106 protein-coding genes and 1 riboswitch (1 of these 107 cut by a window edge) are annotated in these 111731 nt (G+C 39.4%); of the genes, 71 read left to right on the top strand and 35 right to left on the bottom strand.

From position 1 onward, the window contains the following. Positions 1 to 513 precede the first annotated feature (513 nt). Complete coding sequence (gene cyoE, locus QCD85_RS17565) at positions 514 to 1455, top strand: heme o synthase (RefSeq protein ID WP_273613527.1); 942 nt, start codon at positions 514 to 516, stop codon at positions 1453 to 1455. 64 nt (positions 1456 to 1519) lie between these two features. On the opposite strand, the gene QCD85_RS17560 is transcribed toward cyoE, so the two are convergent. Continuing rightward, entirely contained in the window at positions 1520 to 1855 is a 336-nt protein-coding gene (locus tag QCD85_RS17560) for a toprim domain-containing protein (protein WP_273613526.1), read from the bottom strand. A gap of 181 nt (positions 1856 to 2036) precedes the next feature. Between QCD85_RS17560 and QCD85_RS17555 the strand changes: the two genes are divergently transcribed. The 16 genes from QCD85_RS17555 (at position 2037) to QCD85_RS17480 (ending at position 20117) form a co-directional block, all read left to right on the top strand. Beyond that, positions 2037 to 2495 (top strand): ATPase, encoded by a 459-nt coding sequence (locus QCD85_RS17555; protein WP_273613525.1) that lies wholly within the window; start codon positions 2037 to 2039, stop codon positions 2493 to 2495. Between the two features lie 30 nt (positions 2496 to 2525). Continuing rightward, positions 2526 to 3680: a transglutaminase domain-containing protein gene (locus QCD85_RS17550; RefSeq protein ID WP_301263379.1), complete on the top strand. Its 1155-nt coding sequence runs from the start codon at positions 2526 to 2528 to the stop codon at positions 3678 to 3680. 132 nt (positions 3681 to 3812) lie between these two features. Continuing rightward, positions 3813 to 5834 carry a peptidoglycan D,D-transpeptidase FtsI family protein gene (locus QCD85_RS17545; RefSeq protein WP_301263378.1) on the top strand — a complete coding sequence of 674 codons (2022 nt, stop codon included), beginning with the start codon at positions 3813 to 3815 and terminating at the stop codon, positions 5832 to 5834. A gap of 167 nt (positions 5835 to 6001) precedes the next feature. Beyond that, on the top strand, positions 6002 to 8032 hold the full coding sequence (locus tag QCD85_RS17540; RefSeq protein ID WP_301263377.1) for a peptidoglycan D,D-transpeptidase FtsI family protein: 2031 nt from the start codon (positions 6002 to 6004) through the stop codon (positions 8030 to 8032). A gap of 200 nt (positions 8033 to 8232) precedes the next feature. After that, positions 8233 to 9264 carry a metal ABC transporter solute-binding protein, Zn/Mn family gene (locus QCD85_RS17535; RefSeq protein WP_301263376.1) on the top strand — a complete coding sequence of 344 codons (1032 nt, stop codon included), beginning with the start codon at positions 8233 to 8235 and terminating at the stop codon, positions 9262 to 9264. 50 nt (positions 9265 to 9314) lie between these two features. Continuing rightward, a complete protein-coding gene (locus QCD85_RS17530) occupies positions 9315 to 10118 on the top strand; it encodes a metal ABC transporter ATP-binding protein (RefSeq protein WP_301263375.1) in 804 nt (267 codons plus the stop codon). 121 nt (positions 10119 to 10239) lie between these two features. After that, on the top strand, positions 10240 to 11157 hold the full coding sequence (locus tag QCD85_RS17525; RefSeq protein ID WP_301263374.1) for a metal ABC transporter permease: 918 nt from the start codon (positions 10240 to 10242) through the stop codon (positions 11155 to 11157). After that, the gene (locus tag QCD85_RS17520; RefSeq protein ID WP_301263373.1) at positions 11150 to 12040 is read left to right on the top strand and encodes a metal ABC transporter permease; all 891 of its coding nucleotides are present in this window, start codon (positions 11150 to 11152) and stop codon (positions 12038 to 12040) included. Before QCD85_RS17525 ends, QCD85_RS17520 begins: the two co-directional genes overlap by 8 nt. A 287-nt stretch (positions 12041 to 12327) precedes the next feature. Next, the gene (locus QCD85_RS17515) at positions 12328 to 13080 is read left to right on the top strand and encodes a Cof-type HAD-IIB family hydrolase (protein WP_301263372.1); all 753 of its coding nucleotides are present in this window, start codon (positions 12328 to 12330) and stop codon (positions 13078 to 13080) included. A gap of 76 nt (positions 13081 to 13156) precedes the next feature. Next, on the top strand, positions 13157 to 13642 hold the full coding sequence (locus QCD85_RS17510; protein WP_273613515.1) for a DUF456 domain-containing protein: 486 nt from the start codon (positions 13157 to 13159) through the stop codon (positions 13640 to 13642). A 136-nt stretch (positions 13643 to 13778) separates the two neighbouring features. Next, the gene (locus tag QCD85_RS17505; RefSeq protein ID WP_274171926.1) at positions 13779 to 15398 is read left to right on the top strand and encodes a putative polysaccharide biosynthesis protein; all 1620 of its coding nucleotides are present in this window, start codon (positions 13779 to 13781) and stop codon (positions 15396 to 15398) included. A 13-nt stretch (positions 15399 to 15411) separates the two neighbouring features. Next, positions 15412 to 15768 (top strand): thioredoxin family protein, encoded by a 357-nt coding sequence (locus tag QCD85_RS17500; protein ID WP_273613513.1) that lies wholly within the window; start codon positions 15412 to 15414, stop codon positions 15766 to 15768. Between the two features lie 220 nt (positions 15769 to 15988). Further along, the gene (locus QCD85_RS17495; protein ID WP_301263371.1) at positions 15989 to 16954 is read left to right on the top strand and encodes a COX15/CtaA family protein; all 966 of its coding nucleotides are present in this window, start codon (positions 15989 to 15991) and stop codon (positions 16952 to 16954) included. A 179-nt stretch (positions 16955 to 17133) separates the two neighbouring features. Then, positions 17134 to 17282, top strand: a riboswitch (SAM riboswitch). A gap of 183 nt (positions 17283 to 17465) precedes the next feature. Beyond that, positions 17466 to 18482, top strand: a complete 1017-nt coding sequence (locus QCD85_RS17490; RefSeq protein ID WP_301263370.1) for a methionine ABC transporter ATP-binding protein — start codon at positions 17466 to 17468, stop codon at positions 18480 to 18482. Then, positions 18482 to 19150: a methionine ABC transporter permease gene (locus tag QCD85_RS17485; RefSeq protein ID WP_204826828.1), complete on the top strand. Its 669-nt coding sequence runs from the start codon at positions 18482 to 18484 to the stop codon at positions 19148 to 19150. Before QCD85_RS17490 ends, QCD85_RS17485 begins: the two co-directional genes overlap by 1 nt. A gap of 133 nt (positions 19151 to 19283) precedes the next feature. Beyond that, positions 19284 to 20117, top strand: a complete 834-nt coding sequence (locus QCD85_RS17480; RefSeq protein WP_273613509.1) for a MetQ/NlpA family ABC transporter substrate-binding protein — start codon at positions 19284 to 19286, stop codon at positions 20115 to 20117. Positions 20118 to 20245: 128 nt separating this feature from the next. Here the strand turns inward: QCD85_RS17480 and QCD85_RS17475 are convergent, their stop codons facing one another. Together QCD85_RS17475 and ybaK are read right to left on the bottom strand one after the other, a co-directional pair. Beyond that, complete coding sequence (locus tag QCD85_RS17475) at positions 20246 to 20752, bottom strand: hypothetical protein (protein WP_301263369.1); 507 nt, start codon at positions 20750 to 20752, stop codon at positions 20246 to 20248. A 158-nt stretch (positions 20753 to 20910) separates the two neighbouring features. Beyond that, positions 20911 to 21387 (bottom strand): Cys-tRNA(Pro) deacylase, encoded by a 477-nt coding sequence (gene ybaK / locus QCD85_RS17470; protein ID WP_301263368.1) that lies wholly within the window; start codon positions 21385 to 21387, stop codon positions 20911 to 20913. A 234-nt stretch (positions 21388 to 21621) separates the two neighbouring features. On the opposite strand from ybaK, the gene QCD85_RS17465 reads away from it, so the two are divergent. Further along, entirely contained in the window at positions 21622 to 22392 is a 771-nt protein-coding gene (locus QCD85_RS17465) for an SDR family oxidoreductase (protein WP_273613506.1), read from the top strand. A gap of 120 nt (positions 22393 to 22512) precedes the next feature. Here the strand turns inward: QCD85_RS17465 and QCD85_RS17460 are convergent, their stop codons facing one another. Then, a complete protein-coding gene (locus QCD85_RS17460; protein WP_273613505.1) occupies positions 22513 to 22758 on the bottom strand; it encodes a NifU family protein in 246 nt (81 codons plus the stop codon). 176 nt (positions 22759 to 22934) lie between these two features. Between QCD85_RS17460 and QCD85_RS17455 the strand changes: the two genes are divergently transcribed. Further along, positions 22935 to 23189, top strand: a complete 255-nt coding sequence (locus tag QCD85_RS17455) for a YuzB family protein (protein WP_274171930.1) — start codon at positions 22935 to 22937, stop codon at positions 23187 to 23189. Between the two features lie 79 nt (positions 23190 to 23268). Here QCD85_RS17455 and QCD85_RS17450 read toward each other — a convergent pair whose 3' ends face one another. Then, complete coding sequence (locus QCD85_RS17450; protein ID WP_273613503.1) at positions 23269 to 24345, bottom strand: NAD(P)/FAD-dependent oxidoreductase; 1077 nt, start codon at positions 24343 to 24345, stop codon at positions 23269 to 23271. 286 nt (positions 24346 to 24631) lie between these two features. Next, a complete protein-coding gene (gene mqnE / locus QCD85_RS17445; protein WP_301263367.1) occupies positions 24632 to 25738 on the bottom strand; it encodes an aminofutalosine synthase MqnE in 1107 nt (368 codons plus the stop codon). Between the two features lie 456 nt (positions 25739 to 26194). On the opposite strand from mqnE, the gene QCD85_RS17440 reads away from it, so the two are divergent. Continuing rightward, entirely contained in the window at positions 26195 to 26557 is a 363-nt protein-coding gene (locus QCD85_RS17440; RefSeq protein WP_301263366.1) for a HesB/IscA family protein, read from the top strand. A gap of 356 nt (positions 26558 to 26913) precedes the next feature. On the opposite strand, the gene QCD85_RS17435 is transcribed toward QCD85_RS17440, so the two are convergent. Further along, on the bottom strand, positions 26914 to 27117 hold the full coding sequence (locus tag QCD85_RS17435; protein WP_301263365.1) for a helix-turn-helix domain-containing protein: 204 nt from the start codon (positions 27115 to 27117) through the stop codon (positions 26914 to 26916). A 215-nt stretch (positions 27118 to 27332) separates the two neighbouring features. On the opposite strand from QCD85_RS17435, the gene QCD85_RS17430 reads away from it, so the two are divergent. Further along, the gene (locus tag QCD85_RS17430; RefSeq protein WP_301263364.1) at positions 27333 to 27674 is read left to right on the top strand and encodes a hypothetical protein; all 342 of its coding nucleotides are present in this window, start codon (positions 27333 to 27335) and stop codon (positions 27672 to 27674) included. Positions 27675 to 27735: 61 nt separating this feature from the next. On the opposite strand, the gene QCD85_RS17425 is transcribed toward QCD85_RS17430, so the two are convergent. The 5 genes from QCD85_RS17425 to QCD85_RS17405 all read right to left on the bottom strand — a co-directional run bounded on the left by QCD85_RS17425 (position 27736) and on the right by QCD85_RS17405 (position 29680). After that, positions 27736 to 27990, bottom strand: coding sequence for a Txe/YoeB family addiction module toxin (locus QCD85_RS17425; protein ID WP_301263363.1), 255 nt, complete (start codon positions 27988 to 27990; stop codon positions 27736 to 27738). A gap of 3 nt (positions 27991 to 27993) precedes the next feature. Beyond that, positions 27994 to 28248, bottom strand: coding sequence for a type II toxin-antitoxin system Phd/YefM family antitoxin (locus QCD85_RS17420; protein ID WP_301263362.1), 255 nt, complete (start codon positions 28246 to 28248; stop codon positions 27994 to 27996). Positions 28249 to 28446: 198 nt separating this feature from the next. Beyond that, a complete protein-coding gene (locus QCD85_RS17415; RefSeq protein ID WP_301263361.1) occupies positions 28447 to 28629 on the bottom strand; it encodes a hypothetical protein in 183 nt (60 codons plus the stop codon). A 34-nt stretch (positions 28630 to 28663) separates the two neighbouring features. Further along, positions 28664 to 29044, bottom strand: a complete 381-nt coding sequence (locus tag QCD85_RS17410; RefSeq protein WP_273613500.1) for a cupin domain-containing protein — start codon at positions 29042 to 29044, stop codon at positions 28664 to 28666. 75 nt (positions 29045 to 29119) lie between these two features. Beyond that, positions 29120 to 29680, bottom strand: coding sequence for a TetR/AcrR family transcriptional regulator (locus QCD85_RS17405; RefSeq protein WP_273613499.1), 561 nt, complete (start codon positions 29678 to 29680; stop codon positions 29120 to 29122). Positions 29681 to 29814: 134 nt separating this feature from the next. Between QCD85_RS17405 and QCD85_RS17400 the strand changes: the two genes are divergently transcribed. The 3 genes from QCD85_RS17400 (at position 29815) to QCD85_RS17390 (ending at position 32536) form a co-directional block, all read left to right on the top strand. Then, on the top strand, positions 29815 to 31062 hold the full coding sequence (locus QCD85_RS17400) for an acyl-CoA dehydrogenase family protein (RefSeq protein ID WP_301263360.1): 1248 nt from the start codon (positions 29815 to 29817) through the stop codon (positions 31060 to 31062). Between the two features lie 22 nt (positions 31063 to 31084). Continuing rightward, positions 31085 to 31636 carry an NADPH-dependent FMN reductase gene (ssuE, locus tag QCD85_RS17395; RefSeq protein ID WP_301263359.1) on the top strand — a complete coding sequence of 184 codons (552 nt, stop codon included), beginning with the start codon at positions 31085 to 31087 and terminating at the stop codon, positions 31634 to 31636. Between the two features lie 126 nt (positions 31637 to 31762). Then, positions 31763 to 32536, top strand: a complete 774-nt coding sequence (locus QCD85_RS17390; protein ID WP_301263358.1) for a hypothetical protein — start codon at positions 31763 to 31765, stop codon at positions 32534 to 32536. A gap of 100 nt (positions 32537 to 32636) precedes the next feature. Here the strand turns inward: QCD85_RS17390 and QCD85_RS17385 are convergent, their stop codons facing one another. From QCD85_RS17385 to QCD85_RS17360, 6 genes are all read right to left on the bottom strand, one after another. Further along, positions 32637 to 33461, bottom strand: a complete 825-nt coding sequence (locus tag QCD85_RS17385) for a hypothetical protein (protein ID WP_301263357.1) — start codon at positions 33459 to 33461, stop codon at positions 32637 to 32639. A 292-nt stretch (positions 33462 to 33753) separates the two neighbouring features. Next, the gene (locus QCD85_RS17380; protein ID WP_301263356.1) at positions 33754 to 34350 is read right to left on the bottom strand and encodes a hypothetical protein; all 597 of its coding nucleotides are present in this window, start codon (positions 34348 to 34350) and stop codon (positions 33754 to 33756) included. 199 nt (positions 34351 to 34549) lie between these two features. Continuing rightward, the gene (locus tag QCD85_RS17375; RefSeq protein WP_204826813.1) at positions 34550 to 34777 is read right to left on the bottom strand and encodes a hypothetical protein; all 228 of its coding nucleotides are present in this window, start codon (positions 34775 to 34777) and stop codon (positions 34550 to 34552) included. Positions 34778 to 34926: 149 nt separating this feature from the next. Further along, positions 34927 to 35565, bottom strand: coding sequence for a TraX family protein (locus QCD85_RS17370; RefSeq protein ID WP_301263355.1), 639 nt, complete (start codon positions 35563 to 35565; stop codon positions 34927 to 34929). Between the two features lie 12 nt (positions 35566 to 35577). Next, positions 35578 to 35775 (bottom strand): hypothetical protein, encoded by a 198-nt coding sequence (locus tag QCD85_RS17365; protein ID WP_069326228.1) that lies wholly within the window; start codon positions 35773 to 35775, stop codon positions 35578 to 35580. Positions 35776 to 35938: 163 nt separating this feature from the next. Then, positions 35939 to 36937 (bottom strand): NAD(P)/FAD-dependent oxidoreductase, encoded by a 999-nt coding sequence (locus tag QCD85_RS17360; RefSeq protein WP_069326229.1) that lies wholly within the window; start codon positions 36935 to 36937, stop codon positions 35939 to 35941. 564 nt (positions 36938 to 37501) lie between these two features. On the opposite strand from QCD85_RS17360, the gene QCD85_RS17355 reads away from it, so the two are divergent. Both QCD85_RS17355 and QCD85_RS17350 read left to right on the top strand, forming a co-directional pair. Beyond that, positions 37502 to 38695, top strand: a complete 1194-nt coding sequence (locus QCD85_RS17355; protein ID WP_273613492.1) for an NAD(P)/FAD-dependent oxidoreductase — start codon at positions 37502 to 37504, stop codon at positions 38693 to 38695. 1 nt (position 38696) lies between these two features. Next, positions 38697 to 38954 (top strand): hypothetical protein, encoded by a 258-nt coding sequence (locus tag QCD85_RS17350; RefSeq protein WP_301263354.1) that lies wholly within the window; start codon positions 38697 to 38699, stop codon positions 38952 to 38954. Positions 38955 to 39021: 67 nt separating this feature from the next. Here QCD85_RS17350 and QCD85_RS17345 read toward each other — a convergent pair whose 3' ends face one another. The 3 genes from QCD85_RS17345 to hemQ all read right to left on the bottom strand — a co-directional run bounded on the left by QCD85_RS17345 (position 39022) and on the right by hemQ (position 44409). Then, positions 39022 to 41043, bottom strand: a complete 2022-nt coding sequence (locus tag QCD85_RS17345; protein WP_301263353.1) for a methyl-accepting chemotaxis protein — start codon at positions 41041 to 41043, stop codon at positions 39022 to 39024. A gap of 288 nt (positions 41044 to 41331) precedes the next feature. After that, complete coding sequence (locus QCD85_RS17340) at positions 41332 to 43353, bottom strand: methyl-accepting chemotaxis protein (protein ID WP_301263352.1); 2022 nt, start codon at positions 43351 to 43353, stop codon at positions 41332 to 41334. Between the two features lie 306 nt (positions 43354 to 43659). After that, positions 43660 to 44409 (bottom strand): hydrogen peroxide-dependent heme synthase, encoded by a 750-nt coding sequence (gene hemQ / locus QCD85_RS17335; protein WP_301263351.1) that lies wholly within the window; start codon positions 44407 to 44409, stop codon positions 43660 to 43662. A gap of 320 nt (positions 44410 to 44729) precedes the next feature. On the opposite strand from hemQ, the gene QCD85_RS17330 reads away from it, so the two are divergent. The 4 genes from QCD85_RS17330 (at position 44730) to uvrC (ending at position 50055) form a co-directional block, all read left to right on the top strand. Further along, positions 44730 to 46292, top strand: coding sequence for a helicase DnaB (locus tag QCD85_RS17330; RefSeq protein WP_301263350.1), 1563 nt, complete (start codon positions 44730 to 44732; stop codon positions 46290 to 46292). A 29-nt stretch (positions 46293 to 46321) separates the two neighbouring features. Further along, a complete protein-coding gene (gene dnaI, locus QCD85_RS17325; RefSeq protein WP_273613486.1) occupies positions 46322 to 47284 on the top strand; it encodes a primosomal protein DnaI in 963 nt (320 codons plus the stop codon). Between the two features lie 148 nt (positions 47285 to 47432). Then, positions 47433 to 47786, top strand: coding sequence for a thioredoxin (gene trxA / locus QCD85_RS17320; RefSeq protein WP_273594606.1), 354 nt, complete (start codon positions 47433 to 47435; stop codon positions 47784 to 47786). 199 nt (positions 47787 to 47985) lie between these two features. Continuing rightward, the gene (uvrC, locus tag QCD85_RS17315) at positions 47986 to 50055 is read left to right on the top strand and encodes an excinuclease ABC subunit UvrC (RefSeq protein WP_301263349.1); all 2070 of its coding nucleotides are present in this window, start codon (positions 47986 to 47988) and stop codon (positions 50053 to 50055) included. Positions 50056 to 50193: 138 nt separating this feature from the next. On the opposite strand, the gene QCD85_RS17310 is transcribed toward uvrC, so the two are convergent. Beyond that, complete coding sequence (locus QCD85_RS17310) at positions 50194 to 51993, bottom strand: CPBP family glutamic-type intramembrane protease (protein WP_301263348.1); 1800 nt, start codon at positions 51991 to 51993, stop codon at positions 50194 to 50196. Positions 51994 to 52227: 234 nt separating this feature from the next. Here QCD85_RS17310 and QCD85_RS17305 point away from each other — a divergent pair, with 234 nt between their 5' ends. After that, positions 52228 to 53568, top strand: coding sequence for a TrkH family potassium uptake protein (locus QCD85_RS17305; protein WP_441005630.1), 1341 nt, complete (start codon positions 52228 to 52230; stop codon positions 53566 to 53568). 11 nt (positions 53569 to 53579) lie between these two features. On the opposite strand, the gene QCD85_RS17300 is transcribed toward QCD85_RS17305, so the two are convergent. Further along, positions 53580 to 54497, bottom strand: coding sequence for a LysR family transcriptional regulator (locus tag QCD85_RS17300; RefSeq protein ID WP_273613483.1), 918 nt, complete (start codon positions 54495 to 54497; stop codon positions 53580 to 53582). A 277-nt stretch (positions 54498 to 54774) separates the two neighbouring features. Between QCD85_RS17300 and QCD85_RS17295 the strand changes: the two genes are divergently transcribed. The 9 genes from QCD85_RS17295 to QCD85_RS17255 all read left to right on the top strand — a co-directional run bounded on the left by QCD85_RS17295 (position 54775) and on the right by QCD85_RS17255 (position 63810). After that, positions 54775 to 55443 carry a succinate dehydrogenase cytochrome b558 subunit gene (locus QCD85_RS17295; protein ID WP_204826800.1) on the top strand — a complete coding sequence of 223 codons (669 nt, stop codon included), beginning with the start codon at positions 54775 to 54777 and terminating at the stop codon, positions 55441 to 55443. A 178-nt stretch (positions 55444 to 55621) separates the two neighbouring features. Further along, on the top strand, positions 55622 to 57364 hold the full coding sequence (gene sdhA / locus QCD85_RS17290) for a succinate dehydrogenase flavoprotein subunit (protein WP_204826799.1): 1743 nt from the start codon (positions 55622 to 55624) through the stop codon (positions 57362 to 57364). Between the two features lie 51 nt (positions 57365 to 57415). Next, positions 57416 to 58204, top strand: a complete 789-nt coding sequence (gene sdhB / locus QCD85_RS17285) for a succinate dehydrogenase iron-sulfur subunit (protein WP_273613482.1) — start codon at positions 57416 to 57418, stop codon at positions 58202 to 58204. 119 nt (positions 58205 to 58323) lie between these two features. After that, entirely contained in the window at positions 58324 to 59121 is a 798-nt protein-coding gene (locus QCD85_RS17280) for an aminoglycoside N(3)-acetyltransferase (RefSeq protein WP_397382123.1), read from the top strand. A 69-nt stretch (positions 59122 to 59190) separates the two neighbouring features. After that, positions 59191 to 59967, top strand: coding sequence for a DUF3891 family protein (locus QCD85_RS17275; RefSeq protein WP_301263347.1), 777 nt, complete (start codon positions 59191 to 59193; stop codon positions 59965 to 59967). A gap of 363 nt (positions 59968 to 60330) precedes the next feature. Then, the gene (locus QCD85_RS17270) at positions 60331 to 61272 is read left to right on the top strand and encodes a metallophosphoesterase (protein WP_367317657.1); all 942 of its coding nucleotides are present in this window, start codon (positions 60331 to 60333) and stop codon (positions 61270 to 61272) included. Between the two features lie 203 nt (positions 61273 to 61475). Beyond that, positions 61476 to 62219, top strand: a complete 744-nt coding sequence (locus QCD85_RS17265) for a metallophosphoesterase family protein (RefSeq protein WP_301263345.1) — start codon at positions 61476 to 61478, stop codon at positions 62217 to 62219. Between the two features lie 17 nt (positions 62220 to 62236). Continuing rightward, entirely contained in the window at positions 62237 to 62878 is a 642-nt protein-coding gene (locus QCD85_RS17260) for a GNAT family N-acetyltransferase (RefSeq protein WP_273613477.1), read from the top strand. Continuing rightward, a complete protein-coding gene (locus QCD85_RS17255) occupies positions 62875 to 63810 on the top strand; it encodes a DMT family transporter (protein ID WP_301263344.1) in 936 nt (311 codons plus the stop codon). The genes QCD85_RS17260 and QCD85_RS17255 overlap by 4 nt, the downstream gene beginning before the upstream one ends. Before the next feature lie 320 nt (positions 63811 to 64130). On the opposite strand, the gene QCD85_RS17250 is transcribed toward QCD85_RS17255, so the two are convergent. Together QCD85_RS17250 and QCD85_RS17245 are read right to left on the bottom strand one after the other, a co-directional pair. Continuing rightward, entirely contained in the window at positions 64131 to 64940 is an 810-nt protein-coding gene (locus tag QCD85_RS17250; protein ID WP_301263343.1) for a histidinol-phosphatase, read from the bottom strand. A gap of 137 nt (positions 64941 to 65077) precedes the next feature. Then, positions 65078 to 65980 (bottom strand): LysR family transcriptional regulator, encoded by a 903-nt coding sequence (locus tag QCD85_RS17245; protein WP_273613474.1) that lies wholly within the window; start codon positions 65978 to 65980, stop codon positions 65078 to 65080. A gap of 406 nt (positions 65981 to 66386) precedes the next feature. Between QCD85_RS17245 and QCD85_RS17240 the strand changes: the two genes are divergently transcribed. After that, the gene (locus tag QCD85_RS17240; protein ID WP_204826789.1) at positions 66387 to 66845 is read left to right on the top strand and encodes a chemotaxis protein CheX; all 459 of its coding nucleotides are present in this window, start codon (positions 66387 to 66389) and stop codon (positions 66843 to 66845) included. A gap of 117 nt (positions 66846 to 66962) precedes the next feature. Here QCD85_RS17240 and QCD85_RS17235 read toward each other — a convergent pair whose 3' ends face one another. Together QCD85_RS17235 and QCD85_RS17230 are read right to left on the bottom strand one after the other, a co-directional pair. Then, positions 66963 to 68099, bottom strand: a complete 1137-nt coding sequence (locus QCD85_RS17235; protein WP_301263342.1) for a S1C family serine protease — start codon at positions 68097 to 68099, stop codon at positions 66963 to 66965. Between the two features lie 12 nt (positions 68100 to 68111). Next, positions 68112 to 69425, bottom strand: a complete 1314-nt coding sequence (locus QCD85_RS17230) for a zinc-ribbon domain-containing protein (protein WP_301263341.1) — start codon at positions 69423 to 69425, stop codon at positions 68112 to 68114. A gap of 382 nt (positions 69426 to 69807) precedes the next feature. Between QCD85_RS17230 and QCD85_RS17225 the strand changes: the two genes are divergently transcribed. From QCD85_RS17225 to QCD85_RS17145, 17 genes are all read left to right on the top strand, one after another. Further along, the gene (locus tag QCD85_RS17225) at positions 69808 to 70212 is read left to right on the top strand and encodes a hypothetical protein (protein WP_301263340.1); all 405 of its coding nucleotides are present in this window, start codon (positions 69808 to 69810) and stop codon (positions 70210 to 70212) included. A gap of 100 nt (positions 70213 to 70312) precedes the next feature. Then, positions 70313 to 71092 carry an SDR family NAD(P)-dependent oxidoreductase gene (locus tag QCD85_RS17220; protein ID WP_301263384.1) on the top strand — a complete coding sequence of 260 codons (780 nt, stop codon included), beginning with the start codon at positions 70313 to 70315 and terminating at the stop codon, positions 71090 to 71092. Between the two features lie 206 nt (positions 71093 to 71298). After that, entirely contained in the window at positions 71299 to 72780 is a 1482-nt protein-coding gene (locus QCD85_RS17215; protein ID WP_301263339.1) for a DEAD/DEAH box helicase, read from the top strand. A 10-nt stretch (positions 72781 to 72790) separates the two neighbouring features. Further along, positions 72791 to 73537 (top strand): ABC transporter ATP-binding protein, encoded by a 747-nt coding sequence (locus tag QCD85_RS17210; RefSeq protein WP_273613469.1) that lies wholly within the window; start codon positions 72791 to 72793, stop codon positions 73535 to 73537. Between the two features lie 2 nt (positions 73538 to 73539). Further along, entirely contained in the window at positions 73540 to 74766 is a 1227-nt protein-coding gene (locus QCD85_RS17205) for an ABC transporter permease (protein WP_301263338.1), read from the top strand. Between the two features lie 404 nt (positions 74767 to 75170). Next, positions 75171 to 76385, top strand: a complete 1215-nt coding sequence (locus tag QCD85_RS17200; protein ID WP_301263337.1) for a PucR family transcriptional regulator — start codon at positions 75171 to 75173, stop codon at positions 76383 to 76385. A 232-nt stretch (positions 76386 to 76617) separates the two neighbouring features. After that, positions 76618 to 77754 carry an alanine dehydrogenase gene (gene ald / locus QCD85_RS17195; RefSeq protein ID WP_301263336.1) on the top strand — a complete coding sequence of 379 codons (1137 nt, stop codon included), beginning with the start codon at positions 76618 to 76620 and terminating at the stop codon, positions 77752 to 77754. Between the two features lie 325 nt (positions 77755 to 78079). Next, the gene (locus QCD85_RS17190; RefSeq protein ID WP_301263335.1) at positions 78080 to 78352 is read left to right on the top strand and encodes a DUF6809 family protein; all 273 of its coding nucleotides are present in this window, start codon (positions 78080 to 78082) and stop codon (positions 78350 to 78352) included. 83 nt (positions 78353 to 78435) lie between these two features. Then, the gene (locus tag QCD85_RS17185) at positions 78436 to 79596 is read left to right on the top strand and encodes a winged helix-turn-helix domain-containing protein (protein ID WP_301263334.1); all 1161 of its coding nucleotides are present in this window, start codon (positions 78436 to 78438) and stop codon (positions 79594 to 79596) included. Positions 79597 to 79661: 65 nt separating this feature from the next. Next, on the top strand, positions 79662 to 80927 hold the full coding sequence (locus QCD85_RS17180; RefSeq protein WP_301263333.1) for an MFS transporter: 1266 nt from the start codon (positions 79662 to 79664) through the stop codon (positions 80925 to 80927). A gap of 189 nt (positions 80928 to 81116) precedes the next feature. Beyond that, entirely contained in the window at positions 81117 to 82268 is a 1152-nt protein-coding gene (locus tag QCD85_RS17175) for a YhgE/Pip domain-containing protein (protein WP_301263332.1), read from the top strand. Positions 82269 to 82370: 102 nt separating this feature from the next. Then, positions 82371 to 82991: a TetR/AcrR family transcriptional regulator gene (locus tag QCD85_RS17170; RefSeq protein WP_301263331.1), complete on the top strand. Its 621-nt coding sequence runs from the start codon at positions 82371 to 82373 to the stop codon at positions 82989 to 82991. Positions 82992 to 83459: 468 nt separating this feature from the next. Next, a complete protein-coding gene (locus QCD85_RS17165) occupies positions 83460 to 84671 on the top strand; it encodes a branched-chain amino acid ABC transporter substrate-binding protein (RefSeq protein WP_273613461.1) in 1212 nt (403 codons plus the stop codon). Between the two features lie 132 nt (positions 84672 to 84803). Then, on the top strand, positions 84804 to 85790 hold the full coding sequence (locus QCD85_RS17160; protein ID WP_204826776.1) for a branched-chain amino acid ABC transporter permease: 987 nt from the start codon (positions 84804 to 84806) through the stop codon (positions 85788 to 85790). A 9-nt stretch (positions 85791 to 85799) separates the two neighbouring features. Further along, entirely contained in the window at positions 85800 to 87068 is a 1269-nt protein-coding gene (locus QCD85_RS17155; RefSeq protein WP_273613460.1) for a branched-chain amino acid ABC transporter permease, read from the top strand. Positions 87069 to 87133: 65 nt separating this feature from the next. Further along, positions 87134 to 87937 (top strand): ABC transporter ATP-binding protein, encoded by an 804-nt coding sequence (locus QCD85_RS17150; RefSeq protein ID WP_273613459.1) that lies wholly within the window; start codon positions 87134 to 87136, stop codon positions 87935 to 87937. Continuing rightward, positions 87934 to 88638, top strand: a complete 705-nt coding sequence (locus QCD85_RS17145; RefSeq protein WP_301263330.1) for an ABC transporter ATP-binding protein — start codon at positions 87934 to 87936, stop codon at positions 88636 to 88638. Before QCD85_RS17150 ends, QCD85_RS17145 begins: the two co-directional genes overlap by 4 nt. 140 nt (positions 88639 to 88778) lie before the next feature. Here the strand turns inward: QCD85_RS17145 and QCD85_RS17140 are convergent, their stop codons facing one another. Together QCD85_RS17140 and QCD85_RS17135 are read right to left on the bottom strand one after the other, a co-directional pair. Next, positions 88779 to 90077: an aminotransferase class I/II-fold pyridoxal phosphate-dependent enzyme gene (locus QCD85_RS17140; RefSeq protein ID WP_301263329.1), complete on the bottom strand. Its 1299-nt coding sequence runs from the start codon at positions 90075 to 90077 to the stop codon at positions 88779 to 88781. A gap of 193 nt (positions 90078 to 90270) precedes the next feature. Then, positions 90271 to 90888 (bottom strand): pyridoxamine 5'-phosphate oxidase family protein, encoded by a 618-nt coding sequence (locus QCD85_RS17135; RefSeq protein ID WP_274171964.1) that lies wholly within the window; start codon positions 90886 to 90888, stop codon positions 90271 to 90273. 114 nt (positions 90889 to 91002) lie between these two features. Here QCD85_RS17135 and pdxR point away from each other — a divergent pair, with 114 nt between their 5' ends. Continuing rightward, entirely contained in the window at positions 91003 to 92571 is a 1569-nt protein-coding gene (pdxR, locus tag QCD85_RS17130) for a MocR-like pyridoxine biosynthesis transcription factor PdxR (protein WP_301263328.1), read from the top strand. Between the two features lie 99 nt (positions 92572 to 92670). Then, positions 92671 to 93456, top strand: coding sequence for a helix-turn-helix domain-containing protein (locus tag QCD85_RS17125; RefSeq protein WP_273613454.1), 786 nt, complete (start codon positions 92671 to 92673; stop codon positions 93454 to 93456). A gap of 480 nt (positions 93457 to 93936) precedes the next feature. Here the strand turns inward: QCD85_RS17125 and asd are convergent, their stop codons facing one another. Continuing rightward, on the bottom strand, positions 93937 to 94773 hold the full coding sequence (gene asd / locus QCD85_RS17120) for an archaetidylserine decarboxylase (protein WP_273613453.1): 837 nt from the start codon (positions 94771 to 94773) through the stop codon (positions 93937 to 93939). A gap of 333 nt (positions 94774 to 95106) precedes the next feature. Here asd and QCD85_RS17115 point away from each other — a divergent pair, with 333 nt between their 5' ends. Next, positions 95107 to 95706 (top strand): histidine phosphatase family protein, encoded by a 600-nt coding sequence (locus QCD85_RS17115; RefSeq protein ID WP_273613452.1) that lies wholly within the window; start codon positions 95107 to 95109, stop codon positions 95704 to 95706. Positions 95707 to 95746: 40 nt separating this feature from the next. Further along, positions 95747 to 96364 carry an NUDIX hydrolase gene (locus QCD85_RS17110; protein WP_301263327.1) on the top strand — a complete coding sequence of 206 codons (618 nt, stop codon included), beginning with the start codon at positions 95747 to 95749 and terminating at the stop codon, positions 96362 to 96364. A gap of 88 nt (positions 96365 to 96452) precedes the next feature. Here QCD85_RS17110 and QCD85_RS17105 read toward each other — a convergent pair whose 3' ends face one another. The 3 genes from QCD85_RS17105 to QCD85_RS17095 all read right to left on the bottom strand — a co-directional run bounded on the left by QCD85_RS17105 (position 96453) and on the right by QCD85_RS17095 (position 100032). Continuing rightward, a complete protein-coding gene (locus QCD85_RS17105; RefSeq protein ID WP_273613450.1) occupies positions 96453 to 97397 on the bottom strand; it encodes an AEC family transporter in 945 nt (314 codons plus the stop codon). 278 nt (positions 97398 to 97675) lie between these two features. Next, a complete protein-coding gene (locus tag QCD85_RS17100) occupies positions 97676 to 98647 on the bottom strand; it encodes a nuclear transport factor 2 family protein (protein WP_301263326.1) in 972 nt (323 codons plus the stop codon). 176 nt (positions 98648 to 98823) lie between these two features. Next, a complete protein-coding gene (locus tag QCD85_RS17095; RefSeq protein WP_301263325.1) occupies positions 98824 to 100032 on the bottom strand; it encodes a cytochrome P450 in 1209 nt (402 codons plus the stop codon). Between the two features lie 127 nt (positions 100033 to 100159). On the opposite strand from QCD85_RS17095, the gene QCD85_RS17090 reads away from it, so the two are divergent. After that, positions 100160 to 100954, top strand: coding sequence for a GNAT family N-acetyltransferase (locus QCD85_RS17090; RefSeq protein WP_301263324.1), 795 nt, complete (start codon positions 100160 to 100162; stop codon positions 100952 to 100954). Between the two features lie 51 nt (positions 100955 to 101005). Here QCD85_RS17090 and QCD85_RS17085 read toward each other — a convergent pair whose 3' ends face one another. After that, the gene (locus QCD85_RS17085; RefSeq protein ID WP_301263323.1) at positions 101006 to 102721 is read right to left on the bottom strand and encodes a glycoside hydrolase family 13 protein; all 1716 of its coding nucleotides are present in this window, start codon (positions 102719 to 102721) and stop codon (positions 101006 to 101008) included. 329 nt (positions 102722 to 103050) lie between these two features. Here QCD85_RS17085 and QCD85_RS17080 point away from each other — a divergent pair, with 329 nt between their 5' ends. The 7 genes from QCD85_RS17080 to clpB all read left to right on the top strand — a co-directional run bounded on the left by QCD85_RS17080 (position 103051) and on the right by clpB (position 109991). Then, positions 103051 to 103494: a GNAT family N-acetyltransferase gene (locus QCD85_RS17080; RefSeq protein ID WP_273613445.1), complete on the top strand. Its 444-nt coding sequence runs from the start codon at positions 103051 to 103053 to the stop codon at positions 103492 to 103494. Between the two features lie 79 nt (positions 103495 to 103573). Then, on the top strand, positions 103574 to 104134 hold the full coding sequence (locus QCD85_RS17075) for a pyridoxamine 5'-phosphate oxidase family protein (RefSeq protein WP_274171971.1): 561 nt from the start codon (positions 103574 to 103576) through the stop codon (positions 104132 to 104134). Positions 104135 to 104207: 73 nt separating this feature from the next. Then, a complete protein-coding gene (locus tag QCD85_RS17070; protein ID WP_273613443.1) occupies positions 104208 to 104432 on the top strand; it encodes a hypothetical protein in 225 nt (74 codons plus the stop codon). 52 nt (positions 104433 to 104484) lie between these two features. After that, entirely contained in the window at positions 104485 to 105441 is a 957-nt protein-coding gene (locus QCD85_RS17065; RefSeq protein ID WP_301263322.1) for an acetylxylan esterase, read from the top strand. Positions 105442 to 105734: 293 nt separating this feature from the next. Beyond that, a complete protein-coding gene (locus QCD85_RS17060; RefSeq protein WP_301263321.1) occupies positions 105735 to 106226 on the top strand; it encodes an Hsp20/alpha crystallin family protein in 492 nt (163 codons plus the stop codon). Between the two features lie 173 nt (positions 106227 to 106399). Continuing rightward, positions 106400 to 107314 carry a DnaJ C-terminal domain-containing protein gene (locus QCD85_RS17055; protein ID WP_273613440.1) on the top strand — a complete coding sequence of 305 codons (915 nt, stop codon included), beginning with the start codon at positions 106400 to 106402 and terminating at the stop codon, positions 107312 to 107314. Between the two features lie 13 nt (positions 107315 to 107327). Continuing rightward, positions 107328 to 109991, top strand: a complete 2664-nt coding sequence (clpB, locus tag QCD85_RS17050) for an ATP-dependent chaperone ClpB (protein WP_301263320.1) — start codon at positions 107328 to 107330, stop codon at positions 109989 to 109991. Between the two features lie 115 nt (positions 109992 to 110106). Here the strand turns inward: clpB and QCD85_RS17045 are convergent, their stop codons facing one another. Further along, positions 110107 to 110997: a LysR family transcriptional regulator gene (locus QCD85_RS17045; RefSeq protein WP_274171975.1), complete on the bottom strand. Its 891-nt coding sequence runs from the start codon at positions 110995 to 110997 to the stop codon at positions 110107 to 110109. Between the two features lie 118 nt (positions 110998 to 111115). Here QCD85_RS17045 and QCD85_RS17040 point away from each other — a divergent pair, with 118 nt between their 5' ends. After that, positions 111116 to 111731, top strand: the 5' portion of a protein-coding gene (locus QCD85_RS17040; protein WP_301263319.1) for a DMT family transporter. The gene runs 299 nt beyond the window's last position; only the first 616 of its 915 coding nucleotides appear in the window; the start codon lies at positions 111116 to 111118; the stop codon falls past the right edge of the window.

Below are 111731 nucleotides of genomic sequence, written 5' to 3'. Positions count from 1 at the left end.
TGATGTAATAAAAAATGATTTTTGTGTAACAAAATATCTTACGATAAGCGCTTGGTAGTAAAAGCGCGACATCTTCTGATGTAATAAAAAATGATTTTTGTGTAACAAAATATCTTACGATAAGCGCTTGGCAGTAAAAGCGCGACATCTTCTGATGTAATAAAAAAGCTCTATACTTTATTGATATCGGCAACATTAGCAAATGGATTATAGCTATTTTACATGATATACGTAATAATTGCCTGTTCAGATTATGATAAACCAATTGCAAAAAGATGAATCTTTTAACGATGACACAGTCTGTCAATAAATTGTCATAAACGGCGATATGACAACGATGAATCCAAAAGACTTTTTATAATAGGTATGATAAAGTGAATAGTACCTATGGTGTATTCGGCAGGGCATGTGACCCTATTTTAAAGAAAGATTGTATGGTTTGCAAAAATGATGTTAAAGGTACTACAAGATATTGCGCTTATATAGTTAAGCGCTAGGGAGGAACTTATCAGCGTGGATAAACAAATCAGTTATCAGACTTCTTCGGATTCCACAACATCCTCTACCGAACCTTCGCCTTCAGATCAACCGGTGACTTGGAGAGATTTTGTGACGCTTGCCAAGCCAGGGATTTTGAGATCGAATCTGATTGCGACCTTCGGTGGATTTTGGCTCGCTTCTGGTTGGAATGTAGATTACATCCATTTGTTATGGACATTGCTAGGTACGATGTTGGTGATGGCCTCTTCATGTGTGTTTAACAATTATTTTGATCGTGAGCTGGATACCAAAATGATACGCACACAAGATCGTGTACTAGCAACACGTCGTATCTCACCTTATATTGTACTCTGGTATGCCATCATATTAGGTATTCTCGGATTGACGGTACTGACATTATTTTCAGGTCTGCTTGCAGCGGCATTTGGTGTGCTTGGGATGTTTGTTTATGTGATCATCTATACACTGTGGTTAAAACGCTCATCTACATGGAGTACATCACTTGGCGGGATATCAGGAGCGATGCCGCCGGTTATCGGATATGTAGCAGTTACCAATCATGTGGATCTAGGCGCGTGGTTATTATTTGCTATGTTATTCTTATGGCAACCACCACACTTCTGGGCACTCGGCATTCGCCGTGTAGAAGAATATCGAGCAGCAGGTTATCCTCTTTTGCCAGTCGTTAAAGGAATCCAACGCACAAAGTATCAAATGCTTCCGTATATTGCATTGTTAATTCCTATTCCTATTTTGATGTATATGTACAACTATACAGGTATTATTTTTATGATCGTATCGCTGGTGTTGTCTGTATTGTGGTTCGGGATGGCAGTAGCCGGATTTAGAAAACAAGATAATGACAAGTGGGCGAAAACGGCGTTTATTTTTTCGATTAACTATCTGACGATTAGTTTTATTATGATGATTATCGATACTGTTCATAAAGGATAAGCTTCTACCTCTACAATGATAAAAAAAGAACACCACAGGAGAGACAACTCTATGTGGTGTTCTTTTAATATATGATGGGGTAAATAATATACTCTTCCAAGCCCGCCTTTTCTAATTGAGCAACAAGATATTCATCAGGGGTGCCTTCAACACCAGCATAACCACGTCTTGTGTACATATGAATAGCATCGGGAAACGTATCGCGCAATACACCACGAATTTTTTTGCCAGCAGGATCATTGTCCATAAATAAGTACACTTCATCATGTCCGATTTGTTTGCGTAGCTTTTCTAATTTTAAGGCATTGAGTGTTCCAAATGTACATTCTATGTGTACTTCTTCTTTTAATAAGCGGCGTAAACGACTGCGATCATTTTTGCCTTCGACAATAATATGCATCGTATCATATCCTTCCAATTATTGTAATATATCAAAAGATAGCTTACGAAATAAAGCGATCTAGAGCGTTTGCTGACATATCATCTATACATCTTGTATAATGAACAAAGGTTATAGAGTAGGGTATGTATTATTACACAAATGCATTCATCATGAAAAATGAAAGTTGGAGGTTGAAGCTATGGATTGGCAAGTGTGGAGCGAGTTTTTCAAACAAAATTGGCTAATCATTCTGGTTGCCTTAATTATACTATTTCTAGTGATTAATCTGGTCAAAACGGTAATCAAATGGTTGATCGTGATTATTATTGCTGTTGCTTTGTTCATATATAGTGGGATTTCTATGGATCAAATTAAAGATACAGTTTCCGGTGTAACCGAGCAGACCCTTTCAGCCTTACAGCAAGAAGCAACAGAAGTGATGAAAAAAGAAGCCGCTGATGCCAAATTTGAAAAAAATCAAGATGGTACGTATACGATTCGCACCACCAATCTTGAAGTATTAGGAACACCAGGCAAAAACACAGTAAGTGTTACTTTCCGCGGGGTGTCTTTGGGTGAATGGGATGTGAAGGGAACGATGAAATCTTTTATAGAAGAAGCCAAATCGAACGCTGGCACATCAGGTAACCCTTCTTAAATAGCATGATCAAAATGTAGGGGGACCTGTATGACGATGAATGAATTGTCCACGTTTTTCGATAGCAGTCCAGTATCGGTTTTAATATATGTCATTATAGTATTCTCTATTATTCAAGGAATACGTCATGGTGCAGTACGTTCAGCAGGGCGATTGCTCTCATGGGCTGGACGTACATTGTTAACCGTGTTAGCACTTGTATTAGCTGCTCCTTTTGCGTTGTGGGCTTCTCCTTATGTGCAGTCCTGGGCGCAAAGCGTATCTTCTGTGACACCAGAAGGTCAATTGGAATGGTGGCGTGAAATGTATTACTCAGCGATTTATTTAATCTCTGAATTTTCGTTGTTACGTTTTATTGTGTTATTTGTTTTGAGTTATGTAGTAGCCAGTATCGCTTTTTCATTGCTAACCGTCTTGCTTTTACCGGAAAAATGGAGCCGCGGCTCTATGGGGGGAGAACCTAAGCGTTCTTCATGGCTGAATCGTTTAGCAGGTGGAGGTATAGGACTGCTTAACGGAGCAGTTCGATCTATTATGGTTATTTTGATTTTATTTATCGTGGTCAGTCTTTATCCAAGTACAACTGTAACTTCATATGTAGAAGGTTCTGCGTTGTATCGGCAAAGTGTATCCACTGTGATTAAGCCGTTAACCGGTTCTTTTGTAGCTGATACATTACCTGTGTTCACCAGTGCAGTGGAGAAAGAGTTAACCGGTATTTTTCAACGCAAATATGATGTCGTTGATCGTAGCATTCCGTCTGATATTGAAGATGCGGCAGCAGCGATTGTAGCCAAAGGAACAAGCACAGAAAGCAAAGCTCGTTTGTTATATGAATGGGTAGGCTCACGGGTGACTTATGATTATAGTAAAGTCGAAAATTATGAGCAACGTGGAATCTGGCATGAACAAAATCCTGAAGAAACATTTGCTACTCGTAAAGGGGTATGTATCGATTATGCTCGTTTGTATGCTGTAATGGCACGTTCTCAGGGAATTGATGTAAGAGTGGTTACAGGTCTTGGTTATAATGGACAAGGTGGTTATGGTCCTCATGCGTGGAATCAAGTGTATTTACCGGATTCAGCACAATGGGTTCCTCTTGATCCAACATGGGCTTCCGCAGGCGATTGGTTTAATCCGCCCAAATTCGCAGAGACTCATATTGAGCAAAGTGTGTTATAAAAGAGCGAAAATATTCAACAGCAGGTTGTCTATGGTATGATAAAAAAAGTTCAAATGTCGCCTCGTTTTATAGTTGATGTACAGAATGACAGGCATCATGTAGTGCCGTAAGAGAAAGGGAAATGTTACAACATGAATAAATCGGGTATGGACGATCCGTCAAAGCGCGAGTTGAAAAACCAACGTCAGTTTTCGATTCGACTGAATGTGTTTTTCTTTGCGACTTTTATCATTTTTAGTGTCTTAATTGTTCGTCTGGCGGTATTGCAGTTCGTAGAAGGTCCAACGTTGAAAGAAAAAGAAGCAAGTATTTCGAGTAAAAGTACGCCTATTCCACCGATCCGTGGCAATATTATGGATGCATCTGGTGAAAAAATTGCTTATTCTACGTCATCTCAGTCTTTATATTTTACTTTGGAAAAAAACTATTCTTTAGCAAAAAATAAAGACGAATTATATGGCATTGTGAGTAAGCTCAAAAAGGTATTCAATCAATATGGTAATAAAGATGAAACGATGACCGCAGATCAGATCATCGAAGCGATGGATATTACGTATCGCAAAAACTTCGGTTATACGCCGCGCCGGATCAAAAAAGATTTGACCAATGAAGAGATCGCTTATTTCCTTGAACATAAAGATCAATTCCCGGGAATTGAGATTGTAGAGGAAAGTGTTCGACATTATGATACCGATCGTGTCGCTGTGCAGACAGTAGGTTACTTGTCTTCTTTTGCCGGTGTTCGTAATACGATGGATCATTATAAAAACAAAGCGAGATTAGAAGATCCTCAAGAAAAATATCTCGATACTGAATTTGTCGGTGTAGATGGTATAGAATATGCGTATCAAGATGATCTACGTGGTAAAAATGGTCTCAAAACAACGCCTGTAAATGCGATGAATATTGCAAGTGGTCGTACTGAACTGACTGCTCCTGAAAAAGGCAATAACGTATGGATGACCATTGATAAAAATGTACAAAAAACAACGCAACAAGCGATTACCGATCAATTGTCGTTCCTTCACTCTTATCGCAGTGGTTCCTCTTACGCGCCTAATGCCCAAACAGGATATGCAGTAGCGATGGAAGTAGATACAGGAAATATAGTCGCTATGGCAAGTATGCCTGATTATGATTCCAATGTATGGGAAAGTATGACGGACGACAAATATAAAGATATTCAGCATTATTATGCTAACGGAGCGATTCGTGAAGTGTATCGCGAAGGACATGCTTCTTCAATGGTGTTGATGGGTTCAGTTATTAAGCCGTTAAGCGTTCTGATAGGATTGAAAGAAGGATTGTTCACACCTTATAGTGGTTATCAAGATATTGGATTTGCTCAGTTTGGTAAAGCAGGATACGAATCCAAAGTACGTAACTCTAGCAATCACGTCTACGGTTATTTGACTCCTTCTACTGCCATCGAACATTCATCGAATGCATTTATGGTCGATATGGTGGGTAAAAAGTTGTATACCAAATACGGTGGCGAATCTATTAATGTATGGGATAAATATATGAAAGAATTTGGTCTGGGCGTATCTACGAAAAGTGGACTTCCTTATGAAAGTGATGGCTCAGGCGAATATATGAATCTTAAAGCTGCTGGTAGTGCGCAAGCAGCAATGGCATATGCTTCATTTGGACAACAAGGGAAGTATACGACTCTACAGTTAGCGCAATATGTAGCAACATTAGCGAATAAAGGAACACGTCTTAAACCTCAATTGGTAAGCAAAATTACCGATTCAGAAGGTAATATTGTACAGAAAACAAAAGCACAAGTGGTTAACCAAATCGATTTCCCGGATTCTTACTGGTCGACAATTAAGTCTGGAATGAAGAGTAAAGTATCTGGATTTGATGGTTTCCCTTATGACTATGCTCGTAAAACAGGTACATCGCAGCAATCAGTATATGGTCATTTAGTGGATAACGGTGTATTTATCGCTTATGCTCCACGAGATAATCCGAAGCTGGCAGTTGCTGTTGTAATTCCTGAAGGTGGATTTGGTGCACAAAGTGCGGCTCCAGTAGCTCGCAAAATCTTTGATGCCTATGATCAAGAATACGGATTAGATGGTATTCCGAAAAAAGTATCAGAAGCCAAAACAACCGATCAAGCAACAGATAGTACTAATAATTAAATAGTAAATTAGCGTAATTGATCTAAATTGTAGAGTAGCGGGTTCCTTCTAAAGAGGAACTCGCTTTTTTGTTATCTTTTTGTAGTCTACATCTCGTTAACATATGTTAAAATGAAGAAAGAACAACATTATATGGAACGAAATACATAGGAGGTTCAACAACCGGAATGAAAAAGTGGAATGATCAATCATCAGAGGACCTCGAAGTCAGTCATCGTAAGCAATTTTCGGTGCGTTTGAATATATTCTTTTTCTCTGTATTTGTTATTTTTAGTGTGCTTATTGTACGTTTGGCTATTTTACAATTCGTAGAAGGCCCAACATTGAAAGAAAAAGAAGCATATGTTGCAAACGATATCACACCGATTGTACCTACGCGGGGTAATATTTACGATGCGACAGGAACCAAAGTTGCTTATTCTCTTTCGATGCAATCGTTATATTTTACATTGAGCAAAGATTATCGTTTGGATAAAAACAAGCCAGAGTTGTACCAAATTATTGGTGATCTCAAGCGTGTATTTAATAAATACGGTGATCCTGATCGAAAAATGACAGCCGCTGAAATCGAAAAAGAAATGGATATTAAATATATAAAAAACTACGGTTTTACTCCGCGCCGAATCAAAAAAGATTTGAGTAATAGTGAGATCGCTTATTTTCTTGAACACAAAGATCAATTCCAAGGGATAGAAGTAAGGGAAGAAAGTGTACGTGAGTATAGTAAAGATCAGTTAGCTGTACAGACAGTGGGTTACCTAAAATCGTTCGATAGTGTAAATAATAGCGGAGCTAATGGACAATCTAAAGGGCTTAATCGTTATATCAATCGTGCTCGTTTAACAGACATTACTAAAAAATATATGAATAGTGAATTAGTAGGTGTAGATGGTCTTGAATATACGTATCAAGATGAACTTCGTGGAACAAACGGTGTGAAAAAAACACCAATCAATGCACTGAATCGTGTCAATGGACGGGCTACATTAACACCGCCGGTTAAAGGTAACAACCTTTGGATGACGATTGATCGTAATATTCAGTTAACTGCACAGCAAGCCATCACAGATCAATTGTCTTATTTACATTCGTACAGTAGCGGTAATGCTTATGCGCCTAATGCACAAACAGGATATGCAGTAGCGATAGAAGTTGAAACAGGCAATGTAGTTGCCATGGCAAGTATGCCAGATTATGATTCAAATATCTGGGGAAATTCACCTAGTCAGGCTCAAATTCAAGAGGTTCTGTCACGCTCTGCTAATGGTACGATTCGAGAAGTATATCGAGGCAAAGGAGCTTCATCGATGGTATTGATGGGTTCTGTAATTAAGCCATTAAGTGTATTAATTGGAATGGAAGAAGGACTATTTACACCTTATGCTGGTTACTCGGATCATGGATATGCAGAGTTTGGTAAAGCAGGTCATGAGACTCGGGTTCGAAATGCTTTAGGAGAGGTTCTTAATTATTTAACACCTACTGAGGCAATCAGAAAATCTTCTAATGCGTTTATGGTCGATATGGTTGGTAGACGTCTATACAATAAATATCAAGATAAATCAGTTAATGTCTGGGACAAATATATGAAAGAATTTGGACTAGGTGTGACTACAGGAAGCGGACTTCCTTACGAAAATGAAGGTCGTGGAGAGTATATGAATATTGAAGCTGCTGGTAGTACACAAGCAGCGATGGCCTATGCTTCTTTTGGACAGCAAGGACGTTATACTACACTTCAATTAGCACAATATGCCACAACCCTTGCGAATCGTGGTAAACGTCTCAAACCTCAATTTGTAAGTAAAATTACAGATGCTGAGGGTAATGTAGTGAAAAAAATTCAACCAGAAGTATTAAATACCGTAAACTTCCCGGATGAATACTGGAATACCGTTATTCAAGGAATGAAAAGTAAAGTTCCTGTATTTGAAAATTATCGTTATGATGTGGCTCGTAAAACAGGTACATCGCAGCAATCGATTTATGGCAAATTAGTCGATAACGGGGTATTTATTTCTTTTGCTCCTCGTAACAATCCGAAGCTGGCTATTGCGGTTATGATTCCAGAAGGTGGATTTGGTTCTCGAAGTGCAGCTCCAGTCGCTAAAAAAATCTTTGATGCGTATGATCAATACTATGGATTAGATGGAGTACCTAAAGGTAAAGCTGTTACAGAAGAAACGACAACAGAATAAAAATTAAAAAGTAAAAGCAAGGGGCAAAATAGCCTCTTGCTTTTTTTTGCGCTCTACTTTAAAATTTGCACAAGGGAAACATTATTTACTTATATAAAAATATAGTCATATAAGAAAAATAATTGCTTCAATGTAAGATTTGGCGTTTAGATTATTGGTAGATAGTCATTGAGTATTTTGAAATGATAGGAGGATCATATATGTCAGTTCATCGTTCCAAATCATCATGGGCGCAAGCGTATTTAATTCATAAGCGCCATCGCAAATCAGGATTATCCTCTCCGCTATATCAACGCATTTTATACGGAATAAGCATCGCTGTAATTGTATTGATTCTCAGTGGATGTACCACGATTCAGGGAGCTGTTGATGATTCACCTTCTTTTAAAGAAGGAGGAAAATTACGAATTACAGCAACAACAGGAATGATTGCTGATGCGGCTCGTGAAGTAGGTGGAGAACATGTGACTGTAACAGGATTAATGGGTCCTGGTGTTGATCCTCATATGTACAAAGCTTCGCAAGGAGATATTCGTAAATTAGATGATGCTGATCTGGTGTTGTATAACGGATTGCATTTAGAAGGTAGCATGACCAAGATTATGGAGAAAATGAGTAAGTCTCGTCATGTGGTTGCTGTAGCTGAAAATATCGATCCTACACAGCTACGATACAGTGAAGATGGAGCAACCGAATACGATCCACATATCTGGTTCGATGTAAGCCTGTGGATGAATGTCACACAGACGATAGAAGCCGCACTGATTGAAGCTGATCCTGCACATGAAGCGGATTACCGTCAGAATGCTACTCAATATTTAGCAGCATTGAATACTTTGCATCAAGAAGTACAGACCAAAATAGCCAGTATTCCAGAGTCTGGTCGAGTATTGATTACTGCTCATGATGCTTTCGGATATTACGGAGATGCTTACAATATCGAAGTAAAAGGATTACAAGGCATTAGTACAGCCGCAGAATACGGTTCTAAAGACGTAAGCGATCTACGTAATGAATTGGTAGAACGTGGGATCAAAGCGGTATTTGTAGAGTCTAGTGTGCCTTCTAGATCAATGGAAGCTATTATTGCAGGTGCTAGATCAATGGGGCATACCGTCCAAATTGGAGGAGAGTTATTCTCTGATGCGATGGGCGAGGCAGGTACAGAAGAAGGAACTTATATCGGAATGGTACGCCACAATACAGATACGATTGTAGAAGCGCTCAAATAATATAAATAATTAACACATTCAAACACTTTATTACACAAGGAGGTCTATGTATGACAAGTTCTGCTTTTACGAGTATTCGTGTAACAGACAATGATTCTCAATCGTTACCTCTTCAGGTCTCAGGGCTTACAGTAGCTTATCATAAAAAGCCGGTTGTAGAGGACGTATCATTTTCGTTAGCACCGGGACGGCTTATTGGTCTGATTGGTCCCAATGGAGCCGGCAAATCGACATTACTCAAAGCATCATTAGGATTAGTTCCTTCAATCGCAGGTGATGTCAAAGTATATGGCAAAACATATCAACAAAACCGTAAAAAAATCGGCTATGTGCCACAACGTGAATCGGTAGATTGGGATTTTCCTACAAATGCTTTGGATGTTGTATTGATGGGCACATATGGACGATTAGGTTGGTTTCGCCGTCCGGGCAAAACTGAACGCGAAACAGCAATGGAATGTCTGCGCAAAGTAGGAATGGCAGATTATGCACAACGACAGATCAGCCAATTGTCTGGTGGACAACAACAACGTATTTTTTTAGCTAGAGCTTTAGCGCAACAAGCTCAATTGTATTTGATGGACGAGCCGTTTGCCGGAGTCGATGCTACAACAGAGAAAGCGATTATCTCATTGCTAGAACAACTCAAAGCAGAAGGTAAAACAGTTCTTGTTGTCCACCATGATCTATCGACAGTAGAATCCTATTTTGATGATGTATTGTTACTGAATCGTACATTGATTGGTGCGGGTGCAGTGAAAGATATATTTAATGCTGACATGCTACAGCAGACATATGGTGGCAAAATGGCAGTGTTACAAGGTAAAGAAGGCGTTGTGCTTGCAGGTAAGTAACTGCATATTCAATCAAGTGCTGAATAAAGAATAGCTGACTTTACTAAAATGATGTAATTCATTTAAAAAATCAGATGAATAAAGAGAGTTTAACTAGAAGCATCGGGGGTGAAGAGGACGTATGTTCAACACGATAGGAGCTTTGATACTTGATCCGAATGTACGCTGGATTATTGTAGGTTGTATGTTGTTAGGGTTAAGTAGTGGAGTGATTGGTTCCTTTATGGTTTTACGCAAACAAAGCTTGATCGGAGATGCGTTGGCTCATGCGGCATTGCCCGGTATTTGTATTGCTTTTATGTTAAGCGGTGTGAAATCGACAGGTGGCTTTTTTATCGGTGCATTAGTTGCTGGTGTCGTTGCTACATTCGGTATTCGCTGGATCACACAATATTCACGTATCAAGCAAGATGCAGCAATGGGCATTATTTTATCTTTCTTTTTCGGAGTAGGAGTATTGTTACTAACTCATATTCAACATAGCGGAGATGGAGGACAAAGCGGACTAGACAAGTACTTATTCGGACAAGCAGCATCGATGATGCAAAGTGATGTGTATGTTCTTGCAGGAATCAGTATATTGATGATTGTGATCTGCATTGCGTTATTTAGACTATTTAAATTGATTAGTTTCGATCCTGGATTTGCACGAGGAATGGGATTGCCGGTCGCTTTTTTAGAACAATTATTATTGCTTTTGACTGTTATTATTGTAGTCGCAGGGATTCAAGCAGTCGGTGTAGTCTTGATGTCTGCCTTATTAATTACACCTGCGATTGCTGCACGCTTTTGGACAGATCGTCTGCATATTATGGTCATACTATCAGGTATATTCGGAGCTCTTAGTGGTCTGATCGGAACACTGTGGAGTGGCATGGTATCTCAATTGCCTACAGGTCCGGTGACTGTACTTGCTGCTACTGTATTTTTTGCGATCTCAGCATTAGGTGCTCCAAGGCGTGGCTGGTTAGCCAAGCTCTGGTCACGTAAGCAGACCAAAGACCAATGGCATCGTCAAGGAGGAATCAGCCATGAGTAGTGATTTTTGGATCATATTAACAGCTTGTCTGATGTCAGCGGCGTGTGGACTGCTAGGTTGTTTTCTTATTTTGCGTAAAATGGCATTGATCGGTGATGCAATTAGTCATGCAGTATTGCCCGGCATTGCGATCGCTTTTCTACTCAGTGGAACAAGAGATTCGTTAGCGATGATGATCGGTGCAACTGCTCTTGGATTGCTTGCTGTATTTCTGATTCAATGGTTGCAAAATTCAGGTATACAATCCGATGCGTCGATCGGTATTATTTTTACAGCGCTATTCGCGATCGGTGTTATTATTATCAGTCTGAATGCTCGCAACATTGATCTGGATCTCGATTGTGTATTGTTCGGCGAAATTGCTTATGTACAATGGGATACATGGACAGCCAACGGCATAGATATGGGACCACGTTCGGTCTGGATGTTAGGGTCAGCGTTGTTGATTATTTTATTGTTGCTTGCTTTATTCTATAAACAATTCAAAATTTCAGCATTTGATCCTGCGATGGCTGTTGCTTGTGGGATTCCAGTGATGTTATTCCATTATTTATTAATGGGGATGGTATCAATGACTTCTGTGGCTTCTTTTGAAAGTGTAGGAGCGATACTGGTTGTCGGTATGTTGATTATTCCTGCTTCTACCGCTTACTTGCTTACAGATCGTCTGGGCAGAATGTTGATGTATAGCGTACTTACAGGAGTCGTTAGCTCTATTATTGGTTATTATACAGCATATGTGCTGAATGCTTCGATTGCAGGAAGTATTGTTACGGTAGCAGGTATATTGTTCGGATTTGCGTTTGTATTTTCTCCTAAGCATGGCATATTGATTCGCCGCTTACGTCAACGACGTTCTAACGGAGTAGCTATCGCTGAATAAGAATTGCATAAGAACAATGTAGAACTATGCTTTCCAATAATTTTATGCATATAGAAAGTGAAGCAATATAATAGGTCTACACCTAAATGTAAACCATTTGCAAAACATCCTGTAATATTGCAGGGTGTTTTGATTATTTTTCACATGTAATTTACAAAAGCTTTTGTGACCGCTGTAATATCTATGTTAAAATGAGCCTGATATACCCTATGATAACTGACTGACTCCAGTAGATGGCATACACATCATCATAGAAATAGGAACGAAGAAAGGGACGGTATGACAAGATGACAACACGTAAATATAAGTTATTAGCTTTAGATATGGATGGAACATTATTGAATGATAATCACGAGATTACACTCGAAACGATTAAATGGATTAATAAAGCGATGGATGAAGGTATCCATGTGTGTCTATCTACAGGACGCGCAGCGCATAGTGCTATGCCGTATGCCGAGCAATTAGGCTTAGATACTCCAATGGTAACAGTAAACGGTAGTGAGGTCTGGAAAGCACCTCATGAGCTACACCGACGTACACTGGTCGATCCTGATTTGATTCGCCAAATGTATGAACTGGCTATTGAAAAAGATGTATGGTTCTGGGCTTATACCGTAAATGGACTGCACAATCGAGATAACTGGTTAGAACCAGGGACAGACCTTACAAGTATTGAATGGCTCAAATTCGGCTATAATACGGAAAACGATGAACTTCGTTACCAGATTCTGATGGCGTTACAAGATATGGGCGGACTTGAGATTTCCAACTCTTCTCCACATAACCTGGAGATCAATCCACTGGGTATTAACAAAGCAGCAGGTATTAATGAAGTATGCCAATTGCTGAATATTGATATGTCAGAAGTGGTTGCTGTAGGCGATAGCTTAAACGATCTAGCGGTTATTCAAGCGGTAGGTCTAGGCGTAGCGATGGGTAATGCACAAGAACCTGTAAAAGAATCAGCCGATCTAGTTGTAGGTTCTAACAATGATGATGGAATTGTCGAAGTCATTCGCGATTATATCCTTATCTAAAAAAATTGTGCAACGCTTTACGCTTTCTTCGAGTATATATGTATAGAAAGATTACTGGGAGGAGTGAAACCTACCGATGGAAATTCTCGGTTGGAGCTTAGTCATTATTTTATTTATCGTCGGTATTGCAGGTGCTATCTATCCTGTATTGCCGGGCGCATTAGCTATTTATTTTGGATTTTTCGTATACGGATGGTTTTTCTCATTCGCTGAATACAATGTATGGTTCTGGATTATTCAGACCTTGATTGTGATTGTGCTATTTGTCGCCGATTACGTCGTTGGTGCTTACGGAACCAAAAAGTTCGGCGGAACCAAGCTCACCGTTATTTTATCGACGATCGGCTTAATTGTAGGGCCATTTGTGATTCCTGCTTTTGGTCTGATCTTAGGGCCATTGATCGGTGCGATTCTGGGTGAGTTGATTTCAGGGAAAGATTTTCAACAATCGCTCAAAGCTGCCTGGGGAACGATGCTTGGATTGTTTACGAGTATGATTGTGAAAATTATTTTGCAATTGGCGATGATTGCGATCTTTTTCCTTTGGATTTTTGTATTTTAAAAAATAACCCGCATTGCTTAGATGACTATAGGTTGTCTATAATAGAGGTTGTTGAAAAAGCCCAAGACCGGAAGGCATTTCAGCCTTCCGGTTTTTTGGTATGGTTGAGATCGGGCGTGAGAAAAGGGGAACCGTTTTGTCTAAAACAGAGTCATTTGTTAGAGGAACCGTCATTTTAGCTGCTGCTGCTTTAATTGCACGTGTGCTAGGTTTGGTACAACGTGTACCGTTAGAGCATATGTTAGGCGTAACAGGGAATGCATCGTTTACTGTAGCGAACAATTTGTATTTGATGTTATTAGCCGTAGCAACAGCAGGTATTCCAAGTACACTGAGTAAAATGGTATCTGAACGTTATGCACTAGGTAGACCTGCAGAAGCACAACGCATTTACTTTGCAGCGTTGTTATTTGCAGGTGTGATTGGTGTAATTATGACCGTAGGTTTGTATATTTTTGCACCATTTTTTGCGGTGTATAGCTCTAAAGTGCCTGAAGCGATTTTAGCTATTCGAGCTATCGCTCCATCATTATTATTGTTTCCGATGATTGCGATGATGCGCGGTTATTTTCAGGGACGTAACTTGATGATTGCGGGTGGTATCTCTCAAATTGTTGAGCAAATCGCACGTGTATTTACAGCTATTTTGTTAGCTTATATTATTTTGCAGTTAGGATATGGTGGTGTAGAAGCTTCTGCCGGTGCTTCTTTTGGTAGTGTGCTTGGTAGTATAGGTGCATTTGCAGTAATGATCTATTATGCTGTCAAAATGCGTAAACAAGATAAATTAGAAGGTATAGATGCTAAATCAGACAAAGATCATGCAGTCATTCCATTAACGCAAATTTATGGTGATATTTTTAAATTATCGATTCCTATCGTACTATCGTCATTGACGATTCCAGCCGTTTATTTTATCGATAGTATATTGGTCAAACCTTTATTGATTGGACAATTAGGAGATGCGATGGCTACAAATGTGCTGGCGATTTTGGGAGCTAGAGCGCAAAGTGTAGCAGGTATTCCACCGATTTTAGCTATCGCACTCAGTCAATCGCTTATTCCTATTATTTCAGCAGCATTTGCTAGTCGCAAAATGGAACATTTGAAAAATCAAATTACATTAGCATTACGAATTTCTGTACTTACAGGTGTTCCAATTGTTTTGATTTTTAGTACAGCAGCGTATTCAGTCAATGGATTATTATTTAGTACGCAAGAGGGAGCAGGTATTATTGCTGCTTTGACACTGGGTACGATTTTCCAGATTACGATGATGACGACCAATTCTATGTTAATCGGGATCAACAAAGCAAATTTATCGATGGTACATGTCATGATCGGTATTGTGGTCAAATTAGTTGCTAGTTTTGCGTTAGCTCCGTTTATTGGAATCTACGGTATTATTGCCGGAACAGCTTTATGTTTTATCACTATTACATGGATGAATATTCGTTCATTGCGCCAAATCGTAACTTTCTCGGTATTAGGCAACCGTTGGGTCGGATTTATTGTGACTGTGGTGGTATTAGGTGGAATTGGTCTACTGCTGAACCAGGTCGGTATTCTATTAACGGCTTATATGAATGAACGGGTTGCATTTTTTATCGGTTGTTGTATGGTAGGAATAGCGATATTATTGGTATATCCCGTTATGCTTGTTCTGCTAAGAGTGGTTCGAGCGAATGAACTGGATTCTTATCCAAAAGTATTGCGTAAAGTTTTCCGTCCATTGATGCGTCTACAAAAGAATTAGGAGGAATAGTATAATGCAATTGATTAATAGTAAAGAAGATTTCACTACCGTTACTCACTCTTCGCAATTAACTGTCGCTGTGTTCAAAGCAGATTGGTGTGGAGATTGCCGATATATTGATCCATTTATGCCTGAAGTAGAAAGTCAGTATGCAGATCGTCTAACGCTTGTAGAGGTAGATGTAGAAGCAACAGGCGATGTGAGTCAAGAACAGAACATCCTGGGTATCCCTAGCTTTGTAGCTTATGCGAACGGCAAAGAATTAGTACGTTTCGTCAACAAAGCACGCAAATCTCGCGAAGAAATTGAGCAGTTTTTGGATCGCGCTGTTGCAGTCTATGAGACATTAGCTACATCAACAGCGGAATAAAAAGAATCTATAAATAAATGCTTACTAACCACCTTTTTTATAAAGGGTGGTTTTTTACTGTGTAAAATATCATTTGTTTGTCGACACGGTTCTGCCATAATACAAGGATTGATCATTTTTTGTCACAATCCAGTGGTTCCGTCTATTTTGCAATCAGGTATACTAAAGTAGAACATAAACATTGTGTAACTATCATATAAAATAGCGGGTGATTCTCTAAATGGCAAGAAAGTTCAGAATAACAACTACACATCTAAAATGGTTGAGCTTTGTCACCTGTGTTGTTATGTTTTTAGCAACAATGGGAGGACTTGTAGTAACCAAATCAGGTTCAGGACTTGGTTGCGGAAATGAATGGCCGTTATGTCATGGCCAATTTGTACCTGCGTATACGATTTCTTCATTAATTGAGTATTCACATCGGGCAATTAGTGCTTTAGCAGGTTTAACAGCTTTATTCTCTTTTATTGGTTTCATTTTTTTCAACAGACACCGTGAACTTAAAGTATACGCATCTTTTACTCTATTATTTGTCGTAGTACAAGCAATAATGGGTGCATTAGCTGTTAAGTTTTCACAATCTGCTCCAATCATGGCATTACATTTCGGATTTGCAATGATTGCTTTTGCTAGTTCGTCGATGATGGCGCTTGGTGCAAGGCGGATGGATCAGCAAAAAGGTGATTTACCGATTCCAGATGAACCACCAGTGAGTAAAGGGATGCGTAATCTAACATGGTTCGCAACTATCTACACATACATGGTGGTGTATACAGGAGCCTTTGTCACACATACCGATTCTAGAGGTGGGTGTTCTGGCGTATTACTATGTAATGGTTCTATCTTACCTGAATTATCCGGCGGGGTAGCGGTAGCATTTTTCCATCGCGTAGCCGCTTATAGCCTGTTAATCGTTATTGCAGTGCTAGCGCATTATGCCTACCGTCGTCATCCGTATAATCCAGGTATTCGTAAGCTTGGAGTGACTGCGATCGTATTTATCATCATGCAGATTCTAAGTGGTATGTTGAATATTGTAACAATGAAAATACCTGAGTGGTATTTCTTCTCCAGTATGTTGCATACGTTGTTGATTCAGATTTTGTTCGGTGTGTTATGTTATATGAGTGTGCGTGTATGGCAATTAAGTCGTGGTACACGTGGCAAATTAGGGCAAAATGTATAACCGTATGATCTATTTAGATAGCAACAAAAAGTGAATACACATCCAATAGATTACATCAGATGAACAAATGATGAAAAATTTCTAATTTCCTTAGGAAATATTCATTTTTGCTTTGACAAAGAGTGTGAAGTTCACTATACTGAGAAAAGATTTTCATTTTCATTCGAATTTTTCATATTTTCTTATCGAGAGTGGTGGAGGGACTGGCCCGATGAAACCCGGCAACCGATTTTGGAATAGCTATTATGTAGTTTTCCAAAATGTCATGGTGCTAATTCCTTCAAAATGGCGTGTGCAATTGGTACATAGCGATTTTGGCAGATGAGAAGGAAGTATCTCTAATAATAGAGAACCCTTTTCTGCGAAAGGGTTCTTTTTTTGTATAAAGAAGAGAGAAGTGAATACCGACATATATGATAGCGAGAATATATCCGACTTATTCGATGGTTTATATATGATTAATGTAATATGAATGCAGGAATGAAGAAGTACAAGGAAGGAGCACCCATCTGTGATTGAATTAAAAAGTATTACTAAAACGTATGGTAAAGGGAAAAATCTAAGCCCTGCGTTAAGCGGTATAGATTTGAAAATAGAAAAAGGCGAGATTTTCGGCGTTATCGGTCACTCCGGTGCAGGTAAAAGTACATTGATTCGATGTATTAATTTACTAGAACGTCCAACCTCTGGTGAAGTATGGATCGATGGTGTGGAAATGACCAAGCTGAACAAAGCGCGCTTACAAGCAAGACGACGCAAAATAGGTATGATTTTTCAACATTTCAATCTATTATCTTCAGCGACAGTGTATGAGAATATCGCTTTTCCTTTGCGCTTAGTCAAAACACCGGAACGCAACATTAAAGAAAAAGTGAAAGAATTGCTTGCTCTAGTTGGACTGGAACAACATGCCAATAAATATCCTGCTCAATTATCAGGTGGACAAAAACAGCGTGTCGGCATTGCTCGCTCGTTAGCTAGTGATCCTGATGTATTGCTTTGTGATGAAGCGACATCTGCGCTTGATCCTCAGACTACAAATTCGATTTTAAAATTGCTGGTCGATATCAATGAGCGCTTTAACTTAACAATCATCTTAATCACTCATGAAATGCATGTCATTCAGAGCATTTGTGATAAAGTAGCTGTTATTCATCGGGGCGGTATTGTAGAACAAGGCCCTGTAACAAATGTTTTTTTGAAGCCACAGCATGAAGTGACACGTGATTTTATTTTAAATGAGTCTAATAATGCTGAATTACTAATTACTTCATGGACAGCACCAAATGTTCCTAATTCATTGACTGTCAAAGTGTCTTTCTTAGGAGATAAAACGTATGAATCGATCCTTTCGCAAACGGTACGTCAAACTGGAGTCGATTTTGCTATTTTGCAAGGAACGATTTCAACGTTAAAAAATGTACCGTATGGACAGTTGATTGTTCGCTTTGAAGGAACAGAAGGAGACATTAAGCGCACACTCGATGGATTGACCGCTGAAGGTCTCGATGTGGAGGTGATCAACTGATGGGTGAATTGGATTTCTCACAAATTGATTGGAATGAATTCGGTACAGCGACCTTAGATACACTCAAAATGGTAGGCGCTTCTGGATTATTTACATTAATTCTAGGATTGCCATTAGGCATTTTGTTATTTATTACAGGGCGTTCTACTGTAGCATGGGTGCGTTATTTCTATGCAGTGATTGCGTTTATCGTTAATATTTTGCGTTCGGTTCCATTTATTATACTGATTGTAGCGATCTTACCATTAACGCAAATTCTAGTAGGAACAACGATTGGTGTACTTGGAACGATCCCACCATTAGTTATTGCTGCCGCACCGTTTTTTGCTAGATTGGTCGAAACTGCACTTCGTGAAGTCGATCGTGGTGTGATTGAAGCAGCGAATGCGATGGGAGCTTCCTTGTGGCAGATTATAACGCGCGTACTTGTACGTGAAGCAATGCCAGGGCTATTAGCAGGCTTAACGGTTACTGTGGTTGCTTTAGTCTCTAATACAGCGATGGCAGGGATGATTGGTGCAGGAGGACTTGGAACACTTGCAATCAACTATGGTTATTATCGCTATGATACAGCGATCATGCTAGTGGCTGTAGTCATCATGGTTATTATTGTTCAAATTCTACAAATGCTTGGTGATCGTCTAGTGGTTCATTTTTCGAGAAGATAAACAGTAATACAAAAGAGATTGAGCATAGAGTAGTTATTCTGCTGAATATTTATACGATGATAGATAATCACAAATATTCAGCATTTGTATCATATACGTATACCAATCCAAAACCAATAAAGGGGTAGAAAAGATGAAAAAATGGACTTTGATTTTGCTAAGTATTATGTTGGTTGCTATCGTATCTGCTTGCGGTAACAAAGCAGCAGACAACACAGCAGCAACAGGAACAACAGAAGGCGGAGCAGAAACCGTAACATTGAAAGTAGGCGCAACAGCTGTACCTCACGCTGAAATCTTAAAACATATTCAACCTGCACTTGCTAAAGAAGGCGTAAATTTACAAGTTGTCGAATTTACAGATTATATTCAACCTAACGTTCAATTGAATGGCAAACAGTTAGATGCAAACTACTTCCAAACATTGCCTTACCTTGAAGAGCAAAACAAATCTCGTGGTATGACTTTAAAAGCTGTACAACCAGTACACATCGAGCCTTTCGGTGCATATTCTACAAAATATAAATCAATCGATGAATTGCCAGACGGTGCAAATATCGCAATCCCTAACGAAGTATCTAATGGAGCACGCGCTTTGATCTTGTTGGCTAACAATGGATTGATTGAATTGAAAGACAAAACAAACATCACTTCTTCTGTAAAAGATATTACAGCTAATCCTAAAAACTTTAAATTTACACCGATGGATGCGGCTTTTATCACTAGACAATTAGGTCAAGTCGATATGGGTATGATCAACATGAACTATGTATTAGAAGCTAAAATCGATCCTAAATCTGCATTGTTGACTGAAACAAGTAGCGCACCCTATGCTAACTATTTAGTTACTCGTGAAGACAACCAAAATGATGCAGCTATCGAAAAATTGAAAAAAGCTTTAACTTCTGATGATGTTAAAAAATTCATTGAAGATACGTACAATGGTGCTGTAATCCCAGCATTTTAATTAAAATGTACAAATAAAAATAAGGTTATAGCTAAAGTTATGATTTGTGATCAAATACAAATGATAACGGGCTATAACCTTATTTTTTTATCTAGTATTTCGCTGATCGATGGATTGATCGTTTTACCTTAATCATTTACAACACTTGCCTGTACTTTTAATTTTCCTGTAGATCCATCGGTAGTTACCGCAAAGATATTCCACAGCCCCCACGAAGCTTGTCTATATACATCATATAAAGGTAAATTCCATTGTTGTTGCTGACCAGGTGCTAAGCTAGATTTCATAAGATTTCTGGTATCATCAGGAAAGTTAATTTCGTAATCGATTGTTTGCTTGCCTGTATTTTTTAAGATCAATTGTATATCTGCATGATTTTGATATGTAAAAGGAATATTAGCTTGACCTCCAGAGAGTATAAATGTCTGTTGTGGTAACCCTTTGACTTTTGAAGTAAAACGGGTCTGTTGATAGGTTACCAGCTTGTCTATCTGTGTGTGCGTTAGAGTAGAACGATTCACAGAATGGTGTAACACATGATGGCTAGTTGCGGTATCTGCAAATACAGAACTAGAAGTAGCTAACGGTATAGATAAAACTACAGGTACATATAATAACTTTTTGAGGCTTTTCATTATTAAAGTTTCCTTTCTGTTTAGCTAGACGATGTAATGATTATAATGTGTTATGTAACCTCCTTTTTTGATATACACCGATGTTATTTAGCTTTATGATGCTATTAAAATAGGAGGATAAATGATCAAACATTATATAAAATATGAAAACTATATATTTATTGATGAACCAATGGAGTAAAATTCGCCTGAGTTACAGCTACAAGATCCTGCGGAGCAAGCTCTACTTGCATCCCAATTTTGCCTGCGCTGACAATCATCGTTTCCAGAAGCATCGCTTCTTCATCAATAAAAGTAGGATATAATTTCTTCATTCCGATAGGAGAACAGCCCCCTCGAATATAACCTGTCCATTTCTGCAATTCATTCACAGGTAGCATATCCAATTTTTTTTCACCTGCTGCTTTAGCTGCTTTTTTTAGATCTAATTCTGCTCCTACTGGAATCACAAAAATAAACAAGTTATGTTTGTTTTGCGTGACCAATGTTTTAAATACCATTTCAGGTGGTTTATTAATTTTGGCGGCAACCGCATTACCATGAATTTTGCCGTCTTTATTGTCGTATTCAATAATCTCGTATGCAATATTTTCTTTGTCTAAAATACGCATTGCATTTGTTTTGCTAGTACTCATTGAATGTACCTCCTTATCCAAAAAAAGCGTAATACATCTATTATAAACTATCTTTTCGTCATTCGTAGTCCTATATACGGTGTTGTTTGGTGATCCTTTTGACATCTATAGGTTAAGGTCTGTACACTAGATAAGAATAAGTATCATCCAAAAGCTACAATACAAACGTATTATATGATAGAAGCGCAATATAGTAGAAGATATGCGATAGCATTGTCTAGAGGAGGAACTTTTTTGGATCGGAAAATTGCCCTGATTACAGGCAGTGCCAAAGGATTAGGAAAAATGACGGCGCTTACGCTAGCGAGTCAAGGCTGTGATATTGCTTTAAATTATATGAATAGTCATGAAGAGGCTGTGCATCTACAATCTCGCATTGAAAATATGGGCGTACGCTGTATCGCTGTGCAAGCAGATATCTCTATCGAGGAAGACATAGACCGGCTTGTAGACGAAGTAGAACAACAATTAGGCGGTATTGATATTCTTGTCAATAATGCAGGCCCTTTTATCCGGGAACGCCGTTTATTCGCTGATTATGAGCGGACAGAGATTATGTCGTTGATGCAAGGAAATCTTATTGGAGCGATGTTATTAGATCATCGTGTATTACCTCATATGCGTCAGCAGAAATGGGGACGGATTATTCATTTTGGGTTTGGACATGCTGCTGAATCCAGATCATGGCCTCAGCGTGCTGTCTACGCCGCCGCCAAAGTAGGATTGGTTTCTTTTACCAAAACGTTAGCTGTAGAAGAAGCAGAAAATGCGATTACGATTAATATGATCTGTCCCGGAGATATTCGTGGAGATAACAAAGAAAAGCGGATCGCCGATGTACTTCATCTAAGCGATGATGAAACACCAAGAGGTCGTCCTGGAAGTGGAGAAGATATTGCACGTGTGATCTCGTATCTATGTCATTCGGATTCTGATTTCATTACAGGCAATATTATGGATATTTCCGGTGGACTTGATCCGATTCGCCCTTATATCAAAGGGTAAACAGTTGCAATATTAGCTAAAAAACAACCAAAAAAGCGTCCTGTTCCCCGAAGGAAACAAGACGCTTTTTGTTATGCCACGAAGGCAATCTATGATTACCTCTGTATAGAAAAGTCTGAATTAGAATACTTGGACAACCTCTTCCACACCTTCAACTTCTTCGAAAAGGGCGCGTTCGATACCCGCTTTAAGCGTGATTGTTGAACTTGGGCAACTACCACAAGCTCCCATCAACTTAAGCTTAACGATACCATCCTCAACGTCTACCAATTCAACGTCGCCGCCATCGCGTTGCAAGAATGGACGCAATTTGTCCAGAACTTCCAATACTTCATCGTACATTTCTACTTGTACACTTTCACTCATATTGTTCAACTCCTTTCGTAACTATATTATAGTATAAATACACCAAAATTTCAGCATTTACGCAATGATTTTTATACTCATTTCAAATTTCTTTATGAAAATGACAATATAAGCGTATATTTAGACACATTTTATAGTATGATGTTCAAGGTAACAACGATTGGAGGAATACAACCATGAGACCGATTATTGAGTTTTGCCAGAGCAATATGCATACAGGTACAGATCAGGTAATGAGGAAATTAGAAGCAGAACCTGACTATGATATTATAGAATACGGCTGTTTAGGTAACTGTGGCCAATGTTATGCCATGCCATATGCTCTAGTAAACGGAGAAATTGTCGCATCAGAAGATGCTGACACATTATATACATTAATTTTGGAAAAGATTAATGAAGCTGATGCTTGGGCTGATCTCGATTTAGATTGAGATCAGCTTTTTTCTATGCAATCAGCAACAACACAATGCTAAATATCACTATACAGTCGGGATGAAGTAAAAAGTCATCCTAGCCGAAATGATGTTTGGACATCCAGAGCACGCCACTTTTTAGAAGGCGAGGCACTTTACCGGTAACAGAACTTTTGCCACCGAATCCAAATCCTGTACCGAATCCGGATTTTTTACCTAGAGCACCCAGTGTACCTTTTAATTTCAATGGATGTACTTTTGGTTGTTCACCTTTCCAACCTGCGACGATTACATTAGCAATCTGTTCTGCTTGAGCTTCAGCTGCCTGTGCACTAGCTGCGAAAGGAAGAGAAGCACAATCTCCGCATACGAATACTTCAGGACGACCTGGAATCCGGTAAAATTCATCCAAAATTACACGTCCAGAGTTATCTTGGTTGACATTCAATTCATCGATCAATGGAACAGGACGAATACCTGCTGTCCAGACTGTTACATCCGCAGTAATACGCTCGGATTCACCGTTGTAGACACAAGTCCCTTCAACACGACTAATATTGATATGATTGCGAACTTCTACATTATGCTCGCGGAACCATTCTTCTACGTATTTAGATAGACGTGGAGGAGAGGAAGACAATAGACGCTCACCACGATCCAGAATACGCACATTTAGATCTTCACGACTTTCGCGAATCTCTGCTGCAATTTCTATTCCGCTTAATCCTCCACCTACGATATTCACAGTAGCTTGAGGTGGTAAATTATTAATTTTTAAGTACGTATCACGAGTAGCTGTGAACGATTGAATCGTACTGGTATATTCAGCAGCACCAGGGACACCGTGGAAATTATCGGTACAACCTAAAGCGATCACCATTTGATCATAAGTCAGCGGTTCGCCATCTTCAAATGAAATAACTTTATCTTCTAAATTAATCCCTGTTACATCACCATAACGAGTAGTGATTTTGGCATGTGTTGGGAATTTTACTCGTAATTCAAGATCAGAAGCAGTACCTGCTGCTAAAGCATAATATTCTGTTTTAAGACCCTGGAAAGGCATACGGTCTACTAAAATAATTTGTGTATCTGCTGGAATCTTGTGATCTAATAATTCGTGGGCTAGTGTAACTCCACCGTAACCTGCACCGAGTATAACTAAACTTTTCATGATATCTTCTCCTTCTGGTAGATAATAAATAGATGAGAATCGTACATGATCCCCGTAGTCATAATGATTTCAAAAATCATAAACATAGAGGCAAGTCATCCGGCGCAGAGAAGGCAAAGCGGTGAGCCGGGTGATGCCTTTTTTGCCCTAAAAGCCACATATTGCCAGCTTCAAGGCGTATAAACGGGCTTTACTTCTAAGATACAGCGATAGGATATATAGAAAGTATCCACTGTATGATTAAGTAAAGCCCGGGGTATGATGAAATGTTGAATAGACGTAAAGACTATTCGTATACTTGAATTTCGTTGTAGAAAGTATCACGTTCTACAGGAATGCGTCCTGCACCTTTGATAAGCCAGATCAGCTCTTTACGAGTTAGACCTTCTGGAGTCAAAGCACCTGCTGCATGACTGATACGTTCTTTGATAATAGTACCGTGAGCATCGGAAGCACCGAAAGTCAAAGCCATTTGTGTTAACTGAGTACCAATGTTGATGAAATATGCTTTGATATGATCGATATTGTCAAGCATCAGACGGCTGATTGCGATTGTTTTCAAATCTTCATAAGCCGAGTTACGACGCATAATACTTGCATTTTTACTCTTCGGTTGCATAGACAATGGAATAAAGACCAAGAATCCATTCGTTTCGTCTTGCAACTCACGAATTTGTACCATATGACGAATACGATCTTCATAGCTTTCAATTGAACCGTATAACATCGTTGTGTGTGTACGCATACCCATATTGTGAGCAGTACGATGCACTTCTAGATAACGATCAACATTTGCTTTGTCGACACGCATTTTTTTGCGATATTCGTCAGATAGAATCTCTGCGCCACCACCGGTTAACGATTGCAAACCTGCTTCACGTAATTTGGTGAGGACTTGTTCAATATTCAATCCACTAATACGTGTAAAGAAATCAATTTCAGCCGCAGTGTATGCTTTCAGTACTACATCTGGAAAAGCTTCTTTGAGCGCTTGAAGAGAATCAATATAATATTGGAAAGGTACATTGTTGTTATGACCTCCAACAATATGGAATTCACGAACGCCAGGATGGTAATGTTGTTGAACATAGTCAACCATTTCCTGACCACTTAGTGTATAAGAACCTTCTTCGCCTTCGTCTTTACGGAAGTTACAAAATGCGCAATGAGCTTCACATACATTGGTAAAATATAGACTCATATTTTCGATAAAATAAACCTTTTTACCATTTTTGCGTAAGTTCGCTTCATTTGCCATTTGTCCGATGGTTAGAATATCGTCACTCTCATATAGATATACCCCATCTTCAACAGATAAACGCTCACCAGTACGGACTTTGTGGAAAATTTCTGCCATACGAGTATCGGTTTGTGGTGTAATAATAGTAGACATGCTAGGTTCCTCCTGTTCTCCTTAAAACTTCTGTCTATCTTCTGTGATGTCCGAATCTTGTAAGACGCTCTTGTCATTGTCTTACACCAATAAGGAGTCAATGAATAATAGCAATTAAAAAAAGCACACCATATATGCTGTGAATCCTAACAATAAAAATGCCAAAATAACTTCATCTTTGAACGCATACTATATAATATACAACAAATTACATAACATAGTCACCTGATTTGAAGAATTAATGTGAAAAAAGTTACAACGGCACATAAGGTGTAACGATGTTTTGTTTTTGACAGAATTTCGACATTTCCTGTCATCCTTCACTTACCCATTATAAACCTCTCATGTAACGCGGGCAATACAATTACTTAAAAAATGAAAGATTATACGTAATGAATAAGCCTTGAGTGCAATGGAACAGAAGAGTATAATGAAAAAGAAAAGGAGGGGATATCATTGATTACAATTAGTGACGCAGCAGCTTCGCGCATGAAAGACATTATGGAAGATCAAGACATACCCGGTCTATTCGTACGCATCGGTGTGAACCCTGGCGGTTGCAGTGGATTCTCTTATGCCATGGGCTTTGATAGCGAAGAAACGGATAAAGATATATATATGACTATTCAAGATATGAAAGTCGTTGTGGATAAAGAAGATTTGAAATACTTGAACGGTTTGGAAGTCGATTTTGAAGAATCAGGCATGAGTGGTGGATTTACGATTCATAACCCCAATGCTGTAGCAACATGCGGTTGCGGATCAAGTTTCCGTACACGCGAAGAAGATGAAGTATTAGCTCAACCTTGTGAAGATTAAGTGAACACATGACATGAGTATAAGAAGACCTCGAAAGCGTACATTCACGTATTTCGGGGTCTTTTTTTTGTATACAAGATCAAGACATACCTGTAATTAGAATTGAAAATACAGCGAAATTGTACAAAGGAGGATACGATCATGGCGAAAATAGATGAACACGCATGGGCATTTATGGGCGGGGTGTATTTGGCAGCAGTAGGTATGTTTTTCTTAGCTTGGAAAGTGAGTGATCTTTTATTTTTTCAATAAAGGTTAGATTGAGCAGATTGTAAAATAGAATAGGTATGAAAAAGCGAATCCTAGAATGTATAGGTTCGCTTTTTTTGATTAAAAGTATTAATTTTTTGTAGTTATTATTCTTCAATATATTCAATCAAATCTGCTGGCGTTACCTCAAGACCTTTACACAAAGAATCTAAAGTAGGAAAGTCTATTCGTGTATTTGCATTCATAACAAGCGCTTTGACAGTATTACGACTAATCCCCGTTTTTTCTACAATATCTTTTTGAGTGAGATTTTGATCTTTCATGACTTTATCTAAAGAAAATCGTATCATTCGATAAACCTCCAAAATTTAATGTCATTATAATAAGTTTACTTGTTTACTAGTTGACTTATGTATTTGTTTACTACTTCATCATTATCCTAACAGACTGTATACATGTATTCAAACTATAAATATGTGTACCTATTTGCTATGCCTCAAAATTCATTTTAAAAATAACAAGTTTGAAGATTAAAAAATTTTATCTAACAAGGAGATAACTAATAATGCCAAATCAATTAGAAAAAGTATCTATCGTGCTAGGACCCTATGATGAAGAACCACAATTTGAAATGACTGAAGGTTATTTAATTGCTGAAAATCATGTGATTTTTTGGGAGCAAGCATGTTTGTGGGTAAGAAGAGCTTATCGAGAATTGCAAAATACACATTTGTATATTGATGATCAAGAATCTGTGGGATTGATGTTTGCCTTAGTCAAACAGGTAGAGCGGCCGAGTGAAGAACAACTAATCGCAATCATAGAACGATTGCAAACGATGAATAGTTTAGACTTTTTAGTTTATGAACTTTTACACCGAGAAACATTACATATTCAACAAGCTTAGTATGGTAGTTTACTTAAAAAGAGTATAAAAAAAGAAGAAAGCTTTAAAAATCTGCTTTCTTCTAATAATGAAATCTACATTGGATAATATACATATTGTGTTCATCTATTTTATAAATCAAACGATCAACTTCGTTAATTCGTCTGCTCCAAAAACCAGCAAAATCATACTTTAAAGGTTCTGGTTTTCCGAGTCCTTCATAACCATTTCTTTTGATATCTGCAATCAATATGTTGATTCGTTTTAAAGTTTTTTTATCTTCTGTTTGCCAGTGTACATAATCTTCCCAAGCTTTTTCAGTAAAAACAGTATTCATGGTTTAATCCTCTTCTATTTTTGTAATTACAGTCAAGCCTTCTTCTAATTGCTTTTTAGATTCTAATAAGCGTTGTCGATTATTTTCAGTACTTAATACATGCAGATTTTCCATTAAATTATTATATTGATCTTCGGACATTACAACTACATTTTTATCTTCTTTTCTTGTAATGATAATCGTTTCATAATCATCTGTAACTTTATCCAGATATTCTTTGAGACTATTTCTTGCTTGTGAATAACCTATAGCTAGCATAAGATTTTTACCTCCTGGCTGATCATTTAAACCTCTCAATTAATTGTACAGTATTTTGTACAATTTAACAATAAACAATAAACAATAAACAATAAACAATAAACAATAATCAAAGTAAATATATAAATTAGTAGGAATGAAAAATAATGAGTGCAAAAAAAGCGAACCCTAATCTTAATAGGCTTCGCTTTTTATATTTTAAATCTTAGATTTCCGTTTACGGTATTTCTGAATCATCAAGAAAATTCCACCTGCTATCATCACATAAATACTAACAAGCAATACGGTTCTGCCATAAGGATGTTCAGCGAGGATCATACTATTTCCAATGATATACAGAAACGTTCCAATAAGGGCAATACTTCCGTCTTTACTCCACATATGCAACAGCTCCCTGGTGAGTAGTTGATAGGTATTAAGATGACAGTTGGTCTTCGATCGACTTGGTTAATGGAGATTCTACATCGCCGGTATGCTTGGTACTTACAGATTCGATCAAGACTAATCCGCACTCTTCTTCCGCGAGCGGATTATGCATCGTTCCTTTAGGGACAATATAGAATTCCCCTTTTTGCAAAGTGATGTCTTCAGCATCTTGGAGACGAATCACAATGCTGCCATAGACCACTAAAAATAATTCATCTTCATGATCATGTTGATGCCAGACCAGTTCACCTTTCACTTTAGCGACTTTGACATATTGATCGTTCACCTGTCCAATGATTCGGGGTGACCAGTGCTCTGTAATTTTGGCTAACTCTTCTGCAATATTGGTAGGATTCAGTACGTTTAACATCTTCAACACTCCATTCTGCAACTATGTATAGGATCAAATCTTATAGATATCGTATATTTTAACACGAATTCGATATTAATCTTTAACGTTTTGTAGTTTGAGAAAATCCCAGTCCATTAGCAATTTTAACTTGGTATGCAGTTCAGATTGATCGATCGGCATTTTATTGTCGATCCACCAATGAAGTACACCTAAGACCGCTCCTACATAAGCCTCTACAGTAATCTCAATATCAATAGCACTCATATGTGTAGAATGAGCAGTTACATATTCTTTAATACCATTTCCCATATCACGGCGGATAATATTACGTAATGAATCTTTTTCTTCGGATAACAGTTGTGAAAATAAGTTTTTGTGTTTTGTTGTAACCGCAAGTAGTTCTTGAAAGATTTCTGTAGGCGTATGCTGGGCTAACTTGAATTCTTGTTCTGCAATCTGTTGTAGCGTATGCGAAAGTAATTGGAATTTGTCATCAAAATGAGTATAAAACGTAGTCCGATGAACCATAGCTAGATCACAAATTTGTTTGACGGTTATCGTTTCAAAAGATTGTTTTTCGATCAACTCTAATAATGATTGCTGTAACAACTTATGTGTACGTTTTACTCTAAGATCTTCTTTCTTTTTATCCATACAAATTCTCCTATCTGTATTGTTATTCTACATATTGATGATTTTGATTCTTGCTGCGATTTATTATACATCATACTATTTAAACTACAAACATCAATTAAATATACATGTGTATAAAAAAAGGAGAGATAAATATGAGCAACTTAGATGTACGACATCAACTTACCAACGAGGAAGAACAATTATTACAACGTGCTACTGATTTATTTCCAGTGCTGAGAAAGTTCGGAAAGCAAATCGATGAAGATCGACACATCCCGGAAGAACTTATTGAACAACTTGCTGCGGCAGGATTATTTAAATTAGGAACGCTTAAAAAGTATGGTGGATATGAAGTAAGTATCCGGGCGTTAGTCGAAATTATTTCTGAGGTTGCTAAAGGGAATGGTTCAGTAGGTTGGGTAGTACAGATTATTAACGGCAATAATTTTAATGCAACATTGTCTTTAAGCCCTCAAGTGTTAGATTTAATTTTTGAAGAAGAAGAGGAAGTGCGATTCTGTTCTGTTTTACAAGGGCGTAAAGTTGATTTTCAAAAAGTAGAGGGTGGGTATCTAGTGGAACAAGGTGTATGGGGATTTGCTTCCGGTTCTAAACATGCTACTCACGCTTTATTGAATCTAAGAGATAATCGATCGGTGAAAGACAATGCGAGTATGTTATTAGCAGTGGTTCCGATGAGTGAAGTGACGATTATAGATGACTGGTATACGATGAGTCTGCGAGGTTCGTCTAGTAATAGCATACAAATTCATAATGTATTTATTCCTGATAAATATATCGTGGATCAAAGCGAAAATATGTATACAAAGATGAATGTTCTATCCAATGAATCAGAACATATTAACCAATACAAACCGTATACTCTTATTATTTCGACATTAACTACAGGCATTAGCGCTATTCTTGGTTTGGCAAGAGGTGGTTTGGAGTATTTTGTTGAGACAGCCACTCGCAAAGGAATAACAATGACTACTCACAGCATACAAGCAGAAGTAGGGCATATTCAGTATAAAGTAGGGCTTGCAGCGATGAAGATTGAATCTGCTCACCTGCATATTAATCGTTCGATCGAAAGTCTTGAGTATCATATTCAGAAGAAACAGCCATTTACTGAAAAAGAATTTGCCCAAATTCAAACGGATATTGGTTATGCCGCTATGTTATGTACTGAAAGTGTCGATATGTTGATGGTCGAAAGTGGTGGTAGTGTCATCGCTGATTCTAACCCACTTTCTCAAATTTATCGCGATATTCGCGGTGGAGCGAATCATGCACTGACCACTGCATCGACTGGACTTGAATTGTATGGACGTATCTTATTAGGCTTACCCCCTCAAAATCTACTGACTCTTTCGTATCGACCGATCTTAACAGTCTAATTGAGAAAGGTGCAGATGCTATATGATGAACAAAATCACGATTATTTCAGGTAGCCCTAATAAGAAGTCTCGTGTGAACGGACTGGTCGATTATGCTGCAAAATTGTTGATAGATCACGGCTATGAAGTATCTATTATCCAAGTAGCTACGTTGCCAGCAGAAGATGTGATGTATGCTCATTTTGGCAGTAAGGCTATTTTAGAAGCTAATGCACAAGTTGCAGAAGCTACAGGAATCATTATAGTCAGTCCTGTATACAAAACAACATTAACTGGACTGGTCAAAGCTTATATTGATCTGTTACCGCAAAAAGGGTTGGAGCATAAAATAGTGGCTACGTATTTGGTAGGTGGAACGATATCCAATTTGTTATCGATCGATTATGGAGTTAAGCCGATCTTGGCTTCAATGGGAGCCCATTGTTTTGCCAAAAATGTATTTGCCGTAGATCATCAGATTGAACGAATAGAGGAGAATGAAGATCAGATTCATTTTGTACTGAGTGAAGAATTGAAGCAACGTGCTGAACAATCTGTCAACGATATGATTAATTATAGAATGATGACCGTCTAGAATAACCAGAAACCTTAAAATCTTTTTAATAACTATTCACAAGGAGTTCACATGCCTCTTTTACAATAGCTTCACAGCCAGCACATCACTACACGATGGCAGGCTACACACAAGGAGGCAATTGGAATGAAGAAATGGACACTTCTTTTAGGAACTACGATGGCGATCGCTATGTTATCTGGATGCAGTACAAATAGTGAGACTGCATTAACAGCACAGACAACGACCAGTACAGCAGACGCTTCTGCAACTGATTCTACTACACAAAGCACTGCTACACCGAGTACAGGCACAGAACAAGCAACTGCTGATCTAATGGGCAAAATCAAATCTATCGATGGAAATAGTATCACTTTATACAAATCAACAATAGATCCTTCTCAGATGGGAAAAGGTAGAGGCAGTGGTATGAGTGCACCACCAGAAGGGCAACCAGGTGATGGAGGTGCTTCTCCAGCAGATGGCGGACAAGTTCCTCCAGCTACGCCTGATGGAGAGTCTGCTCAAGTACCTGCTAATGCAGGTTCACAAGCTCCAGCGGCATCTGGAACATCGGATACCACCAATGATAGCGTAACAAGCTCAACACCTACTGAACAGGGCGGTAGAGGTGCAAACAATATGTTTTCAGAGGAGACAATGACTATTACTGTATCTGATAATACAGTGATCTCTGCAATGACGATGGAAAATAATGAAATGACGACAACGACCAAAGCGCTTTCCGATCTCAAAGCAGATGATGTTATCAATGTCTGGTTGAACACTGATGATTCTTCGTTAGCAGACCAGATTCAAATAGTTAACGGCATGGGCGGTGGAATAAGAGGCGGTCAGATGAAAGATGATACTGCTAGTCCGACATCTTCAACAACAGATAACACAACTACAGCTAACTAATAATATAGCAAAAAAGAGTGAACAGGATTGTTCACTCTTTTTTTTGCTATATTCATATATCGTATTAGCCATCAATAACGATATGATAAATGATCATATTTTATGAAGAAGATTCTTCTGTCGCTACTGGAGCAGAAGCATCTGCTGGCGGAGTAGGCGGGGTACTGCCATCTACAGGTGGAGCTGGTGGTGTAGGAGGAGTACTTCCATCTGCTGGTACCGGTGGAGCTGGCGGAGTGCTTCCATCTTTAGGCGCAGGTGGCGTTGGTGGAGTGCCTCCATTTGCTGGTGGTTGTGGAGCTTCATGCACTTCGATTTTCGTTGCTTGTTTGCTTGTATCTGATGCAAGGATTACAGCAATATGATCACCAACGTTAAGGTCAGATAACGAAATAGTCGTTTCGACATGTCCTTTTTCTGGACTGTGTGAAGTTTTGATAATATCTGTGCCACTATACACATTGATCGTTACACTTGTACCTTCTGGCAACGGTCCTTGTGGTTTGCTATACGTATCTTTACTAACAGATGATTTTGTAGAAGATTTCGTATTTTTAGAACTGGATTTCGTATTTACTTTACGATCTGTTACCGGTAGTGGTGGTTTTTCAGGCGCAGTGATCGTAATTTGATTACCATTGATCGATTTAATTTGACCGATAACATCTGCTTTTTCACCTTTCAATCCCGGGCCACCATCTTTACCAGGTGCAGGTGGAGTAGGGCCACCTATTGGAGGAGCTGGTGGAGTTGTTCCATCCGGTAATGCAGGTGCATCTGCAAGTACCGTGCGTTGCTGTGATTGTACAGATGTTGATTTCGACTGATCTGAAGAAGATGCTGCAAATGCGGATGGAGCTGCTACAGCACCTGCAATAAGCGCTGCTGAGAAAGCTACGTTAGATAATACTTTAAGTGTCTTCATGAATATACCTCCTTTAATTTGAAGGACTGTTCAATAGGCACGTCCTTAAACGGAAGTATAGATAGGGATTATGAACTCAATGTGAACTAAAAATGAATAGAACATTAAAACCTTAGTTTTACCATAAAATTGTCTAAACAACAGTAAATGCAAGAAAAAGGCAGCAAACCGCTAGCTTCAACGGTTCACTGCCTTATTGTTTCAACAAGAGATGCTTTACAGTTTGTGGGAAAACAATTTTAAAAAAATATTTTTTAAATCATAAATTAGATGATCATTTGCTTGTTATAGTTCATTTTGTTGTGGTTGATTTTGCAGTAGATTTGGTAGTTGTTGCTTTTGGAGTAGTGGTAGCAGGCATAATTTCAATTTTGGTCGCTTTGGTTGTACCTGAAGCTAGTGTTACGAAAATAATATCACCTGCTTTGAGACTGGATAGTGTTTTTTTGGTTTCTGTTGCTTTGGTGCTACCTGCGGCGCGCGTTACACTGACGATACTTGTCGTACTGCTTACAGTGACAGTGGTTGTCGTTGTACTGAAAGATTGAGTAGGTGGAGCCGTTCCTGTTCCTGCGGTTGGAGCAGAGCCAGTAGGCGGAGCAGCAGGCGCTGTACCACTAGGAGGCGCTTCGCCCGCTGCTGGAGCAGTCGTTCCTTCTTTACCAGCAGGAATATCTGGTTGCGTAGAAGATTTGTATAATGTAATTTTGCTACCGCTAATCGATTTGATTTTACCAATTAATACATTGTTCATAGCTTTGGCATCTTTAGCCGCAGTTGTTGCCGACTTGGTCGTAGTAGCGGCCTGAGCTGTAGATAGAGTAGACAGGGAACCTACTAACAAAGCTGCGGAAAGAGCGACACTGGAAAGTACTTTTAATGTTTTCATAAATTTATATTCCTCCTAAAGTTCGTAACACATTTATTGTGATATTTAGCCGAGGTGTTATGCCTCTTCACGTAGTATAGATGCGTAATATGAACTTCAAATGAACATCATTTTAAAAACGCAAAAAAGCCAGTTACTCACTTCCTCTTCACAAAGAAAAAGTAGACAACTGGCTTTTACATATACGATCAAATATTAATCAATCTGTTTGAAACATAGTCGATTCACGAGAGTATAAGCTTTTGGTTCCAGATTGCAGATTCCGAACACGAACAGATTCATTCGTATATGCTTCTACATAACCACGTCCAATTTCACAATATACGCCAGCAGGATCTTCCTGCCATACTGTAATTAGACTGCCAGACAGTCCAGCGGTAAAAAAGTCCATATCTTCAGTAAGTGTGTGTTTTTTGTTCGATTTCATGGGGGTTCCCCTTCCTATATTTAAAACTGCCTATACCCGACAGATTACTTCCGGTAACGATTATACTCTAAGATGTACTCATAAGGCGATGGTTTTTTGTATAAAGACAGAAAAAAATCGGGAAGTGATAGATTCCCGATTTGTATTTGTTAAAATACCAAACGTATGATCGCAATAATAGCTAAATGCGCGGGATAAAAGGAACGCCATATCCAGCGTGGAGGTGAATACAGTTTTGTTTTTGGATACAATTGCAGATGAATAGCGATCAAAGCTGTTGCTAGAACGCTAAATACCTGAATATCTGAAAATCCTCCAAACAGTACAAACACAACAGTAAGCGCCAAATGAGCGAAAATTACCCAATAACCGGTCGTGTAACGAAATACCAATACTAATAGAACGCCGTACATCCCATAATCCATATGTAGTTGATCTGCCAACCAGCCTACAGCAAGGATCAGAAGAAGTGAAACCGGAAAATATTTCAGTGATAGTTTATCAATTGCGATCATTAAAAGCAAGGAAATAAATAATGTACAGACTACATTTAAATTCGTAATATCAAAAGCATACATAAAAGGAAGTTGCGATAAAGCGGCAATAATCAGTAATCGAATCGTATATTTGCGTACATTGCGTGTACGTTGATAACCAAGTACAAGAAAATAACAATAAATAGGAAAAGCGATTCTACCAATAACACGCAAATACCGTTCATCTGGAAAGAAAGCATACCCCAAATGATCGGTTAGCATCGTAAGCATAGCTAACCATTGCACAGGCATACCTCCTTTTCGTTACTTCATCAGACTAAAATTAAATATCGTTTGTACGATTAGCGAAATAATAAGCAATCCAAATATAGAAAAGCCGATTCCTGCACCTTTACGACTTTCTTTAAAAAATTTGCGACTTAATGCAAACACAAGTCCTGCAATCGCTAACAATACAAGTACAATTATAATACGAAGAAAAATAAATACACCAACGCTCACTAGGGCACCTCCTGCAAATTTTAAATAATCTTATGTTTACTATACGACATATTAAGGGGTCTAATCCAAGTAAAAGATGAACATTTCGCAAAACCACAAAAAAATGCTCTTCTCTCCAGCGGATTCGTGATCCAGTGAAGAAAAGAGCATGTATAAAGTGAAACTACATTTTCATATTACTGCTGTGTCCTGGAGACAATTTCGCATCAGGATCAACATATACTTTAGCGTTGTTGATAGCCGTAGGCGCTTCACCAAAACCAACAGCGATCAATTTAAGCTTACCAGGGTAAGTAGTGATATCTCCAGCAGCGAAGATGCCTTCAACGTTCGTTTCCATACGAGAATCAACAACAATCGAATTGCTATTGATCTCAATGCCCCATTCAGCGATAGGACCCAGTGAAGAGATAAAGCCGAAGTTAACAATTACATCATCGACTTCGATTTCTTGTGTTTCTTTAGTTTTGACATGAGAAAGAGTGACACGCTCAATCGTATCTTCACCATGCAATTCTGTAATTTCTGTCGGTGTAATGATTTTGACGCCAGAAGCATTCAAGTTCTCTACACTATGTTCATGAGCACGGAATTTGTCACGGCGATGGATCAAGTATACTTCAGCAGCGATCGGTTCGATCATAAGCGCCCAGTCTACTGCGGAGTCGCCTCCACCACTGATCAATACTTTTTTACCTGCAAAACGGCTCAAATCACTTACAAAGTAGTGCAGATTTGTTTTTTCAAAATGGCTAGCATTCGGTAGATCTAGACGACGAGGTTCAAATGCGCCTACGCCTGCTGTGATAATAACAGCTTTACTTTCATGTGTGCCTTTATCAGTAGTCACGACAAAATGACGATCTGCTTTCTTTTCTACATTAAGTACTTTTTCTTCCAAACGAATATCAGAATCAAAATGATTCATTTGTTGTTGTAAGTTGTTCACTAGCTCTTGCGCTGTAATTTTCGGGAATCCTGCTACATCATAAATATATTTTTCAGGATAAAGGGCAGCTAATTGTCCGCCAAGTTGAGGCATACTTTCAATTAGTTTCACTGACGCTTGACGCATACCGCCATAAAAAGCAGCAAACATCCCGGCAGGCCCTCCACCAATAATAATAATATCGCTTAGTTCGTTGTTTGTTGTAGATGACACTTCACAAGCACCTCCGTAAATTAGTTCGATCTTACCCAATTATATATCATAAAGAGAATGTTTTTAAAACGACAATTCTCAAAACAGCTCCTATCAATCTTATCGCAATTTGCAAAAGTAAACAAAAAATAAACAAACTCCATCTTTCTAATGCACAAAAATATGTAAAAAGATAGATAAAAAATTAAATTTACTCTTGATATTTCAAAGAAAAATAGATATCATTTCAGTTGGGCTAATGATGTCATGTGACGAAAATAGAACATTTTTTTCAGAAAACGTAAATTTTTTTGAACATATTCGCTAGAAAGAGTACAATATAATGTGACATATCCTATTGCGCTTTTATGATGAATGTAATCATTTGTCTACTGTTGTGTATATTTTCACAATTTTGTGAAGGTATACGGAGCAATCATGGTTATATATGGGTATCAACTATTTTAACTGATTTTATCGTTTCAGTGCAAAGTCTATTGTTATCGATCATTGTAACGCTTTGACATAGGCGATGTACTTCAATGAAATACATTCTGAGTGAATCATTGGAAGGGGAAAATGAATATGAGTAGCATTCCTAAAATTGTTATTTTGGGCGCAGGTTATGCAGGTATTCTTGCTGCACAACGTTTGCAAAAAGAACTGAATTATAATGAGGCTGACGTAACTTTGGTTAACCGCCACGACTATCATTACTTTACAACACACTTGCATATGCCAGCAGCAGGTACAGACAAATTGGATAATGCGCGTGAGCAAATTTCCAAATTGGTTGATGAGTTCAAAATCGATGTAGTGAAATCGAATGTACAAGAAATCATCCCACAAGAGAAAAAAGTTATTTTGGAAGACGGAACTTTGTCTTATGATCACTTGATCATCTGCCTAGGTGGCGAACCAGAAACTTTCGGTATCCCGGGTATGCTTGAAAATGCGATGACGATTCGCAGTATCAACTCTGTACGTAAAATTCGTGATCACATTGAAGCACAATTTACAGCTTACAAAGTAGATAAAAAACCAGAGCGTTTGACTTTCGTAGTCGGTGGCGCAGGTTTCACAGGTATCGAGTTTGTTGGTGAATTGTCTGATCGTCTACAAGAATTGTGCAGAACTCATGGCATTAGCCGTTCTGAAGTTAAATTGTACAATGTAGAAGCAGCTCCAACAGCATTGCCAGGTTTCGATCCTGAATTGGTTGAGTATGCTATGAAAGTTCTACAAAACAAAGGCGTAACATTCAAAATTGGTGTTGCGATCAAAGAATGTCTAACTGACGGTGTTATCGTTGGTGAAAATTCTGAAAAAATCCATGCAAACACTGTCGTATGGACAGGTGGTATCCGTGGTAACCGTCTTGTTGAGCAAGCTGGATTCGAAGCGATGCGTGGACGCGTTAAAATTGACGAGTACTTGCGTGCACCAGGACACGAAAATGTATACATCATTGGCGATAGCTCATTGATGTTCAATGAAGAAGGTCGTCCTTACCCACCAACAGCGCAAATTTCGATGCAACAAGGTGTACTTTGTGCACAAAACATCGTAGCAGCTATTCGTGGACAACAACCTAAGAAATTTGTATTCAGCAACAAAGGTACTGTAGCATCCCTTGGTAAAGGCGAAGCAGTAGGTATCGTTGGCGATCGCAAATTGAAAGGTTTTGTAGCAGCTCAATTGAAAAAAGTAATCGATATTCGTTACCTATTTATTATTGGTGGCGTATCGCTTGTTATGAAAAAAGGAAAATTCTTATAAGATGCGTCACTGTAGCGTTCAGGTACGTGGACTTCTTACGCGTGAAGAGCTGGATCGGTATAACGGATTGATCGAAGTCGGTGGATTTTTAGAAGAGCAGGGTCGTTATGATCTTGCGTATCCGATCCAAAAAGAAATTGATATTTTGATCTTACCAGCGATAGAACGTTTGAAAGACAAAAGTCGTGCACGAGATCGTGATGATCAGGAATATCTAGCATCACTAGATCGTGCTCAGGATTTGTCCGAAGAAGTCTAATTTGAAATGCTCATGCAAAAGCCAGGTCCCTTTTAAGGAACCTGGCTTTTTGTGTTTTACTATACGATTAGTTGTTATGATTCGTTGTAGCTGAAGGAGTAGAAGTATCTTCTTCGATTTTGAATTGACCGATTTCTTTTAACAAATGATCGGCACTTTCAGATAAGTGTTTGGAAGAAGTAGAGATACTTGCAATCGATTGAGTCTGTTCGATAGTAGAAGAAGCAGCTTCTTCAGTAGCAGCGGCACTTTGTTCAGATACAGCGGCAAGCCCTGTAATGACATCAGATACTTGGTTAGCGCTTGATTTTAGAGAAGTCACTCCATCAGATACATGAGCAATCTGTGAAATAATACCGTCTACCGAAGAGCGAATTTGTTCAAAAGAATCTTTGGTCTCGTCTACAGATTGTTGCTGTTGAACAGTTGTATCACGGAACGAAGATAATTCAAGCGAACTTTGTTTGCCTGCTTCATTCAACTGAATAAGCAACGCATCAATATCAGAAGCAGAATGAGAAGCTTGTTCGGCGAGCTTACGAACTTCACTAGCAACAACAGCGAATCCTGCTCCATGTTCGCCGGCACGTGCAGCTTCAATAGCGGCATTAAGAGATAGTAGATTGGTTTGATTACTGATTTCGCGAATAACGTTTGTGATCTGAGCAATTTCATCTAGTTTTTTCAACAAAATAGCGTTGGAAGCTTCTACCCGTTGCGTAGACTCTTGTCCTGCTTGAGCTAGCGATGTTTGTTGAGAGATCGCTTGTGTACCCCGCTGCATAGCATCATTGACTTCACTGATCATATGAGAAGCTTGATTAGCACTAGCCGCTACTTTTTCAAGTGACCCTGTCATATCCATAACCATTTCAGCACCGGATTGGATCGATTCGGCTTGATCGCCTGCACCACGAGCAATTTCTTCGATAACTGTAGAAATCTGTCCTGCGATATCTCCTGAATTGGTAGCATTACGATACATTTCAGTAGAAGCTTGATTGACACCTAAAGCAGAGTGAGAAACGGTCTGAATCAAGTTACGCAAAGCGGTGGACATCGTATTAAAAGCAATGCCTAACTGAGCAATTTCATCTTTCCCTTTAATAGCAACCACAACTGTCAAATCACCTTCAGCCAACTGTTGAGCACTTTTCTTAAGCAAGATGATTGGTTTGACGATACGAACGGCTACCCAGAAAGCTAACAAAGCGAATAATAAAGTAAGAGCGATAATAACAATAATGTATTGATTGCGTAATTGTGTATATTCAGCAAAAGCTGCTTTTTTAGAAGTAGAAGAAGCAACAATCCAATTGATACCTGGAATTTTTTCATAATACAGTAATTGAGGATCGCCTTTATAAGTGTATTCCATACTACCTGAATTTTGGCTAAGCAGTGTATTTGCTACATTGGTATAATCGGCTTGATCTTTAAGTGGTTTGTTAACAAAAGAAGCATCTGGATGAGACATTACATTTCCATTAGGATCGATCAAAAATGTAAAACCGTTATTTGTTTTGAGAGTATCGATATAGCTAGTAATCGTAGATAATAAAATATCTTCTGCTATAACACCGGCAAAGTTACCTTGAGGGTCTTTTAGAGGAGCACCAATAAAGATGGCTTTATATGTTTTGGTACCAGCATCTTCGTAAGGAGCACTGACAAATAGTTTGTTAGCTTTTTTAGTTTCTTCATACCAAGGTCTTGTGCGAGGATCATACCCTGGTGGAGCTTTCCAATCGCCACCATCTAAAAAAGTAGCGTCTTCTAAAGCATAATACATATCAAAAATACTTTTTGCGTTACTTTCATCTTTAAAAACTTGTAGATGTTTTAATGTAATTTGATCTAGCGGAACAGTACTGTTGATTAGAGAAGCTAGCGTTTCTACCACTTTACTATTCGTGTTAACCCAACCGTTGATTTGTGTAACGCCTTGAGTCACTGTTTTTTTGACATCGGCATCGACCGATTGAGTAGCTTGTTTTTTAATAATGTACAGAGCAGACCATCCAACAGGAACAGCAATAAGAATAGCAGTAGCTATAACAAGCAAAATCAATTTTACTTTTAACGTCATGAGTACCCCTCTTTTCTATACGTATATAAAAATAACGAACAAGTATGAATGCGGTTTAATTGCTTGTTACTTATATCGTCATCTCAACTTTAATTAATTACCTTTTCCGACAAAATTTTTCTTTATATTTACCTTTTTTGTCACAAAAATAATTCTTTAGTCCTAAAAATAAATGATTCATTCGCGAAATAAATAAAATTAAAAATAAAATATGAAGAGTCGATGAATACATATATAACAAAAAAGCTATGCTCTTAATAAAAGAACATAGCTTTTTTAGATGTGAAATTATTGATTATGGTTTGTAGTAGCAGAAGGTAGAGCAGAAGAAGAGTCTTCGATTTTGAACTGACCGATTTCTTGTAATAAATGGTTGGCACTTTCGGATAATTGTTTGGATGATGTTGAAATACTAGCGATTGCTTGAGTTTGTTCTACAGTTGAAGAAGCCGCTTGCTCTGTAGAAGCCGCGCTTTGCTCCGATACCGCCGCCAATCCAGTAATGACATCTGATACTTGATTAGCATTAGATTTGAGTGTCGTTATTCCTTCAGACACATGACCGATACGTGAAATAATATCATCTACCGATTGACGAATATGTTCAAAAGAGTCTTTGGTTTCATTAACAGACTGTTGCTGTTGCACAGTCGTATCGCGGAATGAAGATAATTCGAGAGAACTTTGCTTGCCTGCTTCATTTAATTGAATCAGTAGCGCATCAATATCAGAAGCAGAATGAGAAGCTTGCTCGGCTAGCTTACGAACTTCACTGGCGACAACAGCGAATCCTGCTCCATGTTCACCAGCACGTGCGGCTTCGATCGCAGCATTAAGCGACAATAGATTGGTCTGGCTACTGATTTCACGAATAACATTTGTGATCTGAGCAATTTCATCTAATTTCTGAATCAAAATGGCATTCGAATCTTCTACACGACGAGTGGAGGCTTGTCCGGCTTGCGACAGAGCTGTCTGTTGAATAATAGCTTCTGTACCCCGATTCATAGCTTCATTCACCTGAGTGATCATATGAGCAGCTTGATCTGCACTGCTAGATACTTTGTCTAAAGAGTCTGTCATTGTCATAACCATTTCAGCACCAGATTGGATCGATTCGGCTTGTTCTACAGCACCACGAGCAATCTCTTCAATAACCGTAGAAATCTGTCCTGCAATATCTCCTGAATTAGAAGCATTATGATACATCTCAGAAGAAGCGGTATTTACTCCATGCGCTGACTGTGACACTGTCTGAATCAAGTGACGAAGAGCAGCAGACATGGTATTAAAAGCAGTTGCCAGTTGAGCGACTTCATCTTTGCCTTTGACGGGAACATGAACAGTAAGATCACCTTCTGCTAATTGCTGCGCACTTTTTTTCAAAAAGACAATAGGTTTGACGATACGAACGGCTACTAAGAAAGCAAAAACAACAAATAATAACGTTAGGATAATGATAGCAATCGTATATTGATTGCGTAATTGGGTATATTCTGCAAAAGCCAATTGCTTAGAAGTAGAGGAAGCTACAATCCAATTTGTACCTGGAATTTTACTATAATAGAGTAGTTGTGGATCACCTTTATAAGTATATTCGGTACTGCCTGAATTTTGACTCAGTAGCGTATCTGCAATCGCACTATAATCGGCTTGATCTTTGAGAGGTTTATTAATAAAATCTGCATTGGGGTGAGACATAACATTACCATGTTGATCTAATAAAAAGGTAAAGCCACCTTTGATTTTGATATTGTTGATATAATCGGTAATAGTTGATAATAAAATATCTTCAGATAGTACACCTGCAAAATTGCCCTGACTGTTTTTGAGCGGTACTGCAATTGAGACTGCATAACCATCTGTAGTCGCATCTAGATAAGGATCGCTAATAGATAACCCATTCACTTCTTTTGTTTTTTGATACCACGGACGTTGTCTAGCATCATAACCCGCATCAGGAACCCATTCAGTTCCATCCACAAATTTTCCATTTTCCAGTCCAACATAAATATCAGATATGCTTTTAGCATTAGAAGCATCTTGAAATACTTTTAGATGATTGACTGTAATTTGATCCAGTGGAACGGTGGCATTGATAACAGAGCCGAGGGTTTCGATTACTTTACTGTTGGTATTAATCCAACCATCGACTTGTGTGACTGCTTGAGACACTGTATTTTGAAGTGTTGTATTGACTGACTTGGTTGCTTGATTTTTGATAATATACAGTGCTGACCATCCAATAGGGACAGCAATAAGAATAGCAGTCGCCATTACTAACAGAATCAATTTGACTTTCAACGTCATAAGTACCCCTCTTTTCTATATGATTATCAAAATCTGTTTATGCGACTTTGATCCCTTAATTGTTGATTATATCGTCAATAGTTCTGTATTTCTGTATATTTTTCGACAAAAATTATATGTAAACAAGAAATTTTTTTATTTATAGATAAGTCTTAAGGACTAATTAAAATAATTACTTCTATAATGAATTCTCGCAAAATATAAACAAATAAAAAAACCTCTGCATAACGTAGTGTCTAAGACACCGCAGAGGTTTTGAGTAGATATGCTATTTACAATTTGTATCTCAATAGAAGATCAAAAGTATTAAAGTTTGAGCATTTCTTCGAATTTAGCGGTGTCTAGTATACTGCCGACATAAAATGAACCAAATTCTCCAAAACGAGCACTTGCTTCATCGAAGCGCATTTCGTATACTAATTTTTTAAATTGAAGTGCATCGTCTGCAAATAACGTTACGCCCCATTCCCAATCATCCAGTCCAACAGAGCCGGTAATGATTTGTTTGACTTTACCTGCATAACTGCGTCCAATCAATCCATGACTACGAATCATTTCACGACGCTCATCCATCGGAAGCATGTACCAGTTATCCCCTAGATTACGGGTTTTGTTCATCGGATAGAAACAGATATAACGAGAATCTGGTAAAGCTGGTTTTAGACGGGCAAGAATATGTGGATTTTCCATTGGATCGCCTTCCACATGACTAGCCATATAACTACTAAGTTCTACAATACTCACATATGAGTATGATTTTTTCGTAAAACTAGCGAATGTTGTTTTGTTAAACTCATTTTCGATCGCATTCAAATCTTCTAACGTTTCACGTAAGTGCATCATCATAAAATCAGCTTTTTGTCCAACAACTGTATAAAGAACCGTACTACCACTACCGTCATTGCTAACGGCTTGCCAATCATGAATAAGAGCATTCAATTCGTCGATCGCGCCGGCACGTTCTTCATCATCGGCCGCTTTCCAGGCATGCCAATCAATTGTACGAAAATCGTGTAGTGCATACCATCCTTCAAGCGTAGCTACTGCTTCATTCATAAAATCACTCCTATATATTAGTGGAAACTATTGTTATTCATAAGTATACTTACACATCTTGATCTATTGTAACCGAAGGAGTCTACACAGAGCAATTGACTTCACAGTCTGTTCATGGTTGCTTCATCATAATGGTGTAGAAGAATAGAACAATCTATAAAATATATTCATTTCTAGCGTAATGGCGCAAAAGGATGATTGTCGTGGAGATCGAAGGTGTTTATGTTCCAAATTCACCTTTCTTTTCAGCATTGAAATTTCAAGATTTGTGTTAGAATAGAATTCCGCATGCACAGGAGCAAAAAGAGAGGGGGCGGATCATGCGCATTAAGAATCTACTTCATTTTACTGAAAATCACCGATATTGCGTGTACCGCGAATTTGGTATAGGTGCGCTGGATGAACGGATGCTTAGTCTAGTTTATCAACCGTTAACAGGGGCTTTTGCGATTAGTGTATATCGATTATTGTGTGAGCATGTCGAAGCACAGCAAGTAGGTTATTCCCCAATTGAACAACAGCGTCGTTTATTTTTAACGTTAGGGCTTGAACCGGGAGAACATGGACGTAAATTTTTGGTCGAGCAGACTTCGTTATTAGAAGCTGTTGGCTTATTGCAGACCAATCGCGTATATTTTCCTGATCAAGATGATTATATATATGAATATGAATTACAACAGCCGCTATCACCAAGTGAATTTTTCCGAACACAACATTTAACATTGTTGCTACGAGACAAAATGGGTAAGTTTGCGGTGTTATCTTTGCGTGAGCGTTTTTTAGCCAAAGAACCCGATGGGTGGGGAGACAATACCGTTCAAAAAGAAAATATTTCACAACCGTTTTATGATATTTTTGAACTGAATACCCATGTGATCGATTATGAATTAGAGCAAGCGTTGACAGAAGTAAGTGCGCAACAGCGTAGCAGTCAGCCGAAGCTAAGTGAAGATGATCTGATTAATTATGCAGATATTATTCGTTATTTTCCGCGTGGATCACGTAACCGTATATATGTAGAAAAGTTGCGATTTTTACCAGAGCAGATGAATGTACTGAGCTATATCGCTTATAAATATCGTCTGGATATTCAAGATATTTGCCGCATGCTAGATGAAGATGGCGTATTTGATGCCAAAGGTGAACTGGCGGAAGAAGAAATTCAACGTCGTGCCAATCTGCAATTCCGTCAAGGGAAAAAGCGTCAGGAAGAACGACAGATTCATGAAGCCAAAGTGATCTCGCTTCGAGAAGAGAAAAAAGAAGAATCTCAAGATTTACCTGTAGAATATGCAGTTGAAATGGAGTATTATCTGGAAGTACCGCGTCAATTTACAAGCAAATGCGATATTCATCAATATAATACGATTCTACGCAATGAACCCTATACGCGCGTTCTGGAAATGTTTTATCCAGGTAGCGTGCCTAACAGTGTGAATGATATATTCGAACATGTCGATATTAATTATAAATTGTCTGAAGAAGTGGTTAATGTATTGATACATTACTTGTTAGCGATCAAAATGTCTCAACCGGGTGAGCGCCTGAGTAGTAAATTTGTCGATTGGGTAGTGACCAATATGCTGAATCAACAAGTGGATACGTATGAAAAAGCAGTTCGTTATGTCAGAGAGCAGAACAAGCTCGATCTCAAAATTAGCGATCAAGCGAAGCTACAAGCCAAAGGTGGAGCAACTGGCGGTAACAAACGTACCAATACACGAACGTATAACCGAGCAGCTAATGCCAAGCCGGAGATTCCGATTGTCAAAAGCGCACGTGAAGGTAGTAGTATCGTATCTGATGAAGAAATTGCAGAAGCGATGCGATTAGCCGAACAAATGCAATCCGGACAAGATCGTGTCCAAAAGACCAATAGTTGAGTTAACGCAAAAGGAAGGGGCAAACTGCCATGGAATCCCTCGGTGATCTGTTACGGCAGATGAAAAGTCCGCGCTTTCGGGAAGAGTCACAAAAGATTGCCGGGCGTCTACTCAGTGATCCGCTTGTGCTGGAATTAAGAGCACAGCATCCAGAGCTTACCGATCAGGAACTCATGACGAACCTTAGTAAGCTATATCAATATGTAGGCGATCGTGGTCATTGTGATAACTGCCCGGGATTGGATAACTGTCCCAATGATTTTCAAGGGCATTACACGAAACTCAGTGTAGAACCTTCTGAAAGTGGAGCCAAGTTATACGACCGCAAAACACCTTGTCATAAACAATTAACAAGACAACATGAGCAACAGGTCAAACAGCGTATTCATAGCTTTTATATTGATGAACGCGCATTGAATGAAGGGTATAATCCCAAAGAAATTGTAGCGAAAGATTCGAATCGTGTACCCGCTGTTGTACAGATTTTTCAATATATTAGTGACACCAAGCAAAATGGACTATCTCCACAAGGATTATATTTAGAAGGCGGATTTGGAACAGGCAAAACATTTTTGGCGTCTTATCTACTGCATGAATTAGCCAAAGTTGGTCATACCGGCGTTATTGTCTATATGCCTGATTTTGTAGAAGACCTCAAATCTATGTTTCAAGATAACAATCGAATGAAAGAAACGATGGATATTATGAAGCATACCGATCTGTTAATCTTCGATGATATCGGTGCTGAAAATTTAAGTTCATGGGTACGAGATCATGTTCTAGGTTCGATTCTCAATTATCGGATGAATCGCAAACCGACATTTTATACTTCTAATTATTCGTTGGCTGATTTGCAAAAGCATTTGAGTTTTACGAATAAAGATGGCGAAGAATTTTATAAAGGGGAACGTTTGATGAATCGAATCAGTCCTTTTGTAAAAGTCATTCGGGTTGAAGGAGAAAATAAAAGAGGCGGTATGAGCAATAGCTAGTATGCTTATCTCGTTATTTATGATACAATACTTACTAATTGATAGATAAGTATGAATAAATCGTAACATCTGTTTCGGAAACTCCAATGTTGTGTTATAATAAAGGAGTCAGGAATGACAAGACTTGTTTAATGTTTAAATAATATTAATTCAAAATAAAAGTTACTCAAGGAGGATATTTCACATGGCTATCGTTAATGTATCTGATCAATCTTTCACAAACGAAGTTGAAGGACAAGGAACAGTATTGGTGGATTTCTGGGCACCGTGGTGTGGACCTTGTAAAATGCTTGCTCCAATCTTGGACGAGTTATCTACAGAAGTAGGCGACAGTGTTAAAATCGCTAAAGTAAACGTAGATGAAAACCCTGAAACAGCTTCACGTTTTGGTGTTATGAGTATTCCTACAATGATCTTCTTCAAAGACGGTCAACCTGTAGATAAAGTAGTAGGCTTGAACTCTAAAGATGCTCTTAAATCTATTCTTGCAAAACATCAATAATTTGTAATACGTAAATCCTGCCGATTTACTCATCATGAGTCTTTATCATAAGTATTATGAATTACCAATAGACATAAGTGAGTGTATACGACTAGCTTATGTAAAACCTCCGGTCATGCACCGGGGGTTTTTTAATTGTATAATTAGGGTACAAAGTATTTGGCATTAAAAGTACTATATCGTTGGAAAGGAGAGATTTATGGACTCTCATATGGATCTTATTCAAGAACAAGAACAAGCCATGAACAATATTCGCAACAAACTCGCCTTGTTACCGGATTTATCTGGTTGTTATTTAATGAAAAATCGTGAAGGTACGATTATTTATGTAGGTAAAGCGAAAGTGCTCAAAAACCGGGTTCGCTCTTATTTTACAGGGAGTCACGATGGTAAAACGCAACGTCTGGTTGCAGATATTCGTGATTTTGAATATATTGTGACTGCAAGTAATATGGAAGCTCTTATTTTGGAATGTAATCTGATCAAAACGCATCAGCCTAAATATAATGTATTGCTCAAAGATGATAAAACTTTTCCATATATCAAAATCACCAATGAGCCACATCCACGTCTGGAAGTGACGCGACGTATTCTTAAAGATAAAGCCAAGTACTTTGGCCCTTATCCGAATGCTTTTGCTGCTCAACAAACCAAAAAATTGTTGGATCGTATGTATCCATTGCGTAAATGTAAAGTCATGCCTAAAGAAGTCTGCTTGTATTATCATATGGGACAATGTCTTGCACCTTGTGAATTTGAAGTGCCTCAACAATCATATGATGAAATTAAGCAAGAAATCAGCAAGTTTTTGAGTGGCGGTCATGAAGAGATCAAAAAAGACTTGCAACGCAAAATGGAAGAAGCCGCAGAAGATCTGTATTTTGAACGTGCCAAAGAATTACGGGATCAAATTATCAATATCGATGCCTTGATGGAAAAACAAAAAATCACGATGGCAGATGCGAAAGATCGTGATGTATTTGGATTTGCTGTTGATAAAGGCTGGATGTGTGTACAGATTCTATATATGCGTCAAGGTAAAATGATTGAACGTCATGCTTCGGTGTTTCCTTTTTACGGAGAGCCTTATAACGACTTTATGTCTTATGTGACGCAGTATTATAGTGAAAATCCAGCAATGCCTCAGGAAATTATGTTGCCTGTCGAAGAAATGATTGCAGATGAACCGACTGACGTTAATGATCAAGCTATCGATCATGCTGAAGCAGCAGGGTTGGATAGTAGCGATCGTGAACAAGTCGATGCAGAAGTGGTGAGCGATCGTGTAGCAGAAGAAGGAACAGCTTATGCAGTGCAGACAACAGAACAGTCTATCCAGCAAGCAGAAGCCGCTAATGCGTCTGTAGTAGAAGGTGCTAACGAGTCAGTTGGACAAGCGGAGAATAACGAACAAGCTGATCCTTCAAGCAGTGCAGCCGCACTACAGCAATGGTTAGGCGTGAAAGTTCTTATTCCTCGTCGTGGATTGAAAAAGCAAATGACAACGATGGCGCAGGATAATGCTAGAGTATCATTGGATGAGAAATTCCGTCTAATTGAACGTGATGAAGAACGTACTTCCAAAGCAGCAGGTAATCTAGGACAAGCGATTGGACTAGAAAGCCTTGAACGAATTGAAGCGTTTGATAACTCTAATATTCAAGGAACCAATCCTGTATCGGCGATGGTTGTATTTATTGATGGTAAGCCAGCTCGTAAAGAGTATCGTAAATACAAAGTCCGTACGGTCGAAGGTTCAGATGATTATGGTACTATGCGCGAAGTGATTCGTCGTCGATATGAACGTGTAGTTAAAGAAAATTTACCGATGCCTGATCTGATTGTAGTCGATGGTGGTAAAGGACAGATTTCTGCGGCAACCGATGTATTGGAAAATGAATTAGGTTTGTTTATACCTGTCTGTGGATTAGTCAAAGATTCCAAGCACCGTACTTCTCAATTGATGGTCGGTGATCCAGCAGAACCGGTAAACTTAGCGCGTGATAGTCAGGAATTTTATCTGTTGCAACGGATTCAGGATGAAGTCCATCGCTTTGCAATTACGTTCCACCGGGAACAACGTGGTAAATCGATGATTACATCGCAATTGGATAGTATTCCAGGGATCGGAGATAAACGTCGCAAGTTACTACTCAAACATTTTGGTTCACTCAAAAAAATTAGAGAAGCCAGTGTAGACGATTTCCGTCAGTTAGGTATTGGCGATAAATTAGCGAAGCAGATTCTGGAAGCTCTCAAAGAAGAATAAATGCACAAATACAATCAATATAACGTAAAGCGCATCAATCCTTTTTGGTAGTTAACGATTCGATCAATCTAACACCTTATGATGATAGTCTATGAATTATAATCTAAAAGAGATACAAAAAAAGAGTAGCCGTAATGGCTACTCTTTTGGTTTATTCTCATGTTCAGACGGTGGAACTGGACTTGTATATTGTTGAAATTGTTGCGGATGATCTGGATACTGTTGTTGTCCTTGTGCTGGATCATAATAAGCTTGCGGGATCGGTGCAGGAGGTACATAAGGTGGATATGCATTTTCGACCCCTTTGTTTTTGGTAAAAGTATAGATCACTACAGCTACAATGGCTGGTAAAGCAATATAGAATACACCAAGCAAGATATTCACTATTCCACCCATACTGATAAGACTGAGTGACATTAAAATACTATCGAAAATAACATGTGCGAATACAGCCGCGATAAAGCCGTAACGTAAAAAGATAAAGCTGAATAACAAACCGATAAATAACAATTCAATCGGACGGGAATATACAGGATAGATCGGATACAACGTATGTCCAAGCGCCCAGATCATTGTAGTAATAAAACAAGCTACAAAAGTATTACGTACTATTTTTTTCAGCATCGCAATACCGAATAGACGATAGACCGCTTCTTCTCCAATCCCTGCCATCCATGCTAATAACGGGAATAGTGCTGGATAGATCATATTATAAGGCGAGCTGGTATCATCTGTAGCAGAGTACACACCAAGTGCATTTTCCAAAATTAAATAAATGATCGACTGTACTCCTAACAAAATGAGAGCATACAAGTAACCTACAGCAACACTATGCAATACATATTTGCCATAACCGATTTCTTTTGAACGTGGCCAGATATTGATTCCGCGTTCTCTCCATAATCCATCTCCACCGACAAAGGAGAAGTAGAGTAAAATCGCCATCAATACATTTAACATCAATTGAAGACCAATAATGACATAAGAAACAATTTTGTTCGATTCACCGAGTGTAATATCGACCAGAATAGGCCACATATTGAGCACACTGAATACTGAAATAGCGCAATAGATAATACTGAGCACAATACCTCGTTTGAATGAAGTATGTCTACGTTTTAGTGAACCGAATACGATAGCCAATACACCAAGTACAAGCGTAAACAGTCCATAACCGAGTGCGGTTAACCAACCAGCTAATGTTGTCTGTTCTTTGACATAAGCTGTGTACGTATCCGGTGGAGTCAGTACCGGCTGGAAGGAACGAATTTGTCCATACTCATACGTAAACTTGAGTTGTAACTGACTATCGCCTAATTTTCCGTCTTTGGTAGTGTATAGCAAATCTTGTTGATTCCCTTTGGTCTGTAGATTTAATTGTCCTACATCAAATCCCATTGCTTTTAAAATAGGTTGTGCTTGTTCTTGCTTTTCAGCCAGTGTAACTGATTCGTCTTTTTCAGTTGTAGCTGTAGGATCAAGACTAAATGGCTGTGATGCTCCTGTCTTGTTATCATACATAGAAAAAGCAACCACTTTACCGGTATTCATATGTACATCAATATCGAGTGCATCCCCGGTACCTACATCTGGATAATGAACACGAAACACATCATAAGGAGCTACTTTTTCTAACTTTTGCATATACGTCTGTGTTAATTTCTCTTTGGCTACATAACCGCTTAATTCAGCATTTGTATGATACGTTACTGAAGGAGCAGGCAGGTCCGGTAATACCAAAGTATCATTGGCAAAAGCTTTGGCACTGTCGATTGCTTTTTCCTGACTAATCACATTTACTTGTTGAACTTCTAATGTGTCTGAAGCTGTAGAAGGGAATACTTGTAAAATTAAAAATAATACCAATCCGACAGCAGCAAGCACACCAAGAATTTTGTAATTCGGTTTGAGCTGGACGGGTTGTCCGGTGGGGTTCATGAACATCCTCCTTCAATTTTAAAAATACCTATTTAGTAGAGGGATAGATATTTTGTGATACAAAAATCGTTTTTACTTAAGCTGTGGCATATGCATACTACTGAATGTTAGTGTAACGCAATCTTTTTTTGATTGCAAAACGCTATAGCAGTCTCTGCTCAGAGGAACTATAATCAGAAGCAGTTAGACCATTTGAATACGTATTATTTCAAGAATAGAGAGGTTGAATCGATTTTGAAAAATGGTTTTGAAATAAAAGTGTGGACTCCACCTCGTATTCTTGCTATCGGTTATGCAGTCTGTATTTTAATAGGAACGTTATTATTGATGTTACCTGTTGCTCATCGAAGTGGAGAAGGATTAAGCTTTTTGAATGCTTTTTTTACAGCCACTTCCGCTACTTGTGTGACAGGGTTAGTGGTTGTAGATACAGGAACGTTTTTCTCAACTTTTGGTCAGGTCGTGATTATGTGTCTCATTCAGATCGGCGGACTTGGATTTATGACAGTGGCTACATTATTTGCACTCGTTTTTCGAAGACGTATTTCTTTACGAGAACGTCTGGTTTTGCAAGAAGCGATGAATCAAGGCGATATGGAAGGGATCGTTCGCTTAATCAAAAAAGTAATTTATTATTCATTTGCGATTGAATTGATTGCTGCTTGCTTATTTACGCTACGTTTAATGGCAGATTTCCCGTTAGTACAAGCGATGTATTATGGTGTGTTTCATGCGGTATCTTTATTCAATAATGCCGGATTTGATTTGTTCGGTCATTATAGTAGCTTTACCCGCTATGTATCTGATCCAGCAATTAATCTGATATCGATGGCTTTGATCATATTGGGCGGGTTGGGGTTTGTTGTATTGTCTGATTTGATAGAATATCGCAAAAAACGTAAACTATCTCTTCATTCCAAAGCCGTATTATGGATGACTTCGATTTTACTTGTTGGAGGTTTTATACTCGTTTTTGCATTTGAATTTACGAATATAAGAACGATTGGTAGCTTGAGCTGGGACGGTAAGTTCTGGGGATCGTTATTTCAATCGGTTACCACCAGAACAGCAGGAGCTAACACATTGGATTTAACACAGTTAAGACAAGCGACTTTATTGTTAACGATTATTCTGATGTTTATTGGAGGTTCACCGGGTTCGACAGCAGGTGGAGTAAAAACTACGACCATTTTGCTCATTATTGGAGCTGTGATTAGTATGGTAAAAGGAAAAGAAGATGTGGTTCTATTTTATTTTCGGATCAACAAAGATCGGATTTATAAAGCGTTAACGATTACGGTCTTTTCTTTATCATTAGTTATTGTAGCGACAATGATTCTGACAATGACAGAAGCGACTGGATTTATAAATGTGTTATTTGAAGCCACTTCTGCATTTGGAACAGTTGGATTGTCACTTGGACTCACACCTAATCTAAGCACACCCGGTAAATTAGTGATTTGTTTGTTGATGTTTGCCGGACGAGTAGGCATGATTACGCTGGTCTACGCACTTGCTCCAAAACAAGGCAAAGAACTGTATCGTTATCCTGAAGGCAAAATTATGATTGGTTAAAATCAGTAGGTTTATTCATCTAAGCGTATCGAATCATTCATCGTTTCAAATTGTTCTTTGGTATCAATAATCCATTGTCTGGCTGCTGAACCTAGATCAGAACTTTCACTATACAGAAGACATGTTGTACGGCGGGTCTGTTCCAGTTCTGGAATATGAAGAGAAACCAGTTCATTGCCTGACAATAACTGTTCGCCTACATAAGATTTGGGTAATAACGCAGCAGCCATACAGATCGGTAACAGACGAACAATCGCTTCAAATGAATCGATCTCCATTCGCAAATCGGGCATGACGGTATAACGATGAAATACATCATCTATTAATTTACGATACCATGTACCTTTTGAGAAAATAATCATAGCCAAACCTTGCAAGTCTTGCATTGTAATATCTTTTTTATCTGCTAGTAGATGATTGCCCGGTACTACCAATTCAAGATGATCGTCAAATAAAGGTACACAAATCAGACCGGATTCATGGATAGCTGAAGCGACTATACCTACATCTACCTTTTTATCACGTACCGCATTGACGATTTCATGCGTTTTTCCGGTGATCAATTTGAGCTCTGCATAAGGATGTTTACGTGTGAAGCTACTCACCAGTGGAGGCAATGTCGTCTGTAAGGTCGTCAGACTGGCTCCAAAGGTCACTGTTGTCTGATCCTCAGACTTATAGCGATTAAGGCTTTGCAGGAACTTAAGGTTCTGCTGGCGTTGTTCTAAAGCGAATGTATACGTAAGCCGTCCAATCGACGTTAATTCCAGTCGTTTACCATTACGATTAAAAAGGGAGACACCTAGATTTTCTTCTAATTTAGAGATTTTACGAGACAGCGCAGGCTGAGATAAATTTAATAATTTAGAAGCTTGATTGAGACTGGATTGTTCTACAACGACTGCAAATATATCAATATCTTCAAGCATCTGGAATTTATCCTTTCCTCTTATGCGTTTTAGTTATAACAATTAATAATTATATTGCAATTCCATTATAAGTCAAAGTAGAGTAACATAAAAAGTGACACAACTTGTTCACAGGATTTGAGCATTGTGAACAGATTGTAAAGCTACGGAAGATGGGGACTTCCTACGCGGAGATTGACGAAGGTCCGAACATCTCTCGTTAATCCACGTCCGGGACAGCATTAACTAATGACTGTCACTATGAAAACGCTCTTATTATGAAAGGGGAACGTCATTCATGAAAGGGTTTTACGCCAGAAGGTTACACTCATTATTAGGGGTCATTCCGCTCGGAGCTTTTTTTATTGAGCATATGATTACCAACTTTTCTGCATACGAAGGCGGAAAAGAATCCTTCGATAAAAGTGTGGCATTTTTGAATAACCTGCCACTTGTGCTGGTTTTGGAAAGTTTATTCATCTTTTTACCACTGATTTATCATGGAGTCTACGGTCTGTATATCGCTTATCAAGCGAAGCCAAACAATGCTAATTACGGTTATGAACGTAACTGGCGCTATACACTTCAACGGATTACTGGTGTAATCACGTTCGTGTATATTGTATGGCATGTATTTGAGACTCGTTTCCAGGTTGCTCTCGGTAATGTAACTCATGAGCAATTAGGCGGAGTTATGTACAATATCGTGACCAATCCAGTAACCTTCGTACTTTACACTATTGGTGTATTGGCAGCTTCGTTCCACTTTGCAAATGGTCTATGGTCTTTCCTAGTAAGCTGGGGAATTACAGTAGGTCCAAGAGCACAACGTGTATCTTCATACGTATGTATGACACTTTTTGTGATTGTATCTATTATGTTTATTTTGTCTCTTGTCGCTTTCCGCAATATGGAATTCGAAGACCCAACGGTTGCATTGCAAGCGATTCGTCATTTCGTAGCATAAACATGAAGTCATATTAGTGCACAGCACAATAGATATACCGTAATACCTTATATTTGCTTCACTCAGCTCATAGTCGAACAGATGTAACGTGATGAACGGTGGCAGGTGAACCGTTCTGCTGTTCGTTGAAGATAGAAGAGCTATAAGGATCAGTAGGCTAAGGGGAGGGTAAATCGTTATGGCAACATCCAATATTATTGTCGTGGGCGGCGGGCTAGCGGGCTTGATGTCTACAGTCAAAGCAGCAGAAGCAGGCGTTCATGTACATTTATTTTCATTGGTACCGGTCAAACGTTCACATTCCGTATGTGCGCAGGGCGGGATCAATGGAGCTGTAAATACAAAAGGTGAAGGAGATTCACCATGGGTGCATTTTGATGATACTGTGTATGGCGGTGACTTTTTAGCGAATCAGCCACCAGTTAAAGCAATGTGTGAAGCAGCACCTGGTATTATTCACTTGATGGACCGTATGGGCGTTATGTTTAACCGTACACCAGAAGGATTGCTTGATTTCCGCCGTTTTGGTGGAACGAAGTTTCACCGTACCGCTTATGCAGGAGCAACAACAGGTCAACAATTGTTGTATGCACTGGATGAGCAAGTACGTCGCTGGGAAACAGCGGGCCTTGTAACTAAACATGAAAACTGGGAATTTCTTTCTGCTGTATTGGATGATGAAGGTGCATGTCGTGGAATTTGTGCACAGGATCTTCGCAATATGGAAGTGGTTACGTTCGCCGCAGATGCTGTAATTTTGGCAACAGGTGGCCCTGGTATTATTTTTGGTAAAACAACCAACTCGGTGATCAATACAGGAACAGCAGCAAGTGCTGTATATCAACAAGGTGTACATTATGCGAACGGAGAATTTATTCAAATTCACCCGACAGCGATTCCAGGCGATGACAAGTTGCGTCTGATGTCTGAATCTGCACGTGGTGAAGGTGGACGTATCTGGACGTATAAAGATGGTAAACCTTGGTATTTCCTTGAAGAAAAATATCCATCTTATGGTAATCTCGTTCCCCGCGATATTGCAACACGCGAAATTTTCCAAGTGTGTGTAGATGAAAAATTAGGGATCAACGGTGAAAACATGGTTTATCTGGATCTATCACATAAAGATCCAAAAGAACTGGATGTTAAATTAGGTGGTATTATCGAAATCTATGAAAAATTCATGGGTGATGATCCACGTAAGATTCCGATGAAAATTTTCCCTGCGGTTCATTATTCAATGGGCGGTATGTGGGTAGATTATAATCAGATGACTAATATTCCTGGTCTGTTCGCTGCTGGTGAATGTGAGTACCAATATCATGGAGCAAATCGTCTGGGTGCTAACTCATTAGTATCAGCGATCTATGGTGGTATGGTTGCAGGTCCAAAAGCAGTTGAATATATTAAAGGATTGAAAAAATCTGCTGCGGATATGCCGACAACGATGTACGATCAAATTCGTAAACAGCAGGAAGATAAATATACGAACCTAATGAATATGCAAGGCAATGAAAATGCGTATGTTTTGCATAAAGAATTAGGTGAGTGGATGACTGACAACATGACGGTAGTTCGTTATAACGATAAGTTGCAAGCAACGATCAATAAGATCAAAGAGCTAAAACAACGTTATACGAAAATCAATATGAATGATTCATCCAGTTGGAATAATCCTAGCGTAGCTTTTACGCGTCAATTGTGGAATATGCTTGAATTGTCTGAAGCGATGACACTTGGAGCATTAATGCGTGATGAGAGTCGTGGAGCTCACTATAAGCCTGAATTCCCAACACGTAATGATGAAGATTTCCTCAAAACGACCAAAGCAACTTGGACACCAGATGGTCCACAGATTTCATATGAAGATGTGGATGTATCTCTGATTCCACCGCGTATACGTGATTATTCCAAAGATTAAGACACATGACACCTATCTCAGTGAAGTGATTAATTTAAGGGGGCATTAGAAATGGCGGAAACCTCAACACAGAGTAACCCAGCTAATGTAACGGCCAAAAAAAACGTCAAGTTTATTATTACCCGTCAGGATAAGCCGGATAGCCCATCATATACAGAAGAATTTGAATTACCTTATCGTCCAGGGATGAATGTGATCAGTGCGCTGATGGAGATTCAACGTAACCCTGTCGACAACACAGGTAAAGCAACAGCACCTGTCTGCTGGGAATCCAACTGTTTGGAAGAAGTATGTGGAGCTTGCTCTATGGTAATCAATGGCAAGCCACGTCAAGCGTGTTCTGCACTGGTTGATAAATTAGAACAACCGGTTCATATTGCTCCAATGAAAACTTTTCCAGTAGTACGCGATCTTGTTATTGATCGTAGCCGTATGTTCGGTGCACTGAAAAAAGTAAAAGCATGGATTCCGATTGATGGTACGTATGATCTGGGCGCAGGTCCGCGTATGCCAGAGAAAAAACGTCAATGGGCTTATGAATTGTCGAAATGTATGACTTGTGGTGTATGTCTGGAAGCTTGCCCGAATGTGAATGACAAAACAGACTTTATCGGCCCTGCGGCGTTGTCTCAGGTTCGTCTGTTCAATGCTCATCCAACCGGTGAGATGAATAAAGAAGATCGTCTGGATGCATTGATGGAGCCGGGTGGTATCGAGGGATGCGGTAACTCGCAGAACTGTGTACGCTCTTGTCCAAAAGGTATTCCATTGACAACTTCGATTGCAGAAATGAACAAAGAAACATCCAAGCATATGTTCAAACGGTGGTTGGGTGTATAATGGTATAGTCGTATATACGATCATACCGGGTTGATAGTAAGCCACTGATCAGGCGGGTTCCGTGTAAAAGCGGAAACCCGCCTTTTATCTTGAACCGGTGGTAGATAGGAGTGATGTGCGTGATCAGTGAAAGACCGATAAGTTATGATCAATTAGTAGAAGAATTCAAAGCATTAGGCATTACAGAAGGGATGAATATTCTAGTACATTCTTCGCTCAAAAGTCTGGGAGGATGGATTCCGGGAAGTGCTGAAACCGTTATCCTGGCTTTGGAAGCAGTATTAGGGGAGTCAGGCACATTGATTATGCCTACTCAAACATCACAATTAACCGATCCAAAAGGATGGATGTATCCACCTGCTGAACAACGTTGGTGGAATCTGATACGTGAAAGTATGCCGCCATATGATCCTGATTTTACAGTGACGACAGGTATGGGCGTTATCGCTGAAACGTTCCGTAAACAAAAAGGAGTCTATCGTAGCGCCCATCCTCAAGTATCGTTTGCCGCATGGGGTAAGCATGCAGAAGAATGGATGAGCGATCATGATCTGGATTTTGGATTAGGTAGTCATTCTCCTTTACAAGATTTATATCATGCGAATGGATATGTCATGATGCTAGGAACGACATATCATACCAATACATCGATTCATTTAGCAGAATATATTGCTGAATGGAACGGCAAAAAAGAGATTACTATGAAAGCTCCTATGATGACGGATGAGGGGAAACAGTGGGTGAAGTTCAAAGATTTGAATTTTGATTCCGATGATTTTGATGAAATTGGAGCCGATTTTGAACAGGATTGTCCCCATTTATTTACACAGGGATATATAGCCAAAGCCAAAACACTTTTGATTCAGCAACGTGGACTGGTGGATTATGCGGCAGGTTGGTTGGAAACCCATCGTTAAGGATAAATAAGTAGAAGTAGTATTTTATAGGAATAAGTAGACATCGTTTATATAGAGAGGGGAATAGTTATGATTTGGAGAGAGCATGAAGATGCTTTTATTATGATTCGTCAGCATGACCACGCAAAATTGTCAGGGGAATTTGCCCGTCATTTGAATCCTCAGTATATTGAACAAAAAGAGCGTTGGGATGAGGTGCTGATCGGCTGTGAGCAACATGATCGTGGCTGGATTCCTTTAGATGAGATTCCGCTATGGGACGATGCGAAGCAAATTCCATTTTCATTTATGCATTTTCCAGAACCGGCGAAATTAGTCTTTTACAGATATGGAATTAAAGAATTGGAAAATATGACGCCCTATGGTGGAATGTTAGCCAGTCTGCATTATGCGGCGTTAGTGAGTCATTATGGGGAAGAAGATCCGTTCTGTATCGCTTTTGTCAAAGAAGAAAAAGAACGTCAAGAACGTATCAAAGAGCAAGTCAAACCTAATGAACAAGCGCTCGCATTTCATCGTTCTGTATTGGAATTATGTGATGATCTATCACTATATGTATGCTTAAATAATCCTGGCGTGAGCAAAGAAAATGAACAGGATTGGTGGAAAGAAGGATTTGAAGTAGGGAAAAAATTCGCTTTTACAAACGATCAAGCAATTATGCCCAAATGGGTAGACGAGCATCGGGTGAGTCTGTCTCCATTCCCGTTTGAAGCTCCATTTACACTGGAATTGGTCTATCGCAAAGTAAATAAAAAAGATATTCAACAATCCGGTCTGGCTCAAGCATTTGCCGACACTGAAAAACAAACATGGAACATCGAATTTGTCCCATCAGAATCGTAATAGATGGGGAGGAGTATCTCTTAATGGTCGTGATCATTCTTATACGCCCATTAAGAGATACGTATTTACATAAGCGTTTTAGTAAAACGCGATCAGGTTCAATAAAAGTAAGATTTTTGCAAAGCAAAATATCTGTTCGTTAAGCGTTTTGAATACAACGCGATCAGGTTCAATAAAAGTAAGATTTTTGTAAATCAAAATATCTATTCACTAAGCATTTTGAGTAAAAATGTGACCGAGTTCAACGAAAAAATGGAATAATAACGAAAGTGTAAAATGAGTAGGTCACTATCGTAAATTTGACGATAGCTGTTGGATTCGGCACAATAAGCATAATATGTTCAACCGCCTGCGGGCAGCCGAATCCAAAGGAGGAATTTTAGCCTGAATCCCTATGACTCTTTACACACACTTTATAATCCGATAAGAATTCCTTTTTATTTTAAACATAGATATGATATTACCCGTAGACAATTTTTGAAGCGAAGTACAGTCGTAGTCGCTTCTCTAGGATTGGGAACAGCAGGATATACGTGGCTAGGAGAGCCAAATTGGTTAGACAAAGTCTACATCGATTTACCGCTTCCTCAGTTACCACCCAGTCTAAACGGGATGAAATTAATTCAATTTAGCGATGTCCATCTAGGTATGGGCAAAGAAGCAGCCGATCTGGAAAAGTTAGCCGATATCATTATGGCGGAAAAACCGGATATGATTTGTTTTACAGGAGATATGGTAGACGATGATCCAACACCTTTACGTGCAGGAGTAGGCGCACTTCAGAAAATGTCTGCTCCGTTAGGCAAATTTGCAGTATTGGGGAATCATGATTATTTGCAAGATGTTCTGTCTGTGTCTACTATGATAGAACAAGGCGGATTCAAAATGTTAACAAATGAAAATGTACAGATCAAGCAACCGGATGGAACACTTGCGATTATTGGTCTGGATGATCAGTTACTCGGCAAGCCTAATGTGAATAAAGCGACAGCAGATATTGGTAAAGACGCTTGTCGTATTTTATTAATGCATGAACCTGATTATGCGGATAAGATTCCGATTAATTTTGGTTTTCATTTGCAATTGTCAGGTCACAGTCATGGCGGGCAGATTCGATTGCCATGGTTTGGCGCAGTGATTACCCCTCGTGGCTCGCGTAAATATATTATGGGCTGGTATCAAGCAGGGCCACAGCGTCAGCTTCCACTCTATGTTAATCGTGGCATCGGAACGTCTCAAGTGCCAATCCGCTTTCTCTGTCGACCGGAGTTGACGATATTTACGCTTAGACGAGCAGAGGGTTAATAGCAGTAGAAGAAGTTGTATTTGTGAAGCCAAATGCTGGATGAAAGATATTTTGCGGGGCAAAAATCATGGTTGATGGAATTAGAAGAAGTCGCATTTATGAAGCCAAATGCGGAAGGAAAGATATTTTGCGGAGCAAAAATCATGTTTAATAGGATTAGAAGAAGTCGCATTTATGAAGCCAAATGCTGGGGGGAAAAGAAATGGAACGTATTGCTTTGGTGTCTGATATTCATGGAAATTATCCGGCTTGGCAGGCGGTATTAGCAGATATAGATGGAAAAGGAATTACACGTATTTTTTGTCTGGGCGATCTGGTTGGTAAAGGGCCGGATGCGGTCAAAATTACCGATGAAGTCGCTTTGCGTTGTGAAGTCATTATTCGTGGGAATTGGGAAGAACTTGTTGCCCGCATGAGTGAAAATGATGAATTGTTTGGCTGGCAAGCGCGGCAATTGGGAGCAGAGCGAGTCAAATTTCTGGATGAATTACCATTTCGCCATGAATTTTTATTAAGTGGACGATTGGTCTCTTTAGTCCATGCATCACCGGAAAATGTTTTTCATCGTGTACAGCCTTGGGATGATCTAGAGCGCCGCATGGGGATGTTTGCACCGATCGTTAATCCAGATACACAAGAATCGCTTATTCCAGATATCGTTGGCTACGGAGATATCCATAATGCATATATGCAACATCTGGAAGGTCGATTATTATTTAATACAGGAAGTGTCGGGAATCCATTAGATATGCCAGCCGCATCGTATGCGATTTTGGAGGGGGATTATTTATCTGAAGTGATTTCTCCTTATTCATTACAATTGGTTCGTGTTCCTTACGATATTGAGCAGGCGGTACAGGATGCCCGAGATGCAGATATTCCTGCACTGGATTACTATATTAAAGAATTGCGCACCGGTGTGTATCGTGCCATGCAGCAAGACTAACCCGAGGAGGAATGGCGATGTTGAGTAAACAGGATTTGAAAAAGGGCTTTCCTGATCTGTATACAGACCGACTCAAATTACGCCGTCTAACTGCGCAAGATGTGGAGATCTGGTGGGAGTGTGCCAGTGATCCACAGGTGATGAAATATTTGTACGGAGCCAAAGAAAGCAAAGAGTATCAGTCTTTACAGCCAGACCGTCTAGGTCGAAGAGTGGAAGAAGCTTTTCGTAGCCTGAGTTCAATGCATTTTGCGATCACTTCCAAAGAAGAGGGCACATTATATGGCGTATGTTCTTTTCAACGGTGGGACGAACGTGCAGCACGTGCAGAGATAGGGTTTGCGCTGTGCCGTAGCCATTGGGGAAGAGGATATGCAGCCGAAGCATCCAGTCGCATGGTTGAATTTGGCTTTGAAGAGATGGGCTTATCTCATATTGTAGGTCGTTGTCATGCAGACAATGCTCTGTCTCAACGGGTACTTGAGAAAAATGGCATGCGTCCGCAACAACCTTCTTCCAATGCAGGGATTCAGAGCTACTGGGAAGAGATGGGGATCATGATTTATTCTATCGCGCATACCGAATACTTGTTGCGCAAAGAACGTGCAGCTTCACATAGTCATAGTCAAGGCAGAAGTGGAGGCGCTTCTTCTTCATGAATGGACAACAGTGGTTCACCCGTCCGCTTGGTATATGGAGCAGTTCACTGATTGCTACGATTTTGTGGGGAAGTGCACTGCCTTTTATCAAGTTAAGCTATGCTCATCTGGGGATAGAGAGTCATGATATTTTTGCGCAATGGTTATTTGCAGGGTATCGCTTTACATTAGCGGGATTGTTATTAATGGTATTAGCGAAAATATTAAATCCCAAAGGGCAACCTATTCCTCATATTCCTGCTAAACGGTTAATTCATTTATCGCTGTTCCAGACATTGCTACAATACATTTTTGTATATGCGGCACTGGGGATGGGATCAGGGATGACGATGTCGATTATTGCAGGCTCTGTGTCCCTTTTTCAAATGTTATCGATTCGTTGGATCGACAATACGGAACGATTATCGATGCGGAAATGGTTAGGATTACTGCTTGGGTTTACAGGAATTGCAGTGATGGGGTTTGGTCAAAGTGGAGGCAATGTCCATTTTGGCTTTGGACTGGGTGAACTGCTGATGTTGTTGTCTGCACTTACTGGAGGATGGGGTAATGTGTTGGCAAGGCGTGAAGCAGGAATTGAGCCGATCCTAAGTCTGACTGGTCGTCAGATGTTCTGGGGCGGTCTAGGCTTGATTGTTATCGGTTCCTTAACCGGGCATCCGTTTCCTTTCCAATGGGATCTAGCGGCTGTATGGATGCTTCTGTATCTGGTTGTACTGTCTGCTGGAGCATTCGCACTATGGAATACAGTGATGAAATACAATAAAGTAGGCAAAGTATCGATGTATCTATTTTTGACACCATTATTTGGCGTTGTATTGTCTGCTCTATGGTTAGATGAAAAGTTATCGATCTGGGCAGCACTTGCGTTACTTCTGGTCGCAAGCGGGATTATACTGGTCAATCGGGAACGGATTGTACATAAAGGGTAAAATTTTGTTATACAACTGCAACAGTGTTGCAACTCAATCCCAATAGAAAACAGGTATGATGTTCTCAAGACCCCCTTTTTGAATATATGATGGACCTGCGTGAGTGCAGGTCTCTTTTTTTGTGCTTATATACCTGTATACGTTAGCAAATACAAAAACTCTAACCTTTATGCCTGTAAACCACTCCAATAACGAAGAGCTAGACAGTCAAAGGTTAGAGCCATATGGTATATCTATTTGTATATTCACCGAGAGTATTCAATTGCAATACAGTACATCTTCTCTAAATGATAGTACAAGTACCTATCACTACAAATGATTTACAGGGCAACAGCTTGACGTTGTTTTTGCTTATAGTAGACCCATTCTGTAAAGCCGATATCACGTAACTTTTGAGCGACTTTATCGAAATCATCGCCAACTCGTTGTGGAATATGAGAATCGGAACCAAATGAAATGTCTACACCGAAATGATGAGCACGTTCAAGAATTTCATCTACAGGATGCCATAGTCCGCAGACTTTAATCTTACCCGAGGTATTGACTTCAATCGCTACGCCACACTCCGCAATAACTTGTAATGTACGGTCTATCGCTTGTGGAGCCTCAATTTGAGTGAAATCAGGATAATTACTTTTGATAGCATCAATATGTCCGAGAATCTGGAACATCCCGCTACGAGCAGATTCAGCGATCATGCGGAAGTATTCTTCTTTGGTCGCAATCTGATCTGCTGTATTCATGCCTTTCCAGCGTGAACGATCAAAAATACTATAACCGCTACTGTAATGAACAGAACCGATAATATAATCAAAAGGATATTGAGACAACGTTTCATGATATAGCTTGGCATGATCCGGAAAATAATCTGATTCGATACCAAGCAAAACATCGATTTTGCCGTCGTATTCTTTTTTGAGCTCTAATACTTCATGTACATAATGTTGAAGCTCGCTTTTACCCATGGCTATCTTGGGAAAAGCTTGATCGAGGTCACTGCTGAAAAACGGAGTATGATCTGAAATGCCGATCACTTGAATATCAGCAGCAATCGCAGCTTCTATATAATCGCGGATATCACCATCCGCATGTCCACAACGATAATGATGGGTATGAAGATCGAATTTCATAACAATCGCTCCTTAAGCGCCTGGTTAGATCAGCGCAACTTCTTATAGTAAATCAAATATAATAGATGCACAGCCAAATTACGTGACAATAAGTGCTTGGCAAGATAAGTATTAGTTCTTTATCAACTTTTTAGCCATTATTCAGTGCTAATAAATTGATCAGCAGGCATACCTTTGAGATCGTCTAAAAATTGACGCATAGCCGAGTTCAGATACCTGCCTGATTTATAAATCAGACCTACAGGATGACTTACCTCAAATTCAGGCATAGGAATCATCACCAGTGTACCGTGGCGTAATTCACTTGTGATCGATTGTCTCGAAATAATCGCTACCCCTAGATCAATCTCGACCATTCGTTTGACTTCTTCACTACTGGACAATTCCATCACAATCTGAGGTTCAATATGATGTTCTTTGAATACTTCATCTACAAATCGGCGACCTACCGTATCCGGAGATAACATAATAAGAGGCAGATGTTGCAAATCTTGAATATTGGCTTTTTTGGTACGAGCTAAAGGATGCTGTGGAGAAACGACTAACTCAAACATATCATAATATAAAATAGAGGTATTTAAATTCGGATTGCGTTCAATCAGATAACTGATTCCGACATCGACCAGCCCATTTTCTACACTATGATAGACCTGTGAAGATGACATTGAATGAATCATCGTTTGAATCAGTGGAAATTGATCTTGGAAATAAGAAAGTACTCTCGGTAAAATCTGAATCGCTATAGAAGTCGGCGTACCCAGCGTAATGCGTCCTTGAGGCGTCTCATCCAGATCAGATAACCGTTGCTTTAATTGCTCAACAATCGCTAACATCTGCTCAGCATGCTCTAAAAAAACAACACCCTGATCGGTTAACGTAACGGGTTGGTTACGATCCACCAGTACCGTTTTAAATTCATCTTCCAGACTTTTAATCTGAGCAGAGACTGCAGGCTGAGTTAGATTTAGTAGTTCTCCTGCTTTACGGAAGCTCATTGTCCGCGAAATGGTCAATAAGGTTTCCAATTGACTGATATTCATGAGTTCCTCCTTATGTATGCCAAATTGTTAAATACTTGCATAGAAGATAAAGTATTCAACAATCGATACCTATCTAAATTATAGGGGATTACACAAAAAGCATCAATGCAGGAAGAAATCTTTAAAATCTATTAACATAAAATGTACATAATTCAGTGCTTGCGACCGATAATAAGTAAAGACAGTTAAAAAGACCTAAGATTTAGAAAAAAGAGCAACAAATTTACCAGTAAATGTCGATTTTTAAGATTATCAACAGTAGATTTGCAAAAAAAATTAAAAAATGGAAGATACATCAATGATTCTAGATGATTTGAACTAGGTTATAAGGTATAATATCCATAATATCATAGGTCAAAAGTTGTATTTAAATATGAACCCAATCGTAAAGGGGAGTAAACGAATTATGAAAGCGGAAGTAATCAATCCATTTTTGGAAGCTGCGCGACTCGTTATTGGACAAGTAGTACAAGTGGCTCCTTCCACAGGAAGCCTGGGCATTAAAGATATCGAGCTAGTTGACGGTTATATCTGGATTCAGATCGGAATGACCGGACAAATGAGCGGAGATATTATGTTTGGTATTGAAGAAGCAGTAGCGTTGCGTATGGTTTCAGCAATGATGGGTGGCTTTGTGATTACAGAGATGGACGAAATGAGTCAAAGTGCTATCTCAGAATTAGGCAATATGATTAGTGGTAATGCAAGTACCATTTTATCCAACCAGGGCGTTACAGTAGACATTACACCTCCAAAGGTAATGAAGACTAGTGCCATGACTGGATTTGTGTCCGCCAAAGCATTAACAATTCCTTTGTTAATGGATGGAATCGGAGAACTCGATATTCAAGTAATGATCTCTTAATCGGCAAAACCATCTGTATACTTCCAAAGAGTACAATAAAACCTCTTCTACCTGAGCGTAAAGGTAAAAGAGGTTTTGTTGTATATTCATACAGGATGAGCAGAACCAAGCATAAAGTTAAGAGGTCAATTTTTTACCTTCACCGCTTAATATTTTCAGAATATCATTCTCATAGCCTAATACATAATCAAGCTTATACGAGCTATATACTGTTCCTGAATCTTTGCGTTCTTCGGCTGTAATCTCAACGGTTACTTTAACTTGATCTCCATCTTTGCTAGCAATAATCGAATCAATCGAGACTTCGCCTGTCTGAATATAGCCTTGACGGAAATCGGCATAAGACAGATTGCTTTGCCAGCGACTCCCCAGCAGAGAGTATGCGGTAACATAATCTTGCATACTTAAACTTTCATAAAAGTAGTTGACAATATACTGAGCATCATCTTGCACAGAAGGTGCATCGGATACGGTATCGGTAGCTGGCTTGGAGGTTTTAGGTAAATCTTTACCCGGATTCTTTGACCATTTCTGTACCGTTTCTTGAATCTCGGATACAGGAATACTGAAGCCAATTGTATTCGATTCGCTTGCCATCGCTGAATTAATACCTAACACTTCGCCAGTATCGGCATGAATGAGTGGCCCACCGCTATTCCCCGGAGCAATAGGTGCGCTGATCTGATAAAGATTGGTATAGACATAAGGATCTATCGTAAAATCACGCCCCACTCCACTAATAATGCCCGTGGTGATCGTATTTTGTAAGCCAAGCGGGCTACCGAGAGCTAATACATTATCGCCTACATCGGCATTACTATTTTGCGCTAATGCTAAAGGTTCTGTGTCAGCTAGCTTTGGAACTCTAACTACAGCGATATCCATATCAGTACCTATACCGATCACTTTGCCATCTAGCGTACGGGCATCGGCTGTTTTCACTTTGACGTTCAGTGCTCCTGCGACAACATGGGCATTGGTAATAATATCGCCTTGTTTGTTATAAAGAAACCCTGATCCAAGAGATCCATCATCTAACTCAATCATGACTACTTTTTTCTGAGTATTAAAAATAACATCTTTTAAAGCTGGATTCCCTTTCGAAGCTTGGGTAGCTTTGGTTGTGACCGTTGCGACTAAAGGTTTATTCGGTAATTGAGCAGGAACGGTACGATTGATATACATAAAGGAACCTATACCTGCTGCAACAATGACTACGCTGGCAATACTGCTTACTATCCATGATTTATTCATATAGGCTCCTCCTTAATCCAGATACCATGTAATATTATCAATCTGTATCGTCACTTCTTCATACCAATCATATTCATACGCACTGTAAGATCCTGTAGCTCCGATCGCCAGATCATAAGGTTCGACAGATGCGGAAGAAGAAAATAGATAATTACCAGCGGCATCATAACCGGAATAATAAACAGTGATCGAATAAATAGGCTTGGTAGCTACATTTTTGACTTCACCGTAAATTTCGATATCACCATATTCATTAAGCTGTACATCAAGATTCGATAATTCAACACCAGCTGTTCGGTTTTTTAAATCTTCTTCTTCGGCTTGTTGAATAGCTCGTTCGATGCGCTGTTTTTCAGCAAGTTCGAAGGCTTCTTTTTCAGAAGTGATCCGTTTTTGTAGCGATAGTAATTTTTCATCTTTGCTAGAGTACTGTAGCCCGGATTTGACAGCTTCTGTAGCCTGGCTAAAATCATTTTGTTGGAGAAGCTTTTCGGCATTTTTCATACTAATCGTTATAATCTTATTAATAATCAATTGATGAACTTCTTTAGCTTCCTGATTATTTAGTCGATCTACTTCATCAAGCTTATAAGCGAGTGCATCAATCGTATCCAATTGGTCTAATTCTTTTTTCACTTGAAGAACAGCCAGCAGATCTTGATTGCGATTGGCTAACGTTTTTTCTTGATCAAATATCGGTTCTTTGCGAGCATCTAAAGCTTTTTGCAGGGTGGTCAATGATTGTTCCGCAGGTTCTAGCTGATTTAACTTGAGCTTGGAAGAAACGGTTGTTAATTTGGTATGGATACGATTCGCGGTCTCAATCATACGTTGATCTGTATTTAATACTGTATAGGTCGGGCGTAAAGTAGTGGCTTGGGTAAGCTTGGTCAGAGCAGGTTCATACTGTCCTTTAAGAGCAAGCGTACTTGCTTCTTGATGTAACTGGGTGACTTGTTGATTGATATCTTGTTGATGCTGATACCACCAAAATAAAGTACCTGCTATACCAAGTAATAATACCGTTGGTATGATCCATGTTAGATGACGTAAAGGAGAAGCAGGGGGTTGAGGTGGTGCTCCTGAAGATGAAGTCGATGATGCAGATGTTACAGAATGAATATGTTCTGTATCACTAGACTGCGAATCAGCATGAACTGAAGACGAATCTGAACGAAGTTGATCCAGAATATCTACAGGAGGCTGTTCGTTAGGGATTTCCTGTGTATCAGGTGACGGTTCTGTTGGTGTCTGAAGTTTAGCTCCACACTGACTACAAAAAACAGCATTATCCGGCTGATTTGCCCCACAATGGTTACAATACATCATAATCCTCCTTATCAAGCGCTTGGCAGTAAAAGCGCGACTTCTTCTAGTAGAATGAATAATGATTTTTGCAAAGCAAAATATCTTACATCAAGCGTTTGGCAACATAAACGCGATTTCTTCTAGTGAAATGAAAAATGATTTTTGCAAAGCAAAATATCTTACACCAAGCATTTGGCACTACAAACGCCATAATGAATTCTGAGTTAAAAGTAACCAAGTAACTGAATAAAATATAACATGTTTTCTTGATGTTGAGGAAATAATTTCCTATAAGAAAAGCGTGAACAAAAGAGTTTATTTGGCAGTTCAGACCTATCAAAGTATAATGAAAAAGAATTTTATAGATACGTGTGCTGGCAATAGATACAGGAGGACGCCAATGACAAATAAATCGAAAGATTCGATCCCTGTACTGATCTACCGTTATCAAGGGCCGAAAAGAAATATAGGTTTTACATTATCGCCTTTTCTTATCGAAGACGATCAACAAGACATTTCATTACAAGAAATGTTGTTTATATATAATGAGGATTTTGATTATATCCGTCCACTGTTGGATAAGCATTTTCCGTTAACCAATCCATATACGATGGAGACGATGAATGGATTAGATCCTTGTTGGGATAATCCGATCGGTAAAGAAATATGGATTGCTGTATTAGAAGAACTGGATCAACAGCAAGTAGAAGATTCAGAGCTGGCAGTATTCTGGCAACAATTCAAAACATGGATCAGTACACATGTACAGAATGCTGACGGCATAGAAGTAACAGGCAATCTGTAAATGTATAGGCAAATATATCAATCTATATGTTGTAGATAAATCAGAATTCATTTTCGGGTAGGTACAAAAGGGAGGAATGCAGTATGATTACTGCGATACTATGGTAAAACTGACGAATAAAGTCGTTCTGATCACAGGAGCTTCTAGCGGACTTGGAGCAGGAGTAGCATCCTTATTAGTAGAAAAAGGAGCAATTCCGATTTTGACTGCACGTTCTGAAGATAAACTAGCTACATTATCCAGACAGTTAAAAGGCGAGCATCAAGTGATTCGTATGGATGTACAACAAGATGAAGATGTGAAGCGTGTAGTGGATCAAGTGATCCAGCAATACGGTAAAATTGATATTTTGCTAAATAACGCTGGTTACGGACAATTTAAAACGATTACCGAAATGCCTATCGAAGATTATAAAATGATGATCGACGTCAATTATTTAGGCATTGTCCGTTGTACGCAGGCTGTTCTTCCACATATGTTGACCGCCGGAACAGGGCAGATCGTTAATATCGCTTCACTCGCAGGTAAGTTTCCAACTGCCAAATCGACATCGTATACAGCAACCAAGCATGCAGTCCTTGGATTTACCAATGCATTACGACAAGAGTTGAGAGAAACCAATATCAAAATTTCTTCGATTAATCCGGGGCCAATTGCCACCGCCTTTTTTGATCGTGCTGATCCTTCAGGAGATTATGTTAAAAATGTAAGTCAATTTATGATGACTCCTGATAAAGTGGCACGTGATATTGTTAAGGTGATGGAAAAGCGCAAAGAAGAACTGGATTTGCCACGTATTGCGATTCCAGGTATGCGTCTGTACGGACTTTTTCCACGATTTATTGATCGGTTAACGTATCGTTTATTTGATCGAAAATAAAGAGATATTACGCTTTATACAATGATCCAGCCGGTTCGAATTGAACCGGTTTTTGGTGCGGTATGATTATATTTGGTGTAGTCCCTGTTTTCGCATATAATAGTAGAGTGTTGTACTCTGTCTGTTTACTCATGTATTAGAATATAAACAAGTGTTGAATAGTTTGTACTTATAAAATGATTCAAGGGCTTGAAAGGATGAAATGTATGGAATCAAAAGTGAATTTTCTCGGACTGGGCATCAATGAATGGTTAAATGATGTACTAGAACGTTATGGGATTACGGAGCCTTCTCCGGTGCAAGCAGAGGCTATTCCTCATTTGCTCGAAGGAAAAGACGCTATCGCTCAATCGCAAACAGGTAGCGGTAAAACGCTAGCGTATTTATTGCCTGTATTGCAACAAGTCGATCCAGAGCGCAAGCAATTACAAGCGATGATCTTAGCACCTACACAGGAGCTAGCGATGCAGATCGTACGTGAAAGTGAGCGTTATGGCGCAGAACGTGGAATTATGACACTGGGTCTGATCGGTGGAGCAGCGATGAAGCGCCAGATTGAAAAGTTAAAACGTCATCCACAGATTGTAGTCGGAACTCCTGGACGAATTAGTGAATTGATCAATCTGCGTAAGCTCAAAATGCACCTTGTGAATACACTGATTGTCGATGAAGTGGATCAAGTGATCGGACTTGGTGGTGGCGGCGATGTGAAGAAGATTATTCGTAGCACACGCAAAGATCGTCAACTGGTCTTTTTATCCGCTACAGTGAATGAAGAGATTTTGACACTGGCGAATCGTGAAATGAACGACTTGTTAGAGATTGGGATCGAACCGGATACCCGTACATCGTCAGGGATTGAACATGTATATTTTGTAGCCGAAGAACGGGATAAATTAGAAATTCTACGTCGTGTATTACGCCATTATAACTCTCCACGTTCACTCGTATTCGTCAACGATACGAACGATATTGCAGAAGTGGAAGCAAAGCTGAACCATCTGGGTCTATCTGCGCGTGTATTGTATGGTGATGCAAACAAAGTAACACGTAGTACCGTATTGTCTCAATTTAGAGAAGGCAAAATCAAAGTGCTTGTCGCTTCCGATGTAGCTGCACGTGGACTGGATATTGAAGGATTGAATCTGGTGGTAAGTCTTGATCCAGCCTTTGATACTGATCATTATGTACATCGCAGTGGACGTACAGGACGTATGGGCAAAAAAGGCGTAGCCGCTTCGATTATTACCGAACGTGAACGGTTTATTATGCGTAAATTTGCCGATGCTTTGCATATTGATTTGCAAGAACATGTATTAAAAGGTGGAGCAGTCCTGACACTGGAGCAACAACAAGAACGTGAAGAATCATATCGTGCTTCACGTGCAGAAGCGGCGGCAGCTCGTTCTTCTCGCCCTGCATCTACACCATCTGTCAAAAAAGAAAAAGTATCATCAGAAACACGCTCAACGGTCAAATCTGATGTGAATACAGAATCTTCTGTAAAAAGTAATCCAGATTCAACTCGTCCGACAGAACGTGAGTTCAAGCCAAGAACAGCGTCACCTGCGGCTAAAGTGAATCCGAAAACAGATAAAAAGAAACGCAAACCAAAAGTAGATACCAAAAGTAAAGGTGCACCGAAATGGTTAAAAGAAAAACGGGCTGCATCTCAAGACGAAAAGTGAGGTAACAATAATGGAACAGGTAGCTATACTTAACGTGGATCACCTCAGTGGTGGATACAGTCGTGGTAAGCCTGTCCTGCATGATATCAGCTTTGAAGTCGGTCGCGGTGAGATGATTGGACTGATTGGTCTGAATGGTGCAGGAAAAAGCACAACCATGAAGCATATTTTGGGATTAATGACTCCGCAACAAGGGGAGATTCGGATTCAAGGATCTACACTGGCAGAAGAAACTGAACAATATCGGGCTTCACTTGCTTTTGTACCGGAATCTCCGCAATTGTATGAAGAAATGACAGTGCGGGAACATCTGGAATTTACCGCACGTGCTTATAATGTGAGTCAAGCAGATTATGAACAACGTTCCGCTCATTTGATCAAGCTATTCAATATGGGTGACAAAGAAGATAGCCTGTCGATGCACTTATCCAAAGGGATGAAGCAGAAAGTAATGATCATGAGTGCTTTTGTAGCCGCTCCTCCATTGTATGTAATCGATGAGCCATTTCTAGGGCTTGATCCGCTCGGTATTCGGTCGTTGCTTGATTTTATGGTACAGACCAAAGAAAGTGGATCATCGATATTGCTAAGTTCACACATTTTGTCGACGATCGAAAATTATTGTGATCGATTTATTGTGTTGCACAAAGGAAAAGTTATTATTCAAGGGACATTGGAGCAGATTCGTGAGCAGACGGGTCAGCAGAACGTACCACTCGAACAGATTTTCTATGATCTGGTTCAGGATGGGCTGTAATTATGAATGATCTGCTCAAGTTACGTCAGCAGAGGCAACAAGCTTTTTGGGGAGAAGTGCTTCCTTATCTACGCTATGTGATGCAAAGCGGACTCGCAATCGTCACTTTTTTTCTGCTCATTGTATTTGCAGCATGGTATACGACCTTTTTGCAAAATGTACCTCAAGGTCTGCCTGTACATTGGATATTACTGATTTTATTCACACCCTTATCGATCTATGGCAGTGTGCGTACGTATATGCGAACAGCCGATATTGTATTTATGTTGCCACTCGAAGTGCGTATGCGTGAATACTTTGCTCCGGCTTGGCGTAGTAGTGTGATTGGGAAAATGATCTGGTTGTTGATTCTAGCACTGGTTGCTTTTCCATTTTACGTACGTGCAGATATGAATGCCAAGTCGTTAAGTCTACTTGTGATTGTGCTGATTATTGCCAAGTTACTCGGTAGTTACGGAAGCTGGCAAGAATTACGGATGAATACAGCCGCTGCTCGTGTCGGTTATCGTCTATTGCGCTATGTATTGATTATTGGGTTACTAGCGGCATTCCTCTGGTTGCCACTGATGACTGCTCTTATTGCAGTCGTTGTAATTGCTCTTGTCTATATCGTGCTGTTGCGTATTCCCGGTAAAGCTTCTGTGCCGTGGGAACGATTGATTGCGACAGAAAGAAATCATGCCGCAGGCGTAATGCGTATGCTCGGTTGGTTTGTCGATGTACCGAATGGCGAACGCAAAGTCAGTCATCGCCGCTGGTTATCTTTTGTCGGTAATCGTGTACCCTGGATACCTGCCAAAGCGTTTCGTTTTCTCGTTTCCAAAACATTGGTTCGTGGAGAGTTGCTACCGATCTTGATTCGATTTGTGGTGATCGGTATTGTATTTGTATTGATTACTCGTGAGTCGTGGTTCGGCATTGTGGTATATCTGCTATTTATTTTATTAGCAGGGATGCAAATGACCAGTTTGCGTAAGCAACATACCGATACACTCTGGTTATCAATCTATCCGATTCCTCCTGAATCGCAACGTCTGGAAACGGTCAAATTAATCACACAGACACAGATATGGATAACATTGCTACTGTGGTTACCTCTTGCAAGTGCAGGTGATCCAGTACGAATGATTCTTACATTTATCGCAGGCTTGGTAGCAGTCTGGTTATATCGCCGTTCACTGAATCGCAAATGGCTTAAAGATATCGAAGCGGAAGCGGAATTTGATTAAAGTTCACATCTGGACACTATAAGTGCGACTTTTGCTATTACATTTTTCTACTGTAAGGAAAAAGTGATGTTTGCCAAGCAAAATAGCTGATGTCGAACTTTCTTCAAGCATATTCGATATGATGTTATGTTCTTTGCAGTCCAATGGCTTGAGATAGCTTATATCTGATCTAAGATGATATCCTATCTGTACGTATAGAATGTATGATCTGAATATATGATTTTTGTAATCAACCTGTTGATCGATCTGCCACTCTTGATGTGGTTGATTATGATCGACAGGTTTTTTTCATAATTAACACCAAGTTGATTATCCATAATTGTAAATTCCAGAAAAAAACAGTATATTCAATAAAGCCTATAATGTATTGAACGGGTAAAATTGCTTATTACAGGTGGTGCGATATGATCCCCAAAATTAACGAAATGGATATCGATAATTTACAAACATTAGTCGAAAAAATAAGTGAAGTCATGGAGACACCTGTAACGATAGAAGATGCAGAACACCGCCTGCTAGCCTACAGTTCGCATGATCCGAATAGCGATCCTGCGCGCATCGCTACCATTGTCGGACGCAAAGTGCCTGAAGATGTAGTGCGTGCACTGTATGAATCGGGAGCGATGCAACAATTGCTAGATACATGGGAACCTGTGCATGTAGAGGGCATGAGCCAAGTGGGATTAAATAACCGGATGGCAATCGCGATTCGGCATTACGATGAAGTGCTCGGCTATATCTGGTTGCTTGAAAATAAAGGTTCTTTCACCAGTGAGCAAATCCAGCAATTAAAATACAGTGCTACTCTAGCTGCATCCAAAATGATCCAGATGCAAAAGCGTAAACAAAGTATTGATTTTTTTAACCGTTTATTAAAAGGTCGGTTTACTTCGGAACAAGATGCGCTAGCACAAGCTCGTGAAGTAGGTATACAAATGCCTGCTTATTCGTACATTCTAATGATTGAACAAGACGGCAATCATGATAACAACGATTGGTTAGACAAAGCCATACAAGCCGCTACCGAGTATGCTGTGCGAATTGTGCTTCATTTGCGAGAGCCACATCGGTTGATTCTATTATGCAGTACTGCCAAAACAGCCTCTTCAGTCGCACCTGTCGAACACACGATTGTTCCTCTGGTGAATCGATTATCTACGTTACTACCTTCATCTCCTATTGAATATGGAGCAGGGAGTGTAGTGTCCTCTGTATTAGCGATCAGTCGTAGCTATACCGAAGCACAATATCTATTGATGTTACATCACCGATTGCCTGAAACGAATTCTATTTTGTATTATCCACAAGCAGGATTTTACCGGTATCTCTATGCAATGAAGCAAGAAGCTGTACAATTCCCGGCGTATACGTCTCCACTGGACAAGCTTGCGGCGTACGATCAAGAGCATCACAGTCATTTACTGCATACGTTAGCTGTATTTCTCGATCATAACAGCGATGCCAAATTAGCTGCCGGGCAACTGCATGTGCATACCAATACACTGAATTATCGGCTTAAACGAATAGCCGAAGTCGGACAGATCGATCTGAACAATATGGCGCAAAAAGTAACATTGTATCTGGAAATTAAGCTTTTACTATTAGAAGAATCAGAATAAGGGTATATATGTAGTATAAAGCTTCTCTTTGGTGTGAAATTTATTGATGAAATATTCTATTTATAAATTGATATGAGTTAATGAGTTAGATTATATGACATATTTAGATAACCTTTTGTATTTTTACACAAATAAAAACCTTCAAATTTGGGGAATTAGACGATTACATGACATTTTATCTATCCTATAATGATGACGTAGAGCAAGAACGTACCTTAAAGGAGGAACTGGCATGAGAATTGGAGTCCCGACAGAAATTAAAAATAACGAAAATCGGGTAGCGATTACACCAGCAGGTGTGGCTACATTAAGCGGAGCAGGGCATGAGGTCTATATCCAATCTGGCGCTGGTGCAGGTAGTGGATTCACAGATAGTGTCTACGAACAAGCAGGAGCACAGATTCTGGTCGAAGCGTCTCAAGTGTGGAGTACCGCAGAGATGGTGTTAAAAGTAAAAGAACCATTGCCATCCGAATATGTGTATTTTCGTGAAGGTTTAATTCTATTCACTTATCTCCATCTCGCCGCAGAACCGAAGCTGGCTGCTGCTCTCATTGAGCATAAAGTCATTGGGATCGCTTACGAGACAGTAGAAGTGAACCGGACGTTACCATTATTGACTCCAATGAGCGAAGTCGCTGGACGTATGGCAAGTCAGATCGGTGCACAGTTCCTTGAAAGTCCTCATGGAGGTAAAGGTATCTTGCTCAGTGGTGTACCGGGTGTAAAAAAAGGAAAAGTGACTATTATCGGTGGTGGCGTAGTCGGAACGAATGCTGCCAAAACCGCAGTCGGACTGGGAGCAGATGTAACGATTATGGACTTGAACCCAGATCGGTTGCGTCAGTTAGAAGATATCTTTGGCTCATCGATCCAGACGTTAATCTCCAATCCTTACAATATCGCAGAAGCGGTAGCCGCTTCGGATCTAGTGATCGGAGCTGTATTGATTCCGGGAGCCAAAGCGCCCAAATTAGTCACCGAAGCGATGGTACAATCCATGTCGCCGAACTCTGTCATTGTCGATGTAGCGATCGATCAGGGCGGAATTGTCGAGACGATTGACCGGATTACGACACATAACGAACCGACGTATGTGAAGCATGGTGTTGTCCATTACGCTGTGGCGAATATGCCGGGTGCGGTACCAAGAACATCGACGATGGCATTGACGAATGCAACATTGCCTTATGTAGCACAGATTGCAAATCAAGGATTGAGAGTAGCGCTTGAAAGTAATCCTGCTTTGAAATTAGGAGTGAACACAGCGGCAGGTCGAATGACGTATGCGGCGGTGGCAAGAGATTTGGGATATACGCATGTGGATGTGAATGAAGCGTTGGTCGAGACTTTTGCGGCGTTGAATTAAGAAAGAAGTAAATAGAAGAAAGAGTTACCATCATTATGCGATGGTAGCTCTTTTTTGTGATTAGGTATAGATATCTAACTTATATACAGTAATCAATAACATACAATATAAACTTTTAAAACTATCATGCCAAACAAGACTTACATAATAGTGTAAAAATAATTCTACTTCTAAAGATAGAACAATTTTTTATTTAGGATATTTTATATTATGCAACTTTCGCATAAATCACTAGGTTAGCTCACTCTGTAGTATATGATGATTATAATGTATTCAGTCAATCACATTGAAGTGATATCATTAACCACAGAAAGGATACAAAATCATGAGCAGTCTGTTAGAAAGTATATACTATGGCAACTTGCGTCCAGATGAGAAAGCAGTATCTCACAACGAAGAATATACACAAATCAGCGAACAAATATCGGCTAAAATGGCAGAGTGGAAAGTGAAGCTTTCTCCTGAAGAATGGTTGGAGCTTGAATCTATGTGGGACTTGTATTACCAGTTGAACAGTATGGATCGTGCAGGTTCATTTACATATGGATTTCGATTAGGTGGGGAATTAATGATAGAGGTATTGAAGGGAGAACAGTAATCATTTACAGTAAAAGATAATTTGTCGGGCACATAATCAACCCATTCATGATGCTATCGTAGATACAGAAATGAGGAAAAGAGATGTCTTTAGATTTTGACCCATCTACCTATAATGTCTGTCATAAAGGAGATTGTATTTCTTTGCTTGCAAAAGAATTTGCTCTGTTACAATTTCTCTATACATATCGTAATCAGTCCTTTCATCGAGAGCAATTATTAGATCAGGTATGGAAGATGGAATATCCTACAGATCGAACAGTCGATGATCATATTTATCGATTACGTAAAAAGTTAAAAGTATGGCATGATGTGCAGATTCATACCATTCATGGTTATGGATATAGTTTAACAATTCAAGAACAACGGCTTTTACCAAATTTTCCTATAGCAGATCAAGAAATTCAAGAACATATGACAGGCTTACTTAAAAGATACCATCTATTAGGTAAAGGGAAATCATTAATGACTTTAGCTGCTCAACAGCAAGTATTAGGTTTTGAAATAGAACCTTTCTATCATATGTATTTAAAGTTTATTTTGTATGATTTGGATTGGTTTATAGAAGATCAATCATTTTCTATCAATGACAAAGTATACTGGTTATTGTTGCTACATAGTACTCTACAGCAAGATATTAATCCAACATTAGAACTTTGGGAAAAAGTATTAGATGCACATATTTTGTCTGCTGACCAACAATTAGAAATAAAAATTTTGAATATTGTTGATTTGTATATTGAGACAGAGCAATGGGAACGTGCTTGGAAACAACTAGAAGAAACTTATTGCATTGTAAAAGATCAGAAAATGGAAAGTTTTGAATTAGCAGTACAGCTTGTAAAGGTATTATTATCTATAGTAGATGTAAATACCTCTGATCTTTATATAGAAACTGAAATGAATCTCTTAAATCATATGTTGAATCATAAGCCATATCTTCGTGAAGTAGGACGTTATGAATGTATTAAAGGAATCTGGATGTTATTAAGACAATCTGATCAATTTTATGAAGGTACTATAGCTATAGATCAAGGTTTGGAGATTCTATATGTATCTAATCATCTTGAGCTATATATTGGAAGTCTACGACAGATTAGTCATCTATTAAGCAAGCATTTACCTGAACATTCGGTTACGCAAAAATATAATCGTGCATATGAACAAGCTTGTATTCGGTATAGCCATTCTTCCCATGCCTATAAGATTAAACAGATGATTTTTCAAGCTTTGGGAGCCGTCTGATATTCTTCTGACAATTCCTCTATAGGATAAGAAGTATCTTATTCATTAGAGGGGTGTTATCTATATTGAGTGTAGTATCTCAATCTTCTACTTCATTGCTACATCATCGTATTTTCCGAAAAATGTTAATGGCGTATTCTTCTTCATCTTTAGGGGATTGGTTTGATGTTATTGCAATTCAGATTATGGTTGTTTATTATTGGCAGGTCACTCCTTTGCAATTAGCATGGATTCCAGTTGTTATGGCATTACCTGGTATTTTCTTTGGTTCATGGGCAGGAGTATGGGCAGATCGTTATTCCCAAGTCAAACTTATGCTTATTAGCGATATATCGATTTTAGTATTAACGAGTCTACTTTTATTAATCTCCAATTATTATGTCTTACTTCTCTTATTGGGAATACGCTCATTGCTAGCTGTTGTTCAAATTCCAGCGCAACAGTCTCTAACTCGAAGAATAGTAAAAGAAGAACAATTGTTACAGGCTTCTTCATGGAATGGAATAGTGAAGCAATCTTCCAAATTAGTAGGTCCATTGATTGGTGGCATGATACTAAGTATGACTTCATTTAGTGTGTGTATTGTAGTTAATATGGTGATGCGGTTAGGATCATTTTTATTATTATTATCAATCTTAAAAACGAATATTTCTTTAAAAACTGTAGCAGACGCTACTTCTAACAAACCTAATTCGGATAGCAAATTAAATGAAAATACATGGCAAGCATTAGTAGAAGGTTGGTTTTTTGTAAAGAAGCAAAGCTTACTGTTAGCTACTTTATTATTTGGTTTTTGCGGAATGCTTGTAATTCAAATGGTTGATTTTCAATTCGCATCTTTATTTCGTGTGATTGCTCCTGATCGTCCTTATTTATTAGGATGGATGATTACAGCAGCAGGATTAGGTGCTTTAATTACAATGAGTTATAAACGTAAACAAAAATATATCTATTACGGTAAGAATTTAGGCGGAGCGTATATTATTATTGGTGCAGGTATATTAGGTATGGGATTGGTTACTTCGGGAGATATTGTTACTCTTATCGTTATTTTTTGTGGACTATTACTAGGGGTAGGAAACGGATTATTTATACCTATTTATACTTATATTTTGCAAAAAGAAACATCTTCTACTATGACTGGACGAGTATTTGGAATTGAAAATATGTTATCTAGTATTACGATGGTCATTGCACCTTTACTAGGAGGTTTATGGATTCAGTATACCGATCCTTCAAGTGTATTTAGCATATTAGGTATTATAGTTAGTTTGTTAGGAATAAGTGGTTGGTTTTTTTCTGAAAAAATATGGAGGCAAGAAATAGATTAAATCACTCAAGCACTCGTTAACATAACGGGTGCTTTTTTGTTGTTTTACAGACCACTATATGTAAAATTTAAAATAAAGTTTGACAGTAATCGTTTTCAATCATTATATTAATCAAACAGTCGTTTAAAACGATTGTTTGAATTTGGTAAAATCAAGGATACGGTAGCGATAGCCGATACAGGAGGAACTATGAAATCTATTTTTGCAGCGTTTATGAAGTTGCCTACGACCAAAGTAGGGATTGCGACAGCGATTTTATTTCAGCTTATTTTTACCATTGTGTGGATGACCGGTTATCAAGGAATTACGGAACGGTTAGATCACTTGAATGTAGCTATTGTTAATGAAGATAAAGTATACGGAGAACAGTTGATTACCAGTCTGCAATCTTCGTTACCTGTAGGTGTTCGCACAGGGATGACGTTAGCTCAAGCTCAACAACAATTGCAAGAACGTGATATACAGATGATTATTGAGATTCCAGCAGATTTTGCAACGACTGTACAGTCTCAGAATCCTGCCCAATTGCATTATTTTATCAATGAATCCAATCCAGTTATGATCAAAAATATGATGACTTCGATTGCAGATAAAGTTACTGCTAATGTTAATAAAGTCGCTGTGGAAAGTGGACTAAAAGGTGTATTTGCAGGACAACTTCCAGAACAACAAGCACAGACGGCGGCGACAATGATGTCTCAGCGGGTGGTGTCTGATATTCAATCGGTCAATCCCGTACAAGGGATGAATAATCAGATGGTGCCGATGATGATGATTCTGGCTTCCTATGTCGGTGCGATGATTATGGGACAGAACTTCCAGATTTCGTCCAAAGCACTGGCAAGTCGGTTCGGACGCTGGTCACGCATGTCTGTTCGTTTGCTAGTGACAGCAGGTGCATCGATTGTTGTATCACTGGTAGGGACTTCACTGGTGGCATTATTCGGAGGACAGTTAGGGCATGGATTTATGGCATTGTGGGGCTTTCAAGCATTATTCCTGTTAACCTTTATGTTAGTTGCACAGATGTTTTTATTTGTATTCGATATGGCAGGCATGCTATTTAATATTTTGATACTGTCTGTACAATTGGTTTCGTCAGGAGCGATGATGCCACGTGAATTGCTACCAGACTTTTACCAGTGGATTGGGTCGGCGTTTCCAGCGACTTATGCTGTACAAGGGTTAATGAATCTATTGTTCGGCGGTACAGGTGTAGGCAAAGATTGCCTAGCACTGGTATGTATTATGATTGTTGCTCTTCTTATTATTGGAATTGCCACTGCACTACGCAAAGACAAACTGCCTGTCTCTCCACTGGTAGCGATAGCCGAGTCTTGATGATATGATAAAGACAGTATGGCTGGAAAAGATTACTATTCCGCATCATGGAGATACGGATGATTTCTAGCGATAGCAATCAAAGGCAGGGAAGTGAACGTGGTGGATAAAAATGAAGACCATGTTAAAATGCGTATTTTGCAAGCAACCAAAAAACTAGCAGCCACAAAAGGGTTTGAAGCGACGTCAGTACGAGAAATCTGCAAAGAAGCGAATGCGAATATTTCGTTAGTTTCATATTATTATGGTGGCAAAGAGTCATTATTTGAAGCGATGTTAAAAGAATTTATTCCGATTCCCTTATTTGCAGAACATATTCGTCGTGAAGAAGTCGATCCGATTCAGGGAATGAAGCGGTTGATTGAAGAGATGTATCATTTTTGCAAATGTGATCCAGAGATTTCAGACATTATACATCAAGAATTCACCCTGCATTCTCAGCGAATCGATATTATTCAAAAGTACACTCTTCCGGTATGGCAATTACTTCGTCATTATTTGGAAAATGGTCTACAGCAAGGAACTTTTTATTTTCGGTCGTTGAATCATACTTCTTTGCAAGTGATGGGCAGTATTTTATTTAGCAGTAATGATGTCAAGTCATTAACCGTCGTCACATTGCTAGATATTCAGCGTTCTGTAGAGAATGATCAGTTAGAAGAATTGACGCAGTATATTTTACGTGGTCTCGGTTGTACCAATGAACAGATCGCTATATCGTAGATCATCAAGACGCTATATACAGATGTTATTTACAGGTATAGTGGTAACCAAGCCAGAACTTTGTTTATCTTCCGCTAAGAAGAAGATAAGCGTAAGTTCTGGCTTTTTTATTATGAATTAATGTTATATAAAGTAACATTAATAATATGTAAATATTACATAGAAGATAAAATAAAAAGGTAAATAATATATACCTAACATATTAAAAATAGAGAACGTGTATTATAAAATATCAGTAAATAATTATAAAAACTTTTAAAATGAATAAAAATAGTATTGATAACCTAAATTTTCACAGTATAATGAATGTTAATCAGTTAATAATATTTAAATATTATATTATTTGGAATTAGAAGATATAAATTCTAATTGAATAATATAATGGATATCGTTATACTGATGTAAGAAATAGGAAATATAGTTAATTTAATGTGTTACTAAAGTTGACATTATTAAAGGGGGATTATGATGAGAAGCAAGTGGAGTGGATTAATGATCGCAGCATTGATTACAGGATTACTGGCAGGGTGTGGAAATGGAGCTACGTCTTCTTCTGGCGCAAGTGGAGGTTCTACAGCAAGTACAGGTGGTAAAGTGATTAAAATTGCTACTCAATCTCCATTATCCGGTGGTAGTTCTATTCAAGGTGAAGCGATTAAGCTAGGTGCACAGATGTCGATGGAAGATCACAAAGAAGAGTTTACCAAATTAGGATATTCACTCGAATTGGTTCCTTATGACGATCAAGGTGATCCCAAAAAAGGTGTAGCCAATGCTGAATTGATCGGTGCTGATCAACAAGTATTAGGCGTGATTGGGCATCTGAACTCCGGCGTATCTATTCCTTCCTCTGTTGTCTACGAAAAATACAACATCCCGATGATCTCCCCTGCAAGTACAGCTACAGAATTAACCGATCGCAAACTCAAAGTAGTTAATCGTGTCGTTGCACGTGATGATTTTCAAGGTCCAGCAGCGGCTGAATATGCTATAAAAACAGCAGGAGCCAAAAATATTTTTATTATACAAGACAAAACAGCTTACGGTCAGGGATTGGCGGAAGCTTTTCGTGATGCCGCTCAAGCCCAAGGAGCTACGATTTCTGGCTATGAAGGAATCACTGTTGGTGAAAAAGATTTCAACGGTGTACTGAATATTGCAGCTACGCAAAAGCCTGATTTTATTTTCTTCGGTGGACTGTATGCTGAAGCAGGTCTATTGATTAAGCAAGCTCGTGATAAAGGAATTACAGCTCCGATTATGGGAGGAGATGCGCTTGATTCTTCCGGTCTGGTCGATATTGCTGGAGCTGATGTAAAAGGAGCATTGTACAGTTCGGTGGCTGGAGATATTAGCAAATTACCGGACGGACAAGAATGGACAGCTCGTTACAAAGAAGCATTTGGTAAAAATCCAGAAGGTTATTCTGTCTATGCGTATGATTCGATGAGTGTCATGTTAGAAGCGATCAAAACAGCGATGGGTTCAGGTACAGAAGCACCAGCTCGTGATGCGGTACGTGATGCTGTGCGTGCGACCAAAGATTTTGAAGGTGTAGCGACTAAAGTAAGCTTTGATGATATCGGAGACAATGCGTATGCGAAAGTATTTATTTACAAATTCGCTGATGCTACGTATCCAGGATCACTTGAAGCAGAGATTGCTCAACCTGCGAAATAAACAATCCTTTTCCAAATAAAAGCCAAAAGGTATGTGCTGTGATATACACATCTTTTGGCTTTTGTTTTAGAGTACTTTTGCAAAATCATCATGTAGCAGAATGACGAATGAGCGTATGAAGGGAGTAACTGAATGTTCTCAAGTATTTTGCAAACTTTACCTCAGGTATTGATCGATGGTCTGGCGCTAGGTGCAATCTATGCTGTAGTAGCACTAGGTTATACGATGGTATACGGTATTCTGGAATTGATTAACTTTGCGCATGGTGAGATTTTTATGACCGGTGCTTTTGTAGGGACAGCGGTGCTGTTTGGTTTTCAGGGGGCAGGGTGGTTGACCGGTATGCCCGCATGGTTGTCGTATTTGCTGATTATTTTGATCGCAATGCTGGTTACAGGGGCACTTGGGGTCGGGATTGAAAGGGTAGCTTATCGACCGTTACGCAAAGCACCCAAGTTGATCCTATTAATCTCTGCTTTTGGAGTCTCGTTTGTTTTGCAAGATGTGATTCGATTTATCGCGGAGCTCAAAACAGGTAACTATATTATTAGCACACCACAATTATTTGATCAGCGTTATCAATTGCCGCTTTCTTCGATCTCTAGCTGGTTTACCGATGCTTCGGTCAAAGCGAATACATTGTTTATTTTTGTAATTGCGATTTTGTTAATGATTGGACTCGATATTTTTGTGAATCGAACCAAATGGGGCGGTGCGATGCGTGCAGTTGCGCAAGATCGGGAGACCGCATCGTTAATGTCTATCAATGTAAATAAAGTAATTGTGTTAACCTTTTTTATCGGTTCAGCATTAGGTGGATCGACAGGGGTTTTATTTGCTCAACAGTATGGAACGATTGATCCGTATATCGGATTTATTTTGGGACTCAAAGCATTTACAGCTGCTGTTCTAGGAGGAATTGGGAATATCCGTGGTGCGATGTTCGGCGGAATCGTACTGGGTGTGCTTGAAATGTTTGCTTCATCGAATCTGGGCATTTTGACAGGCGGTAATTTTGGAGCAGAGTACAAAGATGTATTTGCTTTTATGATTCTGATTATTGTCTTGATCTTCAAACCGGAGGGCATATTCGGCAAAGCAATCAAAGAGAAAGTGTAGGTGAAACCGATGGGGAAATTACAAACGATGTTGCAAGCGAATAAACTTGCACAAGGATTACTATTAGCTGCATTTATACTGGTAACCGCAGGTGCTGTATATTTGATCGACCGTTCGGTCACTGCCTTTCTATTGATGCTGGCTTCGCTGTTGCTGTTGTACTATACGTCATTTAGCAATGGGATGAAATGGAGTATTGCCGTGTTTTTGCTGGTGATTGTGATTCCATTCGCCACTTCAGGCGGTACATCACGCGAATCGTATATGGAAGTAGCGACCCAGTGCGGTATATATGTAGCGATGGCGCTCGGGCTGAATATTGTGGTTGGATTTGCAGGATTGTTGGATATGGGGTTTATTGCTTTTTTTGCTGTAGGGGCTTATACATACGGCATCTTTGCGACAGGGCAAGCGAATAATTTTATTTCAGGAGAACTCTTTCCGTTATCCGGTGAAAGCTTCTGGATTTTTATTCTAATCGGAGGTTTTATTGCAGGGATCTTCGGGATATTGCTCGGTCTGCCTGTACTGCGTGTCAAAGGCGATTATCTGGCGATTGTGACACTGGGATTCGGGGAGATCATTCGTATTATTTTTAATAATTTAGAAAAGCCCGTCAATATTACGAATGGTGCGATGGGGTTATCTTCGATCCAGCCACCGAATTTGTTTGGCTTTCAATTTACATTTCCACATCAATTTTATTTTATCGTGATCGGGATATTGTTAATTGTTATCTTCGCAGTAAGGCGGTTAGAACATTCACGTCTAGGACGTTCGTGGAAAGCGGTACGTGAAAATGAAATTGCTGCACAGTCGATGGGGATTCCTTTGATTCGTACCAAATTGATGGCTTTTGCAATCGGTGCTTCTTTTTCAGGAATGATGGGTGTTGTGTTTGCAGCCAAGCAGACATTTATCGATCCGACCAGCTTTACATTGATCGAGTCGATCACGATTCTGGTAATGGTTGTATTAGGTGGAATGGGCAGTGTACCGGGTGTGATCTTAGGAGCAAGTCTGGTCACGATTCTGAATTTGCAGGTGTTGACCGAGTTCACAAGCTGGCTTAATCAATTGTCTCAGCAAGGAATTTTTGAAGTACCTAATGCGTTATCTCCTTCTAAAATGCAACGTTTTATTTTCGGTATGATCTTGATTTTAGTCGCTATTTTCCGTCCCAATGGATTAATTGCTGCTCGAAATCGCAGACTTCCTGAGGAAGCAGTCAAAGATCCATCTCCACCTGTATCCAAGTCAGAAGTACAACCAGATTAAAGGTCCATACAAAGCATAATTAGAGCTATTGCGTGGATAACAGTGAATGAGGAAGGAGCATAAGTATGAGTGACTACCCCGATCATAGTGTGCTAAAAGTGACCAATCTGATCAAACGTTTTGGCGGATTAACGGCTGTGAATGGAGTGAACTTTGATTTTCCCAAAGGACAGATTTCGGCGGTGATCGGGCCGAATGGAGCGGGCAAAACGACTTTTTTTAATATGATTACAGGGATATATGTACCGGATAAAGGCAATATTGAACTGGATGGAAAATCGATTGTTAATATTAAGCCTGATCGGATCACCAGTCGCGGAATTGCACGTACTTTTCAAAATATTCGCTTGTTCGGCAGTATGACCGTACTTGAAAATGTGCAGGTCGGTATGCATATTCATCTCAAAACAGGCATTGTCGGCACACTGTTAAATCTTCCTCGTGTTCGTCATGAAGAACATGATTCCCAGCGTGAAGCGTACCGATTACTTGAATATGTCGGTCTGGCAGAATGGTATAACGAAGAAGCAAGCAGTCTATCCTATGGTGCACAGCGACGATTAGAAATTGCCCGTGCACTTGCCGCCAAGCCTAAAGTATTGCTGTTAGATGAACCTGCCGCAGGGATGAATCCACGCGAAACGTCTGAATTAACAGGGCTGATCCGTCGTATCCAGCAAGAGTTGGATATTTCGATTATTTTGATTGAACATGATATGAAATTAGTGATGGAATTATCTCATCATATTCTTGTACTGGATCATGGAGAGAAGATCGCTGAAGGTGGCCCTGAAGATATTCGTTCCAATCCTAAAGTAATCGAAGCGTATCTCGGTAAAAGCGCAGTCGAGGAGGAGATACAGATATGAGTCTGGTCGAACTAAAAAATGTACAAGCTTTTTACGGTGGTATTGAAGCGTTAAAAGGTATCAATCTGGAAGTGAATGCAGGGGAGATTGTTACATTGATCGGTTCCAACGGTGCAGGCAAATCGACTACACTCAAGTCGATCTGTGGACAGGTGAAGACCAAAGGCGAAATTTATTTCGATGGTAAAAAGATTACATCGCTTGAACCGCATGTGATTGCGCAAAGTGGTATTGCACATGTGCCGGAAGGACGTCGTATTTTCCCGCGTTTAACAGTAAAAGAAAATCTGGAAATGGGCGCGTTCTCTGTCAAAAGTAAAAAGCTGATCAAAGAGCGAATAGAGAAATCATTTGTATATTTTCCACGGCTCAAAGAGCGTTATCATCAGACCGGTGGCACGATGAGTGGTGGGGAACAGCAAATGCTTGCGATTGCTAGAGGACTGATGATGAATCCCAAAATTCTACTGTTGGATGAGCCTTCGATGGGTCTTGCTCCAGTATTGGTCGATCAGATTTTTGAGATTATTCAGGAGTTGAATGATGCAGGAATGACCATCTTACTGGTCGAGCAAAATGCGTATCAAGCATTACAGATCGCACATCGGGGATATGTCATTCAGACAGGAGAAATTATTTTGCAGGATGATGCCAAAGTACTTTTAACAAACAATCAGGTGAGAGAAGCTTATTTGGCATAGATAGTTTACTTTTGTTGTTTTGACTTAGATTTTGCTGGTTATTTATGAGAAATTAAAAAGCTTCTGTATCGCTATAAAGAGAATAGTTCTCTCAATAGTGGACAGAAGCTTTTTTAATTATAACAGTTCGTTTAAATAAATTAGCCTTTTTGCACATCTTGAACCGCTTGGTAGATCAAGTTGAATAGATCTTCCAAATATTCTTCAGCGATACAAGAGAAAGCAACGCGAAGATCATGGGCGCCAAGAGCGATTGTGCCGACTTCGTATTCACGTAGTAAGCGTAGACGAACATCTTCCGCAGATACGTCTTTTAATTTGAGGCACATAAAATATCCCGAGTTGAATGGATAGTATTCCCATGCATCTTGATATTTATCAGTGTCGAGCAATTCTTTAACTTTGTTTGCTCTGCCTTTCATGATTTGGAACTTTTCTTCTTTTTGCGCTTCGAAATTAGAATCTTGTAACGCTTTTAAAATAAATGTCTGTGATGGGTGTGGCCCGCTGGAAATGGTTGCACGAATAATACCCAGTGTTTTTTGTTCTAAAGCTACAATAGATTCTGTATCTTGCGCGCCATATGTGATAAAGCCGACACGGAATCCCCATACATATTCTTCTTTGGTTGCACCATCGACTTTGATCGGTAGAATACGCGGGTTCAAGTCAAGCAATGAGCCGAACAATGATTCATGCAACGAATCTTCGAAAAATAATCCGAAGTAAGCATCATCAGTAACTACAACTACATTGATTCCTGCTTCCGCCGCTTCGTTGATTGCAGCTACGATTTTTTTGCCATCGGCTACACTTGGAGTATAACCTGTCGGGTTGTTAGGGAAATTGAGAACAACGATCGCTTTACCTTTTTCTTTTTGCGCTAAAAGAGCATCTCTTAATCCATCGCTGTTAAATGTCATTTCTGCTGTAAATAATGGATAAGTGATAATTTCTGCTCCGCGACGAACCGCAAAAGTAAGCTCATAGTTTTCCCAGTTTTTATCTGGATATATAACAGCATCGCCTACGTCTGCGAACAGATCCGCTACAATACTTAGACCATGTGTCAATGCATTGGTAACGATAGGGTTACTGAATTTTTTATCTTGTAATGAAGGATTGTCTTTGATCATTTTCTCACGCCATACACTGCGAAGTTCTGGTTTACCCGCAGGTGGAGCATAAGGATACAAATCTTTAGGAGCAAAAGCAGACAACGAATCTTGTAGCACCTTCAAATGCATCGGTCCACCATTTTCAGTTGCAATTCCGATCGTTGCATTATATTTTTTAGCCTGGCTTGATGCTTCTGCCGATTGACTTAATATACCTTCTTTTGGGAAATAAATCTCTTTGCCAAGAGTCGATAACATCTCATAAATATGAGGACTATCTGTTTTCAGTTTCTCGTTCAATTGTCCAGCCAGTGGGTTCATCGTTTTCATCCTTCCAGGTCTGTTAAATAATGAATCAGCCGCACCTGATGATAATGGAACAGTAGAAGTTCGCCTGATTTCTGCTGCCCTAGTATATCATTTTTCGCGTTGAAGTGTCACCGTTCAGGAAGTGAAATTTGATGTGTAAGTTGTGACTATGATGTGAATCTTATAACATATAGCCCAATAGCCCTTAACTTTGATGATGTGGACAGTATTTTTTCATCATTTCGATTGTAGTGAGATCATCGTCAAGACCACGTTCTTGGAGACCATCAATAATATGTTGACGCTGATCGCCTTTGACATTTTGACCGAATTTGAACTTGGCTGTCCATTCCTGCGGGACAATTTTGATCAAAGCGACTCCTTTTAATTGCGGAATATAACGTGGATCATTCGCATCAATCGTATCATAACCACCTTCAGGTTGAAGCTTGTGCATAAATATCGAAAAAGCATCTGCTTTCTCTTCCAGATCAGTAATCAACTCTGCATGACCACGTACCGTTACACTTTTAAAAAAGGCTGTCGCCGGGCAAGCCAATTCAGCATCGGTAAAGTAAGAAGGAATCAGCGCATACTCTTTGGCGACCGAAAATGTAACACGAGTATCCTGTTTGAGCAATTTCATTTTCTCTCCTGCACGACTACCATGAATATAAAAAACACCGTTACCATAAGCAAAGTTGAGTGGAATCACCCTCGGAAATCCATCTTCATGACTCATCCCTAGAAATCCAAAACTCATTTCTTGTAAAAATGTTTCCAGTTCTTGTTCTTCTTCGATCGTAAATTCTTTGCGTCTCATATGTATCTCTCCTTTTGTGTATTGACCATCTATGCATTTCAGCATATGCTACAATTGGATTAGTCAAAAGAGCCAATTTGCATGAAAACAAGTAGTCCAATAAAGGAGAATACGATGGATATTACGATTGCGTATCAGCGTGCTATTCAGAAGTATCAACATAAATATGTAGCGTTATACCATGCACTGCGAGAAGGTATTCTAAATGGATCGCTAGCCAGTGGAACACGTCTACCTTCTACGCGTGATCTAGCTATGATGTATGGATTATCACGTGGAAGTGTGTCGGAAGCGTATGACATGCTACTGGCTGAAGGGTATATTCAATCTGCTGTAGGTAAAGGAACTTTCGTGATCGAACAATCTCCTTTATCGAATACAGATAACGATATTCCGATCCAAACAGATCATATATCGAATACGACAGCACCTTTGCCTCCTTTGTCGCTATGGGGACAACGGATTGTGCAGATTGAACAGGAAATTATAGAGACTCGCACATATACACCAGATTCTACTTATGATGAACATCATCTAGTGAAGTCTCTACATCAACAAATGAACTCTACAGATGCACCACCTGACATCATTTCTTTTCAATCTGGCGAAATTATATTAGAAGGCAGTTCGCAGATTTCGTGGAAAAGTGCATTGTCTGCCGCAGGTAAAGATGTGCAAAAGTCAGCACTCGATACCAATAGAGCGACAGTTCAAGGTGATCTCTGGTTGCGTGAAGCAATCTGTCATCATGTAGGGCGAACACGAGGAATTACAGCTACTCCAGAACAAGTGGTATTGTGTAGCGGTTCTATGGAAGTGATTGCTTTACTGTGTCAATTGCTAATCAATGAACAAGATACCGTCATTTTGGAAAATCCCTGTTACTCCGGTATACGGCGTGCGATTACGGCATGTGGAGGGAAGATCGAACCAGCTCCGCTAGATCAGCATGGCATTATTCCAGAAGATTGGAATGCTCAATTGTTAGTTGTTACACCGGGTCGTCAATTTCCGACTGGATCGATATTACCACTGGCTCGTCGTCAACATATTTTACAATGGGCAAGATCTCGTGGAGCATGGATTATTGAAGATGATTATGATAGTGAATTTCGTTGGTCGGGTCGTCCAATCGAACCGCTCAAAGCTTTAGATGATACGAATTGTGTGATCTATGTCGGCTCCTTTTCTAGAAGTATGTTCAGCAGTCTGCGTCTTGGTTATGCGATCTTGCCCACCGTACTGGCGCAAGCACTTACCGCTGCCAAGCGTATCTATGATCCATTGCCACCTGCTAGATTAGAGCAAAGAGCGTTAGCACGATTTATGATTCGTGGTGATTATGTACGACATTTACGCCGTATGAATCGGTTATATCGCTCACGTTATGATGTTTTTCAACAAGCGATTCATGAGTACAATCTGGATGAACTATTTCACTGGCAACAAACGGATTGCGGATTGCATGCTTATGCCACCTGGAAACACCAACCTGCTATGTATAGTCAGTGGATGCAATCTGCTTATCGTCATGGTGTAGTCTGGCGTGATGCTGCTACGTATCAGATTGTGCCTACTGTACCGTCGGCTTGTTTTATTTTCGCGTATCTGCCTGAATCTCATATTATTGAAGGTGTTCGCCGTCTGCGAGAATCATGGGATCGTATGCAATACAATGATTGACGGTTACAGACTTTTTGGTCAATATAAAGAAAAGCTATCTCATCTGTTGTTAGGATTGAATAGAGCTATAGATAAAATAAAATCAAGGAGGGTTGAGTGATGCTGAATTTGTCACCTTCTTCATTTATACTGAAACCAGCTTTTGCTAAAATCTTTTGTGAACCAGAATGGCGTTGGCCCAAACGTGAAAAACCGATGCCCAATTATGATTTATTCTATGTGTGGAGCGGTGAAGGAGAATTAATTCTAAACGGTGAGCCTTATCCGATCAGTCAAGGCAGTTGTTTTTTGTTCTATCCGGGGGATGAGACAACAGCGACACACAATCCGCAAAAACCATTAGTGCTTACTTATATTCATTTTGATATCGCTGAACCGGCACAAATGATTCCTGTACGTTATCGCAAATTAGAAGAGCGAATTGATTTTGAATATATGCTAGTACGGTATGTACGATTATTTCTCGAACAAGCTTTTGCCGCAGAAGAAGAAGCCAAGCTGATTTTGAAGCAGTTGATGATTCATTTATTACGTGAAGATCAGCGTGAACCGGTGGAACGCAAAGTCAGTAATCAGCTAAGCGAAGTTGTGCAGGAAATTGCGAATTATATTCGTCAGCATCCTAGTCTGGCTCATCGGGTAGAAGATTTGGCTTCACGCGCTGGATTATCACCACGCTATTTTTCGATCAAATTTAAAGAGTTAATCGGTGTATCGGTGCAATCGTATATTATCAAAATGCGGATCGAACGAGCAGAACATTTGCTAGTCTATACAGGCATGAATGTAACTGAAGTAGCAGATGCACTGGGATATCGAGATATTTTCTTTTTCAGTCGTCAATTTAAACAATATACAGGTAAAAGCCCGTCTGAGATTAGATAAATAGGATAGAGGGTCAATCATACATTTCTGTAAACTTTGCATTTTACATTATGCTTGATTTAAGATAGGGATACCCGTGATTTCTGATTGTTTCACAATAATTGTCAACGGGTAATACTTGTCATGTTAACGTAATGTAAATGGAAGGAGGTCTACAGAAAATGCGTTTTAGACAGCGGATTCGTAACAGAGGCGGTTCATCTACAGCAGGTAAAAACATTTTTCGTAATCGGCTGCGTCGATTCAAAATGTCCACTACTCTTACTGAATCGTGGTTTTGATCACAAGGTGTGTATACTTAGGTCGTTCTTTTAACTTATACAAGGCTTGTTGAATGTGTATTCAGCAATCTACTATATATAGCATATCTCAACCTTTACCGGTTGATCAGATGATAGAAAGACAGCCCTGCTTGAAAGTATTCTTTCAAATAGGGCTGTCTTTCTATTCTTATCTCTACATCCATGTAGAAGTATATGATTAAGATTGAACCGTTTCTGGAGCAACACGACGATAAGGGCGAGTAGCTTGCAAATCGACCAGTGTACCCAGACGTTCTCCCATTTTAACTTTACTACCAATGTGTAATTGTTCATTGGCTATAAATGTTCCTTGTTGCACCAGTAGAACTACTGTAGAACCAAATTCGAAATAAGCTAGTTCATCACCTTTTTGCCATGATGTACGTTCAGGATCAGCGTATTGAATACTGCTTACATTGAGCGCACCTACTTTGACGACAGCCACTTCGCCACAATCATGAGACATGTAGGTAATTAATCGTTCATTGCGACTGAGTACAGAACGCATAAAGGTCATACCTTTATCATTGACAGGATAAACTTTGCCTGGAATATGTTCAGACTCGGTCTGTCTACCTGTAACAGGTGAATGAATACGATGATAATCAGTAGGGCTTAAATAGAGCACAAACATATATCCATCTTTGTACGTCTCCATACGTGGAGAATAATTAAGTAGTTCTTCCAGTAAGTAGTCTTGACCTTTTACTTGTGGAATGACATTGTTCTGAAGTGGCCCCATTGCTGTAATCACAGCATCGACCGGACTCACAAGCGACATTGGATCAGCATCAATCGGACGCATTCCAGGACGAAGTCGACGTGTGAAAAATTCATTAAGGCTATTATAATCTTGTATGTTTTTTTCTGCTTCTTCCGCTGGAATATGATATGCCTGGATAAATTTCGGGATAAATGTCCGGCTGGCCCGTGATTTAGCGAAGCTTCCTGTAAGCCGTGAAACCCACTTGCGTGAAGATAACTCGGTCATCAGGCGAAACACTGTGTTGGCCATAATAAAGTTGAACCCCTTTCTACATTCGGGAAAACAAATATGATGTAGTGCTTGAATAGACAAGCACGACCATAATTCTATTAAAAAATGCTTTTTACTCGCTAAAATACTGGACGATAACGCTCGTTGGTTCGCTACGTTATATTGCCATATATAACACATGAAATCAATGGTTTGAATCAAATGTGACAGGATCGTATCTAAAATCAGCCTACGAATTGTCACCTAACAGTGATAAAATAGAGAAATCACAATTGATAATCGTACCATTTGATATATACAGAAGGATATGCTAAATCATACAGAAGTAAGTACGTGAATGGAGGAATAATAATGACTACATTTGGATTAATCAGACATGGTAGTACCATTTGGAATAAAGAAGGCAGAGCACAAGGGAGTTCAGATATTCCACTAGATGAAGGTGGTTGGGAGCAAGCGTATCAATTAGGCAAACGAATCCAAACCGAATCATGGGATCGCATTTATGCAAGTGATCTGATTCGTGCACAACAGACAGCGCAAGCGATAGCAGAAGGTGGAGATTTGCAAATTAGTTCTGATCCTCGTCTACGTGAATTGGATGGAGGTCTGATTGAGGGAACGACTCAAGCTGACCGTATCGAACGCTGGGGAGAAGACTGGAAAAATCAAGATCTTGGACTGGAAACGCCTGAGTCTGGAGCAGCACGTGGAGTGAGCTGTCTGGAAGAATTAGTGAGTCTTTATCCAAATGAACGCATTTTGATTGTTAGTCATGGCGTGTTACTTAATCATGTGTTAAATCAGATTTTGGCAGATGAACCGAAATGGCATGGACTGGAAAATATGTCGATGACTGTTGTACACTGTAATGAAGATCATGTGTGGAGTTGTGAATTATACAACTGTACTCAACATTTATTACCGTCTGAAGCAGAAGCTTTGGAATAAAGAGGGTACAGATCGTTTGTAATCAAAGGAGATTAGAATCATGCAATTAAAGTGGCTAGAATGGGCGAAACAGATTCAAGCGATCAGTCAAGCAGGGCTAGAATACTCTAAAGATATGTATGATATTGAACGTTTCCAACAGTTACGCGAACTTAGTGTAGAGATTATGCATCAGTACACCGATGTAGAAGTGGAAAAAGTGCAAGCGCTTTTTGCCAATGAGACAGGGTATGCAACGCCCAAAGTCGATATTCGCGCGGTTGTTTTTCAAAACGATAAAATCTTGATGGTACGTGAAAAGCAAGACGGTGCATGGGCATTACCGGGTGGATGGGGAGATATAGGATTATCGCCCAAGCAGATTGCAGTTAAAGAAACGAAAGAAGAATCTGGCTTCGATGTAGAAGCGGTTCGTCTGCTTGGTGTCGCGGATAAAAATTTCCATAACCATCCACCGTCTCCCTGGCATGTATATAAGTTTTTTATTTTGTGCCGGATAGTTGGCGGAGAAGCAACCGTAGGTGATGAGACATCCGATGTAGGCTTTTTTGCTGCCCATGAATTACCGCCTTTATCGGTCGAACGTAATACCCAAGAGCAAATATTGAAAATGTTTGATAGTAACAGCAGTCCGCATAAAACGGTATTTTGCGATTAATAATAAGTAATTGTATTGGTCATTTTAAAGAAAACCAGAACATGTCTAGTTACGATAACAATCATCGGATCATGATTGTAAGAGATGATTATTGTAACCAGACGATCAATACCGGCATCACTATAAATGAAGCCAGTGTTGTCCAAAGAATACAACGGGAAACAAGCTGGGGAGCCGCATTGAATTGTCCTGCAAGAATAACAGCATTGACTGCGGTTGGCATCGATGTAAGAATCAACAATACACTAAACAATATGCCTTCCACATGCAACAATGTTAACAATACCCATGACAGCAACGGAGCGCCTACGAGACGAATACTCATGCCTGCCCAGAATGCTCTGTTGCTAGATGATATTGTGTGTTCAGCAGGGGTCGTAGAGCTTGTAGTGCCCATCGTAATCATTTGTGTGCCTAGAACAACAAGCGCTACTGGTGAATAAGCCGCCGCTAACATCGCAAATCCAGAATCAAGTGCAGTTGGCAATGAAAGATCAGTTACTCGTAATACAATAGCGATCACCGTCGCATAGATGGCAGGTAGTCGAAAAATAGCCATACCTGCTTGCTTTACCGAAAATTGAGAACGAGCTGCAAAAAACACGCCGACAGTATTTACAATAATCATTTGCCCGATTACATAGACCGAAGCTTTATCTAATCCCAATTGTCCAAAAGCTAGTAATACCAACGGTAACCCATAATTTACACAGTTCGTAAATGTAGAGATAAGCGTCAGACCGGCTTGTTCTTCTTTATTCAATCGTAAAATACGACTCAACCCGACCGCAATCGCCCATAATAACACAAGACTTAATAATGAAAAGCTAATAGTAGTGCCTATATCTTGTAGCGAAATATCAGCATGCAATAAAGTATTAAATACAATCGCTGGTGTTAATACATACAGAGACATCGTAGCAATCGGCTTACTATCGAGATTGCGGAATCGCTTAAGCAGAATACCACCAATCACAGGTAGCGAGATCGGCAAAAAAACTTGATATAACGTATGTAACAGATTCATGATCAAATGGTATTCATCCTTTCCAGTGCGATGTTACCAATTTACGTCTGAATGTACTCTTCGTCAAATATCTATATCCTATTCATTTATAGCCTGTACCTATCAATGATTATTCGTTTATTGGATAGAGCAATCTGATGCAAATATGTGATATATCAGAGCACACAAAAGCCACTTCGTTATGCTGCTAATTACAGCGTCCATGAAGTGGCTTTTGTATGTTCCCAATCATTCTTCGTCAACTAAGCGAAGATTTATTATTTAGAGTGTAGATGAGACCGAACTTAAAACATTGTATTTTTGTTAGCTGATTTCTCAGGAACTGCTTGTATAGTGTCCCAGTGTTCTACAATTTTACCATCAGCTACTCTGAAAATATCGACTACTGCAGAACCACGATCATTTTTATCCATACGACTCCAGCTATGCAGAACGACTATATCACCTTCTGCAATAACACGAATAATTTTGTTGCTGCTATTTTTGTTAGATTGTAAAAATGAAGCGAATTGATTCAAAGGTTCTCTACCTGTAGGCACGGTAGGATTATGTTGAATATAATCTTCTGCAATATATTTATTGATCACAGATACATCGTGTTTGTTAAAAAGATCATCGTAGAATGTTCGCACCATTTTGGCATTTGCTTGAACTTCACTCGGGCTTAGAGGAGTAACTTCGACAGGTGTACCTTTAGCAGGGAACATTGTATTTGTATTTGCTGATTTGGCAGGAACCGGTTGGAAAACATCCCAGTGCTCTACGATTTTGTTGTTTTTGATACGGAAAATATCGACTACAGAGCTTCCACGATCTTTCGCACCTGTGGTCACATGATTATGCACAACCACTAGATCATTTTGAGCGATAATGCGTTTCACTTCAGATTTATAATTTGGATTCTGCTTCAGATAAGATCCAAAAAATTTCACAAAAGCTTGACGACCATCTGCAGCTAAAGGGTTATGTTGCTTATAATTTGAGACGATATACAAGCTAGCTTTGTTCAATTCATGATCATTGAAAATATCTTTGTACATGTTGAGTACCAGCTTTTTGTTTTTAGCCAGTTGCGCTTCTGTAGACTTCGATGTTGTTGTGCTAGTTGGTGTCGCACTCGTAGAAGATATTTTGACAGGAGAAGAGGTGCATGTATTATCTTTTGATCCTGCAAGTGGACTCGCCTGAACACCTGTAACTGCAAGCGCAGATGCTAATGTAAAACTGATTGCCAATGTACTTGTTTTCTTCATCATGAATAACACTCCTTTGTATAAAATGATCTTGTATCCTGTATGGATGGAATGATTGTAACTTACATAGTTACATGTATGCAAGTTTTACTTTGAAACGGTTACATACTTGCAGTAACAACAAAAAAAGCCACTTCATGTCAGGTAGACGATGAAGTGGCTCTTCGTATATAATGCTTCTATTCATTTATATTGCGTGGTGTGAATGTAATCGGGTATTCTTTTACTCCAAAGACGAAAGCGCTTTGAATCGGTTGCAATGTCGTATCAGGAACCAGTTGAATATGTTCCATATGATTTAACAATGTCTGTAATACGACTCTACCTTCTAAGCGAGCAAGAGGAGCGCCGAGACAGAAGTGAATTCCGAATCCGAATCCCATATGTTGATTGGGCTTACGGTTAGGAACAAATGTATCTGCATCTGCAAATTTCTGTTCATCTCGGTTAGCTGAACCGACCCATGAGATGACTTGATCTCCTGCTTGAATCGTCTGCCCGCCTAGCTCAACTGTTTCTTTGGCTACACGTCCAATAGCGACAATTGGTGGATAATAACGCAACGTTTCTTCGACAGCAGTCTGGATCATTTCTGGATGCTCACGTAATTGCTCTTGCAATTGAGGTTGTTCCGCCAGAATCCGAACACCATTCGTTATCAGATTAGTCGTCGTCTCATTACCTGCTGCTAGCAACAGAATACAAAAGCCGACGATTTCTTTATCTGTTAATTTCTGACCATCAATTTCTGCTGCTAACAATAATGAGATCAGGTCATCTTCCGGTTGTACACGACGTTGCTCCATAATAGCAGTGAAGTAATTAGATAATTCTTCATGATTTTTAGCTTTTTCCGCCATTAATTCTTGGAAAGCTTCATCGCTATCATCTCTAGCGCCTTTGACCTGTACATCTGACCATTCTTTAAATTTATCACGATCTGATGTAGGGACACCGATTAATTCAGCAATCACGATAACCGGAAGCGGTGTAGCGAGATCATGAACCATACGGATCTTTCCTTTGGCTAAATGAGAAGAAAGCAGATCATCAGCAATTTCTTGGATACGTGGAGCCAACGCTTCTATCGCACGCGGAGTAAATGCTTGATTCACTAGATCACGTAATTGTTTGTGTTTGGGTGGATCGGTTGTCAACATACTCTCATTGGCACGATTACGCTGAGACGAGAATAATTTTGGGTTTTTAAGCACATATTGAACATCTTCATAACGGAAAACGTCCCAACATTTGCGATTTTCATCATACCGAACAGGGGTCTGTTCACGCATTTCATCATAAACGGTAAAAGGAGATAGCTGACTTTCAATCGCTGCCAGTTCTCGAATAGGAATGTAGTTTGCATACTTCTTGGTAGCTTGATTCATGATATTCCTCCACCTTTATATATTTATTTACATATAAAACTCTTTCTTTATTATAAACGTACTTGTGCCAAGATACAAATTTTGTAATTTTTCATGACTGGTACATACAGTTGAAAGGTGGCTACATATGAATATTTTATGGAAAAAGATCGAACAAAGTTCGCTACAGACATGGCCTGCACTACATAGTCAATTGATTAATGGATGGAATATACGTCTTTCTGACGGCTATAGCAAACGTTCCAATTCTGTCAGCCCGTTAGATTATGTAGAAACGAAAATGACGCTGGAAGAGCAGATCGCTTATTGTGAAGCACAGTATCATCAGGCGCAATTACCGGTTGTTTTTAAAATGACTGACTTTGTAGAGCCGACGCTACTCGATCAACTTCTACATGCACGAAATTATCAGATCCAAGATGAGACAAGCGTACAGTTGAAGTCACTGAATATGATCGATCAAGAATATACTAACTACAAAAGTACTCAACAACAAAGGTTATCGGAAGTAACTTATACCATTGAAGAACAATGGAGCGAAGCGTGGATTAGACAAGCGAGCACACTTGGACAATGGCCTGATAATGTAGGTCAATCTATTGCCAAATTGATGAAGGTGAACCCATCATTACCAAAAGCGTATATCACGCTTTATCAAGCAGGAACACCTGTAGCTTGTGCTATTGGGATTATAGATGGTCATTATATGGGCATTTACGATGTGATCACAGGGGCTGCTTATCGACGTCTTGGTTTTGCTAGAACAATGTTATACCATCTGATGAAATGGGCAAAAGACAAAGGAGCAAGTTATACGTATCTACATGTAGGTGAACATAATGAGGTGGCTATTCAGCTCTATCGTCATCTAGGTTTTGAAGAAATGTATCGCTATTGGTATCGTGTATTGCTAGAGAAATAACAAAGAGCGCCTATGATCGGGCGCTCTTTGTTGTATTTACTATTGAATGATTTAATGAGTCGATTTGGGTAAAACGGATGGAGTATCTTTGTAATATACTCTAGTCTCATACGGACGTAATGGTAAAGAATGAAGTTGATGATGTTCGTGATCATCATAGTTAGATAAGACCAGTTCCCATCCTTCATCACTAATACGTTCAGATAATTCAAATGTCGGTTTATCATCAAAGAAATTCATAATAACCATTAATTCAGTGCCTTCATAACTACGTATAAACGAATACACTTGATGATGCAAAGCACAGAGCAACCGATAATCTCCATAGATTACAACCGGATATTTTTTGCGTAAAGCGATTAGATTTTTATAATAGTAAAAGATCGAGTCAGGGTCATTAAGCGCTTGTTCTACATTGATATCGGTATAGTTTGAATTGACTTGAATCCATGGATTGCCATCTGTAAAGCCAGCATGAGTTGTATTATCCCACTGCATTGGAGTACGAGCATTATCCCGACTACGTCTAGCCAAATTTTTTAGAATCTCTTCTTCGGTTTTGCCTTCTTTTAACGAAATATTGTAGTAATTAATCGTCTCTACATCGCGGTAATCTTCAATATGCTGGAAGCTCGCATTGGTCATTCCAATCTCTTCACCTTGATAGATATATGGAGTTCCTTGTAGTAAATGGATCAGTGTTGCTAACATTTTGGCAGATTGTTTGCGGTATTCGCCTGTATTGCCAAAGCGTGATAGATGTCTTGGTTGATCATGGTTAGAGAAGTAATTTGCATTCCAGCCTTTGCCATGTAGAACGGTCTGCCAGTGACTCATAATCTTTTTGATATCTAACAAGTTCCAGCTTCGCCCTACCCATTTGGAACTTCCTGTACCGACACAATCCAGATGCATATGTTCAAATTGGAACACCATATCCAGTTCATGACGTTCATTTCCCACATATTCGAGTGCTTGTTCAGGGCCAAGACCGGATGTTTCACCCACTGTCATCAGATCACGTGTTGCAAATACTTGCTGATTGAGGTCTTTCAGTAACGTATGGACTTTTTCCAGATTGGAGAAAAATTGAAAAGCTTGTACAACCGGTAAATTTTGTGGATTATCCGCATCCGGTAGACCAACAGCTTTGACAATATGAGCGATCGCATCTAGACGGAATCCATCGACACCTTTATCCATCCACCAGCGAATCATATCGTGTAGTTCATTGACCACTTCTTTGTTTTCCCAGTTCAAGTCAGGTTGTTGACGGGCATAGAGGTGCATATAATATTCTTCTGTTTCTTGATCATATTCCCAGACCGAACCGCTAAAATACGACTCCCAGTTATTCGGATAGCCGCCATTTTTTCCTTTACGCCAGATATAATAATCCCGCTTCGGATTATCCAGTGAAGAACGTGATTCGACAAACCAATCATGCTTATCCGATGTATGATTGAGCACCATATCGAGCACAACTTTGATTCCCCGTTCATGAGCTTCACGCATAAATTCGTCGAAATCTTGCATCGTTCCGAAGTCTTTCATAATCGCTTGAAAATCACTGATATCATAACCGTTATCAAAATTGGGAGATTCATAAATAGGGCACAGCCAGATCGCCCCGATCCCGAGTTCTTGCAGATAATCTAATTTGGAAATAATGCCTTGAAAATCACCGATACCATCACCGTTAGAATCTTTAAAACTTCTTGGATAAATCTGATAGATTGCATTTTCTTTCCACCATTTGCGTATCATCGTTGGTTCCTCCATCTGCAAGCTGAGTATATGTTTATAGTAAATAATGAATAAAGAGTTGCACTTTCTTGTGTAATTGATTTGCAAATAAGAAGATAGAGCACTTTGCAAAATCGCTTGGTGTTTGAGCAGAACATAATAGCTTACTATTCTAAGTACTACGATGTACGCGATATCTCTACTTTACTTTTATCCAATTTAGTCACAGACGAAAACGAAATAAGCGATTATCACTGAATCAATACGATGAAAGTGTATTTATTGTGATCATTTCAATGATCTGCTACACTGCTAACAAATACATAATTTATCTAAAGGAGCTTATGATCATGAACAATCATACCGTTGTTATTCGTGAAGCCCATCAACAAGATATCACACCATTAGTAGGGTTAATGGAACAATTAGGCTACCCGACTACAGAAGAAGTGTTCAAAATAAGAATCGATGCGTTAGAGCAACATGAAGATTATCAAATATTTGTAGCCGAAATAGAAGAGCAAGTGGTCGGTATGGTTGGCTTGATTCGTGAACTGCGCTTTGAACGAGATGGAGTACATGTCCGTATCGGCTCATTAGTTGTCGATGAGCAATATCGTGGCGCAGGGATAGGTCATTCTTTGATGCAAGCAGCCGAAGGCTGGGCAGGTAGTGTAGGCGCTCAAGCGATCGCTTTAAATAGTGGTAATCGATATGAGCGTGAAGGTGCACATGAATTTTATCGCAAATTAGGATTTGCAGGACTTTCTACTGGATTTGTAAAAAAGTTATAAACAAAGAAAATTGCACAAGTAGGATGAAAAGGTGTCTGTATCAGAATAACCATATCTATTTATAGAGAGGATGTTCATGATGGCTAAAGTATTTGATTCTATGTCTCCCGAGCATATCGCATTTATACAAGCACAGAAGATGTTTTTTGTAGGTAGTGCGGCAGCAGAAGGTCATGTCAATATTTCGCCAAAAGGCTACGATTCATTTCGCATTCTATCCCCTAATCAGGTCGCTTATCTTGATCTAACAGGTAGTGGTAATGAGACCAGTGCTCATTTGCAAGAAAGTAATCGGATGACTTATATGTTTATCGCTTTGGAAGGTAAGCCACTGATTTTGCGATTGTATGGAGATGGACAGATTATTTTACCGGATGATCCAGCATGGGAGCAGTATGCGCATGTATTTGATCTTTATCCAGGATACCGGCAGATCATTGTTTCGAATATTCACCGGGTACAGACGTCTTGTGGATATGGTATTCCTTTCTATGAATATGAAGGGGAACGAGATACGCTGATTGATTGGGCAGAGAACAAAGGCGAAGAGAAGTTAGAACAATATCGTAAGCAGAAGAACTCGACAACCATAGACGGTATACTTACACCGATAGGTCAAAAGTTGGCTGATATTCAGTAAGTTGTTGTATTTCATCTATATTATTGATAGCATGCAAATGATGGATTATACACGCAGATAAAGAGGGATGAGCATGAAGTTGGTCAATACGATCAAAAATAATTTTAGATTATCGGATTTTATAACGTGGTATGTGATTATGGCGATTTTGTTAGTTGTGTTAGATGTGAAAAATAATCCCGATGGTGTTACATTTTTGAGTGTATTGATTACACTGGTGATGGCGTTGATTCCAGCTGCTATTTTCAGCTTCTTTTTCCGCTTAATTACGGGTTGGATTGTCAAACTCAACGAATAGCAGGGTAAGTAAATAGAAGTACAGCTTAGATAAGCAAAGGAGTTATTTAGTTATGAAGAATCATGCGATTGCTAGACGAGTGCGTGAATTAGAACAATATGCCCCGATGCATACAGCACAACCTGATTTGGCTGATTTCTGGCAACAGACATTACAACAATTTGCAGATAAGCCGTTAAACGCTCAACAGACGGAGCAAGTAACACCGATGAAATCGATCCAGTCGTATCAAGTGATCTATGAAGGATTTGACGATACGCCGCTTCATGGTATCTATGTACGACCTGCCGATCAAGTGGGACAAGCGATTCCATGTATCGTTATGTTTCATGGATATACGATGAACAAAGGGTATCCTGAAGATTATGCTCACTGGACAGCGATGGGATATGCGGTATTCGCTATTGATATTCGTGGACAGGGCGGAGATACAGGTAATCATTTGAATGCTGATTTTGGGATGAGTAGCGGTTGGTTGACTCAAGGATTGCTGGATAAAGATAACTTTTATTATCGTGCAATCACGATGGATGCGCTCAAAGCGATACAATGGGTAGCCGAGCAATCTGATGTAGATCGCAGTAAAATTGCAGTCTATGGCGGTAGTCAAGGTGGCGGGCTAGCGCTCATCACATCTGCTCTAAGCGATATTCCAGCAATCACTGTCGCTAATATTCCGAATATGAGCCATATGGATTTTGGCATATTAAATTCAGAAAGTTCTCTTCGTGAAGCCGCTCAATTTGTAAGTCGGTATCCTCAACATTTGGATCAAGTGCTAGAGACGTTGAGTTATTTTGACATGATTAATCTAGCAGATCGTATCCATTCACCTATATTGATCTCGTGCGGTCTTAAAGACACTGTCTGTATGCCTGAAACGGTTTATGCAGTATACAATCGGATTCATGCAGAAAAAGAAATGTGTCTGTATCCATTTGATGGACATTTTGTGAGTCCATATCATCAACGCAAAACGATGGAATTTGTTCAAAAACATTTCGGATAAATCATCAAAAAGTTTAAACAAAAGTCTGTTTCTGAGTCGATAAGAAACAGGCTTTTTTTGCTCTGAAAAAGTAAATATATCAAGCGAAGGTCAAAAAAGGTCAAAAATGATAAAAGAGGTTGAAAACAAGAATTTTAATACGAAAAAAGGCTGTAAATTGGTCTAAATAGGCTTATTTTGCCAATAATCTATTTTGCTTACTACAGGTGTTATCACTATAATAAAGACATAAGGTCAAACAAAGTCAAACTTATCAAAAGCAGTTAAAAAATCATTTAAGGAGGAGATTGGATATGTTTGATTTAGTTCCTTTTGGTAAACGTCGTGAGGATGCTTTGAGTCAATGGATGAAGTCGTTTCAAGATATGTTTGAAGATGATTTGCTAACTCCGTTCAAAGGATCGACCTTATCCTTCCGTACGGATATTCGGGAAAATGACAAAGCGTATCTTGTTGAAGCCGAATTGCCGGGTTTGCAAAAAGAAAATATCGACATTGATTATGCCGCTCCTTATTTGACGATCAAAGCTGTGCAACAACAAGAGCAACAAGAAGAAAATGCTGAGCAACGTATGGTGCGCAAAGAGCGTCGTTATGGAGAGTATGTTAGAAGATTTTATGTGCAAGATATTGAAGAAGAGCAGATTCAAGCGACTCTGAAAGATGGAATATTGTTGTTAACTATTCCGAAAAAACAGCGTGCTGAAGGTCGGCGCATTCAGATTGAAGATGGCAGTTCCTCTTCGGCTCGACTTGAAGACGGACAGCAAAAGTCTTCTGAATAAAAGTCGCATCATTCACAGGTTAGCTGTAAAATAATCTTATATCCAGAGGTGCATTGTAGATTAAACAGCTATGATGCACCTTTTTTTGAGTAAAAAGAAGCCATTCCGCTTATTTTCCTGTAAAGTACGTTAATAAATAGAAAGATGAAAGCTACAGGAAAGGGGGAGAACCGATGCTCAAAGATTATTATAAGATTCTAGGCGTTGATCGCCAGGCTTCACCCAAAGAAGTGAAGAAAGCATATCAACAATTGGCTAAAAAGTGGCACCCTGATGTGAATAAAGCTACGGAAGCGGAAAGTAAATTTAAAGAAATCGCTGAAGCCTACGAAACGTTAAGTCATACCAACAAAAAAGAAACGTATGATCAGCAGTTACATTACCAAGAAAATCCTCCTCGTCATACAAGAGCGAACACCGCGTATTCAACGCGTGATCATAAAGCAAGTCGAGCTTACAATTTTGAAAATTTTGATAATGCAGGTTTTCCTGATGAAGATTTATTCGATATGTTTTTTAATAGCCGTACCGCTGGCGCTGGTCGAGGGATGGAGAATATGACTCAAACGTTACGGGCTAATCTGGATATTACACTGGAGCAAGCCTATCGGGGAGATCGAATTTCAGTACGAGTCAGTGGCAAATCGATTCAACTCAAATTGCCTGCCCGCATCAAAAATAATAGCACATTAAAAATTCGTGGAAATGGTAGCAATGGACTTGATCCAAATGAAGAGTTATTAATTAGCTTCCATATTGTTAACCACTCGATGTATACGATTGAAGAAAGTAATCTGATCGCGGTAGGTCAAATTGCACCGTGGCAAGCGGTTTTTGGTGGCGATATGCCTGTCCGTTTACCTGATCAATCTACGGTTCGTCTCAAAATTCCTGCCGGTACACAGACCGGTCAAACGTTACGCCTTTCCGGTAAAGGATTAAGCAAAGACAAGCAACATTATGGAGATGTACTGATTCGTATCGAAATGATTATTCCGGAGATCAACGATATCGATGAAAATGAACGCAGATTGTATCGTCAATTAGCAGAATTTAACCCGTTCCAACCACAAATCAAAACCAAATAAGGAGGAGTTCACAATGGATTATAATAAGCTGACTCAAAAGCTTCAAGAAGCGGTCGCTTCTTCACAATCCATTGCTTCAACGATGGGACATCAAGAAATTGATACTGCTCATCTGTTAAAAGCATTACTAGAACAATCGGAAGGATTATTACCTCGATTGTTGCAAAAAATGAATATTTCATTGTCGGAAGTCACACGCTTAAACAATGAACATTTACGTCGTAAACCGACTATTAGCGGCTCATCTGGAGCCGTACGTCGTTATGCTTCACCTTCATTATTATCTGTATTGGATCAAGCTCAGCAAGAAGCGACTACTATGCAAGATGATTTCGTAGCCGTAGAACATGCTGTACTTGCTATGGTGTCCGGTCATGATCGCGAGAATCAAGAACTGCGCAATATGTTACAACAACAAGGATTAAAGCGTGATCCGTTATTAACTGCTTTAGCCGAGATACGAGGTCATCAACGGGTGACTAGCCGGGAGCCGGAAGCAACCTATGAAGTATTGCAGAAGTACGGTCGTGATCTTGTTGCAGAAGTACGGAGTGGCAAAGTCGATCCTGTGATTGGACGGGATGCTGAGATTCGTAGAGTTATTCGTATTTTATCTCGCAAAACCAAAAACAATCCGGTACTGATTGGTGAACCTGGTGTCGGTAAAACAGCGATTGTTGAAGGGCTGGCACACCGGATCGTACGTAGAGATGTACCGGAAGGGCTTAAAGATAAAACGATTTTCTCACTGGATATGAGTGCACTGGTTGCCGGTGCTAAATATCGTGGTGAATTTGAAGAACGTCTTCAAGCAGTACTGAAAGAAATTCGAGAAAGCGATGGACGGATTATTTTATTTATTGATGAATTGCATACGATTGTAGGAGCAGGCAAAACAGAAGGTTCAATGGATGCAGGGAATATGCTCAAACCGATGTTAGCGCGCGGAGAACTTCATTGTATCGGTGCAACAACACTGGATGAATATCGCAATTATATTGAAAAAGACCCTGCATTGGAGCGCCGTTTCCAACAGGTGCTAGTGCATGAGCCTAATGTAGAAGATACCATTTCTATTTTGCGCGGCTTAAAAGAACGGTTTGAAGTGCATCATGGTGTCAAAATTCATGATAGTGCTATTGTAGCCGCAGGTGTGCTATCTGATCGGTATATTTCAGATCGCTTTTTACCGGACAAAGCAATCGATTTGATTGATGAAGCTTGTGCTATGATTCGTACCGAGATTGACTCTATGCCAAGTGAAATGGATGAAGTCACCCGCCGAATTATGCAGATTGAGATTGAAGAAGCTGCTCTGAAAAAAGAAACTGACGATGCTAGCCAGCGTCGATTAGAACAGTTACAACGTGAACTAGCTGACCTCAAAGAAAAACAATTGGAAATGACAGCACGCTGGGAAAAAGAAAAATCAGCGATTCAAATTGTACGTGATCTCAAAAAAAATCTAGAACAAGCACGCAACGATCTGTTAGAAGCACAGGAAGAATATGATTTGAACAAATCGGCTGAACTCAGTTACGGTATTATTCCAGATCTAGAACGTCAGTTAAAACAAGCGGAAGAAGAAGCGTATCAAGATCAAGACAATCGTCTCTTGCGTGAAGCTGTTACCGAAGAAGAAATATCAGATATCGTATCTCGCTGGACAGGTATTCCGGTAAGTCGTCTGGTTGAAGGGGAACGGGACAAATTATTGCGGTTAGAGGAAAGTCTGCATAAACGTGTAGTCGGTCAAGATGAAGCGGTACAATTGGTTGCGGATGCTGTGATTCGTTCACGTGCAGGTATCAAAGACCCGAATCGTCCAATAGGTTCATTCTTATTCCTCGGACCTACTGGAGTAGGGAAAACAGAACTTGCCAAATCGATTGCTGCTTCTTTATTCGATCGTGAAGATGGCATGATTCGGATCGATATGTCAGAGTATATGGAAAAACACAGCGTTTCTCGATTAGTCGGAGCGCCACCTGGATATGTCGGTTACGAAGAAGGCGGACAATTAACCGAAGCTATACGTCGTCAACCTTATTCTGTATTGCTATTGGATGAAGTCGAGAAAGCACATCCCGATGTGTTCCATATTCTTTTACAATTGCTAGATGAAGGACGATTAACAGATTCGCAAGGCAGAGTCGTTGATTTTAAAAATACAATCGTAATTATGACTTCAAATATAGGCTCTGCTCATCTTGTGAGTGGATTGGGCGCAGATGGAGAATGGAGCGAGACAGTACGTGACAATGTTATGCGTGAATTAAGTAATCATTTCCGCCCTGAATTTCTCAATCGTGTCGATGATATTGTCTTATTCAAACCACTAAGCTTAACAGAGATTGGACAGATTGTTCGCAAATTGGTAGAGCATTTACAAGATCGTCTGAAAAATCGCCAGATTACGTTACAATTGACTGACGAAGCTGTCCAACTGATTGCTGAACAAGGATTTGACCCGGCTTATGGTGCAAGACCGCTCAAACGATTTATTCAGCGCGCATTAGAAACCAAAGTTGCTCGCGCAATGATTGCTGGCGAAGCTTCAGAAGGATCGACAGTTATCGTAAATGTGGTGGATCAAGAATTGCATGTTGTGATTCAATCACCGCCATCAGCAGACCGCCCGGCAGAAGAATCTCCTGAGACTATTTCGATTGGCTGATCGTAAATTGCTGTACAAGTTGTAAAAGATACGCTATTTTGACGAACTAAATCTAGAATATATTACAAAAAGTCTGCATGCTCGTAATGAGCGGATGCAGACTTTTTGCGTTTGATTAGGAAGAGGTCAGTACAGGAGACTCTAAAAATAATTCTTGCGCTGTTTTGATCAGTAGTTGTACCGCAAGTGATGCTTGAGATACAGAAGGAATAGCGATTCCGATCTGACTTGTGATGCGCGGGGTGACTTCTCGTACATCCAGATGATGAGGATGCATCGATAAGGCTAGATTAGAAACGATACCAATTCCAAGCCCCTGACGAACCATATTGATCAATGCACTTACATTATGGGTCGTAAAAGTGATTTTGAGATGGCTTTTTTCTTGATCAAAAGCTTCAATAATCGCAGTCTCATGACCACCTTTGCACAAAATCATATCTTCTCCATGAAGATGCTGAACAGTAATATGAGCTTGCTGTTGCAATGGATGGTTATCCGGTAACAGAAGTACCATATCATTTTCACATAATGGAATAACATCCAAGTCGGGTGCTGGCAACAGAACGATACCTACTTCAATCTTGCGAGTATAGACCCATTCTTTGACATCATTAGCAGAGCCTTCGTGTAGATCGAAGATCAGATTAGGATAGTTTTGTTTGATTTTTTGAATAATAGGTGGCAAAAAATAAGCAGATGCTGAAGGAAAAGCACCTACACAGATCGTGCCTACATCTAACCCTTTCACAGCAGCTACCTGTTGTTGTACTTTTTCCATACTGTGTAAAATGGTACGAAATTGCACTAATACTTGCTCACCGATTTCAGTCAGTAATACTCCTTTTTTGCGATCCCGTAACAGTAACAAAGTGTCTAATTCATTCTCAATACTGGCAATCGCATGGCTAACAGCAGGTTGGGTCATATGCAACTCATGTGCAGCTTGAGTAAAACTTAATGTCTCGGCAACCCGCACAAATGTCATAATCTGAGTGATGGTCATAACAATATCATTATCTCCTTTATGCAAAATATTCATTTTCTTTATGAGTGATAAAAGTATAACCTAAAGAAGCACAAATTTAAAACAGTGTACTGTAATAGATGAAAGGATGAACAACATGAAGACTTTATCACCCAAAATGACATTATGGCTGGTTATTTTTCTTGTAACGATCTGGGGCATTAACTGGCCTTTAACCAAATTAGTATTACCTGATGTACCGCCACTTTTATTTTCAGGTCTGCGAACATTAATTGGTGGACTTATTTTGTTAGGATTTGCTATGAAGCATGTCGAACGATTGCAATGGAAGCGAAATCGAAAGATATACGCTATACTCGCCGTTTTAAATATTATCGGTTACTATGGATTGCAAACGATTGGAATCGGTTATTTGCCAGCAGGGTTATTCTCAACGATTGTATTTTTACAACCTATTTTGTTAGGGCTGTTCTCATGGTTATGGTTAGGCGAAAAGATGAACACTTTAAAAGTGATTGGATTAATACTAGGTTTTGTAGGTGTGGCTGTGATTAGTTCAGGGGGGCTTGAAGGCAATTTATCGTTAACCGGTATCGGATTCGCGCTAGCCTCTTCCTTATGCTGGGCGCTAGGTACAATATATATGAAGAAAAATAATCAACAATTGGATTCGTTATGGACAGTTACGATGCAGTTATTGATCGGTGGCGTAGTATTAATGATTGCTGGATCGTCTACCGAAAGTTGGAGTG

The organism is Paenibacillus sp. PsM32 (assembly GCF_030433815.1).
GTDB lineage: Bacteria > Bacillota > Bacilli > Paenibacillales > Paenibacillaceae > Saccharibacillus > Saccharibacillus kyungheensis.
The sequence above is the reverse complement of the archived record's forward strand: the minus strand, read 5'-3'. Positions and strand labels throughout refer to the sequence as shown.

Bases quoted from the DNA above. Each gene is read 5' to 3' on its own strand.
- QCD85_RS17560 (WP_273613526.1), bottom strand. From the start codon at position 1,855: ATGCATATTATTGTCGAAGGCAAAAATGATCGCAGTCGTTTACGCCGC.
- QCD85_RS17555 (WP_273613525.1), top strand. From the start codon at position 2,037: ATGGATTGGCAAGTGTGGAGCGAGTTTTTCAAACAAAATTGGCTAATC.
- QCD85_RS17550 (WP_301263379.1), top strand. From the start codon at position 2,526: ATGACGATGAATGAATTGTCCACGTTTTTCGATAGCAGTCCAGTATCG.
- QCD85_RS17545 (WP_301263378.1), top strand. From the start codon at position 3,813: ATGAATAAATCGGGTATGGACGATCCGTCAAAGCGCGAGTTGAAAAAC.
- QCD85_RS17540 (WP_301263377.1), top strand. From the start codon at position 6,002: ATGAAAAAGTGGAATGATCAATCATCAGAGGACCTCGAAGTCAGTCAT.
- QCD85_RS17535 (WP_301263376.1), top strand. From the start codon at position 8,233: ATGTCAGTTCATCGTTCCAAATCATCATGGGCGCAAGCGTATTTAATT.
- QCD85_RS17530 (WP_301263375.1), top strand. From the start codon at position 9,315: ATGACAAGTTCTGCTTTTACGAGTATTCGTGTAACAGACAATGATTCT.
- QCD85_RS17525 (WP_301263374.1), top strand. From the start codon at position 10,240: ATGTTCAACACGATAGGAGCTTTGATACTTGATCCGAATGTACGCTGG.
- QCD85_RS17520 (WP_301263373.1), top strand. From the start codon at position 11,150: ATGAGTAGTGATTTTTGGATCATATTAACAGCTTGTCTGATGTCAGCG.
- QCD85_RS17515 (WP_301263372.1), top strand. From the start codon at position 12,328: ATGACAACACGTAAATATAAGTTATTAGCTTTAGATATGGATGGAACA.
- QCD85_RS17510 (WP_273613515.1), top strand. From the start codon at position 13,157: ATGGAAATTCTCGGTTGGAGCTTAGTCATTATTTTATTTATCGTCGGT.
- QCD85_RS17500 (WP_273613513.1), top strand. From the start codon at position 15,412: ATGCAATTGATTAATAGTAAAGAAGATTTCACTACCGTTACTCACTCT.
- QCD85_RS17495 (WP_301263371.1), top strand. From the start codon at position 15,989: ATGGCAAGAAAGTTCAGAATAACAACTACACATCTAAAATGGTTGAGC.
- QCD85_RS17485 (WP_204826828.1), top strand. From the start codon at position 18,482: ATGGGTGAATTGGATTTCTCACAAATTGATTGGAATGAATTCGGTACA.
- QCD85_RS17480 (WP_273613509.1), top strand. From the start codon at position 19,284: ATGAAAAAATGGACTTTGATTTTGCTAAGTATTATGTTGGTTGCTATC.
- QCD85_RS17475 (WP_301263369.1), bottom strand. From the start codon at position 20,752: ATGAAAAGCCTCAAAAAGTTATTATATGTACCTGTAGTTTTATCTATA.
- ybaK (WP_301263368.1), bottom strand. From the start codon at position 21,387: ATGAGTACTAGCAAAACAAATGCAATGCGTATTTTAGACAAAGAAAAT.
- QCD85_RS17460 (WP_273613505.1), bottom strand. From the start codon at position 22,758: ATGAGTGAAAGTGTACAAGTAGAAATGTACGATGAAGTATTGGAAGTT.
- QCD85_RS17455 (WP_274171930.1), top strand. From the start codon at position 22,935: ATGAGACCGATTATTGAGTTTTGCCAGAGCAATATGCATACAGGTACA.
- QCD85_RS17450 (WP_273613503.1), bottom strand. From the start codon at position 24,345: ATGAAAAGTTTAGTTATACTCGGTGCAGGTTACGGTGGAGTTACACTA.
- mqnE (WP_301263367.1), bottom strand. From the start codon at position 25,738: ATGTCTACTATTATTACACCACAAACCGATACTCGTATGGCAGAAATT.
- QCD85_RS17435 (WP_301263365.1), bottom strand. From the start codon at position 27,117: ATGATACGATTTTCTTTAGATAAAGTCATGAAAGATCAAAATCTCACT.
- QCD85_RS17430 (WP_301263364.1), top strand. From the start codon at position 27,333: ATGCCAAATCAATTAGAAAAAGTATCTATCGTGCTAGGACCCTATGAT.
- QCD85_RS17425 (WP_301263363.1), bottom strand. From the start codon at position 27,990: ATGAATACTGTTTTTACTGAAAAAGCTTGGGAAGATTATGTACACTGG.
- QCD85_RS17420 (WP_301263362.1), bottom strand. From the start codon at position 28,248: ATGCTAGCTATAGGTTATTCACAAGCAAGAAATAGTCTCAAAGAATAT.
- QCD85_RS17415 (WP_301263361.1), bottom strand. From the start codon at position 28,629: ATGTGGAGTAAAGACGGAAGTATTGCCCTTATTGGAACGTTTCTGTAT.
- QCD85_RS17410 (WP_273613500.1), bottom strand. From the start codon at position 29,044: ATGTTAAACGTACTGAATCCTACCAATATTGCAGAAGAGTTAGCCAAA.
- QCD85_RS17405 (WP_273613499.1), bottom strand. From the start codon at position 29,680: ATGGATAAAAAGAAAGAAGATCTTAGAGTAAAACGTACACATAAGTTG.
- QCD85_RS17400 (WP_301263360.1), top strand. From the start codon at position 29,815: ATGAGCAACTTAGATGTACGACATCAACTTACCAACGAGGAAGAACAA.
- ssuE (WP_301263359.1), top strand. From the start codon at position 31,085: ATGATGAACAAAATCACGATTATTTCAGGTAGCCCTAATAAGAAGTCT.
- QCD85_RS17390 (WP_301263358.1), top strand. From the start codon at position 31,763: ATGAAGAAATGGACACTTCTTTTAGGAACTACGATGGCGATCGCTATG.
- QCD85_RS17385 (WP_301263357.1), bottom strand. From the start codon at position 33,461: ATGAAGACACTTAAAGTATTATCTAACGTAGCTTTCTCAGCAGCGCTT.
- QCD85_RS17380 (WP_301263356.1), bottom strand. From the start codon at position 34,350: ATGAAAACATTAAAAGTACTTTCCAGTGTCGCTCTTTCCGCAGCTTTG.
- QCD85_RS17375 (WP_204826813.1), bottom strand. From the start codon at position 34,777: ATGAAATCGAACAAAAAACACACACTTACTGAAGATATGGACTTTTTT.
- QCD85_RS17370 (WP_301263355.1), bottom strand. From the start codon at position 35,565: ATGCCTGTGCAATGGTTAGCTATGCTTACGATGCTAACCGATCATTTG.
- QCD85_RS17355 (WP_273613492.1), top strand. From the start codon at position 37,502: ATGAGTAGCATTCCTAAAATTGTTATTTTGGGCGCAGGTTATGCAGGT.
- QCD85_RS17350 (WP_301263354.1), top strand. From the start codon at position 38,697: ATGCGTCACTGTAGCGTTCAGGTACGTGGACTTCTTACGCGTGAAGAG.
- QCD85_RS17345 (WP_301263353.1), bottom strand. From the start codon at position 41,043: ATGACGTTAAAAGTAAAATTGATTTTGCTTGTTATAGCTACTGCTATT.
- QCD85_RS17340 (WP_301263352.1), bottom strand. From the start codon at position 43,353: ATGACGTTGAAAGTCAAATTGATTCTGTTAGTAATGGCGACTGCTATT.
- hemQ (WP_301263351.1), bottom strand. From the start codon at position 44,409: ATGAATGAAGCAGTAGCTACGCTTGAAGGATGGTATGCACTACACGAT.
- QCD85_RS17330 (WP_301263350.1), top strand. From the start codon at position 44,730: ATGCGCATTAAGAATCTACTTCATTTTACTGAAAATCACCGATATTGC.
- dnaI (WP_273613486.1), top strand. From the start codon at position 46,322: ATGGAATCCCTCGGTGATCTGTTACGGCAGATGAAAAGTCCGCGCTTT.
- uvrC (WP_301263349.1), top strand. From the start codon at position 47,986: ATGGACTCTCATATGGATCTTATTCAAGAACAAGAACAAGCCATGAAC.
- QCD85_RS17310 (WP_301263348.1), bottom strand. From the start codon at position 51,993: ATGAACCCCACCGGACAACCCGTCCAGCTCAAACCGAATTACAAAATT.
- QCD85_RS17300 (WP_273613483.1), bottom strand. From the start codon at position 54,497: ATGCTTGAAGATATTGATATATTTGCAGTCGTTGTAGAACAATCCAGT.
- QCD85_RS17295 (WP_204826800.1), top strand. From the start codon at position 54,775: ATGAAAGGGTTTTACGCCAGAAGGTTACACTCATTATTAGGGGTCATT.
- sdhA (WP_204826799.1), top strand. From the start codon at position 55,622: ATGGCAACATCCAATATTATTGTCGTGGGCGGCGGGCTAGCGGGCTTG.
- sdhB (WP_273613482.1), top strand. From the start codon at position 57,416: ATGGCGGAAACCTCAACACAGAGTAACCCAGCTAATGTAACGGCCAAA.
- QCD85_RS17275 (WP_301263347.1), top strand. From the start codon at position 59,191: ATGATTTGGAGAGAGCATGAAGATGCTTTTATTATGATTCGTCAGCAT.
- QCD85_RS17265 (WP_301263345.1), top strand. From the start codon at position 61,476: ATGGAACGTATTGCTTTGGTGTCTGATATTCATGGAAATTATCCGGCT.
- QCD85_RS17260 (WP_273613477.1), top strand. From the start codon at position 62,237: ATGTTGAGTAAACAGGATTTGAAAAAGGGCTTTCCTGATCTGTATACA.
- QCD85_RS17255 (WP_301263344.1), top strand. From the start codon at position 62,875: ATGAATGGACAACAGTGGTTCACCCGTCCGCTTGGTATATGGAGCAGT.
- QCD85_RS17250 (WP_301263343.1), bottom strand. From the start codon at position 64,940: ATGAAATTCGATCTTCATACCCATCATTATCGTTGTGGACATGCGGAT.
- QCD85_RS17245 (WP_273613474.1), bottom strand. From the start codon at position 65,980: ATGAATATCAGTCAATTGGAAACCTTATTGACCATTTCGCGGACAATG.
- QCD85_RS17240 (WP_204826789.1), top strand. From the start codon at position 66,387: ATGAAAGCGGAAGTAATCAATCCATTTTTGGAAGCTGCGCGACTCGTT.
- QCD85_RS17235 (WP_301263342.1), bottom strand. From the start codon at position 68,099: ATGAATAAATCATGGATAGTAAGCAGTATTGCCAGCGTAGTCATTGTT.
- QCD85_RS17230 (WP_301263341.1), bottom strand. From the start codon at position 69,425: ATGTATTGTAACCATTGTGGGGCAAATCAGCCGGATAATGCTGTTTTT.
- QCD85_RS17225 (WP_301263340.1), top strand. From the start codon at position 69,808: ATGACAAATAAATCGAAAGATTCGATCCCTGTACTGATCTACCGTTAT.
- QCD85_RS17220 (WP_301263384.1), top strand. From the start codon at position 70,313: ATGGTAAAACTGACGAATAAAGTCGTTCTGATCACAGGAGCTTCTAGC.
- QCD85_RS17215 (WP_301263339.1), top strand. From the start codon at position 71,299: ATGGAATCAAAAGTGAATTTTCTCGGACTGGGCATCAATGAATGGTTA.
- QCD85_RS17210 (WP_273613469.1), top strand. From the start codon at position 72,791: ATGGAACAGGTAGCTATACTTAACGTGGATCACCTCAGTGGTGGATAC.
- QCD85_RS17205 (WP_301263338.1), top strand. From the start codon at position 73,540: ATGAATGATCTGCTCAAGTTACGTCAGCAGAGGCAACAAGCTTTTTGG.
- QCD85_RS17200 (WP_301263337.1), top strand. From the start codon at position 75,171: ATGATCCCCAAAATTAACGAAATGGATATCGATAATTTACAAACATTA.
- ald (WP_301263336.1), top strand. From the start codon at position 76,618: ATGAGAATTGGAGTCCCGACAGAAATTAAAAATAACGAAAATCGGGTA.
- QCD85_RS17190 (WP_301263335.1), top strand. From the start codon at position 78,080: ATGAGCAGTCTGTTAGAAAGTATATACTATGGCAACTTGCGTCCAGAT.
- QCD85_RS17185 (WP_301263334.1), top strand. From the start codon at position 78,436: ATGTCTTTAGATTTTGACCCATCTACCTATAATGTCTGTCATAAAGGA.
- QCD85_RS17175 (WP_301263332.1), top strand. From the start codon at position 81,117: ATGAAATCTATTTTTGCAGCGTTTATGAAGTTGCCTACGACCAAAGTA.
- QCD85_RS17165 (WP_273613461.1), top strand. From the start codon at position 83,460: ATGAGAAGCAAGTGGAGTGGATTAATGATCGCAGCATTGATTACAGGA.
- QCD85_RS17160 (WP_204826776.1), top strand. From the start codon at position 84,804: ATGTTCTCAAGTATTTTGCAAACTTTACCTCAGGTATTGATCGATGGT.
- QCD85_RS17155 (WP_273613460.1), top strand. From the start codon at position 85,800: ATGGGGAAATTACAAACGATGTTGCAAGCGAATAAACTTGCACAAGGA.
- QCD85_RS17150 (WP_273613459.1), top strand. From the start codon at position 87,134: ATGAGTGACTACCCCGATCATAGTGTGCTAAAAGTGACCAATCTGATC.
- QCD85_RS17145 (WP_301263330.1), top strand. From the start codon at position 87,934: ATGAGTCTGGTCGAACTAAAAAATGTACAAGCTTTTTACGGTGGTATT.
- QCD85_RS17140 (WP_301263329.1), bottom strand. From the start codon at position 90,077: ATGAACCCACTGGCTGGACAATTGAACGAGAAACTGAAAACAGATAGT.
- QCD85_RS17135 (WP_274171964.1), bottom strand. From the start codon at position 90,888: ATGAGACGCAAAGAATTTACGATCGAAGAAGAACAAGAACTGGAAACA.
- pdxR (WP_301263328.1), top strand. From the start codon at position 91,003: ATGGATATTACGATTGCGTATCAGCGTGCTATTCAGAAGTATCAACAT.
- QCD85_RS17125 (WP_273613454.1), top strand. From the start codon at position 92,671: ATGCTGAATTTGTCACCTTCTTCATTTATACTGAAACCAGCTTTTGCT.
- asd (WP_273613453.1), bottom strand. From the start codon at position 94,773: ATGGCCAACACAGTGTTTCGCCTGATGACCGAGTTATCTTCACGCAAG.
- QCD85_RS17115 (WP_273613452.1), top strand. From the start codon at position 95,107: ATGACTACATTTGGATTAATCAGACATGGTAGTACCATTTGGAATAAA.
- QCD85_RS17110 (WP_301263327.1), top strand. From the start codon at position 95,747: ATGCAATTAAAGTGGCTAGAATGGGCGAAACAGATTCAAGCGATCAGT.
- QCD85_RS17100 (WP_301263326.1), bottom strand. From the start codon at position 98,647: ATGATGAAGAAAACAAGTACATTGGCAATCAGTTTTACATTAGCATCT.
- QCD85_RS17095 (WP_301263325.1), bottom strand. From the start codon at position 100,032: ATGAATCAAGCTACCAAGAAGTATGCAAACTACATTCCTATTCGAGAA.
- QCD85_RS17090 (WP_301263324.1), top strand. From the start codon at position 100,160: ATGAATATTTTATGGAAAAAGATCGAACAAAGTTCGCTACAGACATGG.
- QCD85_RS17085 (WP_301263323.1), bottom strand. From the start codon at position 102,721: ATGATACGCAAATGGTGGAAAGAAAATGCAATCTATCAGATTTATCCA.
- QCD85_RS17080 (WP_273613445.1), top strand. From the start codon at position 103,051: ATGAACAATCATACCGTTGTTATTCGTGAAGCCCATCAACAAGATATC.
- QCD85_RS17075 (WP_274171971.1), top strand. From the start codon at position 103,574: ATGGCTAAAGTATTTGATTCTATGTCTCCCGAGCATATCGCATTTATA.
- QCD85_RS17070 (WP_273613443.1), top strand. From the start codon at position 104,208: ATGAAGTTGGTCAATACGATCAAAAATAATTTTAGATTATCGGATTTT.
- QCD85_RS17065 (WP_301263322.1), top strand. From the start codon at position 104,485: ATGAAGAATCATGCGATTGCTAGACGAGTGCGTGAATTAGAACAATAT.
- QCD85_RS17060 (WP_301263321.1), top strand. From the start codon at position 105,735: ATGTTTGATTTAGTTCCTTTTGGTAAACGTCGTGAGGATGCTTTGAGT.
- QCD85_RS17055 (WP_273613440.1), top strand. From the start codon at position 106,400: ATGCTCAAAGATTATTATAAGATTCTAGGCGTTGATCGCCAGGCTTCA.
- clpB (WP_301263320.1), top strand. From the start codon at position 107,328: ATGGATTATAATAAGCTGACTCAAAAGCTTCAAGAAGCGGTCGCTTCT.
- QCD85_RS17045 (WP_274171975.1), bottom strand. From the start codon at position 110,997: ATGACCATCACTCAGATTATGACATTTGTGCGGGTTGCCGAGACATTA.